The 81,410-nt window shown below is 50.0% G+C and carries 69 protein-coding genes and 2 riboswitches (1 of these 71 running past the window's edge); of the genes, 28 read left to right on the forward strand and 41 right to left on the reverse strand.

What is annotated here, in order from left to right:
* Both D1627_RS16005 and D1627_RS16010 read left to right on the forward strand, forming a co-directional pair.
* A protein-coding gene (locus D1627_RS16005) for an alpha/beta fold hydrolase (protein WP_119433281.1) crosses the window boundary here: on the forward strand, positions 1-433 show its final stretch. It extends 542 nt beyond the left edge of the window; 433 of the gene's 975 nt are visible here — the last part of the coding sequence; the start codon falls outside the window, past its left edge; it ends in the stop codon at positions 431-433.
* A gap of 36 nt (positions 434-469) precedes the next feature.
* Positions 470-1,033, forward strand: coding sequence for a hypothetical protein (locus D1627_RS16010; RefSeq protein WP_119433282.1), 564 nt, complete (start codon positions 470-472; stop codon positions 1,031-1,033).
* 59 nt (positions 1,034-1,092) lie between these two features.
* On the opposite strand, the gene D1627_RS16015 is transcribed toward D1627_RS16010, so the two are convergent.
* Positions 1,093-1,578 carry a peroxiredoxin gene (locus tag D1627_RS16015; RefSeq protein ID WP_119433283.1) on the reverse strand — a complete coding sequence of 162 codons (486 nt, stop codon included), beginning with the start codon at positions 1,576-1,578 and terminating at the stop codon, positions 1,093-1,095.
* Positions 1,579-1,731: 153 nt separating this feature from the next.
* Between D1627_RS16015 and D1627_RS16020 the strand changes: the two genes are divergently transcribed.
* Together D1627_RS16020 and D1627_RS16025 are read left to right on the forward strand one after the other, a co-directional pair.
* The gene (locus D1627_RS16020; RefSeq protein ID WP_119433284.1) at positions 1,732-2,424 is read left to right on the forward strand and encodes a glycosyltransferase family 2 protein; all 693 of its coding nucleotides are present in this window, start codon (positions 1,732-1,734) and stop codon (positions 2,422-2,424) included.
* A 56-nt stretch (positions 2,425-2,480) separates the two neighbouring features.
* Positions 2,481-3,833, forward strand: coding sequence for a hypothetical protein (locus tag D1627_RS16025; protein WP_119433285.1), 1,353 nt, complete (start codon positions 2,481-2,483; stop codon positions 3,831-3,833).
* A 15-nt stretch (positions 3,834-3,848) separates the two neighbouring features.
* Here D1627_RS16025 and D1627_RS16030 read toward each other — a convergent pair whose 3' ends face one another.
* Entirely contained in the window at positions 3,849-4,538 is a 690-nt protein-coding gene (locus tag D1627_RS16030) for a DUF2461 domain-containing protein (protein WP_119433286.1), read from the reverse strand.
* Between the two features lie 214 nt (positions 4,539-4,752).
* Here D1627_RS16030 and D1627_RS16035 point away from each other — a divergent pair, with 214 nt between their 5' ends.
* Positions 4,753-5,847 (forward strand): L,D-transpeptidase family protein, encoded by a 1,095-nt coding sequence (locus D1627_RS16035; RefSeq protein WP_158607202.1) that lies wholly within the window; start codon positions 4,753-4,755, stop codon positions 5,845-5,847.
* A gap of 34 nt (positions 5,848-5,881) precedes the next feature.
* On the opposite strand, the gene D1627_RS16040 is transcribed toward D1627_RS16035, so the two are convergent.
* The 4 genes from D1627_RS16040 to D1627_RS16055 form a co-directional block, all read right to left on the reverse strand.
* Complete coding sequence (locus D1627_RS16040) at positions 5,882-6,478, reverse strand: TIGR04282 family arsenosugar biosynthesis glycosyltransferase (protein ID WP_119433288.1); 597 nt, start codon at positions 6,476-6,478, stop codon at positions 5,882-5,884.
* Complete coding sequence (locus tag D1627_RS16045) at positions 6,465-6,983, reverse strand: rhodanese-like domain-containing protein (RefSeq protein ID WP_233555663.1); 519 nt, start codon at positions 6,981-6,983, stop codon at positions 6,465-6,467. The genes D1627_RS16040 and D1627_RS16045 overlap by 14 nt, the downstream gene beginning before the upstream one ends.
* Positions 6,984-7,072: 89 nt before the next feature.
* The gene (locus tag D1627_RS16050; RefSeq protein WP_147383348.1) at positions 7,073-7,879 is read right to left on the reverse strand and encodes an anti-sigma factor; all 807 of its coding nucleotides are present in this window, start codon (positions 7,877-7,879) and stop codon (positions 7,073-7,075) included.
* Positions 7,872-8,426, reverse strand: a complete 555-nt coding sequence (locus D1627_RS16055) for an RNA polymerase sigma factor (protein WP_233555664.1) — start codon at positions 8,424-8,426, stop codon at positions 7,872-7,874. The genes D1627_RS16050 and D1627_RS16055 overlap by 8 nt, the downstream gene beginning before the upstream one ends.
* Before the next feature lie 181 nt (positions 8,427-8,607).
* Between D1627_RS16055 and D1627_RS16060 the strand changes: the two genes are divergently transcribed.
* A complete protein-coding gene (locus tag D1627_RS16060) occupies positions 8,608-9,975 on the forward strand; it encodes an NAD-dependent succinate-semialdehyde dehydrogenase (protein ID WP_119433354.1) in 1,368 nt (455 codons plus the stop codon).
* Positions 9,976-10,171: 196 nt separating this feature from the next.
* On the opposite strand, the gene D1627_RS16065 is transcribed toward D1627_RS16060, so the two are convergent.
* The 4 genes from D1627_RS16065 to D1627_RS16080 form a co-directional block, all read right to left on the reverse strand.
* Positions 10,172-10,936, reverse strand: coding sequence for a YdcF family protein (locus D1627_RS16065; protein ID WP_119433290.1), 765 nt, complete (start codon positions 10,934-10,936; stop codon positions 10,172-10,174).
* Between the two features lie 122 nt (positions 10,937-11,058).
* A complete protein-coding gene (locus tag D1627_RS16070; RefSeq protein ID WP_119433291.1) occupies positions 11,059-11,280 on the reverse strand; it encodes a DUF2905 domain-containing protein in 222 nt (73 codons plus the stop codon).
* Between the two features lie 32 nt (positions 11,281-11,312).
* Positions 11,313-11,927, reverse strand: a complete 615-nt coding sequence (locus tag D1627_RS16075; protein WP_119433292.1) for a hypothetical protein — start codon at positions 11,925-11,927, stop codon at positions 11,313-11,315.
* Between the two features lie 12 nt (positions 11,928-11,939).
* Complete coding sequence (locus D1627_RS16080) at positions 11,940-12,761, reverse strand: metallophosphoesterase family protein (RefSeq protein ID WP_119433293.1); 822 nt, start codon at positions 12,759-12,761, stop codon at positions 11,940-11,942.
* A 229-nt stretch (positions 12,762-12,990) separates the two neighbouring features.
* On the opposite strand from D1627_RS16080, the gene D1627_RS16085 reads away from it, so the two are divergent.
* The gene (locus D1627_RS16085) at positions 12,991-15,426 is read left to right on the forward strand and encodes a type IA DNA topoisomerase (RefSeq protein ID WP_119433294.1); all 2,436 of its coding nucleotides are present in this window, start codon (positions 12,991-12,993) and stop codon (positions 15,424-15,426) included.
* A gap of 128 nt (positions 15,427-15,554) precedes the next feature.
* Here D1627_RS16085 and D1627_RS16090 read toward each other — a convergent pair whose 3' ends face one another.
* The gene (locus D1627_RS16090; protein ID WP_119433295.1) at positions 15,555-15,956 is read right to left on the reverse strand and encodes a hypothetical protein; all 402 of its coding nucleotides are present in this window, start codon (positions 15,954-15,956) and stop codon (positions 15,555-15,557) included.
* A gap of 498 nt (positions 15,957-16,454) precedes the next feature.
* Here D1627_RS16090 and D1627_RS16095 point away from each other — a divergent pair, with 498 nt between their 5' ends.
* Positions 16,455-17,393, forward strand: coding sequence for an SWFGD domain-containing protein (locus D1627_RS16095; protein WP_119433296.1), 939 nt, complete (start codon positions 16,455-16,457; stop codon positions 17,391-17,393).
* Between the two features lie 187 nt (positions 17,394-17,580).
* Here the strand turns inward: D1627_RS16095 and D1627_RS16100 are convergent, their stop codons facing one another.
* From D1627_RS16100 to D1627_RS16115, 4 genes are all read right to left on the reverse strand, one after another.
* Positions 17,581-18,210 carry a carbonic anhydrase gene (locus D1627_RS16100; RefSeq protein WP_199688449.1) on the reverse strand — a complete coding sequence of 210 codons (630 nt, stop codon included), beginning with the start codon at positions 18,208-18,210 and terminating at the stop codon, positions 17,581-17,583.
* 44 nt (positions 18,211-18,254) lie between these two features.
* The gene (locus D1627_RS16105; RefSeq protein ID WP_119433298.1) at positions 18,255-19,826 is read right to left on the reverse strand and encodes a SulP family inorganic anion transporter; all 1,572 of its coding nucleotides are present in this window, start codon (positions 19,824-19,826) and stop codon (positions 18,255-18,257) included.
* A 143-nt stretch (positions 19,827-19,969) separates the two neighbouring features.
* Entirely contained in the window at positions 19,970-21,367 is a 1,398-nt protein-coding gene (locus tag D1627_RS16110; RefSeq protein WP_119433299.1) for a HAMP domain-containing sensor histidine kinase, read from the reverse strand.
* The gene (locus D1627_RS16115; RefSeq protein WP_119433300.1) at positions 21,364-22,047 is read right to left on the reverse strand and encodes a response regulator transcription factor; all 684 of its coding nucleotides are present in this window, start codon (positions 22,045-22,047) and stop codon (positions 21,364-21,366) included. Before D1627_RS16115 ends, D1627_RS16110 begins: the two co-directional genes overlap by 4 nt.
* Positions 22,048-22,187: 140 nt before the next feature.
* On the opposite strand from D1627_RS16115, the gene D1627_RS16120 reads away from it, so the two are divergent.
* Positions 22,188-23,099, forward strand: a complete 912-nt coding sequence (locus D1627_RS16120) for a cation diffusion facilitator family transporter (protein WP_119433301.1) — start codon at positions 22,188-22,190, stop codon at positions 23,097-23,099.
* A 13-nt stretch (positions 23,100-23,112) separates the two neighbouring features.
* On the opposite strand, the gene D1627_RS16125 is transcribed toward D1627_RS16120, so the two are convergent.
* The 4 genes from D1627_RS16125 to hpf all read right to left on the reverse strand — a co-directional run bounded on the left by D1627_RS16125 (position 23,113) and on the right by hpf (position 25,553).
* A complete protein-coding gene (locus D1627_RS16125; protein ID WP_119433302.1) occupies positions 23,113-23,472 on the reverse strand; it encodes a DUF1801 domain-containing protein in 360 nt (119 codons plus the stop codon).
* 155 nt (positions 23,473-23,627) lie between these two features.
* Positions 23,628-24,257 (reverse strand): DsbA family protein, encoded by a 630-nt coding sequence (locus D1627_RS16130; protein ID WP_119433303.1) that lies wholly within the window; start codon positions 24,255-24,257, stop codon positions 23,628-23,630.
* A gap of 99 nt (positions 24,258-24,356) precedes the next feature.
* Positions 24,357-25,139, reverse strand: coding sequence for an SDR family NAD(P)-dependent oxidoreductase (locus tag D1627_RS16135; protein ID WP_119433355.1), 783 nt, complete (start codon positions 25,137-25,139; stop codon positions 24,357-24,359).
* A 108-nt stretch (positions 25,140-25,247) separates the two neighbouring features.
* Complete coding sequence (hpf, locus tag D1627_RS16140; protein ID WP_119433304.1) at positions 25,248-25,553, reverse strand: ribosome hibernation-promoting factor, HPF/YfiA family; 306 nt, start codon at positions 25,551-25,553, stop codon at positions 25,248-25,250.
* 287 nt (positions 25,554-25,840) lie between these two features.
* Between hpf and D1627_RS16145 the strand changes: the two genes are divergently transcribed.
* The 8 genes from D1627_RS16145 (at position 25,841) to D1627_RS16180 (ending at position 33,198) form a co-directional block, all read left to right on the forward strand.
* The gene (locus tag D1627_RS16145; protein WP_119433305.1) at positions 25,841-26,467 is read left to right on the forward strand and encodes a hypothetical protein; all 627 of its coding nucleotides are present in this window, start codon (positions 25,841-25,843) and stop codon (positions 26,465-26,467) included.
* Positions 26,468-26,470: 3 nt separating this feature from the next.
* On the forward strand, positions 26,471-26,779 hold the full coding sequence (locus D1627_RS16150; protein WP_119433306.1) for a winged helix-turn-helix domain-containing protein: 309 nt from the start codon (positions 26,471-26,473) through the stop codon (positions 26,777-26,779).
* Positions 26,780-26,889: 110 nt separating this feature from the next.
* Entirely contained in the window at positions 26,890-27,180 is a 291-nt protein-coding gene (locus D1627_RS16155) for a hypothetical protein (RefSeq protein WP_119433307.1), read from the forward strand.
* A 132-nt stretch (positions 27,181-27,312) separates the two neighbouring features.
* Positions 27,313-28,767, forward strand: coding sequence for a DUF4153 domain-containing protein (locus D1627_RS16160; RefSeq protein WP_119433308.1), 1,455 nt, complete (start codon positions 27,313-27,315; stop codon positions 28,765-28,767).
* 107 nt (positions 28,768-28,874) lie between these two features.
* Positions 28,875-29,594, forward strand: a complete 720-nt coding sequence (locus D1627_RS16165; RefSeq protein WP_119433309.1) for a hypothetical protein — start codon at positions 28,875-28,877, stop codon at positions 29,592-29,594.
* 178 nt (positions 29,595-29,772) lie between these two features.
* A riboswitch (SAM riboswitch) is annotated at positions 29,773-29,876 on the forward strand.
* Positions 29,877-30,189: 313 nt separating this feature from the next.
* The gene (locus D1627_RS16170; protein ID WP_119433310.1) at positions 30,190-30,909 is read left to right on the forward strand and encodes a phosphoadenylyl-sulfate reductase; all 720 of its coding nucleotides are present in this window, start codon (positions 30,190-30,192) and stop codon (positions 30,907-30,909) included.
* A 124-nt stretch (positions 30,910-31,033) separates the two neighbouring features.
* A complete protein-coding gene (gene cysD / locus D1627_RS16175) occupies positions 31,034-31,942 on the forward strand; it encodes a sulfate adenylyltransferase subunit CysD (protein ID WP_119433311.1) in 909 nt (302 codons plus the stop codon).
* Positions 31,942-33,198 (forward strand): sulfate adenylyltransferase subunit 1, encoded by a 1,257-nt coding sequence (locus D1627_RS16180; protein ID WP_119433312.1) that lies wholly within the window; start codon positions 31,942-31,944, stop codon positions 33,196-33,198. The genes cysD and D1627_RS16180 overlap by 1 nt, the downstream gene beginning before the upstream one ends.
* Positions 33,199-33,296: 98 nt before the next feature.
* Here the strand turns inward: D1627_RS16180 and D1627_RS16185 are convergent, their stop codons facing one another.
* The 5 genes from D1627_RS16185 to D1627_RS16205 all read right to left on the reverse strand — a co-directional run bounded on the left by D1627_RS16185 (position 33,297) and on the right by D1627_RS16205 (position 39,992).
* On the reverse strand, positions 33,297-33,713 hold the full coding sequence (locus D1627_RS16185) for an OsmC family protein (RefSeq protein ID WP_119433313.1): 417 nt from the start codon (positions 33,711-33,713) through the stop codon (positions 33,297-33,299).
* 466 nt (positions 33,714-34,179) lie between these two features.
* The gene (locus D1627_RS16190; protein WP_119433314.1) at positions 34,180-35,340 is read right to left on the reverse strand and encodes a trans-sulfuration enzyme family protein; all 1,161 of its coding nucleotides are present in this window, start codon (positions 35,338-35,340) and stop codon (positions 34,180-34,182) included.
* 114 nt (positions 35,341-35,454) lie between these two features.
* On the reverse strand, positions 35,455-36,984 hold the full coding sequence (locus D1627_RS18655; protein WP_119433315.1) for a TSUP family transporter: 1,530 nt from the start codon (positions 36,982-36,984) through the stop codon (positions 35,455-35,457).
* A gap of 12 nt (positions 36,985-36,996) precedes the next feature.
* Positions 36,997-37,833, reverse strand: a complete 837-nt coding sequence (cobA, locus tag D1627_RS16200) for a uroporphyrinogen-III C-methyltransferase (RefSeq protein WP_119433316.1) — start codon at positions 37,831-37,833, stop codon at positions 36,997-36,999.
* 65 nt (positions 37,834-37,898) lie between these two features.
* Complete coding sequence (locus D1627_RS16205; protein WP_119433317.1) at positions 37,899-39,992, reverse strand: HEPN domain-containing protein; 2,094 nt, start codon at positions 39,990-39,992, stop codon at positions 37,899-37,901.
* Between the two features lie 534 nt (positions 39,993-40,526).
* A riboswitch (SAM riboswitch) is annotated at positions 40,527-40,629 on the reverse strand.
* Between the two features lie 388 nt (positions 40,630-41,017).
* On the opposite strand from D1627_RS16205, the gene D1627_RS16210 reads away from it, so the two are divergent.
* Positions 41,018-43,543 carry a TonB-dependent receptor domain-containing protein gene (locus tag D1627_RS16210; protein ID WP_119433318.1) on the forward strand — a complete coding sequence of 842 codons (2,526 nt, stop codon included), beginning with the start codon at positions 41,018-41,020 and terminating at the stop codon, positions 43,541-43,543.
* Between the two features lie 116 nt (positions 43,544-43,659).
* Positions 43,660-44,325: a YczE/YyaS/YitT family protein gene (locus tag D1627_RS16215; protein WP_119433319.1), complete on the forward strand. Its 666-nt coding sequence runs from the start codon at positions 43,660-43,662 to the stop codon at positions 44,323-44,325.
* Between the two features lie 36 nt (positions 44,326-44,361).
* Here D1627_RS16215 and D1627_RS16220 read toward each other — a convergent pair whose 3' ends face one another.
* On the reverse strand, positions 44,362-44,631 hold the full coding sequence (locus tag D1627_RS16220) for a hypothetical protein (protein WP_119433320.1): 270 nt from the start codon (positions 44,629-44,631) through the stop codon (positions 44,362-44,364).
* A 657-nt stretch (positions 44,632-45,288) separates the two neighbouring features.
* On the opposite strand from D1627_RS16220, the gene D1627_RS16225 reads away from it, so the two are divergent.
* The 6 genes from D1627_RS16225 (at position 45,289) to D1627_RS16250 (ending at position 52,006) form a co-directional block, all read left to right on the forward strand.
* On the forward strand, positions 45,289-46,185 hold the full coding sequence (locus D1627_RS16225; RefSeq protein WP_119433321.1) for an EboA domain-containing protein: 897 nt from the start codon (positions 45,289-45,291) through the stop codon (positions 46,183-46,185).
* A gap of 46 nt (positions 46,186-46,231) precedes the next feature.
* The gene (locus D1627_RS16230) at positions 46,232-47,173 is read left to right on the forward strand and encodes a TatD family hydrolase (protein ID WP_199688450.1); all 942 of its coding nucleotides are present in this window, start codon (positions 46,232-46,234) and stop codon (positions 47,171-47,173) included.
* Between the two features lie 2 nt (positions 47,174-47,175).
* The gene (gene eboC, locus D1627_RS16235) at positions 47,176-48,084 is read left to right on the forward strand and encodes a UbiA-like protein EboC (RefSeq protein ID WP_119433322.1); all 909 of its coding nucleotides are present in this window, start codon (positions 47,176-47,178) and stop codon (positions 48,082-48,084) included.
* Positions 48,085-48,132: 48 nt separating this feature from the next.
* Positions 48,133-49,311: a 3-dehydroquinate synthase gene (locus D1627_RS16240; RefSeq protein ID WP_119433323.1), complete on the forward strand. Its 1,179-nt coding sequence runs from the start codon at positions 48,133-48,135 to the stop codon at positions 49,309-49,311.
* A 66-nt stretch (positions 49,312-49,377) separates the two neighbouring features.
* Entirely contained in the window at positions 49,378-50,664 is a 1,287-nt protein-coding gene (gene eboE, locus D1627_RS16245; RefSeq protein WP_119433324.1) for a metabolite traffic protein EboE, read from the forward strand.
* The gene (locus tag D1627_RS16250) at positions 50,609-52,006 is read left to right on the forward strand and encodes an alkaline phosphatase family protein (RefSeq protein ID WP_119433325.1); all 1,398 of its coding nucleotides are present in this window, start codon (positions 50,609-50,611) and stop codon (positions 52,004-52,006) included. Before eboE ends, D1627_RS16250 begins: the two co-directional genes overlap by 56 nt.
* A gap of 117 nt (positions 52,007-52,123) precedes the next feature.
* Here the strand turns inward: D1627_RS16250 and D1627_RS16255 are convergent, their stop codons facing one another.
* The 13 genes from D1627_RS16255 to D1627_RS16315 all read right to left on the reverse strand — a co-directional run bounded on the left by D1627_RS16255 (position 52,124) and on the right by D1627_RS16315 (position 75,345).
* On the reverse strand, positions 52,124-52,921 hold the full coding sequence (locus tag D1627_RS16255) for a carboxylesterase family protein (protein WP_119433326.1): 798 nt from the start codon (positions 52,919-52,921) through the stop codon (positions 52,124-52,126).
* A gap of 26 nt (positions 52,922-52,947) precedes the next feature.
* Positions 52,948-54,717: a family 43 glycosylhydrolase gene (locus D1627_RS16260; RefSeq protein ID WP_199688451.1), complete on the reverse strand. Its 1,770-nt coding sequence runs from the start codon at positions 54,715-54,717 to the stop codon at positions 52,948-52,950.
* Positions 54,718-54,721: 4 nt separating this feature from the next.
* Complete coding sequence (locus tag D1627_RS16265) at positions 54,722-55,846, reverse strand: formylglycine-generating enzyme family protein (protein ID WP_233555665.1); 1,125 nt, start codon at positions 55,844-55,846, stop codon at positions 54,722-54,724.
* A 23-nt stretch (positions 55,847-55,869) separates the two neighbouring features.
* Complete coding sequence (locus tag D1627_RS16270) at positions 55,870-57,402, reverse strand: sulfatase family protein (protein ID WP_119433327.1); 1,533 nt, start codon at positions 57,400-57,402, stop codon at positions 55,870-55,872.
* Between the two features lie 76 nt (positions 57,403-57,478).
* A complete protein-coding gene (bglX, locus tag D1627_RS16275; protein WP_119433328.1) occupies positions 57,479-59,818 on the reverse strand; it encodes a beta-glucosidase BglX in 2,340 nt (779 codons plus the stop codon).
* A gap of 16 nt (positions 59,819-59,834) precedes the next feature.
* Positions 59,835-60,506 (reverse strand): GDSL-type esterase/lipase family protein, encoded by a 672-nt coding sequence (locus tag D1627_RS16280; RefSeq protein WP_119433329.1) that lies wholly within the window; start codon positions 60,504-60,506, stop codon positions 59,835-59,837.
* Positions 60,506-62,677 carry a glucoamylase family protein gene (locus D1627_RS18560; RefSeq protein ID WP_119433330.1) on the reverse strand — a complete coding sequence of 724 codons (2,172 nt, stop codon included), beginning with the start codon at positions 62,675-62,677 and terminating at the stop codon, positions 60,506-60,508. The genes D1627_RS16280 and D1627_RS18560 overlap by 1 nt, the downstream gene beginning before the upstream one ends.
* Before the next feature lie 38 nt (positions 62,678-62,715).
* Entirely contained in the window at positions 62,716-64,446 is a 1,731-nt protein-coding gene (locus D1627_RS16290) for a family 43 glycosylhydrolase (RefSeq protein WP_119433331.1), read from the reverse strand.
* Between the two features lie 136 nt (positions 64,447-64,582).
* Positions 64,583-65,956: a glucoamylase family protein gene (locus tag D1627_RS16295; protein WP_119433332.1), complete on the reverse strand. Its 1,374-nt coding sequence runs from the start codon at positions 65,954-65,956 to the stop codon at positions 64,583-64,585.
* Between the two features lie 47 nt (positions 65,957-66,003).
* Positions 66,004-67,635 carry a glucoamylase family protein gene (locus tag D1627_RS16300; protein ID WP_119433333.1) on the reverse strand — a complete coding sequence of 544 codons (1,632 nt, stop codon included), beginning with the start codon at positions 67,633-67,635 and terminating at the stop codon, positions 66,004-66,006.
* A gap of 82 nt (positions 67,636-67,717) precedes the next feature.
* Positions 67,718-69,172 (reverse strand): RagB/SusD family nutrient uptake outer membrane protein, encoded by a 1,455-nt coding sequence (locus tag D1627_RS16305; RefSeq protein WP_199688452.1) that lies wholly within the window; start codon positions 69,170-69,172, stop codon positions 67,718-67,720.
* 23 nt (positions 69,173-69,195) lie between these two features.
* On the reverse strand, positions 69,196-72,171 hold the full coding sequence (locus D1627_RS16310) for a SusC/RagA family TonB-linked outer membrane protein (protein WP_119433334.1): 2,976 nt from the start codon (positions 72,169-72,171) through the stop codon (positions 69,196-69,198).
* 273 nt (positions 72,172-72,444) lie between these two features.
* Entirely contained in the window at positions 72,445-75,345 is a 2,901-nt protein-coding gene (locus D1627_RS16315; RefSeq protein ID WP_119433335.1) for a triple tyrosine motif-containing protein, read from the reverse strand.
* A 579-nt stretch (positions 75,346-75,924) separates the two neighbouring features.
* On the opposite strand from D1627_RS16315, the gene D1627_RS16320 reads away from it, so the two are divergent.
* Together D1627_RS16320 and D1627_RS16325 are read left to right on the forward strand one after the other, a co-directional pair.
* Positions 75,925-76,734 (forward strand): glucose 1-dehydrogenase, encoded by an 810-nt coding sequence (locus D1627_RS16320; RefSeq protein WP_119433336.1) that lies wholly within the window; start codon positions 75,925-75,927, stop codon positions 76,732-76,734.
* Positions 76,735-76,847: 113 nt separating this feature from the next.
* Positions 76,848-77,303: a DMT family transporter gene (locus D1627_RS16325; protein ID WP_119433337.1), complete on the forward strand. Its 456-nt coding sequence runs from the start codon at positions 76,848-76,850 to the stop codon at positions 77,301-77,303.
* A gap of 175 nt (positions 77,304-77,478) precedes the next feature.
* Here the strand turns inward: D1627_RS16325 and D1627_RS16330 are convergent, their stop codons facing one another.
* The 3 genes from D1627_RS16330 to D1627_RS16335 are packed head-to-tail and all read right to left on the reverse strand — an operon-like array spanning position 77,479 to position 80,349.
* Positions 77,479-78,804 carry an amylo-alpha-1,6-glucosidase gene (locus D1627_RS16330; protein WP_233555666.1) on the reverse strand — a complete coding sequence of 442 codons (1,326 nt, stop codon included), beginning with the start codon at positions 78,802-78,804 and terminating at the stop codon, positions 77,479-77,481.
* Complete coding sequence (locus tag D1627_RS18565) at positions 78,788-79,333, reverse strand: SPW repeat domain-containing protein (RefSeq protein ID WP_233555667.1); 546 nt, start codon at positions 79,331-79,333, stop codon at positions 78,788-78,790. Before D1627_RS18565 ends, D1627_RS16330 begins: the two co-directional genes overlap by 17 nt.
* Positions 79,330-80,349, reverse strand: a complete 1,020-nt coding sequence (locus tag D1627_RS16335; protein ID WP_233555668.1) for a vitamin K epoxide reductase family protein — start codon at positions 80,347-80,349, stop codon at positions 79,330-79,332. The genes D1627_RS18565 and D1627_RS16335 overlap by 4 nt, the downstream gene beginning before the upstream one ends.
* A gap of 163 nt (positions 80,350-80,512) precedes the next feature.
* Here D1627_RS16335 and D1627_RS16340 point away from each other — a divergent pair, with 163 nt between their 5' ends.
* The gene (locus tag D1627_RS16340; RefSeq protein WP_119433338.1) at positions 80,513-81,139 is read left to right on the forward strand and encodes a hypothetical protein; all 627 of its coding nucleotides are present in this window, start codon (positions 80,513-80,515) and stop codon (positions 81,137-81,139) included.
* Positions 81,140-81,410 lie beyond the last annotated feature (271 nt).

Below are 81,410 nucleotides of genomic sequence, written 5' to 3' on the forward strand. Positions count from 1 at the left end.
CTATGCCAAAAAGCTGAAAATGGGCTCCGACAGCGAGTCGCGCTTGACGCACCGGCAAACGCATGCCTGGGTAGTGGAACAGCCGTGGCTGCATTGGCACGACAACTTCGATTATGCCGCCGCGCTGCAGCAAATGCAGTTGCCGCCAACCTTATACTTAACCGGCGCCAAAGACGACGTGCTTGGCCACCCCATCGACGTTGAAAAACTGATGCTGGAAACAGGCTGCACGCGCAGCGAGTTTAAAGTGGTAAGCAAACAAAACGGCTACCTCCACGATTATGATCATATTAATTTACTAACGCACCCCGATGCGCAGCACGATCATTTTCCGGAGGTTGTGCAGTGGTTTAAAAGCAGATCGCTTAACTTGCAACCTTCCTGCGCCATGCAGGGTCAGGAATTTGAGGAAGAAGGAAACCGGACTTCGTGAGTAGCCCGTTAACATACTAAGAAGAGCATGCTTTTAATGAAGACATTTATCAAATCGTTTCTGCTGCTGTTGTTTGCATCTGCTTTTTTAGTAGCCTGCGAAAATTGCGGCAGTACTAACATCTCGGAGCCAACACCCGAAGATGCCGAGTGGCTGGTTTACGGCACTGGCGATACGGCAACCTTTACAGACAATACAAACGATACTGTTTATTATGTTCGGACGGGAATCTATGCGCAGAGCTTGCCTGGCGAAGGGTTTTCTGTTGAAGACGAGTGCATCGAACAGATCAATACGCAGGTTACCAATGTCATTGAAGATGCAGCAGGCGCACAGCCCATCCTTGGCACGCTTATACTTAACAAACCGGATTCGCTTATCGTGAAGATCGGTGTTGGCCAGGAAACCTGGCAACTAGACCCCAATGGCATAACAGAGACGAAAGTACTCGGCGACAGCACGTACACAGACGTGTATGTAGTAGAAGGCAGCAGCACTGAACCTGAGAATGTACGCACCCTTTTCTTTAACAGGCGCTATGGCTTTTTATTTATCGAGTTTCAGAACGGCAACAAGCTTAACCTGATAAGGCTGCAGTAGGATGCCTCAGCATCACTAAAAACAAAGGCTGCCAAGTATAAAATTGGCAGCCTTTGTTTTTAGTGATGCTGAGGTGTTTCCTGGTTAATCTCCCGGAGCACCTCCAGCGCTGTGCTTACGTGCTCCAATGGTTTGGTCATGGAGTTAAAGACGTAACGCACTATACCTTCCTTATCAATAATATAGGTAACACGCCCTGGCAATAAACCCAGCTTGCGTGGCACGCCAAACATTTTCCGGATGCGGCCTCCCTTATCGCTTAATAGTGTAAACGGTAGCTTATGCACCTGCTCAAACCGTTGGTGCGACTCCACGCTATCCGAGCTGATTCCTACCACCTCGGCCCCCTGCTCCTCAAATACTTCGTACTGGTCGCGGAATTCGCAGGCTTGCTTGGTGCAACCCGGCGTGCTGTCTTTCGGGTAAAAATAAAGCACAACATTTTTCGTCCGCAACGTTTCATACAGGCGGAAAAAGCCCCCATCCTGGCGTTCAAGCTCAAAATCAGGTGCTTTGCCTCCAACCTTTATGGCTTCCTCTTTCATCTTGTTGTGTTGTTATGTCTAGATAAATAACTTGCCAACCGGCATAAAGTTATGCTGCAAAGTTAATGCCTCTATAGCTATACTGCCAAAGAAAAGCGCTAAGAATGGTTTGTGTGCCAGAAATTAAACATCTTTGCCGCTTGTTTAGCTTCTATGGCCATAATTAACCTGATAATTCCAGCGTATAACGAAGAACAGTCCATTGCCCGAGTCTTGCAAGACATACCTGTTGGCCTAGTGGATGAAGTAATCGTTGTAAACAATAACTCCTCGGATCGTACAGCTACTGTTGCATCCGCTGCCGGCGCCACTGTTTTGGATGAGCCTTCACCGGGCTACGGTAACGCTTGCCTGAAAGGCATTGCCTATGCTGCCGCCAAACCTGCTGCTACCAGGCCGGATATTATTGTTTTTATGGACGGTGACTACTCTGATTACCCCGAGGAAACAGCCAAACTGATACAGCCCATCCTGGATAACCAAGCTGATATGGTGATCGGCTCGAGGGCGCTCGGAAACCGGGAAGCAGGGGCCATGCTGCCGCAACAAATCTTCGGGAACTGGCTGGCCACTACCCTGCTCCGCCTGCTTTATGGGGCGCATTTTACTGACCTCGGCCCATTTCGGGCTATTCGCCTGGATACGCTGCTTGCACTGAACATGCGCGACAAGACCTATGGCTGGACGGTAGAGATGCAGGCAAAAGCCGCGAAACAGCACGTTAAGTATACTGAAGTTCCGGTAACCTACCGTAAGCGCATTGGCGTTTCTAAGGTATCAGGCACTATAAAAGGTACCCTGCTAGCCGGGTATAAGATTATCCTGACTATATTTAGGTACCTGTAGTCTTCAACCTACGTTAGGTGGACTAAACCATTAAGCAAGATACTTTACAGCAAGGCATGGCCACTCCTAAAAGCAGCATTTTCGGTTATTTGGCGCTCGGGGCTTCTGCCGTGGCCTATGCTGTGCTGGCCTATGCCACCCCTCGCACTGAGTTTACCCACATACTGGCTTGGTTTGCTGTGGCGTTTGCAGCCTATATCTACGTAACCCAACAGCGGTTTAACGTAGTGCATGGCTTGGCTGCGGCTGTGCTGCTGCGGATGGTTTTCCTGTTTGCGGTGCCTGCTCTATCTGATGATTATTTTCGCTTTATCTGGGATGGGCGGTTGCTGGCAGCTGGGTACAACCCTTATTTATACTTGCCCCAGCATTTTATTAGCTCAGGTGCGCCTGAGGTAGCTGGTATAAGCCGGCAACTCTTTGAGCTGTTAAATTCCCAAGGCTATTACAGTGTGTATCCTCCGGTGTCGCAAGGGGTGTTTTGGCTAGCTGTAAAGCTGTCTCCGGGCAATGTGTTAGGCAGCATTGTCGTGATGCGGCTGGTGTTGTTGCTGGCGGATGCAGGAAGCATGCTATTGCTTTGGCGCTTGCTCCGTAAAATGGCCTTGCCCGAAAAGTACGTTTTGCTCTATGCCCTCAACCCGCTTGTTATACTTGAGCTGACAGGAAACCTGCACTTTGAGGCTTTAATGATCTTCTTCTTGCTGCTGGCCCTCTATCAACTGTACTACAACCGCCACATACTTTCCGCAGTGGCTTTTAGTTTAGCCATTGGCTCTAAGTTGCTACCACTTATGTTTCTGCCATTCGTGCTGCGCAAGCTGGGCCCGCTGCGCTTCACATATTATAGCCTGGTGGTGGCGTTGGTGTTACTGGCGCAATTTTACCCGTTGCTAAACGAAGAGGTACTGCAGCATATCATCCGGAGTGTAAATTTATACTTCCAGAAGTTTGAGTTCAACGCCAGCGTATACTATTTACTGCGGTGGCTTGGTTTCCGGTTGGCAGGCTATAACATGATTGCGCTTATCGGGCCGCTTCTTTCCATCGCCACGCTTGTTACAATCCTAAGTATGGCTAGCGTGAAAAAACTTGGGTCCATCAGGCGGCTGGCCGGGTATATGGCCGCCGCGCTTAGCGTTTACCTTATACTTGCCACCACGGTGCATCCCTGGTACCTATCTACGCTGCTCGCGCTCACAGCCATGAGTCACTTTCGGTTTGCCGTTACCTGGTCCGGGCTTTCCATACTTACGTATGCCACCTACCGCACGCCTGCCTACCGCGAGGACCTTACGCTTGTTGCGCTGGAGTATACACTGGTTTTTCTGTGGTTAACCGTAGAGCTTTACCTTTATCGCCAGCGCCGCCAGCATGCCAACTTAAATGAGCCGCTCAGTAATAACTAACCACTTTTAATATGGCTAAGCATCTTCAGCACCCATATCTTGGATCGGTGCCTTCAAAAAGTCATTGAGTGGTTTAAGTGCCCTGAAACCGTCCAGTACCGTCTCCAGCAGTTTATCTGACAATACCACGTTATCTGAGAGCGGCATTACAGCATTCCAGCTTTTGAAGCGCAGGTAGTGAATTGCCGGGTTCTCTTTATCATAGCCCTTAGGAGTCGTCTTTAGCTGCTCACCCTGTATCTCCCCGAATCGCTTCCGAAAATCATCGGCTTCTACAATGGCTTTGAAGGCATCCAGGCTATAGTCTATTTCCTGCCTTACCGCCTTTAGCTCCGGCGCTGGCGGGTACCACAACCCTCCGGCCAGAAAAGAGTTATTGTTGCCCGCAAGATGCAGATAATACCCCGGAAGTACCGATTTCCTCCCGCCTTCGGCTATGTATGCGCCAAAATGATCTTTATAGGGCCGCTTATCATTAGAGAACCGCACATCGCGGTAGATGCGGTATACCAGATCCTTGCCTTGCTGCCCTCGCGCAGCCGGCTCAAAGTGCTGCATTTCCTGGAGCAGGTTACCCAAGAAGCTGAGGTGGTTTTGCCGTGCCTGCTGATAGCGTGCCTTGTGCTCGTTAAACCATTCGCGGTTGTTGTTAGCCGCCAGTTCGGCCAGGAAAGTCAGGGTGTCTTTGGATATACTTTCAGTCATGAAGGTTATGCTGTTTACTTGTTCTTCTTTTTCTAGTGCTGAAACTACGCTTACGCCGCAAAGTTTATTGTTTCGCAGATTTCATACGTATACCTTACTAGGCGCTATTCTGTTTACTATGCTTCGTTTGCTGTTTATACTATCCCTTTCGGTACTTACGGCACCCCTATGCGCGCAGCAACAGGAATTATACAGGCCCTACAGTAAAATGCGTTTGGCTGAGACAGTAAAAACGTATGAAGCGCTTGCAAAACATACAACCTGGCATAAGCTCCCCAACACAACGCTCCTGCGCCCGGGTGATGAAAGCCCATTAGTGCAGCTCCTGAAAGAGAACCTGCAAGCAATAGGTGATTTGAAGCCCGACTCATCCAGGACAGGAAATGTTTACGGCCCAGAAATAACACTGGCTGTACAGCGTTTTCAGGACAGGCATGGGTTGATAAGCGATGGAATAGTTGGCCCAAACACCTTGCGCGCCTTAAATGTATCGCCACAGCAGCGCCTATTCCAACTGCAGTTAAACCTTGCCCGCTTCGACTCTGTACTTACACGCATTTCATCGCCTTATGTCCTGATTAACCTGCCGGAATATGCTATGGTGGTGGTAGATAGCGGTAGAACAATACTCAGGTCAAGGGTGATAATCGGTAAACCGAGCCTGCCTACGTATACTATCTATTCGGAGCTGAACATGGTGGTACTGCATCCTTATTGGTACGTGCCCACTTCCATAGCCGTGAAAGAGATAGTGCCCATACTTCGCCGCAACCCTGGCTACCTTGGCAAAAAAGGAATGCGGCTCGAAAAAAGCACTGGTACTGGCTGGGTGCGCACAAACCCCTGGCGCGTGGATTGGCAGCAAGTAAACGCCTCAAACTTTGACTACCGTATTGTGCAGTTGGAAGGGGATGTTAATGAGCTCGGCCACGTAAAATTCCCGTTCCCCAACCGGCTGCCGCAATACCTCCACGATACGCCTTCCAAAGAATTGTTTCAGTACCCTAAACGCGCGTTCAGCCACGGGTGCATCCGCGTGGAGAAACCTGTGGCATTAGCCAATTACCTCCTCGAACGTGGCTCAGGGTACTCCGCGCAAAAGGTAGATAAGCTGTGGCAGCGCAACAAACCCAATCATTATATCCGGGTGAAAGAACCGGTGCCGCTGCTAATTGTATACCTCACAGCCTGGGTGGATGATCAGGGGCAAGTACAGTTTAGGGATGATTTGTATGGCTACGATGTGATACCCCAAGTACCTTTGCAAGGTGAGGCAGAAGCATTAAAAAGCCTTCCCTCTGGCAATTAATTAAATGACAGCCATACTTTGCGGCAGTATAAAGCTATAGCCAATCCTCGCCGTCCAAATCTTCGATATGGTCTATATCAGAGAGGTGCGGCAATAGCGCATAGGAAAGATGCAGCTCCTGAATATCATGGATAGTTTCCGGAAAAACGCGCTCTGTGCTCCAGTGCTTGTTCTGGAAAAGTCGGGGGTGCAGGCGGTTCATGCCGAGTAGGTAATACCCGCCATCCAGCGCTGGCCCGATCACTACATCGCTTTTCTCTAGTTTCTGATAGGCATCAAGGATTATTTTATCAGTCAGCTGCAGGCAATCGCTGCCTATAATCACCACGGAAGCATAACCTTCATCGAAGGCTGCTGCAAAGGCCGCCTGCATTTTCTCGCCGAGGTCGCCTGGTGGTTGCACACGCTTCTCATACTTGTCGTTGGGCCAAAAGTCGTTGGTATCGATGGCGTTAGTGTAGTATACCAGCTTATGCATAGGCAATGGCAGCGTTACATCGCGGGTATGCTGCAGCAGGTGCAGGTAAATTTCAAGGGCTTTTTCGGGGCCCACGCTGGCAGCCAGGCGGGTTTTAACCTTGCCTAATTCGGGGTTCCGGACAAACAAGAGCAGTAGTTTATTCTGAGCCATATACCTTCTCTCCTTTCTGCAGCCATTTACCCCAGGCTTTGGAGTAAGCGTGCACTTTAGCGGTTTTGCCTTCGCTGTTATATACAGGGTAGCCTCGGTTTACCCATTCAAAAATGCCTCCATACAGGTTCAGCACATTGGTATAACCGGCGGCTTTTAGCTTTTCGCTGACACGCTCGCTGCGGTAGCCAACAGTGCAGTATACCACTACCGGCCTGTCTTTCGGCACATCGTTTAGTTGCGCTAGCTTAAAGGTATCATAATTCACGAAGCGGGAGCCCGCAATGTGGCTCACCGCATACTCCTCTGGCTGCCTGGTATCAAGTATAAGCGGGGCGGTTGCTTCCCGGTCTATCTTGGCTTGGAGCATTGCCGGGGTAATAAACGGAACCGAGTTTTTATAGAGCCCTTTCAGCATCAGGGCATAAGCCTTGTCAGTTACCTGCCCACAGGCCTGCAGCAGAAACAACCAGCTAAATGCACCAATAAAAAACAGGCTTCTCAAATCAAAATATGCTTAAATGTGATCATGAAGTAGCGTTGGGAATATATACAGTAATGTATGAATGTTGTGTTTTATAATTATTTGCAAGGCTATACTTCGCCCATCACATACATTGCTTCTAGGGTCGGGTTCTGGCTGCCTCCTTCGGGCTCCAGGGTAATGGCAAAGGCCTGGGCTGCGCCAATCTGCTTCATCTGCTGCATAGCCGTTTGCCCGTTTAGCTGCAGCATGCCGGCATCAATCGGCTGCCCGTCTCTCAGGGCCCAAAGCTGGTACTGCTTGCCTTCCGGCGGCTCCGGAAGCTGCACAGCATCCACGTATACATGCTGCTGCTCGGGGCTCCAGTAAACCATTACGTTGGCATCCGGGTGCGACGCTACTCCCTGTAGTTTTACGGGACGGTAGTTTTCATCACGAAGCATACGCAAAAGCACCTCCTGCTGCTCCATCCGCTGCGACACCGTATTAAAGTTCTGCGCCATTTGCTGGTCCTGAGCCAATGCCACAGCCAGGCGGCTTTCCGTCTGTTTCCATTGGCTGTAAAAGTATACGCTAAGTATGCCAGACACTAAAAACAGGGTAATGCTTGCCGCAAACATCCAACGATATGGCGAACTATCCTGCGCAGGCCGCAACGGTATGGCCGCCAGCGCTTCTCTCTCCAGTGCCTCGTCCTCTACCTGCTGCATCACGCGGCTTTTAAGCGATGGGTTTGGCGCTATGGCATGTGCGTGGGCATATTGCTCCAAGGCCGCCAACGTTTCATCCAGGGCAGCGCGCACCTCGGCCGAGGAAGCGGCCATTTGTTCCACTTCCCGCATTTCCTGCGGATTAAGAGCACCTGTTGCGTATAGCTCTAAAATTCCGGACGTTATGTATTCTTCTGTGTTATTCACGCCCTTTAAACAGTTTTACTAAGGTTTTAATTGCACTGCGCGCTCTGGTCTTCACAGTGCCTAATGGTATTTGGTATTCGTCTGCTATCTCAGTCTGTGTCATTCCTTCAAAATACATCAGGTCAATAATCTGCTTCTGCTCCGGGTTTAGCTTTTCAGTTATCTCCCTTAAACCTATGTGTTCTGGCTTAAAATTATCGGAGCCCATATCGGCTCGAGGCGAGGCAGGTATATCACGTGTCTGTAAACTTACGCGGTGTTGTTTCGAGCGGATTTTATCGATAGCAAGATTTCTGCAGATGTTGATCATCCAGGTAAATAAGCGCCCTTTTCCGGCATCATAACTTTGGAAGGAGTTCCAGATTTTCACGAAGGCTTCCTGCAGCACGTCTTCGGCGGTTTCCTCCACCTTCACAATCTGCATAACTACCCCGAATAGGGTGGCACTGTACATATCGTACAATACAGACATGGCTTTTGCATCACCGGACTGTAGCCTGGCAATCAACTCTTCCTCGGTGATCTTATGTAGTTTCTGTTCTTGCAACGATTTGGGGCTTGCGACACAGGCTATAACTTCGCCTGCTCAAAATTAAGAATTTTCTATACAATTACTCTTTAACTTTTAATCGATAAAAATGTTGCTTCCTAAGTGCCTGGTTATGCGCGAGCAGCCGCACTCCCAGGCTTTCCGTATATTTACATCGCAAGACAGAAACGCTAAAACTATGGCTATTGAAACGATAAACCCTGCCACCGGTGAGGTGGTAGAATCATATACACCGCATACCACAGACCAAGTAACCGCTAAGATCGAAGCAGCGCAAGAGGCTTTCCAGGGCTGGCGCCACGCAAGTTTTGCCCAGCGGGCAAGGCTAATGAACAAGCAAGCGGATATCTTGGAAAATGAAGCAGATAAGTATGGGCGCATCATCTCTCTGGAAATGGGAAAACCATTGAAGGACAGCATTGCAGAGATAAAAAAGTGTGCCTCCGCTTGCCGTTACTATGCCCAAAACGCAGAAGGCTTTATGGCCGACGAAGCGGTACAGTCCGGTGCCTCGCGCAGCCTTATTGCTTTTGAGCCGCTAGGTGTGGTGCTGGCCGTAATGCCCTGGAACTTCCCGTTCTGGCAGGTATACCGTTTTCTTGCTCCTGCCCTGATGGCCGGTAACGTAGGCTTACTGAAGCATGCCTCCAACGTGCCGCAGTGTGCCCTTGCAATTGAGGAGATCGTGAAAAAGGCAGGTTTTCCGGATAATGTGTTTCAAACCTTGCTGATTGGCTCTAAAGAGGTGAATGCCGTAATTGAGCACCCGCATGTAAAAGCCGTTACGCTTACTGGCAGCGAAACCGCAGGCTCGAAAGTGGCCGAGAAGGCCGGGCAGGAAATTAAGAAAACTGTGCTCGAACTAGGCGGAAGCGATGCCTTTATTGTACTGGACGATGCCGACCTGGAGCAGGCCGCCACCGTTGCCGTAAAATCAAGGATGGTGAACACGGGCCAAAGCTGTATTGCTGCCAAGCGTTTTATACTGATAGAAAGTATAGCCGATGCCTTCCTGGAGAAGTTTAAGGCTAAAATGGAGAACCTGAAAACCGGCAACCCACTGGAAGAAGATGTTGACTACGGACCTATGGCGCGCAAAGACTTGGCCGAGGAACTTGCGCAGCAAGTGCAGGAATCTGTAAAGCAAGGCGCGGAAATTGTGCTGGATGGCGGCCACGAAGGCAAAGACAGCGCATACTTCAAACCCATGATCCTGAAAAACGTGAAGCCCGGCATGCCCGCCTACGACGAGGAAATGTTTGGCCCCGTGGCCGCGGTAATAGTTGTCCAGAATGAAGCCGAGGCTATTAAGGTTGCCAACGACTCGCGCTTCGGCCTTGGTGGCGCCGTCTGGACGCAGGATAAGGAGCGCGGCCTGCGTGTGGCAAGGCAAGTAGAAACCGGCGCTATGTTCGTAAACGCCATGGTTGCCTCATCCCCGGAAATGCCTTTTGGCGGGATCAAGAAGTCAGGCTATGGCCGCGAGCTCTCTTACCTCGGCATCCGGGAGTTTGTAAACCAGAAAAGCATTTGGGTAGGTGTTTAATTGTTGGTTGTTGGATTGCTAAATGGTTAAACTGATGGATTGCTAGATTGTTAGAGATGCTTTTGGAAAAGTATAAATTCATCTTGCACTTTGCTCCTTTATCTGTTTTTGCCTTCCGCTTTATTACACATGCACAATTAACCATTTAACAATAAAGCCATTAAACAATGTAACAATCAACAATCCAACAATTAACTTAACAGTAGCCGAGCAACTTATACACTACAAAGCCCGCTATTTCATGTATCAGGTGGTGCCAGTTTTCGAAAGCCACTGTGCTTGGCATAATGGTTTCGTCTAAAGTATAAACGGGCTCGGATGCATAGAAATCCGTGGGATACGTCTCGAAGGTTACGCCTACTTGCTCAAAACAGCCTTTTGCGCGGCGCATATGAAAAGCGGAAGTAACCAGTAAAATGCGCTGCCACTCTGGGTGCTGCTCTAGTAAAGCAGCTGTAAAGGTCGCATTCTCGCGGGTATTCACTGCACGGCTTTCCGTCAGGATATCGCTGTCGGGCACGCCAGCCAAGAGCAGAATGCGCTTTAGTTGTAGTGCCTCGGGCACCATATCATCCAGCATAAAGCCTTTACCTCCGGTTATCAGTATCTTCGACACTTTGCCTAATCTGTACAGCTGCAATGTGTGCAACACCCTGTCTGCGCCTTTTTTGGTATGCACCCTATCCGTAGCATCAGGGTGATAGACAGTGACGCCAGTTAATAAGACAGCCACATCATACTGCTTCACCTCTTTTACCGGCACCGGTTTAGCCTCCCAGGCACGCCAGGCGAGGTTACTGATGAACGGGTTAGAAAAGAACAGCAGCATAGCCAGCGCAGTCAGCAAACTTCTTCGCTGCCACCGTAGAGACCTAAGAAAAACGGCCAGAAACAGTAGGATCAGCACCCATACTAGGGGCATCAGCAGGAAATCAAGGGTTTTGGAAAGTATGAAAAACATGGCTCAGCAGGTCAGCCAAAGAAAGCAAAAAATCAGGAGCGTGATAGGCTACATCAGTGACAGTTTATACTTTGGCAAGGGCAAGTTAAGCACGATTGTGCGCTACGAGCAACTGCAAGCCGCTAAAAAAATTTACGCAGTACCCACAATAGCACAGATAGCAAAATGCTAAGCAGAACCATACTTGTGATCGGGGCATAAAACCGGACATTCTTTTTCTCTATCCGGATATCGCCGGGCAGGTGGCCAAACCAGCTAAACTTATCGCCGGCAAACCAAAAAATAAGGCCTACCACCACAAGTATGAGCCCGATAACTACAATAGTTTTTCCGATTGGCTGCATCTGGTAAGGTATAATTTGGGTTTGCAGCCTGTTTACCTGAAACTGGCACGCAAGCCTGCACTAAAACTAATGATATCCCAGGCCGTTAGAGATTCGTCCCGCACGGCTGAGGTCACGATCAGATCATAGGTATTTACGTCGCCGTACAAACTAAGCTCCCTGAAATGCTGGTTATTGGGCAGCGAAAAATTAATGGCTGGCCCTAAACTTCCGGTTAGGCGCAAACTGCTTGTCCACCAATAGTAATCGCTGGTTGGGTAGGCGTTAGACCAGTTTGTGGAAAACTGACTCCTGAAGTAATAGCTTAACCCCAAACCCAGGCGCAATGGCGTTAGACTTATGCCCTCCCTGATTCTAGCGTTACGAATTGGTTTATACACGCCTTTAAGGGTAAGTATGTGCAAAGCTTCATCAGCATCCAGTTTAGGCACATAACCATAAAACAGCTCAGCGTTAAGCTTATCCTTTGCAAAACTGTAACTGGGCGCAATGGCAAACATCCCGATATTGCCTGCAAACTGCACGGTAACGGCATCCGGGGCATACCATTTCCGGGCCGAAGCGGCGCCAACCTCCAGCTCCTGAGCCGTAGTTAGAAACGGTAACGTACTAAGTATAAAAGTAGATAGTATAGATTTTAATCTCATCGTGAGGGCCAGTTAAAAGGTAATTCGCTCGTAGTTGATTTTATTGCCAATAACCGTGAATTCGAGGTACTCCCGGTCATCGGCAGCGGCAGTTTGCACATAAGGCACTTTCCCGTCAAAAGGAAAAAACTCCTTAAAGCTGTGGTTGTGCCCATGCAGCGAATAACTTACATTGTACTGGCTTATCAACTGGAAATAACGCTCAGACTTTTCAGGGCCAAACTCATAGTTCTGCGGCGGGATATGAGATAACACAAAAACGTTCTCATACACCGATGAACCGATCAACTCTTTTTCGAGCCAATCCAAATCAGGCACTTGTTTATCAAACTCAATGTAGTTAGTGTTTAAAAGTATAAATTTTGAGTTCCCAATCACAAAAGAGGCATTATAGTCGCCATACATTGCCTTAAATGCCTGCTGCCCGTTGTTTACCGCATCATGGTTTCCGATAACCGCTACGTAAGGCACGCCCAGGTTTTTAAAGTCCTGATGGATAAGTTTTAGCTCCTTGGTTAGCCCGAAGTCAGTCAGGTCGCCGCCTACAAGTACAAAGTCTACATCGCCCCTGCCTCGAATGCTTTTAACCATCTCTTCGTTCTCCTTGTAAAAGCCCTGCAAATCAGCGGTCAGCACAAAATGCATGGTATCTTCTGCTGCCAAACCCAGAGATTCTATGCGGGCAATGTTTTTTCCGTTGATGTTCTTTTCATCCTCATCCAACCGGATTTCATAGGGGCTATATTCAAATTCTTCGCAGGCCTGCCCTACCAAAGCCAGCAGCAAACAAAGGGCTGTGACTACCAGGGGGCGCTTTTTGTATTTAAAATCCATAGTTTAATTGCGTAGTAACACCTGCAATACCATTTAAACCAAGCTTATGTTTCGGATTACTGTTTATGGCATGGCATTTAGTTGGCTAAGTATAATTTTATACTTCTATAGGGATGTTTATGATTTCGAATGTAAGCCATCGCTCTTTAGATATACGCCCAACTTGCTCGTAAATGCGCGGCAAAAACCGTAAATTTGAGTTTAGTATTACGTCACAAACCCCATTGCCTTGAAAGTTTGCATTGCTGAGAAACCGAGTGTAGCCCGCGAGATCGCCATGGTAATAGGCGCTAGAACCAAAAAGGATGGCTACTTTGAGGGAAACGGCTACCAGGTTACCTGGACATTTGGCCACTTCTGCACACTACGCGAGCCCGACGATTACCGCCCGGAATGGAAGCGCTGGAGCCTTTACGACCTACCAATGCTACCCGAGAAGTATGGCATTAAACTGATGAAGGATAGCGGCGTGCAAAAGCAGTTCAAGATCATAAAACAGCTGCTCGATAATGCCGAGGAAGTGATAAACTGCGGTGATGCCGGCCAGGAAGGGGAAGTGATTCAGCGCTGGGTACTAACCGAGGCCAAGTATAGAAAACCTTTTAAGCGGCTCTGGATTTCCTCGCTAACAGAGGAGGCCATTCGGCAGGGCTTTGCCCGCTTGCGCGAAGGCTCCGAGTTCGACTCGCTGTACCAGGCCGGTAAAAGCCGCGCCATCGGCGATTGGCTGCTGGGCCTCAACGCTACGCGCCTTTTTACGCTAAAGTATGCGCAGGGCCGCCAAACGCTCTCTATCGGGCGCGTGCAAACACCTACGCTGGCCATGCTGGTAACCCGCCACCACGAGATTGCCAACTTTGTGCCGCAGCCTTTCTGGGAGCTGAAAACGATCTACCGCGAAACAACTTTCTCCAGCACCAATGGCCGCTTTCAGAAGGAGGAGGATGCCCAGAAGATTATGGAGGCTATTAAGCAGGCGGAGCTCACCATTACAGATGTGGAAACGAAAAAAGGCACCGAATCGCCGCCCAAGCTTTTTGACCTCACCTCGCTGCAGATCGAGTGCAACAACAAGCTAAGCCTGTCGGCAGACGAAACACTAAAGACCGTACAGAGCCTGTATGAGAAAAAAGTAGTCTCCTACCCGCGCGTTGACACCACCTTTCTCCCCGACGATATCTACCCGAAAATACCGGGTATACTTCAGGGCCTGAGCAACTATAGCCAGGAAGTGGCGCCGCTGCTGCAAAACAAGATCCGAAAGACAAAAAAAGTATTCAACAATAACAAAGTAACCGACCACCACGCCATTATACCTACGGGCGCGGCGGCGGGTAACCTATATGGCCGCGAGGCTGATGTGTACGATATTGTTACCAAGCGTTTCATCGCTGCCTTTTACCCGGACTGTATCGTGAGCAACACCACGGTGATGGCCGAGTCTGCGGGATATACTTTTAAAGTGCGCGGCAAGCAGATTCTGGACCCGGGCTGGCGCGTGATTTATGGCGCGGATGATGTAAAATCGTCTGATACTCCGGCCAGCAAAGACGGCAAGGACGAAGAGGAAGCTGCCGGTGTGCTGCCGCTTTTCGAGAAAGGAGAGCACGGCCCACATGATCCGCTGTTGGAAAAGAAGATGACCAACCCACCCAAGGAGTATACGGAGGCAACGCTGCTGCGCGCCATGGAAACCGCCGGAAAGCAGGTAGAAGACGAGGAACTGAAAGATGCGCTGAAGGAAAATGGCATCGGCCGCCCGTCTACTCGGGCTGCCATCATCGAAACACTGTTTAAACGCCAGTACATCCGTAAGGAAAAGAAAAAAATCGTGCCTACGCAAATGGGCATAGACCTGATTGGCGTGATCCGGAACGAAACGCTTAAATCGGCTGAGATGACCGGGCAATGGGAACGCAAGCTACGCCAGATTGAAGGCGGTGAGTTTAAAGCCGAAGCCTTTCTACAAGAGCTGCAGGACTTTGTGATGAGCCTGGTGCAGGAAGTGAAGTATGACCGCGCCACCGTAACCCTGGAACCGCAGCAGGAGGAGAAGCTAGCTGGCAAAACCAAAAAGCCTAAAGAATCAAAACCAAAAACCGAAGCAGCACCGGTAAAAGGCCTTGGCCCCTGCCCTGCCTGCACTGAAGGCTATATCTTAAAAGGAGCGAAGGCATTTGGCTGCATCCGTTACAAAGAGGGCTGCCGCTTCCTGATCCCGATTGAGCAGCATGGCAAGGAGCTTACCGAAAAGCAGGTACAGGCTTTGTTAGCTAAGGGCAAAACCCCAACAATTAAAGGCTTTAAAAACGAGCAGGGCAATACTTTCGATGGCATCCTGAAATTAGGCAAAAGCATGGAACTGATGGTGGAGCAGGTAGAGAAAGCGCCGGTTAAAGATCCGTTCGCGCAGTGCCCTCACTGCAAGCAAGGTAAGCTACTAAAAGGCAAAGCCGCCTATGGTTGTAGCCGGTTCCGGGAGGGTTGCCAGTTTGTAGTACCCTTCGAGATGGGCGGTAAGCAACTCACCGATAAGCATTTTGCTGCACTGCTTTTAAAGGGTAAAACGCCGAAGATCAAAGGCTTTATTTCGCAGAAAACCGGCGAGCCTTTTGATGCCGCCTTAATCCTGAATGAGCAAGGGCAAGTTGTTTATCAGTTTTGACCCTTAGCTGCACCACGCTACAAATAGATGCTTACGTGTATAGTTGTAAACCTCTAAATAACAAGCTATTTACATGCGCAGGGCAGCCATCAGACGGCTACCCTGCGCATGTAAAACCGTAGGACATTCTACTTTACATTTACAAGCACATTCTGCTCACTTAGGTTTGTACGCTTATCAGTCGCGCTGATTTTTAATGTATAAGCACCGGGCGCAACGCCTGTCATATTTAATGTAGTATCAACAACCACTACGTTCTTATCAGACAATTTCTTAAAACTCACTACTGCTTTATCAGAATTCTGGCTGGTAAGTACAAAGTTGATCTCGTTGAACTTGTCCTTATCAACTGCAGTGACATTTACACGAAGTCCGCTTGTAGCAGTAACTGCCTGGTTGTTGCTTGGGTTGTTGACCGTTAGGCTTGGGTTAGAGCCATCAGGCTGCATGCTCCCATCTTCAAATAAATCCTCACATGCCGTTAACATACAAACGGCTACCATAGAGGCCAGCATTGCTTTGATTTTCATGATGTAATTTGGCTAAAGTTGTTCTCCTAGTGGTTACAGAAACAAGAGGAATTGTACTTAATATCGTACACACTCAACTATACTTTGTAACCAACCCATACAAAAATACAAACAACAGGCAATCTTACAAATATAACCTCCTAAATAAATTCAATTTCAATAAACCCCTTACATACACAACATATCGTATAAAAAACTTAACTACCAACCAAATACAAGGTCAACACATTTCAAACACACGCTTCACACCTATAAATCAATATAAAATAATTACAAATCCTATTAATCTAAAATTACACAACATTACAAATCACAATACAAAAATGGTTTAGTTCAAGTTTTATGATGCATTTGGATTAATCTTGTTATACTTACCTAAAGTCTTTCATTTAGTAGAGTATAACATATCTAGTTGAGTACCGTAAAAAAACACGTTGCCGGTATAAAGTCGGTAACAAACGTTCTTATCACATTTTCTAATTAAACTGAATTAAACCTATGAGAAGCTATGAGAATTCGGGCTACAACCCGTATAATGACAATGACAGATCACAATCCAGAGGATCATCCAGGAATTATTACTCTAATGAATATGATTTATCAGATCAGCGCCGGGGAGGTTACGGCAGTTCCAGCGCCAGCGGTTACGGTAACCGCAACACAGGAATGGGGTCAGGCATGGATGCTTATTCAGGCTCAGGTTATGGCAATACGCCTAGCTACGGTCGCACATCAGGTTCAGATTACAGCTCCTCATCTTCAAACTATGGCCAGGGTCGCGACAGAAGCCGTGACACGTGGGACAGATCGAAAGACGAAGTAAAATCCTGGTTTGGGGATGATGACGCTGAGCGCCGCAGAAGAAGAGATGATATGCGAGACAGAGACCGCTACAGCAACCAAAGCAACTCAGGCTATGGTTCATCTTACGGCTCATCCAATAACCGTGGGACTTCATCCAATTACGGATCCTCAGATTACGATAGAAACCGCCCATATAATTCAGGCTCTAGCAACTATGGCAGCGGATCCAGCTACAGTGGCTCTTATGGCAATGGTACTTACGGCACTGGCTATACTACAAGCAACTACGGTACAGACTACAGCCAGCGCTCCGACAGAGACAGCATGGGCTATAACAGACATAACAATTACAACAGCAGCAGTAATTACGGCAATAGCGGCTATGGTTCATCCAGCAACCGCCATACTTTATCCGACAGAGAAAGACATGATCGCGACTTCTGGGATCGTGCGGGAGATGAAGTAAGATCCTGGTTTGGGGATGAAGAAGCCGAGCGCCGCAGAAGAATGGATGAAAGGCAAGAGAGAGATCATGACCGCAGCAATTATGGGAGTTCATCTAATTACGGAAACACCTATAGCGGACCTCCCTACTCTTACGGATCATCTTCGAAGAGAGATTACGAATGGTAGAGCACAACGTGCATAGTTGCTTTTTAGCACTGGCAAGTTAGGCCACCATAGAATAGTGGATGAACTCCACAGAAAACCCTGTTGTAAGCACAGCAGGGTTTTTTATTTGGCTATGTAGTATAAACGTGAAAAGCCCCTAGTATAGGAACCAGGGGCTTTTCACGTTTATACTTGCAGTTGTTTCTGCTTACTTATTCTCTGTGATATTATAGATGTGGCTATGCTTATCAAACGTTGAAAGCTCAACGTTCAGGTTACGCAGGAAGCCTTCTTTCAGGTCATACACTAAACCGTGCAGCTTTGGCGGGTTTTCAGAAAGCATTGCATTCTGAATGATAGAAGTTTTGGCAAGGTTATGAACCTGCTCTACCACGTTAAGCTCTACCAAACGGCGCAGTCTTGCTTCTTCTTCAGAAATGCTTTTGATTTCCTCCTCGTGCAGGCGTATTACATCTTTAATGTTGCGCAGCCAGTTATCAATCAACCCAAACTGCTTGTTGCTTGCTGCAGCAGCCACACCGCCACAGCCGTAATGGCCACATACAATAATATCCTTCACCTTAAGCACCTCTACAGCATACTGCAGAACAGATAACAGGTTCATGTCGGTATGCACTACCATGTTAGCGATGTTACGGTGCACAAACATCTCACCAGGTTCAGTACCGGTTATCGCGTTTGCTGGCACGCGGCTGTCTGAGCAACCGATGTATAGATACTGTGGCGACTGCCCCTCAGCTAACTTAGCGAAGTATTCACTATCCTGGGCAAGCTTACCAGATACCCACTTTTTATTGTTTTCAAAAATTTTTTCCATGTATACAGATATTCAGTGTATTAAATACTATTACCTAAATCATACTAGTGCAGGTCCATTATTGCTACATCTCCAATGTTCAGCAGCTCAACCTGGATGTTGCGCTCGTGCGCTGTTTTCTTAAACTCCTGTATGGCCTCCAGTACATCATAATCGATAAACGCAGAGTTCTCCCCGTCGATGATTACATGGCTGTTTTTTGGGAGGTGATCCAGGGTAAGCACAATGCTTGCCTTATTCAGAAACGACACGTGCTCGCTAAGTTTGATGCGGATAATCTCACGGTCGCGATGCTCTTCTTTATGGAAGAAGTATGGCGATTTGTAATTGGCTTTCAGGATAAAGAACACACCCACAGCCAGACCCACACAGATACCTATTAACAGGTCAGTGAATAGGATAGCCAGAATGGTAACAATAAACGGTACAAACTGCTCCATTCCAAGCTTCATCTGCGTTTTGTACAGCGCAGGTCTAGTGAGTTTGAAACCTACCACCAATAGTACGGCAGCCAAAGCAGACAATGGTATCAGGTTAAGATAATCAGCCAAAAATACTACTGATAACAATAATAGCAAACCATGTATAAAGGCTGACATTTTAGACTCAGCCCCGGAAGCCACATTGGCAGAACCTCGCACAATTACTGCTGTCATTGGTAAGCCACCAATCATACCGGCTGTGATATTACCAACACCCTGCGCCAGCAACTCACGGTTTGTGGGCGTGCGGCGCTTGTGGCGGTCCAATTTATCAATTGCCTCTACGCTAAGCAGCGTTTCGAGGCTAGCTACAATGGCAATGGTAAACGCCACTATGTAAAGCTGCGGATTGGCTAATTGAGAAAAGTTTGGGAAGCGGAGTTCGTTTCCTAGTTCTGAGATTGAGCCAACCACCGGTAGGCTAACCAAGTGCTGCGAACCAACAACTAACTCTGGGAAAGATGCCTTGAAAACCTCATTTAAAACAATGGAAAGCAATACCACGATGAGGGCGCCCGGCACAAATTTGAAGAACTTATACTTTTTTAGTGCAGCAGAATCCCATGTAATAAGTATAACCAGCGAAATTACGCCGATGATTAAGGCGCCCATGTTTATAGCCGTGAACGCGTGGAACAGTTCTGAGAACGTGGTGCGCCCATCAGGCTGGAAAAACTGCATGTCGCCGAAGAAGTCCTCATCAGCACCCAGGAAGTGCGGAATCTGCTTCAGGATGAGTATAAGTCCGATGGCAGCCAGCATGCCCTTGATCACCGATGATGGGAAGTATAAACCGATCACGCCTGCCTTTAACAAGCCAAGGCCAACCTGCAGTACACCCGCTATTACAACAGCCATCAAAAACGCTTCATAGGTTTGCAACGTTTCCAGGCCGTTTAGTACAATAACTGTAAGGCCGGCGGCAGGCCCGCTTACGCTAAGCTGCGAACCACTGAGCCACGATACGATCACACCGCCTACAATACCTGTAATAATACCGGCAAACAACGGCGCTCCTGATGCCAGGGCAATACCCAGACACAGTGGCAAGGCCACTAAAAACACAACCAGCCCTGACGGGAAGTCTTTTCCTAAAGTGGACAGGTAATTTTTACTATCTTCTCTTTCTGTCATTCTAATAAAGTTTCAGTTAATTGACTCTCCCTACGGCTGGTTTGTATATACGGGACACAACATGGAGGGCAAGGGCTACACCTTGCATCTACAAATGTAGCTTTGCAAGATTAAGACTGAATTAAAACGATATTAAAATGAGATTAAAGCTTAGGGTAAGTCGGGATGGTGGCGTAAGCCTGCCGCAACATAATGGTTACTTCTGTACCCTTGCTTATTTCGGAGTACACGCTTATACTGCCTTTATGCAGTTTAAGAATACGCTCTGTCAGTGGCAGACCTATGCCATGCCCTGTAATATTGCGCACATTTTCGGCCCTGAAAAAAGGTACAAAAACGTGTTTTAAATCTTCCTCCGAGATGCCCAGGCCCCTATCCTGCACACGTAACAGCACTTCATGGTCCTGCACCTCTATCTGCCCAATGGCAACTTGTCCGTTCGGCGAGAACTTAATTGCGTTTTCCAGCACGTTTACCACGGCTATCAGCAGCAATGCCTCGTTTCCGCGCACTACTAACCTATCCTCGTCTTCCGGAAAGTTAGCAAAATCAATGTCGATGCGGGCGTTTGGCTGGCGCTTTAGGGTTTGCTCACGGGCCATCCACACCAACTCGTCGAAGCGCAGGTAGTTTAACTTTATTTTGGCCGGATCTATACTTGCCTGGGCTATTTGCAGCAACCCATTGGAAAGCTCAGTCAGCAGGCGTGCATCTTCCAGGGTGCTTTGCAGTACACGCTGATACTCGTCTGTTTCGCGGGGCTTCATCAGGGCTACCTCTAACTCGCCGATCATGGCAGTGAGCGGCGTGCGCAGCTCATGCGAGGCATTAGACACAAACGTGCTCTGCATTTCAAAGGCCAACTCCAGGCGATCCAGCATCTTATTGAAGGTTTGGGCTAGGTTAGATACTTCGTCTTTACCTTGGGCATTGCTCAGGCGCAGGTGCAGGTCATTGGCACTGATTTTCTCCACCTCGCTCACTACTTTTGTAAAAGGCCGCATCGCCTGTTTGGCAAACACCCATCCGGCCACTAAGACCACAGCCATAGACCCCAGAAACCCAACGATAAGTATGATTTTAAGGTGCTGCAATTTACGCAAACTGTAGGCATCCACGCTGGAGGAGAACACCACAAACTCGCCTTGGTTATCCTGCAAGTAAATCCCGACCACTTGCCTTACGCCTTGCTCATACTCCAGTGAGCCTCTCTCGATAACCTGTTTAAGGCGAGTGGAACTGTTGCCAATATCACCTTTGCCTTTCGAGAAAATCAATTCTCCGTTTGTTCGGTAAATCCGGATGGCCTCATGAGGGAGCTCATGGTAAAAATTGATCAGGTTCTGCTGGCGCACCTTTTCAGAAACCTCATCGGCATCCAGTATATGCCTTGCAGCTACCTGCGCACGCGTGAAGATCCGCTTGTAAAAGTCATCCTGCCGATAAAGCGACGTAAAATAGTATACCACCAGCGAAAAGAGCACCAGGATCACTGTCATGATGCCGGCAAATTGCAGCGTAAGCTTGGAGCGGATTGTCATGCGTTGTCCTGTTCTTTAAGCACGTAGCCCATGCCCACCAAAGTATGTATCAACTTGGAAGTGTGCGCCTTATCAATTTTTTTACGAAGAAAGTTGATGTACACATCAATCACATTACTGCCTGTATCGAAAGAGGTTTCCCATACTTGCTCTGTTATGTCTACCCTAGACACCACACGGCCCTGGTTGCGCAGCAGGTAATAAAGCAGGGCAAACTCACGGGCTGTAAGGCTTACGGGCTTGCCACCACGGGTGACACTTTTTTTGGCTACGTCCATCTCCAGGTCAGCAATGCTCAACTTTTCGCCGGAACCGCCCTCTGTAGTGCGCCGCGACAGTGCCCGAATGCGGGCCAACAGCTCCTTAAACTCAAAAGGCTTGGTAAGGTAGTCGTCGGCGCCGGCATCCAGGCCAATAATCTTATCGTCGGTGGTGCCGAGTGCGGTTAGCATAAGTATAGATACCGTGCTGTTGTGCCGCCTGATTTCCCGGCAAACATCCAGGCCATTCATATTCGGAAGTATGATATCCAGAATAATAAGGTCATACTCATTCTGAAGCGCCAGTTTTACGCCAAAAGTGCCGTCGTAGGCCTGATCTACCTCATAGGTTTGCTCCTCCAGTCCTTTTTTAATGAACGAGGCTACCTTGGGCTCATCTTCGATCAGCAGTATTTTCATGGGCTAGGAGGATATTGTACCTTTACAAATAAGTTTAGTGAAGCTGTTGCATACAAAAGTACAACCTAAGCGCTAAACAGCAACACCATCCTGTTATTCGAGCAGTTATCTAATTGTACGCTTTACCGTTTCTTAAGACTATGGCACACGCACACCACGACCACAGCGGACATGGGCACCACCATCACCATGGTGCCGGCACCAATATTAAAGTAGCTTTCTTCCTCAACCTGTCCTTTACCATACTTGAAATTGTAGGCGGCCTCTGGATAAACAGTGTAGCCATACTTTCGGATGCCCTGCACGATTTAGGCGACTCGCTCTCGCTGGGCTTGGCGTGGTATTTCGAGAAGCTTTCGGGTCGGGGGCGCAACCAGAAATTCACGTTCGGTTACAAGCGTTTCTCCCTCCTGGGCGCCGTTATCAACTCTGTTATACTTTTGGTTGGCTCCTTTTTTATACTTGCTGAGGCCATACCCCGCATCTGGGACCCGCAGGAAGTTAATGCACCAGGTATGGTGGCCTTTGCCGTGCTTGGTATTGTGGTAAATGGGGCCGCTGTGCTGCGCCTAAAGTCCGGCCAATCATTGAACGAGCGGGTGGTGCGGCTGCATTTGCTAGAAGATGTACTTGGCTGGGTGGCTGTGCTTATAGGTGGTATTATACTTTACTTTTTTGATCTGCCCTGGATAGATCCGCTCCTGTCTGTCGGGATAACTATTTATGTGCTGTATAACGTAATCCGTAACCTTCTTGAAACCATGACAATCCTGCTGCAGGCATCGCCGGTGCACATAAAACCTGAAGACGTTACCGCTAAACTGGAAGACATCGACAATATTAAATCGGTTCATGACCTGCACATCTGGACGCTGGACGGAACTTACAACGTATTATCGATGCACGCGGTGGTAAACGGCGACCTGCGCGTGCAGGAGACCGAGGCGCTCAAAAAAAGGGTACGCACCGTAATGTCCGACATGGACATACAGCACGTAACCATGGAACTCGAAAGCCCAAACGAGGCATGCAGCCATCAGGGCCAGATTTGATAAGTAATTCGGGTTAGTTTTGATTCAGATGCACAGCTTCGCGGATCAGGTCGCCGAAGTATTCTTCGTCGATGTCCTCTAGCGAGCGGATTTTAACATGCAGGTGCTGCCCGTTACGGCTTACCAGGCGGCGGTGCGGGTCAGATAGCTCTTTGCCTCGGAAGAAGCCAAAGTGGATGCCGCTGCGGGAAGAAGCAAAGTAGCATACGGGGCCATAGAAAAAATAGCAGGCGCAATCCCAGCGGACGCATTCTTCGAGGTGGGCAACGGAGGAGTTGATGATTCTGCGGATCTCCTGTGCCAGCAACTGCTTCTCAGGAGATAATCTTTCGACGTACTCGTCTACTTGGTTTGTTGTTGTTCTGCTTCTCATATATAGGTTTGGCTCGGTGTCAGAAGTAAACTCTGTAACACTTAAATATACTAGAATTCTAATATACGAGCAAACAATCCGAGTGGTTGTTTTTAATGTCGAAAAAACACTATATTTTGATTAATCAATGCAAATACTGCTTCAGGGTGAGTAGTTTATACCAGTTGCAGCAGGCGCTCTTCCAATTCGTCGAGGTCCACGTAGCCTGCAGCAATCCGCTTTGGCCCGTCAGGGGTTTTAAGGAACATGCTGGGGTAGGTGGTCGCGCCTATTCTCTCGGCATAGGCAAACTCTTCCTCTAATTGCCGGGTAATCTCCTCGGATTCGTACAATGTTAGGAAGAGGTTTTCGGGTATGCCAAACATACGCACCAAGCGTATTAACACCTCTGGGTCTTTCAGGTCTTGGTTATCCACAAAGAAGGCTGAATGCATGGCGCGCAATACCTCCAGCGTTAGCACCGGGCGCAGCAGCCGCACGCAAAGCATGGCGCGGCAGGCCGGTTCCGTATCAAAAATATAGCTTCTCTGGATAAAGAAACGATAATCGAAGGGTAACAATGTTCGCTCCTGCACGCGGTGCCAACTTAGGGCTACCTGCTCCTTCTGCTCGTGGTGCATGGGCTCCGTGGCATGCGCCTGGAAATCTCCGAACAAAACATGAACCGCTATGCGCCCATGCCACAAGGCTCGTAGCCTGCGCACTACTGGCGTAAAACCATAGCACCAGGCACACATAGGGTTGGTTACGTAGAGCAGAGAGATATTTTCAGGAGCGTTTCCCATGCGTTAAAAGTATGCTTATGTGTACCGCCTTCAGCCGTGTTTGGTTAAGCGAATGCTCTCTTTTATCAGGTTGAATAACTATAGCGCGCGCACGGCATACTAGGCGTAAATCATCTTGACAGTCATGCCGCCATCTATGGTCAGGCTTTGGCCGGTAATAAAGCCCGCTTTATCGGAGCACAGAAACAAGGCCGCCTCAGCGATATCCTGCGGTACACCGACCCTGCCAACCGGGTGCTGCGCCTTGTCTTCCTCGGAGTGATGCGGCTCATAACGCTTCTGCTTCTTCTCCCACTCCCCTACTTCTATCCAGCCAGGCGCAATGGCGTTTACCCGCACGCGCGCCTGGGTAAGGCTCACGGCCAAGGCATGGGTGAGCGCCTCCAGGCCGCCCTTGGAGGCAGAATAAGCAAAGGTGTTGGGCTCCGACATGAAGGCCCGCGTGCTGGAGATATTAAGTATGGATGGGTGTTCAGCTTTTTGTAGAAGCGGCAATGCATACTTGGCACAAAGCAGCGGCCCACGCAGATTCACGGATAGCACCTTATCAAAAGCACTTACTTCCATCTCTTGTAAGTCGCCCATAAACGGGTCCGCGATTCCGGCATTATTCACCAACGCATCCAGGTGCCCATACTTGCTTTGCAGCTGCTGCATCAACTGCTTTACCTCATCTTCCTGACTTACGTCGCAAGGTATAAACAGAACCTCCAGGTGTTGCTTGCGCAGGCGCTCTAAGGCTTCTGTTCCGGCCTCCTTGTCATTATCAGTTATAATTACACTGGCTCCGGCCTGGGCAAACCGTTCGGCCATGCCAAGACCGATGCCTTGTGCGCCGCCGGTGATAAGCACACTTTTGTTAGTATAGTATGAATCAGACATAAGATTAAGCTTAAACATTGTAAATAAAAATGCTTGAACAGTAAAAGCAAACCCGCCGCCCATCAGGTAAAACCTGAGAGAGCGGCGGGCCTGACTTAAATCTTATACTTAGCGTTTTTCCAGTTGGCGCTTTAGTTTTTCTTCTACGTTTTTCAGGAGCTCGTACCAGTTATCGCCTTCGTCCTGGGCAAATACATCGTTACCGGGTATGCCTACGCGCATGTGCACGCTTTTTTGATTGGTAGCATGGCTGGCTTCCTCCTTAAAGTATACATCCACGGAATCTATCTTTTTCATGTGGCGCCTGATCTTGTTGATGGTGTCGCGCACACTCTGCTGTATCGAATCCGAAATATCTATATCTACGGCCTGTATGTCCAGCTTAATGCCTTCGTAATTTTCTGTATAGTTCATAGTTTTTGCGTGTAGCTGTTTATAAATCCGGGCTTACTGTTGCCTTGCGGCACTATCCCTGCATTAATTTCTGTATTATAACGTAAGGCTGTAGCTTTAGTTAAGAGGCGCTACGGCTATGGTTTAAACTTACCTTTCCTGGCTTCCGATAAATATCTGGCTACTAAAGGCATACAGATTATACTGAAAAAGACTGATGCCTGCCGCTAAAAAAATCGGAAAATTATATCCTTGTGCTTTGTGCTATCGTATTTATCTTTAACTTTGAAACTCAAAGTACTTTACACATGAACCAGCAGCACGAGCACCTAGCCGACCTTCGGGAGATCCGCAACATCATGGACCGTTCTTCGCGTTTCATTTCGCTAAGCGGGCTTTCCGGCATTTTTGCGGGCCTGTTCGCGATGGCCGGTGCTGCGCTTGTAAAGTGGTACCTGAGCCAACACAACATCGTTTACCGCTCAGATTACAGTGTAAACCTCAACTGGGATGTGATCACTTTTCTTGTGTCCGTGGCCCTGGTTGTACTTGTACTGGCTCTTGGGTCGGCTGTATTTTTTACAAGCCGGCAGGCTCAGAGGGTAAACCAGAAAATATGGGACAGTAAGTCGCAGCGCCTGGTGCTGAACCTGGCCATACCGCTGGCAGTGGGCGGCGTGTTTTGCGGGCTGCTGCTTTACCACGGTGTTATATACCTGGTTGCGCCATCCATGCTTATATTCTATGGCCTGGGCCTGATAAACGGAAGCAAGTACACGTTAAGCGACATCCGTTACTTGGGTATCTGTGAGATTATACTTGGCCTGCTGGCTAGCTTTTTTATAGGGTATGGCTTACTGGCCTGGACCATCGGCTTTGGGGTGCTGCATATTATTTATGGCACGCTGATGTATTTCAAGTACGAAAGGAAGTAGCCGGTGAAAGACTATCTTGATAATATAAACAAGGCTTTTGAGAGCAGAGCCCGGCTTGGTATTATGTCGGTGTTGATGGTGGAGGAAAAGGTGGACTTTAACACCCTGAAAGAAAACCTGCAGTTAACGGATGGAAACCTGGCCAGCCACCTACGTGCTCTGGAGGAAGCCCAGTACATTCAGGTAGAAAAGCAGTTTGTAGGCCGCAAACCTAAAACCACTTACCAGGCTACCGAATCTGGCAAAACCGCATTTCATGAGCACCTAAACGCTTTGGAGCAGCTAATTTTAAACAACCGCAAAGACGAATAATTTTTTGTTCTCCCACTTTGAAAAGCAAAGTACTTTAAAAAATACCAAATATTTGGATAAGCAGAATAAAATTAATCATCATATCAATAACCATTTAAAACACCATAGTTATGATCACTCAAAACAAAAGACTTATCAGCATCTTATCTATTGCAGCACTTGTTTTGCTTGCCCCTTTTGTGGCTATGCAGTTTACAGAAGCTGTTGATTGGAGCGCTGCAGATTTTGCAATAGCTGGCTTATTACTATTTAGCACCGGCTTTCTGTGTGAGCTTGTCATGCGCAAAGTAACCAACTGGAACTACCGCATCGGGTTTATTGCAGTTATACTTTTCGCCCTCTTCGTTATCTGGGCTGAACTGGCAGTTGGCATATTCGGGACGCCATTTGCTGGGAGCTGAACCAGGCCGTTTCAAAATGCGGCTGTCCTTACGCCCGTTACTGGGCAGACAAAACCTGTTAATGTTAGGCTACATAGGCAGTTAAATTTTTAGCCATTTACTTTGAAATACAAAGCTCTTTGATCGAAACACATGAAGGTTTACCAATCCATTTCCATAAAGGACATTTGCATCCTGGTGGCAGTAATTGCTTATAGTTTCTTGTTTTACCAGCAGCGGGCAGGGCTTAACTTTCTCCTGTTCGCCATACTTATAGTAGGGTTGCTCTATAGCCAAACGCAAACGGACCAACGAAAACAGCCAAGCTGGTACGTTACTGCCGCAGCCGGCATACTTACGGGCATAAGCATTGTTGTAACAGGCTCTGAGTTAGCCATAGCCTTAAACATAGCTTCTGTGCTTTTGCTAGCTGCCTTTAGCGTTACGCCGCGTTCGTCAATTTTTGTAGCTGCTGCCAATGCCCTTTATTCCTGTGCGTCTGCTTTTATAAGCTTCAGCATCAAAACCTATAACAGCAAAGAGCAAAAAGGAGGCGGGCTTATACTTGCGGGTGTGCAGCGGCAGCACATTTTCATGATCGGGGTTCCGGTTGCAGTTACTACCGTGTTTCTGGTCATTTATGCCAGCGCCAGCAGTGCCTTCAGTTATGTGTTGAGCCAGTTTGAGATAAGCTTCATTTCAATAGAATGGCTAGTGTTTACTATGATAGGCTTCGTGCTTTTATTTGGAATATTTCATCAAAAATTGATTCCTATCATCACCGAAACAGATCTTGCCGCTGGCAATACGCTAACAAGAACAAGAGTTACCCGAAAAAGGGGATTCAAGCTTCCTGAGCTAAGGTATGAATATAAAACAAGCGTATTGCTACTGGTGCTTTTAAACCTGCTGTTGCTGTTTTTCATACTTTCGGATGCGTATTACCTAACTATCGGAACGCTACCAGCATCTGTTGCCTATTCAGATTTTTTGCATCAGGGTGTGTATGGGCTTATTTTCTCAATATTGCTCGCGATGGCTGTGTTGCTCTTTGTTTTCAGGGGAAACCTTAATTTTATTTCCAACAGTAAAACATTAAAGCTGCTGGCTTATACCTGGCTGGCGCTAAACGTGGTTCTGGTGCTGCTCACAGTAAGCAAGAACAGCATGTATGTGCTGCACTTTGGTTTAACCTACAAGCGTATCGGGGTTTATACTTATCTTTTATTAACAGCAGTCGGGCTGGGCCTGAGCTTTATTAAAATAGCTCAAGTTAAAAACAACTGGTTTCTGTTTCGGAAAAATGCCTGGTCGGTTTACGTGGTGCTGCTTCTGCTTTCTACTTATAACTGGGATAAGGCTATCACCTACTTCAACATTCATGTAGCCCGCACGACCGATTATCAATATCTCAGCCGCCTGTCGGATATAAGCCTGCCGGAATTGTTACAAGCTTCCGATAACGAAAAAGGCTTGTTTAGTGAAGTAAAACAGCAGCATTTACAATTTCGAAAGCTTTACTTCTTAGAGCGCGTATCCAAGCAAAACTGGCAGTCCTGGAGCTACAGCGATTGGCGCCTGAAGCAAAGGCTAGAGGGTTTGGAGTAGTCGTTATTTAATAAAATCAAACTGAATATTCACCTTCTGTTGCCCCAACCCTCTCCTGCCACTTTTTCGTTTAATACCACAAGTATAACCTTAATAGTTGAAGGCCTATGAACACCCTACCTATCAACTGGCTTACCGAAGGGCTTCTGGATTTTGAGTATAAGAAGTACCTGCTGCTGGCTTACCTGCAGGCCGCCAAAAATGAATTTGGCAAGCAGCGCCTCTACCCCGTTTTCTCGGACCTAATCATGCATTACCGCAACCTGAAACAGGTGCAGGAGCACAAGCAGTTGGTGTATGAGTCTTTCCCGCAGCGTATTAGCCGCGCCGACTTTCAGAAGCTGGAGCTGGTGTATGAGAAAATTGTGCAGGACGATGAAACCATGGAGCAGATCGAGGAGATTATACAGTACGCCACGCCGCTCTTTACTGAAGCGCTGGCAGAAGGGAAAGAGCTTTACGATTTTGTGGAGCGCCACCTCGAAATAAGCCCTGTGGGCATCACCCCCATTTATCACAACGAAGGCTACCTGTTTCTGGAGAGCCTGCCGGGCAAGGAAACGCAGGTGTATACGTATAACATAACTGTTTTTGAGAATACCTACGAGAAGTACCGAGGCATCAATACGCAGCACCTCGAAACTGTTCGCCGCGGCCTCACGCTGACGCACGAGCACCTGAAAGCACAATTGGTAAAGCAACGGAAGGAGCTCCCCAACCCGGCCACTTTTGCCGTAGTGGCCAAAGTGCCTATGCCCCTGGAGCAGTCTTTGCTGCCTATTGCCAAGCGCTCGCTGGTAAAGTATGTAACGCACCTGGCAGCCTGAAACAGTAATCCATAAAGTGTAAAGGCACGCAGGTAACCGCTTGTAGTTGCGTGCATGCCTTCATGCTATACTTCTGTTTGATTGGCTGCTGCACAATATTTTACACAAAACATTTATACATCACGTAAAAAGCTGTAGCTTTGCGACCAGTGTCACCAATAGGCGTTATGCCTGAATAGATTTATAAAGAAGAGGCGAGAGATTAGGCTCTATGACCCTCTGGCAACCTCCGGTATGGTAAGGTGCCAATTCCTAACCTGGCTCGGCTAGGGCATATAAATTGATAAAACAATGCAAACCTACAACCTTATATCAGCAACTAATACAGCAGGCCGTGGTTTCGCTACCGCCCTTGCTACTTTATCTTCAGCATCTGCCCACCAAAAGCAGAATTGTTGTTGCTGTTGTTGTATGTGCTAACCTGGCACTTTCCCCAAATTATCTTCCGGTTGTCTTATTGTCTGTGTACAGCTTTGGTTGTACTGAAACAAAGCCATGCCTGCCCTTTTTAAGCATCCAATTGTTTTAAAAGAAGTAGCTCCCAACCGGAAACTTAAAATCAAAGCTTAGTTTTCAAAAGGATTAATTCTAATTCATGGATCTATCACAAGAACTGCTGGCACAGCTCGATAGCCTGCGGGCTACCCTTACTGGTTTGTCGCCGGCGGATGGGCTGCAGCGGCTAACAGAGGTATTCGATGGGCCTAAGGCCTTCTCAACCAGCCTGGGCATCGAAGACCAACTCATTACACATCACATTTTTGAGCAAAACCTGCCTATTCGTGTTTTCACGCTGGATACCGGGCGTCTGTTCAACGAGACCTATACCCTGCTTCATAAAACCAACACGCATTACGGCAAGCGCATACAAGTATACTTCCCGCAGCATGAAGCTGTAGAACAACTGGTAAACGAGAAAGGCCCGATGAGCTTCTACAACTCCATCGACGACCGCAAGCAGTGTTGTTTCATCCGTAAGGTGGAGCCGCTAAACCGCGCTTTGAAAGGTGTGCAGCTTTGGGTAACCGGCATCCGTGCCGACCAGTCGGGTGCCCGCCAGGATTTGCAGCTGCTGGAGTGGGACGAGGCGCACCAGCTCATCAAGTATAACCCCTTGCTGGATTATACTTTGGAGCAGGTGAAAGACGAGGTAAAAGCGCTTAATATCCCGTACAACCCGCTGCACGACAAAGGGTTTGTAAGCATTGGTTGCGCCCCATGCACACGCGCCATCGCCGAGGGCGAAGACTTCAGAGCCGGCCGCTGGTGGTGGGAAGACAATTCCAAAAAAGAGTGCGGACTGCACGCACGGTAAGTTAAAAAGTTAGAGAGTTAGAAAGTTGTGAAGGTTGAGTTAGAGAGGTAAAGAGGGCTTGGTTTCTGATCCATACTTACTCTGTCACCTATTCACTCAATCGCACAATCACTCATTCAAAATTATGACAAAGAGATATCTGGATTACCTCGACCAGTTGGAGGCGGAAGCCATCCATATTATGCGCGAGGTGGCGGGGCAGTTTGAGAAGCCGGCCCTGCTCTTTTCGGGCGGCAAAGATTCCATTACGCTGGTTCGCCTGGCTGAGAAAGCCTTTAGGCCCGGCAAGTTTCCGTTTCCGCTGGTGCACATCGATACGGGCCATAACTTTCCGGAGGCCATCCGCTACCGCGACGAACTGGCCGAGCGCCTCGGCGAAAAGCTGATCGTGCGCCATGTAGAGGACACCATCAAACGCAAAAACCTGTCGGAGCCGAAGGGCCGCTACGCCAGCCGCAACGCGCTGCAAACGCATACGTTGCTGGAAACGATTGAGGAGTTTGGCTTTGATGCCTGCATTGGCGGCGCCCGCCGCGACGAAGAAAAGGCTCGCGCCAAAGAGCGCATCTTCTCGGTAAGAGATGAGTTTGGGCAGTGGGACCCGAAACGCCAGCGCCCCGAACTTTGGAACATCTATAATGGCCGCATCACGAAAGGCGAGAACGTGCGCGCTTTCCCGATCTCGAACTGGACCGAGCTGGACGTGTGGAACTACATTAAGCGAGAGGAAATTGCGCTGCCAAACATCTACTACACCCACGAGCGCGAGTGCCTTGTGCGCGACGGCAAACTGATGGCCTGGTCTGATTTTATTTACCAGGAGCCCGACGATGAGGTGGTAACCAAGCAGGTACGTTTCCGCACCGTCGGCGACATGACTTGCACGGCTGCCGTAGAGTCGATCGCTTTCGATATTGATGGCGTGATCGCCGAGATTCTGGAGTCAAAGATCAGTGAGCGTGGCGCAACCCGCATCGACGATAAACTGTCGGAAACAGCAATGGAAGACCGCAAGAAAGGAGGATACTTTTAATGGATATATTACGATTTATAACCGCCGGCAGCGTAGACGACGGCAAGAGCACGCTTATTGGCAGGCTCCTATACGATACCAAGCAGATCTTTGCGGACCAACTGGAAGCCATTGAAAGCTCCGGCCGCGTCAACGAAGATGGCCAGGTAGACCTCTCGTTGCTAACCGACGGCCTGAAAGCCGAGCGCGAGCAAGGCATCACCATCGATGTGGCCTATAAGTACTTCTCCACCGAGAAGCGCAAGTTTATCATCGCCGATGCGCCCGGCCACATACAGTATACCCGCAACATGGTAACAGGTGCGTCTAACTCCAACCTGTCTATTATACTTGTGGATGCCCGCAAGGGCGTGCAGGAGCAGACACGTCGCCACTCCATCATATCCTCGCTGCTAGGCATTCCGCACCTAGTTATCTGCATCAACAAAATGGATTTGGTTGGTTACGATGAACAGGTATACAACCAGATTGTAGAAGACTACAAGCAGTTTGCTACCAAGCTAAATGCCAAGGACGTGACCTTTATACCTGTAAGCGCCCTGAAAGGCGACAACATTGTAGAAGGCTCTCTGCTAACAATGCCATGGTATTCCGGCCCAAGCCTGTTGGAGCACCTGGAGCAAGTGCCCGTGTCTCAGGATTTCAACTTGGATGATGCGCGTTTTCCGGTGCAATACGTTATCCGCCCGCTTACCGCTGAGCACCACGACTACCGTGGCTATGCCGGTAAAGTGATCAGCGGCACCTACAAAGCCGGCGACCAGGTAACGGTGCAGCCATCCGGACAGACAACCACCATCAAATCGGTGGAACTGGGCGGTAAGGTTTTGGAAGAAGCGTTCGCGCCAATGTCGGTGGTGCTGCAGTTGCAGGACGAAGTGGATATCAGCCGTGGCGACGTGATCGTGAAGGCCGCCGATGGCCTGGAGGTTGCGCAGGAGTTTGAGGCCGAAGTATGCTGGATGCACAACAAAGCCCTGAAGCCAGGTGCTAAACTATTGCTGCGCCACAACTCCACTGAAACACGCTGCGTGGTACGAAGCATCGATTACAAGATTGATATCAATACCCTCGACCACCTGGAAGACGTGGATCAGATTCAGCTGAACGACATTTGCCGGGTGCAGATTAAAACAGCCGCCCCACTCCTGCTGGACAAGTATGCCGATAACCGCTCGAACGGTGGGTTTATACTTATGGATGAAACCTCTTTCGCGACCGTTGGCGCAGGCATGGTTGCTGAGATTGAGTTTTAAATAAACAGACCATACATAAAAAAGCCGCTGCAAGTATAACCTGCAGCGGCTTTTCTGTTTTCCTGCTTCCGGCTTTCAACCTGGAGCAGGAACCAGTATTACGCTACCAACTCAAAAGTATAGTCGATCGTGGCGGTTTTGTAGAGGATCATGGCTACGGAGCAGTACTTGTCCATAGAGAGCTGTATGGCTTGCTGCACTTTTTGTTCTTCCAGCGGCCCGCCAAGTATAAAATGTATATGGATTGCCTTGAACAGCGAAGGCACCTCTCCCGGCACCCGCTCCGCTTTCACATTGATCTTAAACGAGTCGATCTGCTGGCGCTTCTTCTTGAGAATCTGAATGATGTCGATAGCACTGCATCCGCCCAAGCCCATCAGGAGCATTTCCATGGGGCGTGCGCCGGCGTTATGCCCACCAATCTCCGGTGAGCCATCTATGTTAAGAACTACTCCTGAAGACCCTGTGGCCTCGAAATGAAAATCCTGGTCTACGCGTGTTAAATTAACTTCCATATTGATAGTTTGATTACCTATACCTGCAAACTACTGCCGCTTGTGCTGCCATGCAAGTATGAGTAATTGTTTTGCAAATTCTTGATCCATGATTATCCCGCCGCCTGTTTCTTTATTAAAGACCTACCGCAAGTTTCCAACTTGTGGTTTACAATAGGTTGAGTTTGTAACTCAACAGGTCCAGCGGCCCAAAGTATAACCGTTATCAAGCAAGCATGCCTTTCCAGTGCTTTAAATTTTCAGCACATATCATCACGCAGTGGTAAATGCAGCTCTGGGCATTGCAGTAATTTTCAACTGCCATATCTTAGGCTATACTTTGGTCAGACTAGATCAACCTATATAATTTCTTTTTCCTGCTTGCGCAGAACGCAAGTTGAAAACTTGCCTCATGGTAACCACGAGTTGAAAACTCGCGGTATGTGCACGACTTATGCGTGGAATACGATAACATACAAGCTCTTTGCTAGCCCAATGCCTGCTCCAGGTCAGCGATAATATCTTCGGCGCGTTCTAAGCCCACGGAAATGCGTACCAGGCCGGGCGTGATGCCGGTTGCTGCGCGCTCTTGTTCCGAGAGTTTAGAATGGGTGGTTGAGGCCGGGTGCGTGGCAATGGTGCGCGTGTCGCCGAGGTTGGCGCTGATGCTGATCATCTGCAGCTTATCGATAAAGGCTTTGGCAGCATCGTAGCCGCCTTTTACCTGCAGCGTAACAATGCCGCCTCCCATGCGCATCTGCTTTTTGGCCAGTTCATATTGCGGGAAATCCGGTAAAAACGGGTAATTCACTTTCTCCAGCGCCGGGTTTCCGGATAGCGCCTCTGCCACTTTCAGGGCATTTTCGCAATGCTTCTCTACACGTAGCTGCAGCGTTTCCAAACTCTTGGACAGCACCCAGGCATTAAACGGCGACATGGCTGGGCCAGTGTGGCGGGCAAAGTATCGCACTTCGGCTATCAGGTCTTTGCGGCCGACGGCAATGCCGCCCAACACGCGCCCCTGTCCATCGATATATTTGGTGGCCGAGTGCAGCACCAGGTCTGCACCAAAATCAGTAGGGTTCTGCAGCACAGGCGTGGCAAAGCAATTATCCACTACCAACAGCAGGTTGTGCTTGCGCTTCAGCTCGCCCAGCCATGCCAGGTCGATCAGTTCCAGCCCCGGATTCGAGGGCGTTTCAATAAGTATGAGTTTGGTGGCCGGCGTTATCAGACTTTCCCATTCTTCCGGCCTGGCGGCATCGGCATACGTATGGCTGATGCCCCACTTCGGGAAGATTTTCGTGAGCAGCTGGTGCGTAGACCCGAACAACGACCGCGCGGCCAGCACATGATCGCCGGACTGTAGCAGCGCGGCCAGGCTCCCGAAAATAGCGCCCATACCCGAGGCAAAAGCAAAGCCATCTTCGGCTTTCTCCAGGTGGCACATCTTCTGTAACAACTCGTCTACGTTTGGGTTGGCATAGCGCGAGTATACCTGGCCCTGCTCCTCTTCGGCAAACACGGCACGCGCCTGCTCCGCATCATCAAACACAAAACTGGATGTAAAGTACAAAGGCACCGAGTGCTCGCGGTAGTGCGAGCGTTGTGCCTGCAGGCGTATGGCTTCTGTGGAGTTATCGCTCATGTATCGTAATTTTTCCGGATCAGGATTCTCAGGATCAAAGTATAAACAGGATATTCAATATACTTTAAAATCACCGACCTCCCCTATTCCAAATTCTTAATTCGTAATTCTTAATTAAAACGGCAATGCCATCACGATCAGGCGCAGGCTGACGATGATAACGACGATGCCTACAATGATCATCATGGTTTTGACAGGCAGTTTGCGCGCCAGCCGGGCCCCGATGGGTGCCGAGATGGAGCCGCCAAGTATAAGCCCAAGTATAACCTGCCAGTGCGAAATACCGGCAAACGTAATGAAGGTGGCTGAGCTGGCAATAGACACGAAGAACTCCGCCAGGTTAACCGAGCCAATGGTATACATGGGGTTACGGCCCTTGGCAATCAGCGTGGAGGATACGATTGGTCCCCAGCCGCCACCGCCGATAGCATCGAGAAAACCGCCTGCCGTTGCCAGAAAGCCGAGCCGCTTCACGGGTTTCTTCTTTACCTTCTTGCGCAGCACTTTCCGAAGTATAAGTATGCCCAGCACCAAGGTATAGCCCGCCACGAGTGGTTTAATAACATATAGGTATTCCTCGAAACTAAACAGCAGGTAAGCCCCAAGTATGGCACCCAGCACGCCCGGTAGCACAATATTCTTGAAGAGCTTGTTGTTCACGTTCCCGAATTTCAGGTGCATCCAGCCTGACACGCCGGAGGTAAAGATCTCGGAGGCGTGCACGCTGGCGCTGGCAGCCACGGGGCTCACGCCCACGCTCAGCAGAAACGTAGTAGCACTTACGCCATAGGCCATGCCAAGTGCCCCATCAATCAGCTGCGCCACAAAACCGGCAAGTATAAACATCAGGATATCGGAGTCGACCTGGCCGGCCACATCCATGGCAACATTCCCGATAGTCTGAAAAGGAATATAGGTAAAGAGCAGGTGGCCCGTTACCATTAGCGCGATGGCCGAAAACACCGCAACAAGCACAGACGTGAGGTTAACGCGCGATTTCTTTTTAGGCGCTTCGCTTACCAAACCTTCGGTCAGCTCGTTCAGTTGCTTTACCTTGGCCGCAAAGTCGCCGTGCAGTTGCTCGCGTATCTTCCCCATTTTGCCCAGCACCTGGTCTATCTCCTCCGGGAAAGCCTCATGCAGCACCTCCTTCACGCGCTTGGCCACCGTAGGCGATTTGCCGTTGGTGGAAATACCCAGCTTCAGGCTGCCTTTCTGCACCACAGAACCCAGGTAAAAATCGCATTGCTGCGGCGTATCAGCTACGTTGGTGAGGATTTTTCTGGATTTGGCCAGGTCGCGGATGGCTTTGTTCAGCAGTTTATCATCCGTTGCCACCAGCACCAGGTCTTTTGCCTCCAGGTCATCCTCCTGAAACTCGCGCACCACCAGCTCTACCTGCGGGTGCTTTGCCGCCAGCGCCCAAATGTCCACGTGAATTTCAGGGGCGACCAGGCGTACCTTGGCTTTGGGGCTATTGGCAAGTATGGCCGCCAGCTTTTCCAGCCCCACGGCTCCGCCGCCCACCACCAGGGTTTGCAGTTCTTCAAGCTTCAGGAAAACGGGGAACAATGGATTGGCCTCGTCGGGTGTTTTAGCGGCAGGTATCGGGGGCAGTGTGTCGCCTCCTAGTGTGTTACTCATTTATACTTCTTTTTATACTTGCTCAGAAACCAGTTCCTGCTGCTGTTGCAGCGCCAGGGTATAGCGCAGGGCGGGATGGTAGTTTACCACTTCGCCGATCACGATAATGGCAGGTGCGCCAAGGCCCTTGCTGGCCACACGCGCCACTATGTTGTGCACGTTGCCCAAAGCTATCTTTTCGTCGGGCAGCGAGCCGTTCTGGATAACAGCCACCGGTGTGTCGGCTTTGCCGGCCGCGGTGAATATCTCTGAAATTTCCGCTAATTTACTCACTCCCATCAGAATAATCACGGTGGCGTTTGACTGGGCTGCCAAGGCCACGTCTGCCGAAATCTCTCCGGAGCTGGTTGTGCCAGTTATCACCCAAAAGCTTTCGTTAATGCCGCGCACCGTAAGAGGCACCTGCTGCAGTTCCGGCACTGCAATAGCGCTGGAAATACCCGGCACCACCTGTGTCTGGATGTTAAACGCGTCGGCATGTGCTAGTTCCTCGTAGCCGCGCCCGAACACAAACGAGTCGCCGCCCTTCAGGCGCACCACGTGGCCATAAGTAAAGGCAAAATCTACGATCAGGTTGTTAATTTCGTCCTGCCTGAGGTGGTGCGCCCCAGCACGCTTGCCCACAAAAATCTTAGGCACATCGGTGGGGGCATGCTTTAGCAGCTCCGGGTTCACCAGCGCATCATAGAGCACGGCATCCGCCTGCTGCAGCGCCTTCACTCCTTTCAGCGTAATCAGGTCTTCGGCGCCAGGTCCGGCTCCTACCAGTGTCAGTTTTGGTACTCTATACTTTGCTGCGCTCAATGCCTTGCTAGCCGCGCTTCCTATTTCTTTTCTTCTTGATGCCATTTTTTTTAAATTTTGAATGAGTGAATGTGTGATTGAGTGATTTCCTCATTCATTTATTCACTCAATCAGTGATTCAAAATTGAATTTTGTCTGTACCGGGTTGCGTCCTGAAGGAACAGTAGCGCCTGGGCCAGGTAGTCTTGTGCAAAAGCTTTGGAAGGCTCCTGCTTGTTTATTGCCAGCACGTTGCTCTTGAAGTCGGTTTCGAAAGTGAAAAGGCCTGTCTCTACAAAGTGCGTATCAAACTCCTGCAGGATGCTGTGCTGCGTGTTGGTGCTCACGTTTTTATCCAGCAGCAGCGCCTTGGCGGTGCTCACAAAAGCGGCATAGCCATAGTATAGCGCATCGGCAAAACGCTTCTCCTTGAAGGCTTCGCCGGCCCACTCCAGTTTTTCGTCGGCCTCATACAGCAGCGTAGCTACCAGGTCTATCATCACGCCGGCGCACTCGCCCACGCCAATCGCCGGCTGAAAACCGTCTTCGTGGCCCCAGTCAATAAAATCGTCTGGGGTTAAGGTGCTTAGGTCTGTGAGCGGCTTTAGCAGTTGGTAAAAGTAATCCTTGCCATTGCGGTCGTAGTAAGCGTTAAATCGCTCGGCTTCGTGCTTGTTTGCCAGGTAATCGTTCAGCACGTAGCGCAGCACCTCGGGGCCGCGCTTGCTCGGCACTTTCAGGAGTTTCTGCGCAATGCGCCCTTCGCCGTTCGCCACTGTTCCGCCGCCCAACAGCACCTGCAGCGCCGGCACCACGCTTTTCCCGCTTTTCAAGGAAGACCCATGGAAGCCTAAGTTAGCCATGCCATGCTGCCCGCAGGAGTTCATACAGCCGCTGATCTTTATTTTGATATCGGTGTTGAAGAGCATCTGCGGGTATTCGGAAACGATAACCTGCTCCAGCACTTTGGTGATGTTGGTACTGTTTGAGATGCCCAGGTTACAGGTATCGGTGCCGGGGCATGTCGTGATGTCGGCCAGGCTATTGTAGCCGGGTTCGGCAAGGCCAAGTGCATCCAGTGTTGCAAAGAAGTATGGCAGTGCCTCCTCTCGCACAAATTTCAGGAGTAAGTTCTGGCCTTGCGTTACGCGCAGTTCATCGGCGGCAAAGCCTTGCACCAGTGGTACCAGCGCACGCGCCGTATCGCTGCTGATGTCGCCGATCTGCACTTTTATGTACACGCCGAAGTAACCGTCCTGCTTTTGCCGGAACACGTTTGTTTTCAGCCACTTTTCATACTTGTCGGTGTCCTCGATCACGAAGTCCGGTATTTCGGTGGCAGGTGGCGGCGCAGGCGTGAAATCTATACTTTGATCCACCGGAAAGCTTTGTGCTTTAAGCGCTTTATACTCTTCGTTAACCAGGCGCAGCACTTCCTCCAGCCCAAGTTTGGCAATCAGGTATTTAAAACGGGCCTTGTTCCGGTTGTTTCGCTCGCCGTAACGGTCGAAAATGCGCAGCACGCCCTCAATGAAAGGAATTACCTGATCATCGGGCAGAAACTCAAAAGCAGTATGCGCCAGCGCCGGTTGTGCTCCCAAGCCGCCGCCAATCATCACTTTAAAGCCACGCGCGCCATCTTGAATTTTAGGTATAAAGCCCAAATCGTGCATGTAGGAAAGGGCCGTATCTGCGTCGCTGGACGAAAACGACATTTTAAACTTGCGGCCCATTTCCTGGCAAATCGGGTTGCGCAGAAAATAGCGAAAGGTGGCATCCGCGTACGGCGACACATCGAAAGGCTCGTTCGGGTCGATGCCCGCCTCGGGCGAGGCCGTTACGTTGCGCACGGTGTTTCCGCAGGCTTCGCGCAGTGTAATATCGTCCTGCTCCAGTTTGGCCCAAAGCTCGGGCGTGCGGTCTAGGCTCACGTAATGGATCTGGATGTCTTGGCGCGTGGTCAGGTGGAGGTTACCCGTGGAGTACTCGTCGGAGATGGCGGCGATGCGCAGCAACTGCTGGGTGCTTAGCTTGCCAAAGGGCAGTTTGATGCGCACCATCTGCACGCCCAACTGCCGCTGGCCGTAAACGCCGCGCGCCAGGCGCAGGCTCTTGAATTTATCTTCCTGAAGCTTACCTTCGCGGTAGAGCCGGATCTTCTTTTCCAGCTCGATGATATCCTTTTCAACAAGTGGGTTTTCTAGTTCTGTTCTGAAACTTTGCATGGTAAAGTATGGCTTGGTAAGCCGCCGAAGCAGCTCCTGTTCTGAAAAAATGAATGGCCTTACCCACGTTCTAAATTGTGGGTGTGCGTTAGTGGCCGAGAAGTATGGGAGAAACCCTAAAGGGCGCACATAGCCTCTGCTGGCTGGCAACAACAGCAACAATAACAGTGCACAGGCATGCAGCAGACAGGAGCCGCAGCATTCACAAAGACGGCGGTATCAGAAAAACGAAAGTATGAAAATGTAGCTGTACGCATACCAAATTACTGTGCGCCAAGGCCATAGAAGCAAGTATAAGGCTGCATGCTATGGCAATCGGCACGAAATAAAAACCAGGTAAAGTTGGCCAGAAACTGCGGCAGGCACAGCTCAGGAAATTATGGCCAATAAATGATGGGGCTTTCTCTTAGCAGAGACAACAGCAACAGCAACAACACATCGCTTGAGTAGCGATGGCAGGAATGGAAGCAACTGCGTTTAAAGATGTGGCGCTTCCGGGTGCGAATGTAAAGTGTGTCGTGCTCATGGATTTTCTATTTATATTTTCCCTTAGTTGGGCAGGATGTGGCACCTTTCCGAAACGGATGGTTGCCAGAGGGTCAGGGAGCCTGTTCTCTCGCCTCTTCGTCTATAAATCTCTTGCGTTAGCAATCGTATTCAGGGCAAATGTAGCAAACAATTTTCTAAAGAAGCAATACAATACTCTTTTTTGAGTTAACGCTTCGTCAAGAAAAGTACGCGCAAAGGATAGAACAGCTTCTGTATGGTTATCACTAAAATGCACATTCGTGCATAAAAATGGCTTTCCTGCGCGGTTTTGCACTTTTCCAGACCAAACCTCCAAATATTACTACTAAATACTGATCGGGCTCAAGTGGCTATTCATATAGAAATGAGTTGCATTAGTATAATCTGTTTTAGCGGTAGAAAATTGCTTAGTTACTTTGTCATGTGGAGAATGGGAGCACGCTGGCCGAGAGAGTTATTTCTGGCATAACGCCTTACAACGCACTAAAACAAAAACTATGAAGAAGAATCTACTACTGATCCTGCTTGGCCTGAGTACCACGGCAGTATTGGCCCAATCGCCGCAAGCGGCACAACAAGAACAACAGGTTGTTATACCTGGCACTGCGGCCCCCAAAGGCAACGCCCGCATCAGCGGCACCGTGCTGGATGCAGCCACCAAACAGCCCATCGAGTTTGCCACAGTTGCACTGGTTAGCCTGAGCACGGGCAAGCCCATCGACGGCACCATGGCCGACGACAAGGGCCGTTTTACCATTCAAAAAGTAGCTGCCGGCAAGTATAAACTCAATGTTTCCTTCCTGGGTTACCAGCTGCAGGCCGTTGAGAACGTAAACGTTGCCTCCGATAACGATGAGGTAAGCATCGGGACGGTAATGCTAGCCACTGATGCCAAAAAGCTAAGCGAAGTGGTTATTACTGGTGAGAAGCCGCTGGTGGAAGAGAAGATTGACCGCACCGTTTACAATGCCGAGAAAGATATTACCAACGCAGGTGGCAACGCCGCCGATGTGCTGCAGAAAGTACCATCTTTAAGTGTGGATACTGATGGCAACGTGCAGCTGCGCGGTAGCTCTAACGTGCGCGTGCTCATCAACAACAAACCTTCGTCCATCATGGCGAGTAGTGTGGCTGATGCATTAAAGCAAATTCCGGCGGATATCATCAAATCAGTGGAGGTGATCACCAGCCCATCGGCCAAGTATGATGCAGAGGGAACGGCCGGTATCATCAACATCATCACTAAAAAAGACAGTGGCCTGGAAGGCGTGAGTGGCTCTGTAGCCGTGACCGCCGGTACACGCGCCAGCAACGGCAACGGTAGCCTGAACGTGCGCCGCGGCAAGCTGGGCATTAATGCCAGTGCCAGCACCGTGCAGTTTTACAACCACGGCGACATGAGCAATGTTACACGCTTTTATGGGGCTGACTCCAAAACCCGCTCTCAGGTAGGAGATACCGACATCCGGGGTGGTTTCTACAACGGCTTACTTGGGTTTGACTATGAGCTATCCCCTAAAAACAACATCTCGGGCAGCATACGCCGCAACGGCGGCGAGTTTAAGATGGAGAATGGCCAGAGCCAGACCTTTACTGAAAACGGCCAGCAGGTAGCCAACGAAACATTTAATACTAATATCGAGAACCGTAACCAGCGTGTGGGCACCGACCTGAACCTGGACTTTGTGCATACCTTCGCGAAGCCTGGCCAGGAACTCGCCATCCTATCGCAGTACACCATGACGGACACGGACACGCGTAACAACCAGGACCGTTTTAACGAAGGAGAGGCTCCTTTTTACCTGCAGCGTAACCAGAACGATGGTGCCAATAACGAGTTTACAGTACAAGTTGATTACGTGCAGCCATTCGAAAACAAGACAAACCTGGAAGTTGGCGCTAAAACCATCCTGCGTGATGTAATGAGCGACGGTTGGTTCAAGGACGTTTTTGAGAATAAGGCAGAGCAGGAAGCACTTGCATTTGATTATGCGCAGGATGTATACGCTGCTTACGCCACGTATGGCTTTGCACTTAAAAAGTTAAACCTGAAGCTGGGTGCCCGTTTTGAGCAGACCGAGATAGATGGCGACTACAAGCAAGTAGACGCAATGGGCACGCCCTCGAGATTATCTTTCTCTGATAGCTATAACAACCTGATTCCGAGTGTAGCGCTTTCTTATACCTTGAAGGAGAAGCACACGCTTAAAGCAAACTATACCCAGCGTATTCAGCGCCCTTCTTTGTTTTACCTAAATCCGTTCAGGCAGGAACAAGCGCCCGGAACCGTTGTGCTGGGTAACCCTAAGCTGGATCCAGAGCTAACGCACCTGGCAGAACTGGGCTACAGCACTTACTTCAAGACGTCGTCAATCAGCGCTAGCTTATACATGCGCCAGACCAACAACGCTATTGAAACAGTTAACGATAACTCTGAGCTGGAAAATAACATCACGATTATCACGTTTGACAACGTAGCCAAAAACAAGACCTATGGCATGAGCCTTTACGGGTCGGTGAAGCCGGTTAACAAATGGACAGTAGGCGGATCGGCGAACGTATACTTCGTGGATCTGAAAAGCGACACACTTTCCAACAGCGGCTGGATGTATAACATCAACATGAACTCCTCTTATGATTTTGGCAAGGGTTTAAGCGCACAGTTTAACGGTGGTTTCAACTCACGCCGCATTAACCTACTCGGCGAGTTCGCATCGTTCTCTTACCACAACCTGGCTATCAAGAAAGAGCTGTTTGAGGGCAAAGGCGGTATCAGCTTGGGCTTGGATAACCCTTTCCGGAAGAGCATGAAGATGAAAAACGATGTGGAGGCCTATAATAAAAGTGGCGAGTTGCTATTTACGCAGCAAACCCGCATCAACAACTATAACCGTGGCGTACGCGTGACCTTCGATTACCGCTTCGGTAAGATGGAGAAATCGAAGCCGCGCCGCAAACGCAGCATCCGCAACGACGACACCAAGCAGGGCGACGGCAACGGCGGCGCAGGCGGTATCCAATAACGCTACAACAACTACTACCTATACCTATCTACTACTTAAAAAGGCTCCGCTGTAATGGCGGAGCCTTTTTTTAATGCGTTTTATGGCAGATTGCCTGGATTGCCTTAGCTTGCAGCATGGCATTATCATTTAAGAGTGATACCCGGCGCAACTGGGCGATCCGTTATACTTTCTTTTTCCTGGGGCTGATATGCTTTGGTTTGGGCATTGCTTTCTCGGTGAAGGTTAAATACCTGGGCCTGCACCCCTGGGATGTGCTGAATGTGGCCCTGGCCGATAAATTTGGCTGGAGCATTGGCATCTGGAGCGTACTGGTTGGCCTGGCCCTAATCGTGATCTCCTTATTCATCAGCAGAAAGTACATTAACATCGGCACCTTTTTAAACGCCCTGCTCATTGGCCCCATATTAGACTTTTTTCTTTGGTTGGATATACTTCCTGAGGCCAGCCATACCTGGGCCGATTACCTTATACTTGCCGTAGCCATACTTATTATTGGTGTGGGCGGAGGCTTGTATGTGGCAGCAGGCATTGGCGCTGGTCCGCGCGATGGCTTCATGCTAACCGTATCGGATCGGACAGGTTTTTCAGTCAGTAAGGCTAGGATCTTAGTAGAGTGTGTGATACTAGGGATCGGTTATCTTCTCGGTGGGCCGATATTTATCGTCACCTTTCTCTATACTTTTATACTTAGCCCGGTATTCCAGCTATCACTTACCGTGTTTGCAAAGCTTCGGGATGCTTTAAGCCAGCCTAAACCTGAGAAAGCAGAAGCACATTAAGCAAAAAAGGCAGCTGGGGAGCTGCCTTTTTTGTGGTTACTTTAGCGTTTCATAGAGTTTCTTGGACTTTACGTGCAGCGAAAACCAATCATAATTAGTGCGAAGCAGGGCAAAGTTCGTCCCTTCCACTACGCCGTTCACACCTTTCTTAGCCAGGGCATCGGCTAATACGTTGTCCTCAATCACAAAAGAATCAACCACTAAGCCGCCATCAACAAATGAGCAAGCTAGGCCATTCTCTTTTGATTTGTACAAGAGCGTTTTGCTTTTCTTTAGTCCGTTCTCGATTCTTTCCAGTTCTTTCATACTTTTTACGCTTATACAGTACACACATTCTAAAGAGCCTCATAGTTCAAAAGTCAATAAGAATAACACAAAAATTACGATTTTATACGTGGGCAACCCACTTTTAAGGGTAAATGGTATCAGATCGTACTTGGCTATTTTCAGATAGCGTTTAAGCTATGAGACTTTTTACTTCAGAAGCTTGTAAAAATCACCTGTCACACATAAATGGCAGCAGGTTATATACTTAAGAACAATAAAAAAGGTTGATATATTTATATAATTATTTAAAGTTTAAACAAAATTTAACCATTAATTATTCGTCAATCTCTTGAACTTAAGAGTAAGTTAACAACTACTCTATAGGATAATATCATGAAGTAGTAACGTGATGTAAATTCATCATCTAACACTGGCTCAAGTTGTAGCCTATGAAAAAAGCAATCTGGTAAGTTAGTGCAATTTCTGGAACTGCGATTTGGGCCAAACTTTCTTGCTTGCAAATCGTAAAAACCCAGAAGCAATAGTTATCTGGCTATATAGCGTTTTTTGATTTTAATAAACGGCTCTCTGGCTTTAAACGTAAACATCATTGTGCTGCAGGGGCTGCCCTACTTTGTAAGCCATTGCGCACAACCTCTGACCGGATTTTACCACTACCCTTAACCCTTTACAAACGTGTATCAGGCAGACATTAACACTACCCAAACATATTTACTGGAAATTCTGGAGCGTAGCACCACTACGGAAGGGCTTACTTGGCTCACCAATAAAATGGCTGAGGTAACCACAGCAGAGCACAGTAACAGAGCACTTTACCTAGCCTTTAGCGCAGCACCAAGGTTTATTGGCAGAGACAGGCTCAGGCTAAACCAGCAGGAAAAGGAAATGGCCTCTATGCTGCGCCCAGGCTTTACTCCTGTGCATTGGAGTGCTGCCCAAACTGCCCGCACCCTGCTTATACTCTCGCTGCCGCATCAGGATGGAGAGGCGTTTTACAAAGCCATAGAGCAACTATTTAACACCGCAGATATGGGCGAGCTAGTGGCTTTATACGCCGCCATGCCTTTGCTGCCTCACCCAGAGCTGTTTCGAAAACGCGCTGCCGAAGGCTTCCGCACCAACATGGGCGACGTGTTTGAGGCCGTGGCCCTCGACAACCCCTACCCTGCCGACTATATGGAGGAAGACGCCTGGAACAACATGGTACTGAAAACGCTCTTCGTGGGCAAGCCCGTGTACCGCATCTATGGCATCGAGAAGCGCAGAAATGCTAAGTTGGCCCGCATCCTCTCCGATTACGCCCACGAGCGCTGGGCCGCAGGTAGGCCGGTGTCGCCGGAGCTTTGGCGACCAGTTGGCCCGTTTATCGACGAGGCCATACTTGAGGACATCAAAAAGCTGTTTGCGCAGCCCAACGAACTGGAGCAGGAAGCTGCCGCGCTTGCCTGTGCCCAAAGCAGCAGCCAGTCGGCCAAAGCCCTGCTGGATGCGCACCCGCAACTGAAAGCCCGCGTAGAGAACGGCGAAATTACCTGGAGCCTCATCGGCGACAAGGCCCTGGCGGCCAACTAATCAAAGTATTAACCTATTTACAGCAAAACCCTTTATACTATCTAGCATGAATACGCACAACCTGATGCTGATTGATCCGCATATCCACATGACTTCCCGTACCACCGACGATTACGAGCGCATGCGCCAGGCAGGTATTGTGGCTATTATCGAACCTGCTTTCTGGCTCGGCCAGCCGCGCACCGAGGTTGGCTCCTTTAAAGATTACTTCAGCAGCCTGGTGGGTTGGGAGCGTTTCCGGGCAAGCCAGTTCGGCATCAAACATTACTGCACCATCGGCTTAAACTCCAAGGAAGCCAATAATGAGGCGCTTGCTGAACAAGTGATGGAGCTGCTGCCCCTGTTTGTGTGCAAAGAAGGCGTGGTAGGCGTGGGAGAGATCGGTTATGACGACCAGACACCTGCAGAGGATCGCTATTTCAGGGCGCAGCTGGAGCTTGCCAAAGAGGTAAACCTGCCCGTGCAGGTGCACACCCCGCACCGCGATAAGAAGGCCGGCACCATCACAAGTATGGAAGTATGCCTGGAGCATGGCATCGCCCCTGACATGGTAGTGATAGACCACAACAACGAGGAAACCGTGAAAGACGTGCTTGATCGTGGGTTCTGGGCCGCATTTACTATTTATCCTAACTCAAAAATGGGTAACGAGCGCATGGTCGAGATCGTGAAGAAGTATGGCTCGGAGCGCATTATCGTGAACAGCTCTGCCGACTGGGGCGTAAGCGACCCGCTTTCGGTGCCAAAAACCGCTTCGCTGATGCTGGAGCGCGGTATAAGCATAGAAGACGTGCGCAAGACCTGCTACCAGAATGCTCTGGACTCTTTCGGTAAAAGCGGCCAGATGCACGAGTCCGACTGGCTGGAAGGTACGGATGTGGACCAGCGCGAGAAGTTCTCGGATAATTCGGTGCTGCGTGGCGGGCAAACGCCAGTTGTTGGCGCCGTGGGTACGTCCGGAGGTTTAGAATCGAACATCGTACGCTAAGCATGACGAAACTAGGAGCATACCTTAGGCTGATGCGCCCGGCCAACATCATAACCGCCATCGCGGATATTATGCTGGGCTACGCGGCCTCGGGTGCCATTTTATCCCTACAGCTTTCGGGCAACGGCTTTGAGGCTGGTAATTTATACTTGCTGGGCTGGCTGGTGCTGGCCACCATTGGGCTGTACGGCGGCGGCGTGGTGTTTAACGATGTGTTCGATGCCGACCTGGACCGTGTGGAACGCCCCGAGCGGCCTATACCCAGCGGCAAAGCCAGCCTAACGGGTGCATCCATACTTGGCCTTAGCTTGCTGGCCGGTGGTATACTTGCCGCGTGGCAGGTTTCTATAGTAAGCGCTGCCATTGCCCTGGGTGTGGCCCTGCTCGCCCTGCTCTACGACTGGAAAGGCAAGCATCATACTTTGCTAGGCCCTGTAAACATGGGCGCCTGCCGTGGCGGCAACCTGCTGCTTGGCGTCAGCGCCATCCCGGCTGCCCTAGATAATATCTGGTTCATTGCGCTCATCCCCATTGTATACATTGCCGCCATCACCATGGTAAGCCGCGGTGAGGTGCATGGCGGCAATACGGCTGCCCTAAAAGGCGCTGTGCTGATGTATGGGTTAGTATTTGCCGGAATCATGGGGCTGGCTTTGCTGCCGCAGTTTAACCTGCTGTACAGCCTGCCGTTTCTGCTGCTTTTTGCCTGGCTTATCTTTCCGCCGCTTTTCAAGGCCATGCCGGCAAAGGAACCAAAACTCATTATTAAAGCGGTAAAGGCAGGCATTCTGGCCCTGATCGTGATGAACGCAAGTATAGCCGCTGGCTTTGCCGGCTGGCAGTACGGCCTGCTGGTTTTACTGCTGCTGCCCGTGTCCATGTACATCGCTAAAAACTTCGCAGTCACCTGACGTCAATCACTCATTCAAACAATTAATCACCATTAACTACCCCCGGATATGAAGACGATAGAACAGAATTTTGCAGTACCGTTTAGGTATGGGGTATACTTTACAGAGGACCTCTTCTCGGTTCAGAACACGCTTTTTACAGAAGTTCTCCAGAAAGATGGGGCCACCAAGCCGCGCAAGTTGCTCTTTGTAATCGATAGCGGTGTGGCCAACGCGCACCCTGAGTTGCCCGAGCAAATTCATGCTTTTGCCGCTACGCATGCCGACACCTTTGAACTGGCTGCCGATGTGCTGATACTACCGGGCGGCGAGGAAGTGAAAAACGACCCCGAACACCTGCAGATGGTGCTTTCTGCCATAAACAAGTATGGCGTTTGCCGGCACTCGTATTTGGTTGCCATTGGCGGGGGCGCCGTGCTGGACCTGGCAGGTTTTGCCGCTGCCATCGCGCATCGTGGCATCCGTCACATCCGCATACCTACCACCGTGCTTTCTCAGAATGATTCCGGTGTGGGCGTTAAGAACAGCATGAACGCCTTTGGCAAGAAGAACTTCCTAGGCACTTTTGCGCCGCCTTTCGCCGTCATCAATGACAGCAACTTCCTGCTCACACTCGAAGACCGCGACTGGCGCGCCGGCATCTCGGAGGCTGTAAAAGTTGCCCTGATCAAAGACATTTCCTTTTACCAAAGTATAAAAGAGGATGCCGCCAGGCTGGCCGCACGCGACATGGAGGCCATGCAGCGCCTGATATACCGCTGCGCAGAGCTGCACGTAGAGCATATCGGCGGGCTGGACCCATTCGAGCTTGGCTCCTCGCGCCCGCTGGATTTCGGGCACTGGTCGGCACACAAGCTGGAACAGCTCTCGCAGTACAGTTTGCGCCACGGCGAGGCCGTAGCCATCGGTATTGCCCTGGATGTGGTTTACTCCCGGTTAAGCGGCATGATAACGGAAGCGGAGCAGGATGATGTGCTGGCCCTGCTGCAGGAGCTGGGCTTTAGCCTGTATGCCCCGGAACTGGCCCAGCGCGAAGCCAACGGACAGCTTGCCGTGGTGCAGGGCCTGCGCGAGTTCCGCGAGCACCTGGGCGGCGAGCTAACCATCATGCTGCTGCGCCATCTTGGCCAGGGCGAGGAGGTTCACCATATAGATGAGGCACTTGTACAGGAGGCTATTAGCCTTTTGCAGAAAATGCACCAACCTCAGCCGCTAGCGCAAGTATAAGCACAGACGGGGCCCTGGTTTCGTTTCAGAATACTGGGGCAGATTTTTTCACCAAAATTCATTGTAATGTACCTGGACCAAGGCTACCACCTGTCGTACTGTACCAACATACACCCCGGCGAAAGCTGGGCCGATACTTTCCAAAACCTAAAATCATACTTACCACCCCTGAAAAAGGAACTGTCGCCGGATAAGCCTTTTGGCATTGGCCTGCGGCTCTCTAACAAAGCCAGCGAGGAACTACTGGAAACTGGGCAGTTGCAAGCTTTTAAGCAGTGGCTGCAAGCGCAAGGGCTATACGTTTTCACCATGAATGGCTTTCCCTACGGAGGCTTTCATCATCAGGAAGTAAAAGACAAGGTACACGAGCCCGACTGGACACACCAGGACCGTTTGAACTATACCTTGCGGCTGGCCCAGATTCTGGCCCAGATACTACCCGAGGGTATAGAAGGCGGCATCTCTACCTCGCCCCTCTCCTATAAACCCTGGCTGCTTGGCGCAGAAGAGCAAAAGCGCAAATCTACCTACGCGCAAGCGGCCAAACACCTGGTGCAGTTGGTGGAAGAACTGATGACGCTGCAACAGGAAACAGGTAAGACCATCCACATAGACCTGGAACCGGAACCCGATGGCCTGCTAGAGAACTCTAACGAGGTGATTAACTTCTACCAGGAGTGGCTGTTGCCCGTTGCCTACCAGCAGCTGGCTGATAACGACCGTCTCAATCTAAGCAAAGAGCAGGTACACGAGGCAGTTTATACACACCTGCAACTTTGCTACGATGTATGCCACTTTGCCCTGGCCTACGAAAAACCCTCCGAAGCATTCGCCAAACTGAAGCATGCAGGTATAAAAATCGGGAAGATACAGCTTAGCGCAGCCCTTAAAACGCAACTCCCCGAAGACGTGGAAACGCGTGGTGAGATTGCCGAAACCATGGCCACGTTCGCCGAATCCACATACCTGCACCAGGTAGTGGAGCGCGACGCAAACGGCACATTAACCCAATATCCAGACCTAACCTTTGCCCTGCAGCACATCCGCAAGCCCAATGCCGTGGAATGGCGTACGCACTTCCATGTGCCCCTGTTTACCGATGAGTACCACATGCTGCACTCCACCCAAGACGATGTAGCCGAGGTGCTGCGCCTGCTGCAGCAAAACAATGTTACAAAGCACCTGGAGATAGAAACCTATACCTGGGATGTGCTGCCCGAAGACCTTAAAAAAGACCTTTCCGTATCCATCCGGCGTGAGCTGGAGTGGGTACTGGAGCATATCAACAAAACACACGATGCAGAAAACAGTAGTTCTGGACATAGTCGGACTCACCCCCTCGCTGATAGGTAAGCACACGCCGCAACTGGCCAAGTGGGCTGCCAAAGCACAGCAGACAAGTATAAAACCAGTATTGCCCGCCGTTACTTGCACGGCACAATCCACATACCTCACCGGCAAGTGGCCCGAGGAGCATGGCATTGTAGCCAATGGTTGGTATTTCAGGGATGAGGACGAGGTGAAACTATGGCGGCAGTCGAACAAGTTGGTGCAGGCGCCCAAAGTATGGGAAGTGGCCAAAGCCGCCGACCCGAATTTTACGGTTGCCAACATGGGCTGGTGGTACAACATGAACACCTCGGCCGACTATACCTTAACGCCGCGCCCGCAATACCTGGCCGATGGCCGCAAGCTGCCCGACTGTTATACCCAACCCGCCGAACTGCGCGATATACTGCAGGAGAAACTGGGCACGTTTCCGCTGTTTAACTACTGGGGCCCGAAAACGTCCATTAAATCGAGTAAATGGATTGCCGATGCCAGCAAGATAACCGAGGAGCTGTACAACTCCACGCTCACGCTTATCTACTTGCCCCACCTCGATTACAACCTGCAGCGCCTCGGCCCCTCGGACCCGCGCATTGCCAAAGACCTGCAGGAGATCGATGCTGTAGCCGGCGACCTGATCAGCTTCTACGAGGCCAAAGGCGCCCAAGTGATTGTGCTGTCAGAGTACGGGATTTCGGATGTGAACCAGCCAGTGCACCTGAACCGCGTGCTACGCAAGCAGGGCTACCTGAACGTGCGCGTGGAGCGCGGCACCGAGCTGCTCGACATGGCCATGAGCGACGCCTTTGCCGTAGCCGACCACCAGGTAGCGCATGTTTACGTGAAAGACCCCGCCAACATACCTGCGGTAAAAGCGCTGCTGCAACAGGTGGATGGCGTGGACGAAGTATTGGAAGGCAAAGAGCGCTACAAGCATAGGCTGGCCCACGAGCGTTGCGGCGAACTGGTAGTGGTGGCTAAAGCCAATGCCTGGTTTACCTATTACTTCTGGCTCGACGACAAAAAGGCCCCTGATTACGCCCGCATGGTAGACATCCATAAAAAGCCCGGCTACGACCCGGTAGAGATGTTCATCGACCCGAAAATAAAATTCCCGTTGCCGCTGGTGGCCAGCAAGCTGCTGCGCAAAAAACTGGGTTTCAGAACCGTGCTGGATATTATTCCGTTGGATGCCACGCTGATAAAAGGCTCGCATGGCCGCATTCCGGATGATAAAAATGAATGGCCGCTGCTCCTGACAAAGTATGAACCGGAAATACCGAAGGAAGTAGCCGCTGTGGATGTGTTTGACATTATACTGGAACACCTGCAAATCCCCAAACCGGAGCCAGTGTTTATTGCCTGAGTATAGAAAGCTACAGCATTATATCCCAAGGAAAGGTCATAAAAAAAGGTAGAAGAAACTTCTACCCCTTTCCTGGAGATAAATTCCTATGCTTTTACAGCATACTAACTGATGTTTTTATTTCTTTTTGTGAGAGAAAATCCATGATAAAAGCTCCGGCTCCTTAAAGGCGTAGTCCCAGCTATTGTGGTTTACGCCCGGGTAAACGGTGAGCTTTACGTCGCTGCCTGCTTCCTCCAGCGACTTCGCCATTGCCTTAGAGTGCTCCACAGGCACTACGCTATCAACCTCCCCATGAAAAATCCAGAGGTCTACTTTCTTTGCATATTTTTTGGCGCTCTCAGGCGCCCCACCGCCACATATTGGGAAGGCCGCCGCAAAAGTGCTTGGCTTCCGGCGCAGCAATTCGAAGGTACCCATGCCGCCCATAGAAAGCCCTCCCAAATACACACGGTCTTTATCCACGTAACCGCTCTTACGCAGCTGTTTCAGCAAACCAAGCAGACTCTGCATTGCCTCGGTAGGCTTGCCGCTATCCTGAAAATTGAATATCCGCTCGCCGGTTTCGTCTTTCACGATGTCCACGTTAGACCAATAGCTGTCTTTGGGGCACTGCGGAAATACCACAATGGCCGGAAACTGCTCTTGCTCCTCTAAAAAGCGCTTTGCCCCGTAAACCAACTGCGCTTCGTTATTATTGCCACGCTCTCCGGCACCGTGCAGAACCAGCACCAGCGGGTATTTTTTAGATGGGTTAAACCCCTTAGGATAGAGGATGCGGTAAGGTAGCGTATCGTTGCCGTTGGTATACATTTTTCGCTCATAAGCATCCAACTCGCCTTGCTGTGCCTGCGCATCAATACTTGCCAACAGTAACAGCAACAGGGCCAATAATCGGTAGGTGTGTTTTAGCATATTGTGTTGCTTTCAGTTTATTAAAGTTATTCGGCTTTTATGATTTTAGATGTTTTGCTTATGCCGTTCTCACTAAACGCCTCTACCCGGAAGTAGTAAGCTGGATTTACATTCAATGCATTCAGATCATACTTCGTTTCCTGGTAGATCATGACGGAATTGTAAAGTTTATCTGGCGCAATGCCGTAGTATAGATGATAGCCTTGCGCCCCTTTTACCGGCTGCCACGCCAGCTTAGCCTGCAACCTGTCTGAAGACCTGGCCACGCTGAATTTTGCCGGAGTTGCAGGTATTCTTCCTGCCCCCTTTCCAAACACACGTAACCCGGAAATAGCCAGGTTTGGCGTTGGCACATGGTAATTGGTAAACCGAACATAACGTGCTTTCTGTGGCCGAGGCAGTTCTACATAGTCGTTGGGAACATCCTGCTTGCTCTGACGTTTATCCACCAATGTATTCCACTCCTTTCCATCCAACGAGTACTCCAACAGGTACTGATGGTAGAGCGTATCAGGCTTTCCGAAAATATTGGATTTATAGTCGTGGTAGTTTAGCTGTACGGCGTATACATCACTGGCTTGCTCTAGATCAATCTGCAGCCATTCGCCAGGCTTGTTAGTTTGGGCTACCCAGAAGCTTTTTATACTTTCATCCACTACATTTTCCGGCACGTGATTTTTCTGCGCCGAAGAAGCTTCTACAGGCTTATTGTAAGACAGCAGCATCCAGCCGGTAAATAAGCTTCCGCGTTTTTTGTTCTCCGGCGATGGCAGGTAATGCGGATAGTCGCCGTAAGCAGTGTTGGTGTAGAGTTGGCCGTCCTTATCAAAGCCTGCCGGGAACTGCCCAATGCGGCGCTCAAAGTTGAAATTAATGCCTATTACCATGGTGCCGTAATGCCACCAGTCACTCCAAGGGTCCTGAACGGTGCTACCGTGGCCGGCACCCCTAATAAAGCCGCCTCGTTTGTAAGAAAAAGGACTGTACTCCTGGTAAGTAAAAGGTCCAAGGGGTGTGTCTGCCGTGTAAACACCGTCTGCATACACATTCCATTGCGTGCCAGGCGCAGCATATTGCAGGTAATATTTGCCGTTATACTTTGTCATCCAGGCGCCCTCCAGGTAACCGGCTGTGGTATCGGTGTGGTTTTCGCCAAAGCGTTCCCAGCCGTGCTTTTCGGGGTCTAGTGCGATGAGCTTTTTATTTTCACCCTTCGGTAAAAAATAGTGCTTTGGGTTTAGCTCCATCCCCTGCAGCGGATGCGTGTTAGACGACTCGTGGTAGAGGTAAACACGTTTGTCATCATCTACAAAAAGCGCCGGGTCGTGCAGCGTGACCGGCAGCACAGACGGTGCCCCCCGCCATGAGCCCACTTTTGGGTTATCGGTGTAAATAACAGATTGCGCAGAAGCCGGGTTTCCAAGCGCTAGCAGTACCGAATCACCCATGGGCCAGGCACCGGGAGCGTTCGATGACTCAAAATACCAGCTCTGTGGCCTTATAAATTTCCAATGGCGTAAATCTTTGGAGTGCCAGTAGCCCTGCGAGCGAGTAACAAACATGTAGTATTCTCCACGGAAAGGCACTACTGCCGGGTCGGCGCCGGAGCGGAAAGACCAGCCACGGCTGGCATGCACAATGCTATACGTGTAATCAATGTTGATGGGGTTGCAATACGTTTGCTGCTCCTGCGCCACTGCCGCAAAGCTCAGCAGCCAAAGTATAAACCCAGCAAACATAGCCTTTCGCCATACTTTAAGTTTTATGTTTTTGATGTTGCTATAGCTGTAATTCATACATTTATTTTGAGGATACACATCTGAAACCGGTATTCTCCAGCCCTGTGTCCGGTGATGACTTCATGCGTGAGGTAACCCTGTAGCCTTTGCAGTAACTACTATGGCACATAAAGGAGCCGCCCCTCAACACGCGTTTCGGCATACCTGGCTCCTGCGGGTCGTGGCTGCTGGTTGGCCCTACGGGGTTTAGAGCTGGTGCCGTGCTTGCTGTACCGTAATAATCCGCTGCATACCAATCTGAGCACCACTCCCATACATTGCCGGCCATGTCGTAGAGGCCATACTTGTTTGGGGCAAAGCTTTTTACCTGGGCTAAGCCTGCATGCTTATCCCAGGTGGTGTTACGGTCCGGAAAGCGGCCCTGCCAGGTGTTAGCCTTAGGTTTACCGGCTTCTATGTCCTCATCGCCCCAAGGGTAGCGCTTGTTTTGGGTGCCTCCGCGGGCAGCATACTCCCATTCGGCTTCGGTGGGCAAGCGCTTGCCGGCCCAGCGGGCATACGCCACTGCATCATGCCACGACACGTGCACCACCGGATACTCCTCGCGGCCTTTAATGCTGCTGCCTGGGCCTTGCGGCTGCCGCCAATTCGCATGTTTTTTCCAGTTCCACCATTGGCCCGGGTTATTCAGGGGCACCTGCTGTTGTGGCGGGGTAAACACCAGGGAGGCGGCAACTAACACACTGTCGGGTGGTTTTGGCGTGCCGGGAGGCAGTTGTTTTTTTAGCTCTTCCCAATCCGGAGCGCGTTCGGCAGTGGTTACGTAACCAGTGGCTTCCACAAAAGCGGCAAACTCTGCATTGGTCACCTCGGTGGCATCCATCCAAAAGCCGCTTACCTTTACTTGGTGTTGCGGGTACTCGTCGGGGCGCCCCTCAGCATCGCTGGCGCCCATGGAAAAGGTTCCTCCATCTATCCAAACCATACCCTCATGCGATACTTCCTTAGCTGTTGTTGCAGCCGAATCAGGCTGGCTGGCATACCGTGCAGGCATACCGCTGCTGCACGACGGAGCATCGCTGACGGTAGTATTAGCCTGTCCGTTTTCCTCAGCGGCAGGCTGGCAGGCCTGTATCATAAGCAGGATGGCCACAAGCACCAAGAATGGCGTTTTAGAAGCTCGCAAAATCAACGGTTAATTTATTATGTTTAATAAGTATTTTTGTACGGCAGATCAATGCGTTTGTACGGAACGTTCTTAAGCGGGATCTGAAGGCCATTTGTCGCCTCAAGCCAGTTCCAAAGGTCTGCTTTCAATTCTCTGGCCACTTCTTCATACTTCGGGTTCCGGATCAGGTTGTTCATTTCCTGCGGATCGTTCTGTATGTCATAGAGCTCGTTTATGTCCCAAACCCCGTGGTTGTAGATGTACTTATACTTGTCGGTGCGTACCCCGAAGATGGTTGGCGTTTGCGGGAAAGCCCACTCCCAGTAGTATTCATAGTACATTTTGTTGCGCCATGGTATCTGCTCGCCTTTTAATAGTGGCAGAAAAGAGTTGCCCTGCATCTGCGCTGGCTTTTCCATGCCTGCCAGCTCCAGTATACTTGGGGCAATGTCTACGTTCATGATCATCTGCTCTACCTTGGTGCCAGGCTTAATCAGGCCGGGAGCGCGGGCAAGCAGCGGCACCCGTATCGACGCCTCGTAGGCATCGCGCTTATCAATCAGGCCTAGCTCGCCAAACTGGAAGCCGTTATCGCCCATGTAAATCACGAGCGTATTTTTATCGAGGCCTTCTTTTTTGAGCCAGTCCAGCACGCGGCCGATGCTCTCGTCCACGCTCAGCAGCGTTTCGAGGTACTGGCGGTAAAAATCGTCGAACTCTATGGCACCATCATACATGCCATCCACGCCGTGCCAACTGTTTCGCTGTGCCTTAACCCATTTTGGGATATCGTTAACGTTTACCGGGCCTTGCGGTGCCTGTACCTTGCCCCAACGCTTGCTGGAGTCGGTGGCCGTAAGGTACATGGACGGTGGACTTACCACCTGGATATCCTTGTACACGTCTTTGTGGCGCTTGGCAGGCATAAATTCAGAGTGCACGCCTTTGTGCGAGAGGTAGGCAAAGAACGGTTTATCTTTGTCGCGTTTTTTTAGCCATTCCAAAGTATAATCGGTCAGCAGATCGGTGGTATAGCTGCCTTCGGGTTGCTTTACTTCTTTGCCGTCAATGTTGAAGGTTGGGTTGTAGTATACGCCCTGGCCCTTAAAGCTTATCCATTTGTTAAAGCCGGGCTGTGGCTGGTCGTCGGTGTTGCCCATGTGCCACTTGCCGAAAAAGCCCGTTTGGTAGCCGCGCTCCTGCAGGTACTGCGGAAAGAAAGTTAGCCCCTCTGGCAGCGGAGCGCTGTTATCTACAATCTCGTGGTTGTGGGCATACTGCCCGGTAAGTATAGAGGCGCGGCTAGGCGAACATAGCGATGTGGTTACAAAGGCGTTCTGCAAATGTGCGCCTTCCTTTGCCATACGGTCCATGTTTGGGGTTTCCAGGCCAGGCACTTTGTTCATGAAGCCCATAAAATCATACCTGTGGTCATCACTGAGTATGAAGATAACATTCATAGGTTTTTTGGCGCTTTGCTGTTTCTTCTGGGCTTGCACAACGTACGGCAACAACAGAAGCAGCAGCCCAAAGCGGCTAAGTATGGTTTTAAGTGTGTTTCGGTATGTGATCATTGTAGATAGGGGAAAGTTTGAAAGATGGGTTGCGCCGCCAACCAACGTGCGGCCAGCGGCGCTTAATCACCCTAATTTACTGCGTTACTGTAAAGCTCGCCTCCTGCACATCGCGGGAGTTGGTGCCTACATATACCTTAAACTCGCCGGGCTCCAGCACACGCTGCAGCTCGTTGTTGAAAAACTTAAGATCCTCCGGTGTAATCGTAAAGGTTACGGTTTTGCTCTCGCCTTTTTTCAGGTTGATCTTCTCGAAGCCTTTCAGTTCTTTTACCGGGCGCGTGATCGATCCAACCACATCCTGCACGTACAGTTGCACTACTTCTTCGCCATCGTAGTTACCTGTGTTTCTCACATTCACGGTCACGGTCAGGTTCTCGTTGGCAGTGATGCTGCTTTTGCTCAGTTTCGGGGCCGAGTAGTTAAACGAAGTATAGCTCAAGCCATAACCAAATGGGTATAAAGGCTCGTTGGTCACGTCCATGTAGCGCGATTTATACTTATCCAGCAGCTCGCCTCCAAACGGACGGCCTGTGTTTTTGTGGTTGTAGTAGATCGGCACCTGGCCAACCACCTGCGGGAAGCTAGCTGTTAATTTACCGGATGGGTTGTAAGCGCCAAACAGTACGTCGGCAATAGCGTTTCCGGCTTCTGTGCCTGCAAACCACGCTTCCAGGATAGCATCTGCGTTTTCATCTTCCCAGTTCAGAGCCAACGGACGGCCGTTCATCAGTACAAGCACCATCGGTTTGCCTGTTTTTTTCAGGGCTTTAAGCAGTTCACGCTGCTGCCCCGGCAGGGTAATATCAGCGCGGCTTGCTGCCTCTCCAGTCATACCCTGCGCTTCTCCTACCACAGCCACGATTACATCAGACGACTGTGCGGTTTTAACAGCTTCGGCAATCATCTGCTCGGAGCTGCGCTTGTCCAGTTCCAGGTTACCGCCATGTGCGTTCAGGCGCTGGATCATTTGCTCGTCGTCGGTTAGGTTAGCTCCTTTGGCATAGTTTATTTTGATACCATTGCCAGCCACGTTCTTAATGCCTTGCTCCAGCGATACAGCCTGCTTCCAGTCGCCGGCGCCGCTCCAGTTACCGATCAGGTCGCGCTGGTTTTTGGCCAGTGGCCCGATAAGAGCAATGCTTCCGGTCTTTTTAAGCGGCAGCACCTGCTTCTCGTTTTTGAGCAGGACCATGCTTTTGCGGGCAATCTCGCGGGCAGCCTGGCGGTACTCCGGCTTCATCAACGTGCTCTTGGCGCGTGCCTCATCGGCGTAGCGGTAAGGGTCCTCGAACAAGCCAAGTTTATACTTTGCCTCCAGAATACGGCGGGTGGCAATGTTGATTTCTTCCTCGGTTACGGTGCCATCGGCTACAGACTGCTTCAGGTTTTTAAGGAATACCTCGCCTACCATGTCCATGTCCACGCCGGCTTTCAGGGCTAGTGCGCCAACCTGGGCCTCGTTACCCACACCGTGCGCCATCATCTCGTTAATAGCGGTATAGTCTGTCACCACAAAGCCATCGAAGCCCCACTGCTTGCGCAGCAGGTCTGTCATCAGCCATTTGTTGCCTGTGGCCGGCACGCCGTTTATCTCGTTAAACGAGGTCATTACGCTGCCTGCGCCGGCATCCAAGGCTGCTTTGTAAGGCGCCATGTACTCGTTGAACATGCGGTTCATGCTCATGTCCACGGTGTTGTAGTCGCGGCCAGCCTCGGCGGCACCGTAAAGGGCGAAGTGCTTTACGCAGGCCATTACGGTATTGGCTTTGGTCATGTCATCGCCCTGGTAACCACGTACCATGGCTCGTGCTACCTCCGAGCCCAGGTATGGGTCTTCGCCGGCACCTTCCGAAATACGTCCCCAGCGTGCATCACGGGCAATATCCACCATCGGCGAGAATACCCAGTTAAGGCCATCGGCAGTGGCCTCATCGGCGGCAATGCGTGCGCTGCGCTCAATGGCCTCCATATCCCAGCTCGTAGAAAGGCCCAGCGGAATCGGGAAAATGGTGCGGTGTCCGTGGATTACGTCGTAGCCAAACAGCAACGGAATCTTCAGGCGTGTGTTGTTAACGGCAAACTCCTGCAGCTTGCGTGCGGCAATAGGTGTGTACGTGTTGAAAACGCCGCCCACGTTGCCTTTGCGGATGTTCTCGTCCACGTTTTCGCTTACCACAGGGCCGGTTACGTCAAAGCCTACCGACACCAGGTTCAGCTGCCCGATCTTCTCATCCAGCGTCATCTTGCTAAGCAGCTCATCTACAAAGCGCTTCATTTCCTGATCGGACTGGCTCATGGCCACGGTTGCTGTGGCATTGCTTTGCTGGGCTGCGCCAGTCGGTTGCGAGGTACTGCACTGGGTACCCGTCAGGCCGATCGACATCAGTAAAGCGGTGCGTATGATTCGTTTCATGAATACTAGCTTTTAGTTATTTAATTAAGTATGGTGTTATTTCTTTTTTCCAGATCTGGTAGCCCTGCTGGTTCATGTGCAGGCTATCCTGAATAAATATCTGAGGTTTTGGCCGGCCGTTGGGAAGCATCATCTTGCTATACACATCCACGTACCTAGCCTTGGTCTGCTTTTTCAGGTAGGCGCATATCAGCTGGTTAGCCTCCTCTATTATCGGTTTATACTTTAGCCTGGATGGGCTGGGCTTGATGGACACAAACGCGATAGGCACCTGCGGCATCTCTCGGCGGATTTGCTCGAAAACGGTTTTAAAGCGGTTTAGCACTTCCGGGGCCTGTACCGTGTCGGAGGCGATGTCGTTCTCGCCGGAGTAGATCACGATCTGCTTAGGCTGGTACGGGAACACGATGTCGTTGAGGTAGCGCTGCAGATCCAGCAGGTTGGAGCCTCCAAAGCCTCGGTTAATAACGGTATGCTTCGGAAACATCTCCTGTAGGTTTTTCCACATCCTCACAGAGGAGCTGCCCACAAAAAGTATGGCGTTTGCAGGGGGCATCTGCGCGCTGTCCTGTTGCTTGAACTCTCGGATCTCGCTCCAAAATGGGGGTGTACTTTGCTGTGCCTGCACCGCTGGAGGTATAAGAAGTGCCACGCAAAGTATAACAAAGAGGGTAACTAGCTTCTTCATTAACTTTTCTCTTTTTCAATCTTCCTCAGTGCCTGCTGTATCTCTTTATTTTTCATAAACAGGTTCCAGATCAGGCCACTGCGGTGGTTTTCTATCATTACAGTGATGGGTGCCTGGTTTAGGCCCATGTACAGCGGCGATACCCAGTTCTCGTCCAAGTTAAAGGCATCGCGGAAGCCATAGCTGCCCCACAGAAAATGACCGTTCTCGCGGTAGTAGTGCTTCAGGGCCTGCATAGACTCCTGGGGCGTGTACGGGAAAGAGGCCAGCGCTCCGGTTGGGGTCATTTTTCCGTTGTCGGCGTGCGGCACGGGCTCGTTTGCCGAGTATCCCCACAAGCCGTCGGAGGCCGTTAATCCCCAACTTCCCTCGCCGTAGCCTTGGTGCTTTCCGGGGTTTTCAACACAGTAGCGATAGTTGATCTGGGCAATGCGGCGGTTGTTTTCGAAGTAGTTGGTATACTTATCGATGATCTTGTGCGGGTTGGGCCCCATAAATGAATAATGCACAAAAAACAGCGGCCCGCCATTCGAAACACCCACAGGCAGCTCGACGCCAAAGTATGATTTGCCATTGCTATACTTCGAGCCATCCGGCGTTCGGCCCCAGTCAGACCTGTACTTGATGGCTTTCTCGCTCTGGCTGGCCCAGCCGGTATAATACATGCTGGCCGGTATGCTGTGGGTAGGCGAAGCTATGCCCAACAGGTATACTACCAGCGTTTCGTTCCAGCCGATAAGCTGGTGGTTTAAAAACCACTCCTTGTCCGGCGACCAGTGCCATGTCAGGAAATCAGACTCCGGCTTTTTGCGGTACCAGCTCCACTCCACACCGCGCCATAACTTAGTTATCGTTTCTCGTATTTCCTTTTCCGGGGCATTAGCGGCATCAAGATAAGAGCGCGCTGCCAGCAAGCCCTGCACTAAAAAGGCTGTTTCCACCAGGTCGCCGCCGTTGTCTTTTTGCCCGAAGAAGGGCTCCACGTTGCCGGTCTCGCCGCTAATGAAGTGCGAGAAAGCCCCATGGAATTTCTCTGCCTTGTCCAGGTAGCGCACAATCTGCAGGAAGCGCTCGGTGCCCTGCTCGCGCGTAATCCAGCCACGCTCCATGCCTACCAGCAGTGCCATTAACCCGAAGCCCGATGCGCCGGAGGCCACCATGGTCCTGCGGCCCGGAATATTCTCCAGTGCCAGGCCTGAGTTTGGCTCGGCCCCCTCCCAGTAATATCGAAAGTTAGCCTCCTGCACCATGTCCAGTAGTTCGTCGTCGGTCATGGGGCGAGTAGCGGCTTTCTGGCTCCCGGAAAGCGCGGATTCACGGTAATCATCGCCGAGCAGGCTGATCTTGTAATAGAATGTCTGGCCTACGGTATCCACGTAGTCGGCGTAGCGGCTGATAGAAGGTATTTGTATGGCTACAGGTTTAAAGCTTTTGTTATCCGTGGAGCGGTATACCTGCACGTAACGCACGGTAGGGTCACGTATAGGCTCCCAGCGCAGGTCAACGTGCTTTTCGTAGCCTTTGGCAGCCAGCAGCTTAGGAGCCCCGGTATTTATACCTTGCGCGGGGCTAGCCGGCACAAACTCTAGCTGGTCCAAGTATAGCTCATGCCACTTTCCGTCCTCGGCCTGTTGCCGAAAGGCCACTACATCCACCTCCAGCGGCTTTTCAAAGGATATAGCTTTGAAATCAGCCAGCGGAATCTCTACTGTTAGCCAGCTGCCAGTTTCATACTTTTGGATGTAGCCCTGAAGCGGAAGGTATGCGGAGAAGGCTTTTGCCTCTCGCTTGCCCAGTGCAACCGCCGGAAGCTCAGCTGCTGCCGAGTTAGAAGCTACCTTCAGCCTGAAAACCAGTTTCTCCTGTGGCCTGAAAAAATCCATGCCGCGCACCGGGTGGTAGAGTACCTGCGCCTGCCACTGCCCACCCTTTGCCGATTTATACTTTAGCTCCAGCGCGTTGCCGGGCGTAAAGTGTACTTCCTCGCTCAGCGGCAGCTTGCCCTCGTGGTTCTTCACCCAGCTCGGCGAAGTATAGGACGCCGAAGTATAAAAATGATTCACCTGCATCAGTCCGTTGTCGAAAAACACACGGGTATAGGGTTGCTCCTGAGCGCGCAGGCCCAAATGGCATAACAATCCGATCAGCAGGAAAATACATTTTCTTATCATCCGTTCTTTATCTGAGGTTTTTATACTTTGTCTTATGTTTATTCTCCTTTCACCACCTTTGCGCGCTCCGATACGCCGTTCTCGTTAAAGGCCTCTACCGTGAAGTAATACTCCTGATCGGTTGTCAGGCTTTTCAGCAGCAGTTCGTTTTCGTCGTACACCATCCAGGAATTGTAGAGCTTATCTGGCGCGATGCCCCACAGCACGTTATAGCCCTGTGCGCCTGCCTGCTTCTGCCAAGTAATTTTGGCATCGCGGCGGTCGGCTAGGCGGTCTACCTTAAAGCTTTTAACTTTGGATGGCGCCTTGCCCTGCCCCTTGCCAAACACGCGCAAGCCTGAAATAGACAGGTTGGTAGTTGGGGCATGGATGTTTTTGTAACGGATATAACGTACGGTTTGCGGGGTCGTCAGCTCCACGTAGTCGTTGGGCACATCCTTGTAATTGTTGGTCCTGTCTACCAGCATGGTCCAGTTTTTTCCGTCGGTAGAGCCCTCAATGGCATAGCGGTGGTAGAGGCCTGGCACTTTGCCGTAGATGTCTGATTTATGATCGTGATAGTTTACTTGGATGGCGTATACCTTGCCTGGCTTCTGCAAATCTATTTGTACCCACTGCTGATCATTGTTTTTCTCGGCTACCCAAAACGATTTCACGCTCTCGTCAACCATGTTCTCCGGGCCGAAGCCCTTCAGCGCCGACGAAGCCGTTACCGGCTTTTTGTAGGACAGCAGCATCCAGCCGGTGAACTCGCCCATTTTACCCGGTACCGCTGGCGCAAAGTGTGGGTAATCGCCGAAAGAGCTATTGGTATACATCAGTCCATCCTTATCAAAGTATGCCGGGAACATGCTGATGCGGCGCTCCCAGTTCATATTCACTGATACCGAGGCCGATCCGAAATGCCAGTACTGCCCATCGGGGCCCACCACGGTGCTACCGTGCCCAGCGCCATTCATAAAACCGCCCGGTTTATAGGATATGGGGTTATTGGGGGCATAAGTATAAGGCCCCAACGGGTTATCGGCCATGTACACGCCATCGGCATATACATTAAACTCGGTGCCCGGCGCGGCATACTGCATGTAGTATTTGCCGTTGTGCTTGGTCAGCCACGCGCCTTCCATATAGCCAGCCAGTACTGTATCAGCGTGGTTTTCGCCGAAGCGTTCCCAGCCGTGTTTATCGCCATGTAATTTAAATAGCTCGATTGTTTCCTTAGAAGGCGTGAAGCGCTTTTTCATGTTCAGCTTCTTCACCTTGATCGGGAAAGTGTTAGAGGAACCCCAAAACATATAGGCCTGCCCGTCATCATCAATGAAAAGGTCAGGATCCTGGATGTTGTTGATGATGGATGGCACCGCTTTCCAGTCACCTTTTTTAGGGTTATCTGTGTACAGGATGCTCATAGAGCCCGACGGGTTGCCGGTTACGTACAGCACAGAGTCTTTGTAATTATGCGCCGCCGGTGCGTTAGAACCTTCAAAATACCACTTGTCCGGGCTGATGAAGTTCCAGTTCTGCAGGTCTGTGGAGTGCCAGTAGCCCATGGAGCGCGTTACGAACATATAATACTCGTTCCGGAACTGTACTACGGCCGGGTCTGCGCCGGAGCGGTACGAGATATCCTTGTTGGAGTCGTACACGGCGTACGTATAATCAATGTTAATCGGGTTGCAGTAAGTACTGGCATGTGTACTCTGCGCCTGCAACTTGCCGTCTAATGCGCACAGCAACAGGGTAAACGCTGCGTAAATGGTTTTCTTCATAGATATATCTTGTACTTCTCTCAGGGCTTTGGCTGGATGGCAACTTTACACTTGAGCCAAACACCTGCCAAGCCATAACCATAGTTTGTTATGAAAGCCTGGCAATACCGACTATAGCACTGCCAGGCTTCTATGCTTAATTAATTTTCGGGCTCTCGAAACCCAGTTTTTTCAAGCCGCTTTGCACTTCCGGAGCGCTCATGAACAAATCCCAAAGCAAGCCAGTACGGCCGTTTTCGATCATCACCACGATCGGGCCCTGATCTATGCCCAAGTACCGCGGCGTGTACCAGTCTTTCTCTTCGCTGTAGGCATCGTAAAAGCCATACTTACCCCATACTTTGTCGCCCAGGTCCTCATACAAATGGCGAATCACTTTCATAGATTCCTTCGGGGCGTAAGGGTAGGACGACAAGGCCGCTGTAGGAGAGATTACTCCTAAATCGCGCTCCGGGCTATGCCCAGAGTAACCATTTACAGAATAGCTGGAGGTAAGCCCCCAGGCATCTTCACCGTAGCCTTTGTAATTTTTAGGGTTCTCCACACAATAGTCGTGCTGAATCATGGTGTGGTTCTCGTTCAGCTTCCAGTAGTCGGCATACCTGTCCTTGAGGCCGCGCGGATCTAAACCTAAGTATGAATAGTGCGCCCAGAACATTGGGCCTACGCTGCCCTTATGGCCGTTGTGGTTGAGAACCACCTCGCGGCCATACTTGGTGGCATCGGATTTAATGGCACCGTTTTGTGCCCAGCCCTCATGGTATACCTCGGCAGGCACCCCATGCGTTGGTGAGGCCGCTGCCAGCACGTACATTACCAGACACTCATTATAGCCGCTAACCGGGAAGTTCATCTCCCAGTTATACTCCGGGCTCCAATGCCAATAAAGTACATTCTGGCCATCCTTGCGGTACCAGTTCCAGTCAACGCCTTTCCATAACTTGTCTATCTGGCTAGCCAGAGCTTTTTCCTGTTGGTTGCCATCCTGCAGGTATTGGCGCACAGTAATGAGACCCTGCACCAAGAAAGCAGTTTCTACCAGGTCGCCGCCGTTGTCTTTTTTGCCAAATGGCCTCACTTTGCCAGTCTCGCCCTCAATCCAGTGCGACCAGGCGCCATGGAAACGATCGGCCTTCTCCAGGAAGTTCACCATTTTCTGCAAATGCGCTACACCTTCTTGGCGGCTAATGAAACCACGCTCCATACCTACCACAATGGCCATCAAGCCGAAACCTGTCGCCCCTGTGGTCACTACATTCCGGTCGTTTAGCGGGTATACACCATCCATGTGTATGCGCTCGCGTGCCAACCCGGAGTTAGGCTCAGCTCCATCCCAGAAATACTGAAAAGTTTGCTCCTGCACCTTCGTTAGCAGTGCCTCATCGGATAGGGTCTGCTCCAGGGCGTTGTCGTTAGCCGTGCCGGTTGCTGTAGCAGGTCCTGAAGCGCTTTGGCAGCCGTAAAGCAGTTGTGCAGCCAAGAGTGGAATGGCAAGTAGTTGTTTTCTCATAATTTGTAATTTGTGTATTTTGCTCTGTTAAAAGTATGATCGCACCCCTAGTGCAGGTATAGCGTTTGTTCCTGTGAGGCAGCTGCGCCTGTGAGCACCAATTTATACTTGCCGGGCTCCAGGTCCTTGCCTAATGCTATTTGCTCCAAGCCTTGCCCCCTGCTTACTGCATTCCATATGGTTTTGGCCTCGGAGCCGTCTTCTCTCAGCAGTTTTAAAGTATAGATACCAGCTGTTTTGGTAGCTACGCCGACTAGATAGTTCTCCTGATCAGGGTGCTTCAGTAAATCAACCTGGCCAGTGCGCACGTCGGCCATAACCAGTGGAAAACCAGTTTCATACACAGGTTTTTGGATACCTGCTTTTGCCAAGCCGTTCTGAATCTCGGGCAAATTAGTGAACAGGCTCCATAGCAGGCCACTGCGGTAGTTTTCTATCATTACTACAATTGGCCCTTGGTCTATAGCTAAATGACCTGAGGCAGTCCAGTTGCGCGCCTTGTTATGAGCATCTTTAAGCCCATACTCCCCTACTAGCTTGCTGCTTAACCCTTTATATAGGTTCCGCAAAACCTGCATGCTGTAATATGGCGTGTAAGGAAAAGAGCCTAATGCTGCTGTTGGTGCTACTGTGCCGTTGTCGTTGGTTGGTGAATGGGCAGCGTAACCGTCTGGGTCATCGGAGGCGGTAAGGCCCCAGAAGCTTTCGCTATATCCGTAGCCCTGCGGAGCAAACCCTAGTGAGTAAGCCCGGTTTATCATGGTGTGGTTCTGGTTGTGCTGCCAGTAGTTGGTATATGTATCCTCCATTTGCCGCGGGTCTAGGCTCAGGAAGGAATAATGTGCAAAGAAGAGCGGGCCGCCATAGCTCGGGCCCATTTTTAAAGGGTACCCTGCAAAGCTCTGGGCGCGGCCAAAGTTGGCGCTTACCCATGTGTTTCGGTATACATCCGAAGAAACCGGATGCGTTGGAGAAGATAGAGCCAGCAAATGTGTGATGAGCGCCTCGTTCCATCCAGTGATAGGCATGTTCATGTCCCAGCCAAAGTTTGGGCTCCAGTGCCAGTATAGCTTGCCATCGCCAAGTGATGCGTACCAATCCCACTCCACTGTTTCCCAGAGTTTGGTGATTTTCTGTCGAAGCTCTGCCTCTGCCCCTGCCCCGTCAAAGTATGCACGGGCGGTTAACAGGCCGTTCATCAAAAAGGAGGTTTCTACAAGGTCGCCCCCATTGTCTTTGGCACTGAAAGGTATAACTGCACCTGTGCTGCCATGAAGCCAGTGGCTCCAGGCTCCGTGAAAACGGTCGACAGTTGCTAAAAAGTCGGTAAGTTTGTTTAGTCGTTCTACAGCTTGTGCGCGGGTTATCCAGCCACGGTGCACGCCAACAATAATGGCTTGCACGCCAAAGCCAGTTCCGCCTGAGGTTACCACATCGCCGGAGCCGCTGCGTTCGCGCGCCATGCCGCTAGCGGGGTGTGCATACTCCCAGAAATAGCGAAAAGTAGCTTGCTGTACTTTATCCAGCAAAGCCTTATCCTCAGCAGTGGTAACAGGCACAGGGGTTACAGGGTCTGTAGGGGTTGGTGCAGGCTGCTGGCTGTCGTCTTTCTTGTCGGTGCAAGAAAGCAAAGCGCATAGCAGTAGCAGGCAACCATACCAAAGCTGTTTGTTGATCATTCTTGAGGGTTTTGGTAAAGGGAGGTAATTAAAGAAGTATGGAGCCATGCCAAGCACGGCTCCATACTTACTATTTTAAATATTAGTAACCAGGGTTTTGAGTAAGCCTTCCGCCACTTAGATCTATTTGTGTTTGAGGAATCGCGTATAACTCGTTTTTACCGGCGGTAAACTGCTTGCCAGCAGCCTTTAACACTTCCGCAGCTCTGCCTTGGCGAACGAGGTCATAGAAACGATCGCCTTCCAGTGCGAGCTCTACACGGCGCTCGTGCCAGATAATTTCACGCAGAGCTTGCTGTGTAGCCGACTCTATTGGGCCAAGCCCGGCTCTAACACGCACAAGGTTGAGGTTCTTTAACGCCTCAGCGTTCTGGTTTAGCTCGTTAGCAGCCTCGGCGCGCATCAGCAACACTTCTGCATAGCGCAGAATACGCATGTTTTGGTCTTTGCCATAACCGCAATCACGGGAAACGAAGCTAGGCACGTAGGCCTTTTGGTTATAACGCGGGTTTGGTGCGTTCTCATTGATCTTATCTCCTTCTGGCGTCGTTTCGCCCCTGAAAAGTATAGTAGCGTCTAAACGCTCATCACCAGGCTCATAAGCGTTTACCAGGTCCTCAGAAGGAACAGCAAAACCCCATCCGAATTGCCCACGCACGCCCTGCACTTCAGACCACTGCAGATTGGATGCGCCGCAGTTTCCTGGTACGGTTAGCGCCTGTACCTCAAAGATAGATTCCATGTTGTTCTCTCCTGAGATTCGGAATATATCATTGTACTTCGGAGTAAGGCCATAACCCAGGCTCATCACCTGGCCAGTAAGGTTCATTACTTCTGTCCAGTTTTTCTGATAAAGCTGTACTTTGGCCAGCAATGTTAGCGCTGCGCCTTTAGTGGCACGGCCAATGTTCATGGCATCGTAGCTCGCTGGCAACACCTGAGAAGCCTCTGTAAGGTCTTTGATGATTTGTTGGTAGACTTCTTCCTTAGGAGCACGAACAGGGTTTAACTCCTCCCCTGTTGTAGGCGGGTTTAGAAGCAAAGGAACGTCTCCGTAGGCACGAACAAGGTTAAAGTAATGATATGCACGCACAAACTTGGCTTCTGCAAGTAACCTGTTTTGCAGGTTTTGGTCCATCTCAATCTTAGGGATGTTTGACAGGGCCTGGTTTGTCAGGTTGATGCCTTGATATTGCCCTGCCCAATAGTCAGCAAGTATAAACTGCGTGGAGGTAAACGTAAAGTTATCGAAGTCGTTCATGAACGTGGCATCGCCTGGGTCACTGCCTTTGTCGGCATTGTCTGAGGCAATGTTTGTCATGGCTAAGTTAGCGAAAGCAGCCACCTTCCACTCGCGCAGGTTACCATAAATGGCATTTACAGACTGCACCGCATGTTCTGGGGTAACAAAGAAATTTTCTGCTTTCGGCTCTCCCTGCGGGTCTACATCAAGGAAGTCCTCTTTACAAGAGTATAGCCCGCTTAGTGCCAACATGCAACCAAGCGCTAGGGCTTTTCCTTTTTTTGTTCTTATCATGGTATTCATATTATCTTTTCCTATTAGAAGTTCACGTTTACACCGAAGTTGTAAGTAGCTGCTATTGGGTACACGTTGCGGTCTATACCTGCGCTGATCGGGGTACCGCCAATTTCTGGGGTAAAGCCTTTATAGCTGAACCAGGTTACAGGGTTTTGCGCATTTACATAGAAGCGAACACTCTGCATTTTCAGTTTGCTAACAAAATCGTTCTGCAAAGTATAGCCTAACTGTATATTGCGGATTCTGATATAGCTACCATCCTCTACATACCAGCTGTTTGGATCAAGGTTTGAACCGCTCAGTTTTGAGGATGGGTAAGAGTTAGAAGTGCCTGGTCCATTCCAGCGGTTGTCAAAGAAATCTTTGGTGTAGTTTTCGTTACCGAATCGAATTCCTTTGTTTGCATTATACACATCCACATCACCAACACCCTGTATATCCAGCAAGAAATCGAAGTTTTTAAAGGTCACGGAAGTGTTAATACCGTAGATAACACCCGGGTTAGGGTTGCCAAGCAGCACTCTGTCTCTAGAGTCAATCACGTTGTCGTTGTTTACATCGCGGTAGCGGAAATCACCTGGGGCTGCACCTGGTTGCGCTGAGTTATCTATTTCCTGCTGGGTCTGGAAAATGCCAGCCACATCATATCCATAGTATGAGCCTATTGGGTCGCCTAAGCGCGAAACCGTTGTAAAGTAACGGCCAATCGGCAGGCTACCGCCTAAAAGGAAAGTATTACCACCGGCAAGGCCTACTACTTCGTTCTTATTGAACGAAACGTTTCCGCCAATGCTGTAGCTAAAGTCGTTAGAGATGTCATCAGACCAGTTAGCCACTAATTCTAAACCAGTGTTTCTAAAGTCAGCAAAGTTACCTCTGATATTTTCGCCCTGTAAACCACCTGAAAGAAGCACCGGAACGTCAAACAAAGCATCGTTGGTTTGCTTTCTATACCAATCTGCCTCAAATGTTAAGCGGTTGTTCAGGAAACCTAGCTCTAAACCAAAGTCAAGCTCATCCACGCCTTCCCATAACAAAATGTTTGGAACCGTGCGAACGATACTCCCCCCTACGTAAGGCATTGGCGGGTTACCAAACACTGCTGTGTATCGAGGGCTAATTGTTGCTGTTAATTGGGCAACGTTTGTAGGGATACCGGCATTACCCAGCTTACCGTAGCTCGCGCGCACTTTCATAAAGTCCAGGTAAGCCAGGTCTTGCATGAACGGCTCTTCGGAAACTACCCAGCCTAAACCTACTGAAGGGAAGTTTTCCCAACGCGTATCTTTAGGGAATTTTGAAGATGCATCGCGGCGCAACGTAGCTGTGAGCAAATAGCGGTCTCTAAAGCTGTAGTTAACTCTACCGAAGTATGAATTAAAGCGCTCTTTATCCGCAGTATTCGAAATGCCGTATGTCTCAGGATCTCCCAGACCTAAAAACAACGTTGACTCAGAGTCGAAAGGCACGTCATTAGCTCTTCCTTCTAATCTTTCCCATTTAATTTCCTGGGCAGATGTACCTATTAAGGCTGTAACATCATGCTCGCCGAAAGTTTTAGAATAGGTCAATGTGTTTTCCCAGAGCCACTGGTTGTCTTTTCTTCTAGCCTTTACTAGCAGGCTTCGGTTAGCAAACTGCACAGAGGTTAGTGAGTCTTTAGCTTGGTAATTGCGGCTTTCACTTATACCATACTCCAAACCAAGGCTGGTTTTGAAAGTGAAGTTATTCATGAACTTAAGCTCACTGAACACATTACTTACCAAGCGCTGCCCGTTTGAAATTTGATTGTAGCGATCCAAAGTGGCGCGCGGGTTGGCAAAGTTACCTAAACCAATATCGGCTGGGTCGCCGTAGTTGCCATTGGCTTTAAAAACAGGCAAAACCGGAGGCGCTACAAATGCCTCATAAAGTACGCTACCCGGCGCGTCATTAGACTCAAAATCGTAGAATATGGCATTATAACCAACTTTTACGTTGTCGCTTAACTCTGCATCTGTTTGCAGGCGGGCGGTAATGCGCTCATAGTCATTCTTTTTAATAATACCTTCTTCGTTAAGGTATCCACCACTCAGGCTGTAGGTTATTTTTTCAGATCCACCTGAAACACTTACCTGGTGGTTATGAATAGATGCCGTTCGGAGCACTTCATCATACCAGTCTGTGCTTGGTGCATTAGGGTTTACTTTCTCGGTGCCTAACTTTTCGTTAACCAGGGTAGCGTACTCACGGGCATTGGCCATTTCCAGTTGGTTAGTGGCTTTCTTTACACCCACAAAGCCATTGTAGTTAATGCGTGGAGCCCCAGACTTTCCGCGCTTTGTAGTAACCAGAATTACACCGTTGGCCGCACGAACACCATAAATGGAGGCACTGGAAGCATCTTTCAACACATCCATAGACTCAATATCATTCGGGTTCAAGAAGCTAAGGTCGCTAACGATGGTACCGTCTACCACGTAAAGCGGCTCTACTTTACCCAGTACAGATCCCGCTCCGCGTATACGAACAGACGGGGAAGCCCCTGGCTGGCCATTGTTGGTGATAGACACACCCGCAACTTTACCTTGCAAGGAGCTTACCGGGTTTTGAGAAGCTTGCTTGTTAAGCTCTTCCCCTTTAACGGAAGCGATCGAGCCGGTCACGTCGCGCTTTTCCTGCACCCCATAACCTACTACTACTACCTGGCTCAGTTCGGTGTCCGAAACCTGGAGCTGAATATTTACCGTGTTTCTGTTATTAATAGGTACTTGCATACTTTGGTAGCCCAAGTAGCTAACTGACAATGTACCATTTGCCGGTGCGCTAATTGTGAAGTTACCAGTAGCGTCGGTTTGAGTGCCGGTACTTGTTCCCTGTACCATTACACCCGCTCCAATCAGCGGTTGTCCGGTAGAGGCATCGGTCACTTTGCCCTGCACAGAAATTGTATTTTGCGCAAAACTCAGGTGAACCGTAAGCAGGCACATGAGGAGGAGTAAAAAATTTTTCTTCATACGTGTTATCGTAAGGTTTAATGATTATTAGGTTGAGATGATAAATGTCTTGAAAAACCTAGCCCCTCCCAAAAAAGGCACTACTACATTACTACATCATAGCTGAAAATAGTGAGTGCTTACATTAGTAACGAATGCAAAAATCATCCTGGGTGAGTGTATACTCCCGTATACGTTGAGCAAGTGCGATTGATGAAGTGATGTAATAAAAAATGCCGCCTGAAGCACTGTTTCGGGCGGCATGAGTGGTAATGATGTGGTAATGATGTGGTGTTATATCTCCATCACAAACTCCACAAGGTTCTTATCGTGGTCCATGTTTAACTTTTTACGCAACCGGTACCTGCGCAGCTCTACCCCTCTCACAGTAATGTTGAGCAAGGACGCAATCTCTTTGCTGCACATGTTCATACGCAGGTAGGCACATAGCTTCAAATCATTGGGGGTGAGCTCCGGGTAGTCCTCTTTTAGCTTCTTAAAGTAGTTTGCATTGGTCTCATTAAAGCTCTTTTCAAACACATCCCAATCATTCTCAGAGCTCATGCCTTCTGTAATGATTTTTTGTATTTTCTTAAGCTGCTTCTCTGGCAACCTGTTCCCTTCCGAGTCCTGTAGCTTATTAACTTCCGTGCTTATATTCTGTAGCAGCTCATTTTTATTGACGATGTTAAGGGCTGTGCTGGCCAATTCACGGCTCTTGCTCGACAGCTCAGACTTTAGCTGTTCGTTTCGGAGTTTCACCAACTTCTGCTCATGAAGCATGGCTTCCTGGCGCAATTGCTCCTGCTTCTCTTCTTCGAGCTTCCTTTGGATCTGCTGCTGATCGCGCTGCAGTTTACGGTAATAGAAGCGACGCCCCAGCCATAGCAATACGGCAACTAAAAGGGCATAGCAAACATACGCCCACCAGGTAGCATACCAGGGTGGCGATATCGCGAAATGGTAAAGTGTACCCTCTGTTATAACCTCTCCGTTAATGCGAGCCCGCACACTAAAAGTATACTTCCCCTGGCTTAAGTTGGTAAACTCCTTCTGTGTGGCAGTGCTCCACGGCGACCACCTATCAGAATAGCCCTCTAGCAGATACTGGAACTGCACGTTTGCGTGCTTAAAGTATGGCAAGGCAAACGTAAACCTGATATTGTTCTGGCTATAAGGCAGCTTCAGTAAATCCGTTCGCTGCCCTGTTTCGCTCAATAACTGTTGCTGATCGGTTGTGTTCTCTACTTTCCGAATCAATACACTTGGCAGAGCCACGTTGCCCTGGGCCCGGGCCTGTGTGTTATAAATCACGAAGCCGTCATCTATACTTATCAGATAGATGGCATCACTTATTTTGCTGATGCTCTCATACTCCTGCACCATGCGCCCATCTAAAATACTGAACTGGTTAGTATTAACTTTCGGGCGCTGCGGGTCTGCAAGATCTACAAGCGCAACTTTGCCGTGGTTAATGAACCAATGCTTTTTGCCAGTGGCCGGTATGATTCTGTTGGATGTAGCCAGCTTCCCTATTTTACTGTTCAGCTCATCATACGGCGAGAAGCTGCCACTCAGTTCATTATAAAGGTAAAAACCGGCATCAGAGGAAAAAAGCAGGCTATTGTACAACCGCGATATGTTTACTTTATAGTTGCCTGGCAGGCCATCTGCTTTATCAAAGCTTTTGCTAGCGGTAACTTTTTTGAGTTCCGGGCTCAGGCTTAGCTTAAAGAGCCCTTTATAGGCGTGGCTTACCCAAATATTGCCAGCGTTATCCTGCTCCACATTCTTGCTGGGTTCTCCAAAGCCGCTTACTTTATGGGCGTATGCCCAGTGCCCATTCTTGTCTTTGCGATAAACGGCCAGGCCGGTATAAGTACCTTGGATTAGTGCGGTTGGGTCTGAGGGTAGTTTCTTTATCGTCCAGCCTCCTTTTAGATCAGAAATCTTTACAAGTTCACTTCCTTCCACCCGAAAAGTTCCTTCGTTGTGGCCACAAAGTAACTCGCCATCTATCTCGGTCAGCTCCCATACTTGCCCTTGGGAGTTTTCAATAATCTGAAAGTCAAGATTTTGAGCCGCATTGCTACTGCCAGGGTTCCACTTGCTATAAAACAAACCCTGGTTTGTGCCCAGGTATATTTTGCCCTCGTGTATGGTGCTGCTGTATACGGTGCCAAAGGTGCCTACCTTATCAAAGTAAAAGTATAAAGGTGAGTTTATCTCCACACGGTCAACGCCATTATCCAGTCCAACCCATAGGTTTTGGGAGGAATCGGTGTAGAGGTTCAGGACGGTATTATTCTGCAGACCGCTGTTCTTATTAAGTTTATGGACCAGCTGGCCGCTCTCGTCCAGAATGACCACACCGTTAAGGATAGTACCGAAGGCGTAATAGCGGCCGTTTACCTTAGCACCATTGTTTAGCTGATTGGCGCGCAGGTAGTTATCTGCCTCGTTTTGCCAAGGGGTAAAGTCGACGCCATCGTATATATAGATTCCGTGTCTGGCTGTACCTATCAGTAGCCGCCCCTTTGTAAATGGCAGCACCGTTAGGATACGGGTGTTGGCAAGCTTATCGTTGTTATTTAGCCGGTGCAGGCTATCATTTTTCAACTCAAAAAGGCCCTGCCCTATTACATCGGCAAAATAGCGGTTACCAGCTTTGAGCAGGAATAAGTAAGGTTGGCTGGCTTTCACCACTTTTATCTTACCGGCCTGGTAAATAAAGATGCTCGCAAATGACTGGAAGTATACTTTATCGCCATCAGCGTAAATTTTCCAGATCTCGTCTTTGGGGCGGTGCTCTTCAGGTACTAGGCCTACCAGCGACGTATAATTGAAACGCCCTTGCTTGTCGTAGCTCCAGTAGCCCATTTCGCCAAAGCCGCCAGCGTACACCCGGCCTTTCTTATCGGTAGCCACAGAGCGCACGATCAGCTTGTTTGGCATCTGGAATAGTTCCCAGCTATTTCCGTCGTAAGCCAGAAGGCCATTGGAGTTACCGTAGTACATAACCCCATCCTTGCCCTGCGCCACCGACCAATTCTGGTTGCCTGCCTGGTATATTGCTTTTGTATAATTCTGAATATAAGGATATCCCAGATTTCCGACTGTGTTACCGAGAGCTCCAAAGGAGAACAAAAGCAGCACAAGCGGCAAAATAAATCTATCGTATACCACTTTCTTCATACAAGACATCATTAAGGTTTAATTCTTGTCTTTCTGAAGGGCAATATCTTAAAAATAGCCCAAAAAGCCGCTAAAACTTTTAGAAAGTAAACCTATGTTGGCACATCACTAACATAGGCCATATACGCTTTGTTATATTCATGCCTTGTATGCCCGATGCTTAAGACCCCTGCCCCAAACCGTTGGCTTTATCATTTAGAGTATAGCGCAAGGTATGCTTTTGCTGATTAGCCATGCAGAAAGACAGCCCGGTGGGCAAACTAGGCATCGCAACTAAAAACTAAAGTATTTGCCACTGAAAGGCTAAACTTACTCTCCCGGAAAGTATGGGTTTGCCTGCAGGTTTCATGCCACTGCTGCACCAAAGAATTAATCTCCTGGCCAGGCTTTAACGAACAAAAATGGCCGCTGGCAGTAGGTACATATATATTTTATTAACTGTTCGCAACAACTATTACCGACTTTATTCCGAAGAAGTAGGGCTACCAGGTAAGATAGCCAGTAATTTTCGGTTGGCTTTAAAGCCAGAATACTGTAGCAGCCCGAAGTATAAACCACAAAAACGCCAATACCACAGATATGAGCAATTCAGACTTAAACAGATTAGCCGGCAAAGTAGCTATAGTTACAGGGGCCAGTTCCGGAATCGGGCAGGGCATCGCCATCGCCATGGGGCAGGCCGGTGCCCACATCGTTGTTAATTTTCATTCGGATGAGGAAGGAGCCCTGGAAACGCAAAAGCAGATTAAACAGGCTGGCGGAAAAGCTGTTACGCTGGAGGCTGATGTTTCAAAACCCGAGGATGCCCAACTGCTCGTAGACACCGCAATCAAGCAATTCGGCACCGTGGATATACTTGTGAATAATGCCGGCGTGCAGCAGGATCAGGACTTCCTTAAGATGTCGATGGAAGAGTGGCAAACTGTTATAGATATAAACCTGACGGGCCATTTCCTTTGCGCCCAGGCAGTGGCCAGAGAGTTTGCAAAACGCAAGGTGCAACCCGAAGCGCGCACTGCCGCTGGGCATATCATCTTCATCAGCTCGGTGCACGATATTATTCCGTGGGCTGGCAGGGCTAACTATACCGCTGCCAAGGGCGGCCTGCAGATGCTCATGAAAACACTGGCCCAAGAGCTGGCCAAGTATAAAATCAGGGTTAATGGCATTTCGCCGGGAGCTATAAAGACTGATATCAACCGCAAGGAATGGGAAACCGAGGAAGGCCGTAAGAAGATGCTTGCACAAATACCCTATGGCCGTATTGGAGCGCCAGAAGATATCGCGAAAGTAGCCGTTTGGCTAGCCACCGACGAAGCAGATTATATTACCGGCACTACTATTTACGTGGACGGTGGCATGACCCTTTACCCCTCTTTTAACAGCTAAGCAAGCAGCAAATTATAAAGTATAAATCTGGTTTTGTACCTTCGGCACGAGATGGTGCCTCCTCTTATCGCGCCTTGTGCTCAACCTGGTTTATTATACTTTTAGCTTTCGCCATGCAGCAACTGACTCCAAACTGGATCATACTTTTACCTTTCCTGGGAGGAATTGCCGTTACAACGCAGGCAGCTGTTAACGGCCAGTTGCGCGAGCAGGTGCAGAGCCCATTAGTAGCTGCTTTTATATCGTTTGGAGTAGGTACGCTGGTGCTAGGCCTGCTTATACTCTTAACCAAACAACAGCTTCCGACCTATCAGCAATTGGTTGGCATTTCGCCACACAAGCTCATGGGCGGAGTGCTAGGGGCTTTCTTCGTGACCAGTATTATACTTTCGGTGCAGCGCCTGAGCGTGGCAAATATCTTCGCGCTGGTGGTGGCCGGCCAGTTAGGCATCGCCTTGCTCTACGACCATTTCGGAATGATAGGCGTGCGCCAAAGTCCTGTTACGCTTACACGCCTGGCAGGGCTAGCTTTTCTCATACTTGGTGCTTACCTTATCAATAAAAAGTAGTTTAAGAAGCGCTCTCTACAGCCTGTGTTCTTAAAGCGTTCAGGCCCCATATCCTCGCAAACTTTACCATGTCATTCCTATACCCCAGAAAAAACTACTGAGAAGGATTGATACTTCCATTTTATGCTTTGGAGGTTCTTAACAAGAAGGCGCTGATTTTCTGGCTAATGCTTGGTTAGCTTTCCTCAGTTTTTTGCTGGCTCGCCTTTATCATATCCAGCAACAGGCCCGACCAGGTAAAGCTGTGAGCGCCGTGGCCTGCGCCAGTAAAGGGGTCATAATACTCTCTGAACCCACTCTTGGTGATCAGTTTTTTTACACTTAGCAGCAGCCCGTCTGCTTCTTCTTTATACCCTTTGCGCAGCAGGAAACGGTGCATGAACCAATTAAACACAACCCATGTTGGCCCGCGCCAAATATACACCGACTCTCTGGGGTTAAAGGCCGGCTCCCGCACCGATAGCGATGGAATCGGGAAAGGTACGTGAAAGCCGTCTTGCCCAAGTAAGTGCCGCTCCAGCACGGCTTCACTGATATGTACAGGAATATTATTGAGCACCACCGGAAAGAAAATAGTGGCCGTGGCAATGCGGAGCTGTTTCATGTTGTGGCCTGCCAGATCGTAAAAGGCATAATCCTGTGGGTTATACATATACTTCAGGATGCTGTCGCTGCAACGCTCGGCCCGGGCTTTGTAGGTAGCTGCATCCGGGTCCTTCGCAGCGGCGCATAACGCAGCAAGCGCGTGCAGGTTTTGGGCATAAATGGTGTTATAGGCTACATCCTTTACAATAAAATTATCTTGCTTATAAATTCGCTTCAGGTTATAGCCACGCCGGAAGTTGCCCATCTCCAGCCACATCACCTTCAGGAACAAACGCCAGTTGGCACGGCCTGGGCCAAAGTTTAGCACCGGGTCGTAGCTGGCCTTCCAGTCCATACCCGACTCGTAAGGCGAGATGATGGAAAGCAGGCCCTCGCCCTCGAAATCACGGTTTTGGTGCAGCCAGTTGTAATAGGCTTTCAGCTTTGGCAGCATCTCCTTCAGAAAACCAGTGTCGTGGGTGCGGTTATAGATGCGCTGAACGGCCTCGGCTACCAGGGGCGGTTGCACAAGCGCTGTCATGTGGGGTTTGGTTAGCCGGAACAGTGATTTGGGCCTTAGCTGAAATACATCGGTGCTGCGCGCCGGGAACGGGTGCTTCCAGTAAAGTATATGGCCCACAAACCCATCCTGCTCCTGCAACTGAAACAGGCTTTTGATGTGCTTTTTGGCCATGTCATACTCTTCTAAGGCAGTAAGCGTGTACACATGGAAACAGGTATCCCAGAAGTACTGAAAAGGGTACGTGCCTGGCGAGGGCTTAGTGTAGTGAAACGTATAGCCGCCGTTCTGCCCCTCGATCATGTTGGCATAAAGCACTTCGCGCACTTGTGCCTCTATCTGCGCATCGGTCAGCAAGTCCTGATTCTCCATAGCCAGCTTATTTAATATATTCATCCCAGCCGGCATACTGCTGCGTTACTTTACCTAAGGGCAAGGCCAGGCCTGCAACCAGTGCGCCCAACACCAAGCCAGAAATGTGCAGCGTTATTGGCCCACCTACAAACCAGGGAGCTACGGCCAGCACCAACCCCAGCAGCACGTTCAGGTAGCGGCCGCGGCGCATAGGCTCTCCCATACAAATCACGGACACTACTACTATCAGCGAACCGGCCAGGTGGAACGTATCCGCCACTGTATCTTGTATCGGGATGCCGAACATGCCCGGCGTAAATACAGCCGCTATACCTAGCAAGGTTGAAACCACCAGCGTCCAGGGGAAGCTCATGCCCCAGATAGAAGCCAAGAATACTTTACCGGGATGCTCTGGAAGGCTCATCATTTCAGGAGCGTGTTCCTCTTTTTCGCCGCCCCCTATGGTGCCGCCTTTCCAGAACAGCTTCCAAAAGCTCTCCTCGCCTTCTTTATACTTCTTCTTCATAAACTGGCCCATAGCAATTACCTCGTCTACCTCCAGCGGAATCATGGGGAGCATGATGGCCGCCGCCAGCAGGCAGAACGTGCACCAGGCCCCACCACGATGGGCTGCGAAATAACCAGGAAAATGTGTACTAAGCCCAGCGGAATAACTAGTATGCCGAACAGGGCCACCATCCAAGGCATGGTGCGCCAGCGTGCCGGGCTGCCCATCCAGCCCATCAAAAACTCAATGGTATAGGCAATAGCGCCCAGGCCGGCATCTGAAACAGGCATGGAGTGTGACATACTTGAGTTTAACACCTTTTCGCTGGCTTCTCCGAAAAACGGGTCCCACACGGTATCGATGTAACCCAGCTGAAAAGCAGCCAGATAGCGCGACACTACCCAACCAATGAAGCCTGCCACAATCATGATCCAGCGCTGCGGCCAGCTGGAAGGGTTATAGCTCCAGCCCGGAGGCACTTGTGGACCCATTTTCATGTACATGATCATGTTGGGCATGCCGGGTATAAGTATGGTGAGCCCAATAATGAGGGCGCCAACCAGTGTATCGTTCAGGTAGGCCACCGCCGATGGCGACCAGAAAAGTAAAGGTGCCATCGTTATCCAGATACCAATGAAGCAGCAGATCCAAATGCTTACCGGCCGGTTTGGAGTTAGCCCGCGCCAGCCGAAAATAATCAGCAAGGCCCCGCTTATAATGTCGCTCCACTTCATGAACGCAATGCGTTGGGGCATACTTAGCCATACCTCGCGCCCCCCTGATGGCTCTACCGTGCCGATGCCATAATCAAAGGTAAGAGGCGATAGCAGCACCCAGGCCCCTAAAAGTATGATCGTCCAGTAAACCCACAGCGTTTGCATGTGGTGCATGTGCAGCATTTTCTTCCTCATTTCGGAGTCCATCTGCATGCTGCCCCCCGAATCCTGGCCACTGCCGTGCATCTTCTTGTTATGCTCCCGTACCTGCTTTTCTGCCATGGGCCGAGTTACGCCGCGTATACCCATCCCTCCGTTTTGCTGCCCGTCTTTCTCGTGCTGGTCCTTTTGGTCTTTTTCCATAGTATGTGGTAGGGTTTTGATGTACTGTGTTGGTATACGGAGTTATACTTTGTGGGATATTTTGAAGCGCTATGCATGTTATTGTATCAACATCCGAGCTAATTACGCGTATCATTTGGGGGAGCTATGTGCTCTTAAACTTAGCTATGGAGGAGCAAGCAACATGTCGTTAAAAGATCTGATCAATAAAATAAAAGAAGAAGTAAAGGTAGTGCAGGGCGAAAAGACAAAAGACAAGCTGTACGAGAACCACAACACCTACCCCACCGAGGCAGAAGCTGTAACTGCTTTTGCCGAGTCGCGGCGCAAGCTGTTCGACGTAAACTGCTGGACGCAGCTTTCTGGCATCAACTCCACCTTCGAATTATTTGACCCGCAAGGCCAGGCCAGCGCCACCAAACAACCCCAAACGGGCTATTTCATCAAAATCATACTTCCGGGGTCCACTATCGAGAACTGGGTAGAGATCACGGACATCTGGGAAGAGGAAAACTTGGCCGAGTTTATCGTGCATCCCAGCAGAAACCCACAGGAAGCAGGCTCAGCCGATGTAGAACACTTTTTTATTAAGGAGGCGAGCAGCACGTTTCGGGTTACCCGCGAAGGGAGCACCCTTTACGGGTACGAGATCGGCAAAAACGAAGGCATTAACAACCAGGGCGAGGAAGCCGGCGACCGGGCCATCCTGAACACGTTTGTGGCAGAAGGTGGCTGGGCCATATTTCAAGAATTGCAATGGGACAAGCTAACTCGCTACTTGGTTCACTTGGAAGAGGCTACGGAAGAATAGAACGTATAAATTTGGTTACTGAAAGAGCACTTGTTGCCAGGTGCTCTTTTTTTGTTGAAATTTATTACTTTTAACAAGAAGGTTATTCCGGTGAGCAGCTGTTTTTAGCTAATAACCGGAATAACTCCTTATATACCATAGTTGGCCGTGATTGGGATTATTTTCGGGTTTTAAAGTGGCGTGTCTTTCAGGCTTTTTGAGGGGCTGGAGGGCATCAAAGGCCACTAAAGCCGGGCAACGGTCAGCAAAAGAGCCAAAGGAGGAAACGGGG

Source organism: Pontibacter oryzae, from assembly GCF_003576375.1.
Classification (GTDB): domain Bacteria; phylum Bacteroidota; class Bacteroidia; order Cytophagales; family Hymenobacteraceae; genus Pontibacter; species Pontibacter oryzae.

What these genes read in the sequence shown, in the direction of transcription:
- D1627_RS16010 (WP_119433282.1), top strand. Translation starts at nt 470, where the DNA reads ATGAAGACATTTATCAAATCGTTTCTGCTGCTGTTGTTTGCATCTGCT.
- D1627_RS16015 (WP_119433283.1), bottom strand. Translation starts at nt 1,578, where the DNA reads ATGAAAGAGGAAGCCATAAAGGTTGGAGGCAAAGCACCTGATTTTGAG.
- D1627_RS16020 (WP_119433284.1), top strand. Translation starts at nt 1,732, where the DNA reads ATGGCCATAATTAACCTGATAATTCCAGCGTATAACGAAGAACAGTCC.
- D1627_RS16025 (WP_119433285.1), top strand. Translation starts at nt 2,481, where the DNA reads ATGGCCACTCCTAAAAGCAGCATTTTCGGTTATTTGGCGCTCGGGGCT.
- D1627_RS16030 (WP_119433286.1), bottom strand. Translation starts at nt 4,538, where the DNA reads ATGACTGAAAGTATATCCAAAGACACCCTGACTTTCCTGGCCGAACTG.
- D1627_RS16040 (WP_119433288.1), bottom strand. Translation starts at nt 6,478, where the DNA reads ATGGCTCAGAATAAACTACTGCTCTTGTTTGTCCGGAACCCCGAATTA.
- D1627_RS16060 (WP_119433354.1), top strand. Translation starts at nt 8,608, where the DNA reads ATGGCTATTGAAACGATAAACCCTGCCACCGGTGAGGTGGTAGAATCA.
- D1627_RS16065 (WP_119433290.1), bottom strand. Translation starts at nt 10,936, where the DNA reads ATGTTTTTCATACTTTCCAAAACCCTTGATTTCCTGCTGATGCCCCTA.
- D1627_RS16070 (WP_119433291.1), bottom strand. Translation starts at nt 11,280, where the DNA reads ATGCAGCCAATCGGAAAAACTATTGTAGTTATCGGGCTCATACTTGTG.
- D1627_RS16075 (WP_119433292.1), bottom strand. Translation starts at nt 11,927, where the DNA reads ATGAGATTAAAATCTATACTATCTACTTTTATACTTAGTACGTTACCG.
- D1627_RS16080 (WP_119433293.1), bottom strand. Translation starts at nt 12,761, where the DNA reads ATGGATTTTAAATACAAAAAGCGCCCCCTGGTAGTCACAGCCCTTTGT.
- D1627_RS16090 (WP_119433295.1), bottom strand. Translation starts at nt 15,956, where the DNA reads ATGAAAATCAAAGCAATGCTGGCCTCTATGGTAGCCGTTTGTATGTTA.
- D1627_RS16095 (WP_119433296.1), top strand. Translation starts at nt 16,455, where the DNA reads ATGAGAAGCTATGAGAATTCGGGCTACAACCCGTATAATGACAATGAC.
- D1627_RS16100 (WP_199688449.1), bottom strand. Translation starts at nt 18,210, where the DNA reads ATGGAAAAAATTTTTGAAAACAATAAAAAGTGGGTATCTGGTAAGCTT.
- D1627_RS16105 (WP_119433298.1), bottom strand. Translation starts at nt 19,826, where the DNA reads ATGACAGAAAGAGAAGATAGTAAAAATTACCTGTCCACTTTAGGAAAA.
- D1627_RS16110 (WP_119433299.1), bottom strand. Translation starts at nt 21,367, where the DNA reads ATGACAATCCGCTCCAAGCTTACGCTGCAATTTGCCGGCATCATGACA.
- D1627_RS16115 (WP_119433300.1), bottom strand. Translation starts at nt 22,047, where the DNA reads ATGAAAATACTGCTGATCGAAGATGAGCCCAAGGTAGCCTCGTTCATT.
- D1627_RS16120 (WP_119433301.1), top strand. Translation starts at nt 22,188, where the DNA reads ATGGCACACGCACACCACGACCACAGCGGACATGGGCACCACCATCAC.
- D1627_RS16125 (WP_119433302.1), bottom strand. Translation starts at nt 23,472, where the DNA reads ATGAGAAGCAGAACAACAACAAACCAAGTAGACGAGTACGTCGAAAGA.
- D1627_RS16130 (WP_119433303.1), bottom strand. Translation starts at nt 24,257, where the DNA reads ATGGGAAACGCTCCTGAAAATATCTCTCTGCTCTACGTAACCAACCCT.
- D1627_RS16135 (WP_119433355.1), bottom strand. Translation starts at nt 25,139, where the DNA reads ATGTCTGATTCATACTATACTAACAAAAGTGTGCTTATCACCGGCGGC.
- hpf (WP_119433304.1), bottom strand. Translation starts at nt 25,553, where the DNA reads ATGAACTATACAGAAAATTACGAAGGCATTAAGCTGGACATACAGGCC.
- D1627_RS16145 (WP_119433305.1), top strand. Translation starts at nt 25,841, where the DNA reads ATGAACCAGCAGCACGAGCACCTAGCCGACCTTCGGGAGATCCGCAAC.
- D1627_RS16155 (WP_119433307.1), top strand. Translation starts at nt 26,890, where the DNA reads ATGATCACTCAAAACAAAAGACTTATCAGCATCTTATCTATTGCAGCA.
- D1627_RS16160 (WP_119433308.1), top strand. Translation starts at nt 27,313, where the DNA reads ATGAAGGTTTACCAATCCATTTCCATAAAGGACATTTGCATCCTGGTG.
- D1627_RS16165 (WP_119433309.1), top strand. Translation starts at nt 28,875, where the DNA reads ATGAACACCCTACCTATCAACTGGCTTACCGAAGGGCTTCTGGATTTT.
- D1627_RS16170 (WP_119433310.1), top strand. Translation starts at nt 30,190, where the DNA reads ATGGATCTATCACAAGAACTGCTGGCACAGCTCGATAGCCTGCGGGCT.
- cysD (WP_119433311.1), top strand. Translation starts at nt 31,034, where the DNA reads ATGACAAAGAGATATCTGGATTACCTCGACCAGTTGGAGGCGGAAGCC.
- D1627_RS16180 (WP_119433312.1), top strand. Translation starts at nt 31,942, where the DNA reads ATGGATATATTACGATTTATAACCGCCGGCAGCGTAGACGACGGCAAG.
- D1627_RS16185 (WP_119433313.1), bottom strand. Translation starts at nt 33,713, where the DNA reads ATGGAAGTTAATTTAACACGCGTAGACCAGGATTTTCATTTCGAGGCC.
- D1627_RS16190 (WP_119433314.1), bottom strand. Translation starts at nt 35,340, where the DNA reads ATGAGCGATAACTCCACAGAAGCCATACGCCTGCAGGCACAACGCTCG.
- D1627_RS18655 (WP_119433315.1), bottom strand. Translation starts at nt 36,984, where the DNA reads ATGAGTAACACACTAGGAGGCGACACACTGCCCCCGATACCTGCCGCT.
- cobA (WP_119433316.1), bottom strand. Translation starts at nt 37,833, where the DNA reads ATGGCATCAAGAAGAAAAGAAATAGGAAGCGCGGCTAGCAAGGCATTG.
- D1627_RS16205 (WP_119433317.1), bottom strand. Translation starts at nt 39,992, where the DNA reads ATGCAAAGTTTCAGAACAGAACTAGAAAACCCACTTGTTGAAAAGGAT.
- D1627_RS16210 (WP_119433318.1), top strand. Translation starts at nt 41,018, where the DNA reads ATGAAGAAGAATCTACTACTGATCCTGCTTGGCCTGAGTACCACGGCA.
- D1627_RS16215 (WP_119433319.1), top strand. Translation starts at nt 43,660, where the DNA reads ATGGCATTATCATTTAAGAGTGATACCCGGCGCAACTGGGCGATCCGT.
- D1627_RS16220 (WP_119433320.1), bottom strand. Translation starts at nt 44,631, where the DNA reads ATGAAAGAACTGGAAAGAATCGAGAACGGACTAAAGAAAAGCAAAACG.
- D1627_RS16230 (WP_199688450.1), top strand. Translation starts at nt 46,232, where the DNA reads ATGAATACGCACAACCTGATGCTGATTGATCCGCATATCCACATGACT.
- eboC (WP_119433322.1), top strand. Translation starts at nt 47,176, where the DNA reads ATGACGAAACTAGGAGCATACCTTAGGCTGATGCGCCCGGCCAACATC.
- D1627_RS16240 (WP_119433323.1), top strand. Translation starts at nt 48,133, where the DNA reads ATGAAGACGATAGAACAGAATTTTGCAGTACCGTTTAGGTATGGGGTA.
- eboE (WP_119433324.1), top strand. Translation starts at nt 49,378, where the DNA reads ATGTACCTGGACCAAGGCTACCACCTGTCGTACTGTACCAACATACAC.
- D1627_RS16250 (WP_119433325.1), top strand. Translation starts at nt 50,609, where the DNA reads ATGCAGAAAACAGTAGTTCTGGACATAGTCGGACTCACCCCCTCGCTG.
- D1627_RS16255 (WP_119433326.1), bottom strand. Translation starts at nt 52,921, where the DNA reads ATGCTAAAACACACCTACCGATTATTGGCCCTGTTGCTGTTACTGTTG.
- D1627_RS16260 (WP_199688451.1), bottom strand. Translation starts at nt 54,717, where the DNA reads ATGAATTACAGCTATAGCAACATCAAAAACATAAAACTTAAAGTATGG.
- D1627_RS16270 (WP_119433327.1), bottom strand. Translation starts at nt 57,402, where the DNA reads ATGATCACATACCGAAACACACTTAAAACCATACTTAGCCGCTTTGGG.
- bglX (WP_119433328.1), bottom strand. Translation starts at nt 59,818, where the DNA reads ATGAAACGAATCATACGCACCGCTTTACTGATGTCGATCGGCCTGACG.
- D1627_RS16280 (WP_119433329.1), bottom strand. Translation starts at nt 60,506, where the DNA reads ATGAAGAAGCTAGTTACCCTCTTTGTTATACTTTGCGTGGCACTTCTT.
- D1627_RS18560 (WP_119433330.1), bottom strand. Translation starts at nt 62,677, where the DNA reads ATGATAAGAAAATGTATTTTCCTGCTGATCGGATTGTTATGCCATTTG.
- D1627_RS16290 (WP_119433331.1), bottom strand. Translation starts at nt 64,446, where the DNA reads ATGAAGAAAACCATTTACGCAGCGTTTACCCTGTTGCTGTGCGCATTA.
- D1627_RS16295 (WP_119433332.1), bottom strand. Translation starts at nt 65,956, where the DNA reads ATGAGAAAACAACTACTTGCCATTCCACTCTTGGCTGCACAACTGCTT.
- D1627_RS16300 (WP_119433333.1), bottom strand. Translation starts at nt 67,635, where the DNA reads ATGATCAACAAACAGCTTTGGTATGGTTGCCTGCTACTGCTATGCGCT.
- D1627_RS16305 (WP_199688452.1), bottom strand. Translation starts at nt 69,172, where the DNA reads ATGATAAGAACAAAAAAAGGAAAAGCCCTAGCGCTTGGTTGCATGTTG.
- D1627_RS16310 (WP_119433334.1), bottom strand. Translation starts at nt 72,171, where the DNA reads ATGAAGAAAAATTTTTTACTCCTCCTCATGTGCCTGCTTACGGTTCAC.
- D1627_RS16315 (WP_119433335.1), bottom strand. Translation starts at nt 75,345, where the DNA reads ATGAAGAAAGTGGTATACGATAGATTTATTTTGCCGCTTGTGCTGCTT.
- D1627_RS16320 (WP_119433336.1), top strand. Translation starts at nt 75,925, where the DNA reads ATGAGCAATTCAGACTTAAACAGATTAGCCGGCAAAGTAGCTATAGTT.
- D1627_RS16325 (WP_119433337.1), top strand. Translation starts at nt 76,848, where the DNA reads ATGCAGCAACTGACTCCAAACTGGATCATACTTTTACCTTTCCTGGGA.
- D1627_RS16330 (WP_233555666.1), bottom strand. Translation starts at nt 78,804, where the DNA reads ATGAATATATTAAATAAGCTGGCTATGGAGAATCAGGACTTGCTGACC.
- D1627_RS18565 (WP_233555667.1), bottom strand. Translation starts at nt 79,333, where the DNA reads ATGATTCCGCTGGAGGTAGACGAGGTAATTGCTATGGGCCAGTTTATG.
- D1627_RS16335 (WP_233555668.1), bottom strand. Translation starts at nt 80,349, where the DNA reads ATGGAAAAAGACCAAAAGGACCAGCACGAGAAAGACGGGCAGCAAAAC.
- D1627_RS16340 (WP_119433338.1), top strand. Translation starts at nt 80,513, where the DNA reads ATGTCGTTAAAAGATCTGATCAATAAAATAAAAGAAGAAGTAAAGGTA.